101 protein-coding genes, 1 tRNA gene and 20 pseudogenes (1 of these 122 running past the window's edge) are annotated in these 112,111 nt (G+C 67.8%); 63 read left to right on the forward strand and 59 right to left on the reverse strand.

Annotation, left to right across the window (positions count from 1 at the left end; genetic code table 11):
- The first annotated feature begins 446 nt into the window (after positions 1–446).
- From PXH83_RS31055 to PXH83_RS31075, 5 genes are all read left to right on the forward strand, one after another.
- A complete protein-coding gene (locus tag PXH83_RS31055; RefSeq protein WP_274564857.1) occupies positions 447–776 on the forward strand; it encodes a histone-like nucleoid-structuring protein Lsr2 in 330 nt (109 codons plus the stop codon).
- Between the two features lie 736 nt (positions 777–1,512).
- Positions 1,513–2,565 carry a GlxA family transcriptional regulator gene (locus tag PXH83_RS31060; RefSeq protein ID WP_274564859.1) on the forward strand — a complete coding sequence of 351 codons (1,053 nt, stop codon included), beginning with the start codon at positions 1,513–1,515 and terminating at the stop codon, positions 2,563–2,565.
- A complete protein-coding gene (locus tag PXH83_RS31065) occupies positions 2,562–3,176 on the forward strand; it encodes an HD domain-containing protein (RefSeq protein ID WP_274564861.1) in 615 nt (204 codons plus the stop codon). The genes PXH83_RS31060 and PXH83_RS31065 overlap by 4 nt, the downstream gene beginning before the upstream one ends.
- 175 nt (positions 3,177–3,351) lie before the next feature.
- A complete protein-coding gene (locus tag PXH83_RS31070; protein ID WP_274564863.1) occupies positions 3,352–4,113 on the forward strand; it encodes an MBL fold metallo-hydrolase in 762 nt (253 codons plus the stop codon).
- Between the two features lie 512 nt (positions 4,114–4,625).
- Positions 4,626–6,089 (forward strand): FG-GAP and VCBS repeat-containing protein, encoded by a 1,464-nt coding sequence (locus PXH83_RS31075; protein ID WP_274564866.1) that lies wholly within the window; start codon positions 4,626–4,628, stop codon positions 6,087–6,089.
- A gap of 105 nt (positions 6,090–6,194) precedes the next feature.
- On the opposite strand, the gene PXH83_RS32660 is transcribed toward PXH83_RS31075, so the two are convergent.
- The 4 genes from PXH83_RS32660 to PXH83_RS31090 form a co-directional block, all read right to left on the reverse strand.
- The gene (locus tag PXH83_RS32660; protein WP_420803273.1) at positions 6,195–6,431 is read right to left on the reverse strand and encodes a transposase; all 237 of its coding nucleotides are present in this window, start codon (positions 6,429–6,431) and stop codon (positions 6,195–6,197) included.
- 185 nt (positions 6,432–6,616) lie between these two features.
- The gene (locus PXH83_RS31080) at positions 6,617–7,339 is read right to left on the reverse strand and encodes a transporter substrate-binding domain-containing protein (RefSeq protein WP_274564867.1); all 723 of its coding nucleotides are present in this window, start codon (positions 7,337–7,339) and stop codon (positions 6,617–6,619) included.
- A gap of 216 nt (positions 7,340–7,555) precedes the next feature.
- Complete coding sequence (locus PXH83_RS31085) at positions 7,556–9,655, reverse strand: SpoIIE family protein phosphatase (protein ID WP_274564868.1); 2,100 nt, start codon at positions 9,653–9,655, stop codon at positions 7,556–7,558.
- 737 nt (positions 9,656–10,392) lie between these two features.
- The gene (locus tag PXH83_RS31090; RefSeq protein WP_274564869.1) at positions 10,393–12,027 is read right to left on the reverse strand and encodes a hypothetical protein; all 1,635 of its coding nucleotides are present in this window, start codon (positions 12,025–12,027) and stop codon (positions 10,393–10,395) included.
- Between the two features lie 670 nt (positions 12,028–12,697).
- Here PXH83_RS31090 and PXH83_RS31095 point away from each other — a divergent pair.
- Positions 12,698–12,889, forward strand: a complete 192-nt coding sequence (locus PXH83_RS31095) for a hypothetical protein (protein WP_274564870.1) — start codon at positions 12,698–12,700, stop codon at positions 12,887–12,889.
- A gap of 45 nt (positions 12,890–12,934) precedes the next feature.
- Here PXH83_RS31095 and PXH83_RS32665 read toward each other — a convergent pair.
- Positions 12,935–13,093, reverse strand: a pseudogene (locus PXH83_RS32665) (IS110 family transposase); the annotation flags it as partial.
- 435 nt (positions 13,094–13,528) lie between these two features.
- On the opposite strand from PXH83_RS32665, the gene PXH83_RS31100 reads away from it, so the two are divergent.
- The 3 genes from PXH83_RS31100 (at position 13,529) to PXH83_RS31110 (ending at position 17,461) form a co-directional block, all read left to right on the forward strand.
- Complete coding sequence (locus tag PXH83_RS31100) at positions 13,529–14,413, forward strand: aminoglycoside phosphotransferase family protein (protein ID WP_420803291.1); 885 nt, start codon at positions 13,529–13,531, stop codon at positions 14,411–14,413.
- Positions 14,414–15,677: 1,264 nt separating this feature from the next.
- Positions 15,678–15,753 (forward strand) — tRNA-Trp (locus PXH83_RS31105).
- A gap of 577 nt (positions 15,754–16,330) precedes the next feature.
- A complete protein-coding gene (locus PXH83_RS31110; protein WP_274564878.1) occupies positions 16,331–17,461 on the forward strand; it encodes a site-2 protease family protein in 1,131 nt (376 codons plus the stop codon).
- 149 nt (positions 17,462–17,610) lie between these two features.
- On the opposite strand, the gene PXH83_RS31115 is transcribed toward PXH83_RS31110, so the two are convergent.
- The 6 genes and pseudogenes from PXH83_RS31115 to PXH83_RS31140 all read right to left on the reverse strand — a co-directional run bounded on the left by PXH83_RS31115 (position 17,611) and on the right by PXH83_RS31140 (position 22,905).
- Positions 17,611–17,784, reverse strand: a complete 174-nt coding sequence (locus tag PXH83_RS31115; RefSeq protein WP_274564879.1) for a hypothetical protein — start codon at positions 17,782–17,784, stop codon at positions 17,611–17,613.
- Positions 17,785–18,130: 346 nt separating this feature from the next.
- Positions 18,131–18,295, reverse strand: a pseudogene (locus tag PXH83_RS31120) (IS5/IS1182 family transposase); the annotation flags it as partial.
- Positions 18,296–18,361: 66 nt separating this feature from the next.
- Positions 18,362–19,414 (reverse strand): terpene synthase family protein, encoded by a 1,053-nt coding sequence (locus tag PXH83_RS31125; RefSeq protein ID WP_274564880.1) that lies wholly within the window; start codon positions 19,412–19,414, stop codon positions 18,362–18,364.
- A gap of 94 nt (positions 19,415–19,508) precedes the next feature.
- Positions 19,509–20,231, reverse strand: coding sequence for a hypothetical protein (locus tag PXH83_RS31130; RefSeq protein WP_274564882.1), 723 nt, complete (start codon positions 20,229–20,231; stop codon positions 19,509–19,511).
- A gap of 44 nt (positions 20,232–20,275) precedes the next feature.
- On the reverse strand, positions 20,276–21,640 hold the full coding sequence (locus PXH83_RS31135; protein ID WP_274564884.1) for a cytochrome P450: 1,365 nt from the start codon (positions 21,638–21,640) through the stop codon (positions 20,276–20,278).
- A gap of 164 nt (positions 21,641–21,804) precedes the next feature.
- Complete coding sequence (locus tag PXH83_RS31140) at positions 21,805–22,905, reverse strand: polyprenyl synthetase family protein (protein ID WP_274564885.1); 1,101 nt, start codon at positions 22,903–22,905, stop codon at positions 21,805–21,807.
- 1,204 nt (positions 22,906–24,109) lie between these two features.
- On the opposite strand from PXH83_RS31140, the gene PXH83_RS31145 reads away from it, so the two are divergent.
- The 5 genes and pseudogenes from PXH83_RS31145 to PXH83_RS31160 all read left to right on the forward strand — a co-directional run bounded on the left by PXH83_RS31145 (position 24,110) and on the right by PXH83_RS31160 (position 30,881).
- Positions 24,110–25,603 carry a polysaccharide pyruvyl transferase family protein gene (locus tag PXH83_RS31145; protein ID WP_274564886.1) on the forward strand — a complete coding sequence of 498 codons (1,494 nt, stop codon included), beginning with the start codon at positions 24,110–24,112 and terminating at the stop codon, positions 25,601–25,603.
- 654 nt (positions 25,604–26,257) lie between these two features.
- The gene (locus PXH83_RS31150; RefSeq protein ID WP_274564887.1) at positions 26,258–28,336 is read left to right on the forward strand and encodes a SpoIIE family protein phosphatase; all 2,079 of its coding nucleotides are present in this window, start codon (positions 26,258–26,260) and stop codon (positions 28,334–28,336) included.
- Positions 28,337–29,268: 932 nt separating this feature from the next.
- Positions 29,269–29,475, forward strand: a complete 207-nt coding sequence (locus tag PXH83_RS31155) for a hypothetical protein (protein WP_274564889.1) — start codon at positions 29,269–29,271, stop codon at positions 29,473–29,475.
- Between the two features lie 313 nt (positions 29,476–29,788).
- Positions 29,789–29,917: pseudogene (locus PXH83_RS32755) on the forward strand (DUF4265 domain-containing protein); the annotation flags it as partial.
- Positions 29,918–30,236: 319 nt separating this feature from the next.
- Positions 30,237–30,881, forward strand: coding sequence for a CBS domain-containing protein (locus PXH83_RS31160; RefSeq protein ID WP_274564890.1), 645 nt, complete (start codon positions 30,237–30,239; stop codon positions 30,879–30,881).
- 182 nt (positions 30,882–31,063) lie between these two features.
- On the opposite strand, the gene PXH83_RS31165 is transcribed toward PXH83_RS31160, so the two are convergent.
- Positions 31,064–32,197 (reverse strand): winged helix DNA-binding domain-containing protein, encoded by a 1,134-nt coding sequence (locus PXH83_RS31165; RefSeq protein WP_274564891.1) that lies wholly within the window; start codon positions 32,195–32,197, stop codon positions 31,064–31,066.
- A gap of 443 nt (positions 32,198–32,640) precedes the next feature.
- Positions 32,641–33,192 (reverse strand): annotated as a pseudogene (locus PXH83_RS31170) (YciI family protein).
- 1,204 nt (positions 33,193–34,396) lie between these two features.
- Between PXH83_RS31170 and PXH83_RS31175 the strand changes: the two are divergent.
- Positions 34,397–34,996, forward strand: a complete 600-nt coding sequence (locus tag PXH83_RS31175) for a DUF998 domain-containing protein (protein ID WP_274564892.1) — start codon at positions 34,397–34,399, stop codon at positions 34,994–34,996.
- Between the two features lie 8 nt (positions 34,997–35,004).
- On the opposite strand, the pseudogene PXH83_RS32390 reads toward PXH83_RS31175, so the two are convergent.
- A pseudogene (locus PXH83_RS32390) lies at positions 35,005–35,184 on the reverse strand (NF041680 family putative transposase); the annotation flags it as partial.
- Between the two features lie 275 nt (positions 35,185–35,459).
- Between PXH83_RS32390 and PXH83_RS31180 the strand changes: the two are divergent.
- Positions 35,460–35,597, forward strand: coding sequence for a hypothetical protein (locus tag PXH83_RS31180; RefSeq protein WP_274564893.1), 138 nt, complete (start codon positions 35,460–35,462; stop codon positions 35,595–35,597).
- A gap of 117 nt (positions 35,598–35,714) precedes the next feature.
- Here PXH83_RS31180 and PXH83_RS31185 read toward each other — a convergent pair whose 3' ends face one another.
- A complete protein-coding gene (locus PXH83_RS31185) occupies positions 35,715–36,185 on the reverse strand; it encodes a flavodoxin family protein (RefSeq protein ID WP_274564894.1) in 471 nt (156 codons plus the stop codon).
- A 303-nt stretch (positions 36,186–36,488) separates the two neighbouring features.
- Here PXH83_RS31185 and PXH83_RS31190 point away from each other — a divergent pair, with 303 nt between their 5' ends.
- Positions 36,489–36,710 carry a hypothetical protein gene (locus tag PXH83_RS31190; protein WP_274564896.1) on the forward strand — a complete coding sequence of 74 codons (222 nt, stop codon included), beginning with the start codon at positions 36,489–36,491 and terminating at the stop codon, positions 36,708–36,710.
- Here the strand turns inward: PXH83_RS31190 and melC2 are convergent.
- The 4 genes from melC2 to PXH83_RS31210 form a co-directional block, all read right to left on the reverse strand.
- On the reverse strand, positions 36,686–37,513 hold the full coding sequence (melC2, locus tag PXH83_RS31195; protein ID WP_274564897.1) for a tyrosinase MelC2: 828 nt from the start codon (positions 37,511–37,513) through the stop codon (positions 36,686–36,688). The two genes, PXH83_RS31190 and melC2, sit on opposite strands and share 25 nt — an antisense overlap.
- Before the next feature lie 52 nt (positions 37,514–37,565).
- Complete coding sequence (melC1, locus tag PXH83_RS31200) at positions 37,566–37,976, reverse strand: apotyrosinase chaperone MelC1 (RefSeq protein WP_274564898.1); 411 nt, start codon at positions 37,974–37,976, stop codon at positions 37,566–37,568.
- 954 nt (positions 37,977–38,930) lie between these two features.
- Positions 38,931–40,649: an acyl-CoA dehydrogenase family protein gene (locus PXH83_RS31205; protein ID WP_274564899.1), complete on the reverse strand. Its 1,719-nt coding sequence runs from the start codon at positions 40,647–40,649 to the stop codon at positions 38,931–38,933.
- 107 nt (positions 40,650–40,756) lie between these two features.
- Complete coding sequence (locus PXH83_RS31210; RefSeq protein ID WP_274564900.1) at positions 40,757–41,314, reverse strand: PadR family transcriptional regulator; 558 nt, start codon at positions 41,312–41,314, stop codon at positions 40,757–40,759.
- A 646-nt stretch (positions 41,315–41,960) separates the two neighbouring features.
- Between PXH83_RS31210 and PXH83_RS31215 the strand changes: the two genes are divergently transcribed.
- A complete protein-coding gene (locus tag PXH83_RS31215; protein WP_274564902.1) occupies positions 41,961–42,509 on the forward strand; it encodes a hypothetical protein in 549 nt (182 codons plus the stop codon).
- Here the strand turns inward: PXH83_RS31215 and PXH83_RS32670 are convergent.
- A complete protein-coding gene (locus PXH83_RS32670) occupies positions 42,506–43,261 on the reverse strand; it encodes a helix-turn-helix domain-containing protein (RefSeq protein WP_420803274.1) in 756 nt (251 codons plus the stop codon). The genes PXH83_RS31215 and PXH83_RS32670 overlap by 4 nt on opposite strands.
- Before the next feature lie 238 nt (positions 43,262–43,499).
- On the opposite strand from PXH83_RS32670, the gene PXH83_RS31230 reads away from it, so the two are divergent.
- On the forward strand, positions 43,500–44,177 hold the full coding sequence (locus tag PXH83_RS31230; RefSeq protein ID WP_274564903.1) for a DUF4097 family beta strand repeat-containing protein: 678 nt from the start codon (positions 43,500–43,502) through the stop codon (positions 44,175–44,177).
- Positions 44,178–44,332: 155 nt separating this feature from the next.
- The gene (locus PXH83_RS31235) at positions 44,333–45,148 is read left to right on the forward strand and encodes an alpha/beta fold hydrolase (RefSeq protein WP_274564904.1); all 816 of its coding nucleotides are present in this window, start codon (positions 44,333–44,335) and stop codon (positions 45,146–45,148) included.
- Positions 45,149–45,496: 348 nt separating this feature from the next.
- Here the strand turns inward: PXH83_RS31235 and PXH83_RS31240 are convergent, their stop codons facing one another.
- On the reverse strand, positions 45,497–46,009 hold the full coding sequence (locus tag PXH83_RS31240; RefSeq protein WP_274564906.1) for a hypothetical protein: 513 nt from the start codon (positions 46,007–46,009) through the stop codon (positions 45,497–45,499).
- A gap of 155 nt (positions 46,010–46,164) precedes the next feature.
- Here PXH83_RS31240 and PXH83_RS31245 point away from each other — a divergent pair, with 155 nt between their 5' ends.
- The 4 genes from PXH83_RS31245 to PXH83_RS31260 all read left to right on the forward strand — a co-directional run bounded on the left by PXH83_RS31245 (position 46,165) and on the right by PXH83_RS31260 (position 49,619).
- Entirely contained in the window at positions 46,165–46,902 is a 738-nt protein-coding gene (locus tag PXH83_RS31245) for a hypothetical protein (RefSeq protein WP_274564908.1), read from the forward strand.
- Between the two features lie 217 nt (positions 46,903–47,119).
- The gene (locus tag PXH83_RS31250) at positions 47,120–47,692 is read left to right on the forward strand and encodes a dihydrofolate reductase family protein (protein ID WP_274564910.1); all 573 of its coding nucleotides are present in this window, start codon (positions 47,120–47,122) and stop codon (positions 47,690–47,692) included.
- 322 nt (positions 47,693–48,014) lie between these two features.
- Positions 48,015–48,272, forward strand: a complete 258-nt coding sequence (locus PXH83_RS31255) for a hypothetical protein (RefSeq protein WP_274564911.1) — start codon at positions 48,015–48,017, stop codon at positions 48,270–48,272.
- Between the two features lie 15 nt (positions 48,273–48,287).
- Positions 48,288–49,619 (forward strand): cytochrome P450, encoded by a 1,332-nt coding sequence (locus PXH83_RS31260; protein WP_274564913.1) that lies wholly within the window; start codon positions 48,288–48,290, stop codon positions 49,617–49,619.
- Positions 49,620–49,849: 230 nt separating this feature from the next.
- Here the strand turns inward: PXH83_RS31260 and PXH83_RS31265 are convergent, their stop codons facing one another.
- On the reverse strand, positions 49,850–51,100 hold the full coding sequence (locus PXH83_RS31265) for an outer membrane protein assembly factor BamB family protein (RefSeq protein WP_274564914.1): 1,251 nt from the start codon (positions 51,098–51,100) through the stop codon (positions 49,850–49,852).
- Positions 51,101–52,160: 1,060 nt separating this feature from the next.
- On the opposite strand from PXH83_RS31265, the gene PXH83_RS31270 reads away from it, so the two are divergent.
- Positions 52,161–52,346, forward strand: a complete 186-nt coding sequence (locus PXH83_RS31270; RefSeq protein WP_274564915.1) for a hypothetical protein — start codon at positions 52,161–52,163, stop codon at positions 52,344–52,346.
- Between the two features lie 490 nt (positions 52,347–52,836).
- Here PXH83_RS31270 and PXH83_RS31275 read toward each other — a convergent pair whose 3' ends face one another.
- On the reverse strand, positions 52,837–53,220 hold the full coding sequence (locus PXH83_RS31275; protein ID WP_274564917.1) for a VOC family protein: 384 nt from the start codon (positions 53,218–53,220) through the stop codon (positions 52,837–52,839).
- A 361-nt stretch (positions 53,221–53,581) separates the two neighbouring features.
- On the opposite strand from PXH83_RS31275, the gene PXH83_RS31280 reads away from it, so the two are divergent.
- A complete protein-coding gene (locus PXH83_RS31280) occupies positions 53,582–53,935 on the forward strand; it encodes a hypothetical protein (protein WP_274564919.1) in 354 nt (117 codons plus the stop codon).
- Positions 53,936–53,962: 27 nt separating this feature from the next.
- On the opposite strand, the gene PXH83_RS31285 is transcribed toward PXH83_RS31280, so the two are convergent.
- The 3 genes from PXH83_RS31285 to polX all read right to left on the reverse strand — a co-directional run bounded on the left by PXH83_RS31285 (position 53,963) and on the right by polX (position 56,993).
- Positions 53,963–54,199 (reverse strand): hypothetical protein, encoded by a 237-nt coding sequence (locus tag PXH83_RS31285; protein WP_274564921.1) that lies wholly within the window; start codon positions 54,197–54,199, stop codon positions 53,963–53,965.
- A 214-nt stretch (positions 54,200–54,413) separates the two neighbouring features.
- The gene (locus PXH83_RS31290; protein ID WP_274564922.1) at positions 54,414–54,812 is read right to left on the reverse strand and encodes a DUF6234 family protein; all 399 of its coding nucleotides are present in this window, start codon (positions 54,810–54,812) and stop codon (positions 54,414–54,416) included.
- A 450-nt stretch (positions 54,813–55,262) separates the two neighbouring features.
- Positions 55,263–56,993 carry a DNA polymerase/3'-5' exonuclease PolX gene (gene polX, locus PXH83_RS31295; protein WP_274564923.1) on the reverse strand — a complete coding sequence of 577 codons (1,731 nt, stop codon included), beginning with the start codon at positions 56,991–56,993 and terminating at the stop codon, positions 55,263–55,265.
- Positions 56,994–57,801: 808 nt separating this feature from the next.
- Here polX and PXH83_RS31300 point away from each other — a divergent pair.
- Positions 57,802–58,200 (forward strand): VOC family protein, encoded by a 399-nt coding sequence (locus tag PXH83_RS31300; RefSeq protein ID WP_274564925.1) that lies wholly within the window; start codon positions 57,802–57,804, stop codon positions 58,198–58,200.
- Here PXH83_RS31300 and PXH83_RS31305 read toward each other — a convergent pair.
- The 4 genes and pseudogenes from PXH83_RS31305 to PXH83_RS31320 form a co-directional block, all read right to left on the reverse strand.
- Positions 58,171–58,430: pseudogene (locus tag PXH83_RS31305) on the reverse strand (IS5/IS1182 family transposase); the annotation flags it as partial. The gene PXH83_RS31300 and the pseudogene PXH83_RS31305 overlap by 30 nt on opposite strands.
- 7 nt (positions 58,431–58,437) lie before the next feature.
- A pseudogene (locus tag PXH83_RS31310) lies at positions 58,438–58,719 on the reverse strand (HAD family hydrolase); the annotation flags it as partial.
- A gap of 132 nt (positions 58,720–58,851) precedes the next feature.
- Positions 58,852–59,469, reverse strand: coding sequence for a GNAT family N-acetyltransferase (locus PXH83_RS31315; RefSeq protein ID WP_274564927.1), 618 nt, complete (start codon positions 59,467–59,469; stop codon positions 58,852–58,854).
- A gap of 914 nt (positions 59,470–60,383) precedes the next feature.
- Entirely contained in the window at positions 60,384–61,124 is a 741-nt protein-coding gene (locus PXH83_RS31320; protein ID WP_274564928.1) for an NIPSNAP family protein, read from the reverse strand.
- 128 nt (positions 61,125–61,252) lie between these two features.
- Here PXH83_RS31320 and PXH83_RS31325 point away from each other — a divergent pair, with 128 nt between their 5' ends.
- From PXH83_RS31325 to PXH83_RS31335, 3 genes are all read left to right on the forward strand, one after another.
- Positions 61,253–62,230: a helix-turn-helix transcriptional regulator gene (locus PXH83_RS31325; protein WP_274564929.1), complete on the forward strand. Its 978-nt coding sequence runs from the start codon at positions 61,253–61,255 to the stop codon at positions 62,228–62,230.
- 597 nt (positions 62,231–62,827) lie between these two features.
- Positions 62,828–63,733, forward strand: a complete 906-nt coding sequence (locus PXH83_RS31330; RefSeq protein WP_274564930.1) for a hypothetical protein — start codon at positions 62,828–62,830, stop codon at positions 63,731–63,733.
- A gap of 333 nt (positions 63,734–64,066) precedes the next feature.
- Positions 64,067–64,234, forward strand: coding sequence for a hypothetical protein (locus PXH83_RS31335; RefSeq protein ID WP_274564931.1), 168 nt, complete (start codon positions 64,067–64,069; stop codon positions 64,232–64,234).
- 93 nt (positions 64,235–64,327) lie between these two features.
- Here PXH83_RS31335 and PXH83_RS31340 read toward each other — a convergent pair whose 3' ends face one another.
- Positions 64,328–65,218 (reverse strand): PaaX family transcriptional regulator C-terminal domain-containing protein, encoded by an 891-nt coding sequence (locus tag PXH83_RS31340; protein WP_274564933.1) that lies wholly within the window; start codon positions 65,216–65,218, stop codon positions 64,328–64,330.
- A 41-nt stretch (positions 65,219–65,259) separates the two neighbouring features.
- The gene (locus tag PXH83_RS31345) at positions 65,260–65,907 is read right to left on the reverse strand and encodes a GNAT family N-acetyltransferase (protein ID WP_274564934.1); all 648 of its coding nucleotides are present in this window, start codon (positions 65,905–65,907) and stop codon (positions 65,260–65,262) included.
- Positions 65,908–66,089: 182 nt separating this feature from the next.
- Between PXH83_RS31345 and PXH83_RS31350 the strand changes: the two genes are divergently transcribed.
- Complete coding sequence (locus tag PXH83_RS31350) at positions 66,090–67,094, forward strand: alpha/beta hydrolase family protein (protein WP_274564935.1); 1,005 nt, start codon at positions 66,090–66,092, stop codon at positions 67,092–67,094.
- A complete protein-coding gene (locus PXH83_RS31355; protein ID WP_274564936.1) occupies positions 67,091–68,296 on the forward strand; it encodes a DUF418 domain-containing protein in 1,206 nt (401 codons plus the stop codon). Before PXH83_RS31350 ends, PXH83_RS31355 begins: the two co-directional genes overlap by 4 nt.
- 264 nt (positions 68,297–68,560) lie before the next feature.
- Here the strand turns inward: PXH83_RS31355 and PXH83_RS31360 are convergent, their stop codons facing one another.
- The gene (locus tag PXH83_RS31360) at positions 68,561–69,355 is read right to left on the reverse strand and encodes an SGNH/GDSL hydrolase family protein (protein ID WP_420803292.1); all 795 of its coding nucleotides are present in this window, start codon (positions 69,353–69,355) and stop codon (positions 68,561–68,563) included.
- A 452-nt stretch (positions 69,356–69,807) separates the two neighbouring features.
- Here PXH83_RS31360 and PXH83_RS31365 point away from each other — a divergent pair, with 452 nt between their 5' ends.
- Positions 69,808–69,951 (forward strand): hypothetical protein, encoded by a 144-nt coding sequence (locus tag PXH83_RS31365; RefSeq protein WP_338054739.1) that lies wholly within the window; start codon positions 69,808–69,810, stop codon positions 69,949–69,951.
- A 6-nt stretch (positions 69,952–69,957) separates the two neighbouring features.
- Positions 69,958–70,122: pseudogene (locus tag PXH83_RS32675) on the forward strand (DNA helicase); the annotation flags it as partial.
- A gap of 30 nt (positions 70,123–70,152) precedes the next feature.
- On the opposite strand, the gene PXH83_RS31375 reads toward PXH83_RS32675, so the two are convergent.
- Positions 70,153–71,469 carry an LPXTG cell wall anchor domain-containing protein gene (locus PXH83_RS31375; RefSeq protein ID WP_274564937.1) on the reverse strand — a complete coding sequence of 439 codons (1,317 nt, stop codon included), beginning with the start codon at positions 71,467–71,469 and terminating at the stop codon, positions 70,153–70,155.
- A 216-nt stretch (positions 71,470–71,685) separates the two neighbouring features.
- Between PXH83_RS31375 and PXH83_RS31380 the strand changes: the two are divergent.
- Positions 71,686–71,980, forward strand: a pseudogene (locus PXH83_RS31380) (IS5/IS1182 family transposase); the annotation flags it as partial.
- Positions 71,981–72,330: 350 nt separating this feature from the next.
- Here the strand turns inward: PXH83_RS31380 and PXH83_RS31385 are convergent.
- On the reverse strand, positions 72,331–72,705 hold the full coding sequence (locus PXH83_RS31385; RefSeq protein ID WP_274564938.1) for a winged helix-turn-helix transcriptional regulator: 375 nt from the start codon (positions 72,703–72,705) through the stop codon (positions 72,331–72,333).
- A gap of 99 nt (positions 72,706–72,804) precedes the next feature.
- Here PXH83_RS31385 and PXH83_RS31390 point away from each other — a divergent pair, with 99 nt between their 5' ends.
- The 3 genes from PXH83_RS31390 to murJ all read left to right on the forward strand — a co-directional run bounded on the left by PXH83_RS31390 (position 72,805) and on the right by murJ (position 76,383).
- Positions 72,805–73,470, forward strand: a complete 666-nt coding sequence (locus PXH83_RS31390; RefSeq protein WP_274564940.1) for an NADPH-dependent F420 reductase — start codon at positions 72,805–72,807, stop codon at positions 73,468–73,470.
- 92 nt (positions 73,471–73,562) lie between these two features.
- Positions 73,563–74,054, forward strand: a complete 492-nt coding sequence (locus PXH83_RS31395; protein WP_274564942.1) for a DUF7691 family protein — start codon at positions 73,563–73,565, stop codon at positions 74,052–74,054.
- A gap of 757 nt (positions 74,055–74,811) precedes the next feature.
- On the forward strand, positions 74,812–76,383 hold the full coding sequence (gene murJ / locus PXH83_RS31400) for a murein biosynthesis integral membrane protein MurJ (protein ID WP_420803275.1): 1,572 nt from the start codon (positions 74,812–74,814) through the stop codon (positions 76,381–76,383).
- Between the two features lie 44 nt (positions 76,384–76,427).
- Here the strand turns inward: murJ and PXH83_RS31405 are convergent, their stop codons facing one another.
- On the reverse strand, positions 76,428–76,655 hold the full coding sequence (locus tag PXH83_RS31405) for a hypothetical protein (protein ID WP_274564945.1): 228 nt from the start codon (positions 76,653–76,655) through the stop codon (positions 76,428–76,430).
- Positions 76,656–77,115: 460 nt separating this feature from the next.
- On the opposite strand from PXH83_RS31405, the gene PXH83_RS31410 reads away from it, so the two are divergent.
- Positions 77,116–77,679 (forward strand): SMI1/KNR4 family protein, encoded by a 564-nt coding sequence (locus PXH83_RS31410; protein ID WP_274564947.1) that lies wholly within the window; start codon positions 77,116–77,118, stop codon positions 77,677–77,679.
- A gap of 161 nt (positions 77,680–77,840) precedes the next feature.
- Positions 77,841–78,404 carry a GNAT family N-acetyltransferase gene (locus PXH83_RS31415; protein WP_274564948.1) on the forward strand — a complete coding sequence of 188 codons (564 nt, stop codon included), beginning with the start codon at positions 77,841–77,843 and terminating at the stop codon, positions 78,402–78,404.
- A gap of 209 nt (positions 78,405–78,613) precedes the next feature.
- Here the strand turns inward: PXH83_RS31415 and PXH83_RS31420 are convergent, their stop codons facing one another.
- Positions 78,614–79,375, reverse strand: coding sequence for a GNAT family N-acetyltransferase (locus tag PXH83_RS31420; protein WP_274564950.1), 762 nt, complete (start codon positions 79,373–79,375; stop codon positions 78,614–78,616).
- A gap of 76 nt (positions 79,376–79,451) precedes the next feature.
- Positions 79,452–79,694: a hypothetical protein gene (locus tag PXH83_RS31425; RefSeq protein ID WP_274564952.1), complete on the reverse strand. Its 243-nt coding sequence runs from the start codon at positions 79,692–79,694 to the stop codon at positions 79,452–79,454.
- 70 nt (positions 79,695–79,764) lie between these two features.
- On the opposite strand from PXH83_RS31425, the gene PXH83_RS31430 reads away from it, so the two are divergent.
- Complete coding sequence (locus tag PXH83_RS31430; RefSeq protein WP_274563543.1) at positions 79,765–80,055, forward strand: hypothetical protein; 291 nt, start codon at positions 79,765–79,767, stop codon at positions 80,053–80,055.
- A 68-nt stretch (positions 80,056–80,123) separates the two neighbouring features.
- Here PXH83_RS31430 and PXH83_RS31435 read toward each other — a convergent pair.
- The 3 genes and pseudogenes from PXH83_RS31435 to PXH83_RS31445 form a co-directional block, all read right to left on the reverse strand.
- Positions 80,124–80,329 (reverse strand): annotated as a pseudogene (locus PXH83_RS31435) (transposase family protein); the annotation flags it as partial.
- Positions 80,330–81,681: 1,352 nt separating this feature from the next.
- Positions 81,682–81,981, reverse strand: a complete 300-nt coding sequence (locus tag PXH83_RS31440) for a helix-turn-helix domain-containing protein (RefSeq protein ID WP_274564953.1) — start codon at positions 81,979–81,981, stop codon at positions 81,682–81,684.
- On the reverse strand, positions 81,978–82,271 hold the full coding sequence (locus tag PXH83_RS31445; RefSeq protein ID WP_274564954.1) for a hypothetical protein: 294 nt from the start codon (positions 82,269–82,271) through the stop codon (positions 81,978–81,980). The genes PXH83_RS31440 and PXH83_RS31445 overlap by 4 nt, the downstream gene beginning before the upstream one ends.
- A gap of 382 nt (positions 82,272–82,653) precedes the next feature.
- On the opposite strand from PXH83_RS31445, the gene PXH83_RS31450 reads away from it, so the two are divergent.
- On the forward strand, positions 82,654–83,655 hold the full coding sequence (locus PXH83_RS31450) for an alpha/beta fold hydrolase (protein ID WP_274564955.1): 1,002 nt from the start codon (positions 82,654–82,656) through the stop codon (positions 83,653–83,655).
- 383 nt (positions 83,656–84,038) lie between these two features.
- Here PXH83_RS31450 and PXH83_RS31455 read toward each other — a convergent pair whose 3' ends face one another.
- Positions 84,039–84,347, reverse strand: coding sequence for a hypothetical protein (locus PXH83_RS31455; RefSeq protein ID WP_274564957.1), 309 nt, complete (start codon positions 84,345–84,347; stop codon positions 84,039–84,041).
- Positions 84,348–84,466: 119 nt separating this feature from the next.
- Positions 84,467–84,678, reverse strand: a pseudogene (locus tag PXH83_RS31460) (amino acid permease); the annotation flags it as partial.
- 502 nt (positions 84,679–85,180) lie between these two features.
- Here PXH83_RS31460 and PXH83_RS31465 point away from each other — a divergent pair.
- Positions 85,181–85,312 (forward strand): annotated as a pseudogene (locus tag PXH83_RS31465) (IS5/IS1182 family transposase); the annotation flags it as partial.
- A 70-nt stretch (positions 85,313–85,382) separates the two neighbouring features.
- Here PXH83_RS31465 and PXH83_RS31470 read toward each other — a convergent pair.
- Complete coding sequence (locus PXH83_RS31470) at positions 85,383–85,676, reverse strand: hypothetical protein (RefSeq protein WP_274564959.1); 294 nt, start codon at positions 85,674–85,676, stop codon at positions 85,383–85,385.
- 494 nt (positions 85,677–86,170) lie between these two features.
- On the opposite strand from PXH83_RS31470, the gene PXH83_RS31475 reads away from it, so the two are divergent.
- The 4 genes from PXH83_RS31475 to PXH83_RS31490 all read left to right on the forward strand — a co-directional run bounded on the left by PXH83_RS31475 (position 86,171) and on the right by PXH83_RS31490 (position 88,772).
- Positions 86,171–86,464 (forward strand): hypothetical protein, encoded by a 294-nt coding sequence (locus tag PXH83_RS31475; RefSeq protein ID WP_338054928.1) that lies wholly within the window; start codon positions 86,171–86,173, stop codon positions 86,462–86,464.
- 223 nt (positions 86,465–86,687) lie between these two features.
- A complete protein-coding gene (locus tag PXH83_RS31480; RefSeq protein WP_274564960.1) occupies positions 86,688–87,275 on the forward strand; it encodes a TIGR02391 family protein in 588 nt (195 codons plus the stop codon).
- Positions 87,272–87,448: a hypothetical protein gene (locus PXH83_RS31485; protein WP_274564961.1), complete on the forward strand. Its 177-nt coding sequence runs from the start codon at positions 87,272–87,274 to the stop codon at positions 87,446–87,448. The genes PXH83_RS31480 and PXH83_RS31485 overlap by 4 nt, the downstream gene beginning before the upstream one ends.
- A 328-nt stretch (positions 87,449–87,776) precedes the next feature.
- The gene (locus tag PXH83_RS31490; protein WP_274564962.1) at positions 87,777–88,772 is read left to right on the forward strand and encodes an NAD(P)H-dependent flavin oxidoreductase; all 996 of its coding nucleotides are present in this window, start codon (positions 87,777–87,779) and stop codon (positions 88,770–88,772) included.
- 191 nt (positions 88,773–88,963) lie between these two features.
- Here PXH83_RS31490 and PXH83_RS31495 read toward each other — a convergent pair whose 3' ends face one another.
- Positions 88,964–89,500 (reverse strand): DUF2867 domain-containing protein, encoded by a 537-nt coding sequence (locus tag PXH83_RS31495; protein ID WP_338054737.1) that lies wholly within the window; start codon positions 89,498–89,500, stop codon positions 88,964–88,966.
- A 35-nt stretch (positions 89,501–89,535) separates the two neighbouring features.
- Positions 89,536–89,946, reverse strand: coding sequence for a DUF6463 family protein (locus PXH83_RS31500; RefSeq protein ID WP_274564963.1), 411 nt, complete (start codon positions 89,944–89,946; stop codon positions 89,536–89,538).
- A 180-nt stretch (positions 89,947–90,126) separates the two neighbouring features.
- Between PXH83_RS31500 and PXH83_RS31505 the strand changes: the two genes are divergently transcribed.
- The 3 genes from PXH83_RS31505 to PXH83_RS31510 all read left to right on the forward strand — a co-directional run bounded on the left by PXH83_RS31505 (position 90,127) and on the right by PXH83_RS31510 (position 91,853).
- Complete coding sequence (locus tag PXH83_RS31505) at positions 90,127–90,714, forward strand: TetR/AcrR family transcriptional regulator (RefSeq protein WP_274564965.1); 588 nt, start codon at positions 90,127–90,129, stop codon at positions 90,712–90,714.
- Positions 90,715–90,736: 22 nt separating this feature from the next.
- Entirely contained in the window at positions 90,737–90,910 is a 174-nt protein-coding gene (locus PXH83_RS32680; protein ID WP_420803276.1) for a DUF397 domain-containing protein, read from the forward strand.
- Positions 90,911–91,499: 589 nt separating this feature from the next.
- Positions 91,500–91,853 carry a VOC family protein gene (locus PXH83_RS31510; protein WP_274564967.1) on the forward strand — a complete coding sequence of 118 codons (354 nt, stop codon included), beginning with the start codon at positions 91,500–91,502 and terminating at the stop codon, positions 91,851–91,853.
- Positions 91,854–91,856: 3 nt separating this feature from the next.
- Here PXH83_RS31510 and PXH83_RS31515 read toward each other — a convergent pair whose 3' ends face one another.
- Positions 91,857–92,072, reverse strand: a complete 216-nt coding sequence (locus tag PXH83_RS31515) for a hypothetical protein (protein ID WP_274564968.1) — start codon at positions 92,070–92,072, stop codon at positions 91,857–91,859.
- Between the two features lie 137 nt (positions 92,073–92,209).
- On the opposite strand from PXH83_RS31515, the gene PXH83_RS31520 reads away from it, so the two are divergent.
- From PXH83_RS31520 to PXH83_RS31530, 3 genes are all read left to right on the forward strand, one after another.
- A complete protein-coding gene (locus PXH83_RS31520; RefSeq protein WP_274564969.1) occupies positions 92,210–92,422 on the forward strand; it encodes a helix-turn-helix domain-containing protein in 213 nt (70 codons plus the stop codon).
- A gap of 69 nt (positions 92,423–92,491) precedes the next feature.
- The gene (locus PXH83_RS31525) at positions 92,492–92,878 is read left to right on the forward strand and encodes a hypothetical protein (RefSeq protein ID WP_338054736.1); all 387 of its coding nucleotides are present in this window, start codon (positions 92,492–92,494) and stop codon (positions 92,876–92,878) included.
- Positions 92,879–93,641: 763 nt separating this feature from the next.
- The gene (locus tag PXH83_RS31530) at positions 93,642–95,198 is read left to right on the forward strand and encodes a M28 family metallopeptidase (protein ID WP_274564970.1); all 1,557 of its coding nucleotides are present in this window, start codon (positions 93,642–93,644) and stop codon (positions 95,196–95,198) included.
- 111 nt (positions 95,199–95,309) lie between these two features.
- On the opposite strand, the gene PXH83_RS31535 is transcribed toward PXH83_RS31530, so the two are convergent.
- Positions 95,310–95,504 (reverse strand): UTRA domain-containing protein, encoded by a 195-nt coding sequence (locus PXH83_RS31535; RefSeq protein WP_274564972.1) that lies wholly within the window; start codon positions 95,502–95,504, stop codon positions 95,310–95,312.
- Between the two features lie 150 nt (positions 95,505–95,654).
- Complete coding sequence (locus PXH83_RS31540) at positions 95,655–96,611, reverse strand: EamA family transporter (RefSeq protein ID WP_274564973.1); 957 nt, start codon at positions 96,609–96,611, stop codon at positions 95,655–95,657.
- Positions 96,612–96,690: 79 nt separating this feature from the next.
- Here PXH83_RS31540 and PXH83_RS31545 point away from each other — a divergent pair, with 79 nt between their 5' ends.
- Positions 96,691–97,581 carry a LysR family transcriptional regulator gene (locus PXH83_RS31545; RefSeq protein WP_274564974.1) on the forward strand — a complete coding sequence of 297 codons (891 nt, stop codon included), beginning with the start codon at positions 96,691–96,693 and terminating at the stop codon, positions 97,579–97,581.
- Between the two features lie 97 nt (positions 97,582–97,678).
- Positions 97,679–97,992 (forward strand): annotated as a pseudogene (locus tag PXH83_RS31550) (hypothetical protein); the annotation flags it as partial.
- A gap of 151 nt (positions 97,993–98,143) precedes the next feature.
- On the opposite strand, the gene PXH83_RS31555 reads toward PXH83_RS31550, so the two are convergent.
- Together PXH83_RS31555 and PXH83_RS31560 are read right to left on the reverse strand one after the other, a co-directional pair.
- The gene (locus PXH83_RS31555; RefSeq protein ID WP_274564976.1) at positions 98,144–98,866 is read right to left on the reverse strand and encodes a VOC family protein; all 723 of its coding nucleotides are present in this window, start codon (positions 98,864–98,866) and stop codon (positions 98,144–98,146) included.
- A 129-nt stretch (positions 98,867–98,995) separates the two neighbouring features.
- Positions 98,996–99,613 (reverse strand): TOPRIM nucleotidyl transferase/hydrolase domain-containing protein, encoded by a 618-nt coding sequence (locus PXH83_RS31560; protein ID WP_274564977.1) that lies wholly within the window; start codon positions 99,611–99,613, stop codon positions 98,996–98,998.
- A 107-nt stretch (positions 99,614–99,720) separates the two neighbouring features.
- Between PXH83_RS31560 and PXH83_RS31565 the strand changes: the two are divergent.
- Positions 99,721–99,879, forward strand: a pseudogene (locus PXH83_RS31565) (transposase); the annotation flags it as partial.
- Between the two features lie 212 nt (positions 99,880–100,091).
- Here PXH83_RS31565 and PXH83_RS32685 read toward each other — a convergent pair.
- Positions 100,092–100,223, reverse strand: a pseudogene (locus PXH83_RS32685) (IS701 family transposase); the annotation flags it as partial.
- Positions 100,224–100,736: 513 nt separating this feature from the next.
- Between PXH83_RS32685 and PXH83_RS31570 the strand changes: the two are divergent.
- Both PXH83_RS31570 and PXH83_RS31575 read left to right on the forward strand, forming a co-directional pair.
- On the forward strand, positions 100,737–102,758 hold the full coding sequence (locus PXH83_RS31570) for an RNase A-like domain-containing protein (RefSeq protein ID WP_274564978.1): 2,022 nt from the start codon (positions 100,737–100,739) through the stop codon (positions 102,756–102,758).
- 11 nt (positions 102,759–102,769) lie between these two features.
- The gene (locus PXH83_RS31575; protein WP_274564979.1) at positions 102,770–103,468 is read left to right on the forward strand and encodes a hypothetical protein; all 699 of its coding nucleotides are present in this window, start codon (positions 102,770–102,772) and stop codon (positions 103,466–103,468) included.
- Between the two features lie 482 nt (positions 103,469–103,950).
- Here the strand turns inward: PXH83_RS31575 and PXH83_RS31580 are convergent.
- Positions 103,951–104,106 (reverse strand): annotated as a pseudogene (locus PXH83_RS31580) (IS701 family transposase); the annotation flags it as partial.
- Between PXH83_RS31580 and PXH83_RS32690 the strand changes: the two are divergent.
- Both PXH83_RS32690 and PXH83_RS31590 read left to right on the forward strand, forming a co-directional pair.
- A pseudogene (locus tag PXH83_RS32690) lies at positions 104,103–104,452 on the forward strand (transposase); the annotation flags it as partial. The pseudogenes PXH83_RS31580 and PXH83_RS32690 overlap by 4 nt on opposite strands.
- Before the next feature lie 844 nt (positions 104,453–105,296).
- A pseudogene (locus tag PXH83_RS31590) lies at positions 105,297–105,404 on the forward strand (IS5/IS1182 family transposase); the annotation flags it as partial.
- A gap of 390 nt (positions 105,405–105,794) precedes the next feature.
- Here the strand turns inward: PXH83_RS31590 and PXH83_RS31600 are convergent.
- A complete protein-coding gene (locus PXH83_RS31600; RefSeq protein ID WP_274564980.1) occupies positions 105,795–106,727 on the reverse strand; it encodes an aldo/keto reductase in 933 nt (310 codons plus the stop codon).
- A gap of 1 nt (position 106,728) precedes the next feature.
- The gene (locus PXH83_RS31605; RefSeq protein WP_274564981.1) at positions 106,729–107,646 is read right to left on the reverse strand and encodes an NAD-dependent epimerase/dehydratase family protein; all 918 of its coding nucleotides are present in this window, start codon (positions 107,644–107,646) and stop codon (positions 106,729–106,731) included.
- A 45-nt stretch (positions 107,647–107,691) separates the two neighbouring features.
- Here PXH83_RS31605 and PXH83_RS31610 point away from each other — a divergent pair, with 45 nt between their 5' ends.
- A complete protein-coding gene (locus PXH83_RS31610) occupies positions 107,692–108,222 on the forward strand; it encodes an Lrp/AsnC family transcriptional regulator (protein ID WP_274564982.1) in 531 nt (176 codons plus the stop codon).
- Positions 108,223–108,721: 499 nt separating this feature from the next.
- Entirely contained in the window at positions 108,722–109,009 is a 288-nt protein-coding gene (locus PXH83_RS31615) for a hypothetical protein (RefSeq protein WP_274564983.1), read from the forward strand.
- Positions 109,010–109,793: 784 nt separating this feature from the next.
- On the opposite strand, the gene PXH83_RS31620 is transcribed toward PXH83_RS31615, so the two are convergent.
- Positions 109,794–109,937 (reverse strand): hypothetical protein, encoded by a 144-nt coding sequence (locus PXH83_RS31620; RefSeq protein WP_274564984.1) that lies wholly within the window; start codon positions 109,935–109,937, stop codon positions 109,794–109,796.
- Positions 109,938–110,381: 444 nt separating this feature from the next.
- Here PXH83_RS31620 and PXH83_RS31625 point away from each other — a divergent pair, with 444 nt between their 5' ends.
- Complete coding sequence (locus PXH83_RS31625) at positions 110,382–110,684, forward strand: hypothetical protein (protein ID WP_274564986.1); 303 nt, start codon at positions 110,382–110,384, stop codon at positions 110,682–110,684.
- A 301-nt stretch (positions 110,685–110,985) separates the two neighbouring features.
- On the opposite strand, the gene PXH83_RS31630 is transcribed toward PXH83_RS31625, so the two are convergent.
- The 3 genes and pseudogenes from PXH83_RS31630 to PXH83_RS32395 all read right to left on the reverse strand — a co-directional run.
- Complete coding sequence (locus PXH83_RS31630) at positions 110,986–111,474, reverse strand: nucleotidyltransferase domain-containing protein (protein WP_274564988.1); 489 nt, start codon at positions 111,472–111,474, stop codon at positions 110,986–110,988.
- Positions 111,475–111,550: 76 nt separating this feature from the next.
- A pseudogene (locus PXH83_RS31635) lies at positions 111,551–112,047 on the reverse strand (ATP-binding protein); the annotation flags it as partial.
- 55 nt (positions 112,048–112,102) lie between these two features.
- A pseudogene (locus PXH83_RS32395) lies at positions 112,103–112,111 on the reverse strand (hypothetical protein); its annotated part runs 39 nt beyond the window's last position; the annotation flags it as partial.

The following is a 112,111-nucleotide window of genomic DNA, read 5'->3' on the forward strand; positions in this document are numbered from 1 at the left end:
GAGCGCCCCTATAAAGAAGACGGGGTGCATAACGGTGGAGTGGGCCAAGGAAGACTCTTCGTTTGTTACCAGCTGAAGAACTGAACCGGCCGCTTTAGTTGGTAACCGAATGGAGCATCTTCCGAGGGTTGGAACATCGCCGTACGGTGGATGAGTTCCGCGTTTTGTGAGCACCCATGACACCCATGACACCGATGTCCCCTTGTATCCCGTCATGTCGAATCGGCCGCTCCTTCCGTTCCTCGCCACCGCCTTTGTCGTCCTAGCCCTGGTGCTGGGGGTGGCTTGCGGGGAACGACGACACCACCAGGCCAACTGCCCCAACGAAACCGACCAGCCGAGCGTCAACGATCGACTGAACCTGCCACTCCCGCAAGAGAGCCGGTAACCAAATAGTGGCGCGGCGAGTAGACTCCTTTTCACAGATAAGGAAAGGGCCTACTTCCATGGTTCAGCGCACTGTAACAATCTATACCGATGACCTCACCGGGGCCGAAGGTGAAGACATCGCCACTCACGCTTTTAGCCTGGACGGAATCAAGTACGAGGTCGACCTGGGGCCGGATAACTACCAGAAGCTGTTGGACGCTCTGGGGCCGTTTATGGGAGCTGGCCGCAAAGTCGGGGGCAGCGCTCGTCGGACGGCCAAGCGCGGGCAGTCCGGCGGGCCGGACGCGGCCAAGATCCGCGAGTGGGCCAAGACCCAGGGCATTGAGGTCAGCAGCCGCGGCCGCATCCCGGCTGACCTGCTGGAGAGGTACCAAGCCGCCCACTGAAACAGTGCGGCGATGACAGCCCCCGGACACGCGAGTCGCGTACCGGGGGCTACGGCTTGCTCAGGCGCAAGCGGCAGCTGTTGTGGAGATCTGCATGACACGCAGGCGCGTTGCAGCTCACCTCAGACAGTTTCCGCCGGTTAGGGTTCCATGCCTGACGCAACTCTCGCCGAACCGGCGAATGGGACAGATGAATTCCGCTCTGTCTAACGAAGTTCAGCTACATGCCGGAAACCTGGGTTAGGTTGATCGGCAACCCAGAAGACTGCGGAAGGGCCGCTCAAGCGAGGCGACGGGCTGCGAGCCTTTCAATTCCTCCGGTCCCACATCGACGACCGCGCCGCACTCATATACATGCGTGACGTCCCTCGTAGAACTCGCCCGGCCTGGCGCGCAGCGCGGACGACCGTTTGCAGGGAACCGCCACAAGGCCGTCGAGCGAGAGAGCGAAGTGGCCTGACAGCTGGGGAGGTTCATCTGTACGCGAGGGGAGCCAAGTCCGTACGCCGACACCTCGACGCAATCGCCGTGGGGTCCGAGGGCCAGGCCGTGAAGGGACCCCGCCAACACTTGGAGCAGCCCGATGGCGATGTCGCCGCCCCACGCGCTGTGGGCGCATTGTTGCCTGATCGGGGTTCGAGTGGGGCGACGCCCGTGGCATGCGAAAGTTCCCGTGGCCGGATCTGACAGAAACTGGTCATTGCGGCCGCAGTGACAGGCGGGGAACCATGGCGGCATGCCCGCATCACGCAGAATCGTCATCGTCGCCTTTCCCGGCGTGGAACTCCTGGATGTCACCGGTCCGGCCGAGGTCTTCTCCGTCGCCTCGGGCATCGCCGGGGCAGACCGTCCCGGCTACCGGGTGGAGATCGCGGCGGCCCGGGCCGGCGAACTGCCGACTTCCAGCGGGGTCCGGCTGGTGGCTGACGTGGCCCTGGACGACGTGGGCGGGCAGGTGGACACCCTGCTCGTGTCGGGTGCGATCAACCTGGTCGACAATGGCGTCGAACCGGTGATCGACGCCACTGTCGTCGAGTGGCTGCGTACGGCGGCTCCCCAGGCCCGCAGGACCGCCTCGGTCTGCGCGGGTGCGCATGTGCTGGCCGCGGCAGGGCTCCTTGACGGACTGTCTGCCACCACCCACTGGCTCACCGCCGAGCGGCTCGCCGCCGATCACCCGCAGATCGCCGTCGACCCGGATCCGATTTTCATCCGGGCCGGGCAGGTGTGGACCTGCGCGGGTGTCACCTCCGGCATGGACATGGCGCTGGCCATGGTCGCCGAGGACCACGGCCAGGCCCTGGCGCTCGCCACCGCCCGCATGATGGTCATGTACGTGAAACGTCCCGGCGGGCAGAGCCAGTTCAGCGTGCCGCTGTCGATCTACGCACCCTCGGACGACCGGATCGATGAGCTACGCCTGTGGATCGCCGACCGTCTCGCCGACGAACTGTCGATCGAGACACTTGCCGAGCGGATGCACCTGAGCGTGCGCCACCTCGCCCGGCTGTTCCGGCAGCGCACCGGCAGCACGCCCGCCTCGTACATCGAAGCGGCCCGGGTCGAGGCCGCGCGCCGCATCCTGGAAGAGACCGACCGCAGTCTGCCCGAGGTGGCAACCGCGAGCGGCTTGGGCTCCGTGGAGACCCTGCACCGGGCCTTCCGGCGGCGGCTCGTCACCACTCCGGCCGAATACCGGCGCCGCTTCCGGTACCCGCCCGCCGCCGACGCCGCCGGCGCGTTCCCCGAAGGCCCTGTCCCCCTGCCCGAGCAGATCCCGGCACCATGACCCGCAGAGAGAGTCCCATGCCGCTGTCCTCGTTCCCCGACTCGCCGCTCGCCCGCGCCGCCGACCAGATGCTGTGCGCCGCGAGCCCCCCGACGCTGGTGGCCCACTGCCACCGCACCTACCGTTTCGGTTCGGCTTTCCTGGAGGGACAGCGGCGTGCGTTCGACGCCGAGGCGCTGTTCATCGCCTCCGCCCTGCACGACCTGGCACTCACCGAGGCGTATGACGATCCCCAGACCCCCTTCGAGGTGCACGGAGCCCGGCTGGCCGAGCAGGAGTTGCACTCCCGCGGAGCCCGGCCCGATCTGGCCGGGCTGGTCCGGGACGCGATCGCCCTGCACATGGAGATCACCACTGCCGACGACCCCCGGCCGGAGGTGGCTGCGGTCCACCTGGGCGCCGCGGCGGACGTCATGGGGTTGCGCCTGGACCAGCTGCCGCCCGGCCTCCTCGCCGATGTGCTCGAACTCCACCCCCGACAGGGGTTCGCCGCTTTCGTGACCGAGGCGGTACGCCGACAGGCGGCTGCCAAGCCGGACTCGCGGATCGCCCTGCTGATCCGGCACGCCGGTTTCCTGGACCTGATCGCTGCCGCACCGTTCGAGGACTGAACGCACCACAGGCGACTGACGGATCACTCCGTCGATCCTCGACACGACCGGGCCGTCCTGAGTGCCGGATCCGGGCGGCACGCCGGACTTCGGCGTGCCGCGACCCGCAGAAGCCACGCCCGAGCCGAGGCGGAGGCACTTTGGAGGAACCATGTCCCATACGAAGATCATTGCCATGCCAGTCCTGGGAAAGCACGCGATAAATACGTACCTGGTGCTGGGCCGACGCGCTGTCATCGTCGACGCGGGGACGCCGGGAAGCGGCCGCAGGATCTACGAGCAGGTTGCTCGGCACGGAGTGGATCCCCAGGACATCGCTCTGATCGTTCTGACGCACGGTCACATCGACCACTTCGGCTCCGCGACCGAACTGCACCGGCTCACCGGTGCGCCGGTCGCGGGCCATGTCGCCGACCTCGGCCCGTACAACACCGGCCGTTCCCGCCGGCCGTACCTGCCGACCGGGACGATGGGACGCCTGATGAACAGAAGCAAAGCCATGCACGTCACCGTGGAACGAGTCGAACCCGATGTGCTCGTCCGGGGAGAGATGAGTCTGTCCGACTACGGAGTCGAAGCTCGCATCATGCCCACTCCGGGGCACACCGCCGGCTCGGTCTCCGTCCTCACGGATGGAGGCGACCTCGTCGCCGGCGACCTGGTGGCCAACTCCTTCATGGGGCTCATCACCGGCAGGCCGGCCAACCCGCCCTTCCATGACGACCCGCTGCGCAACCTGGCCAGCCTGCGCGAGATGCTCGCGCTGAAGCCGACCAGACTGCACGTGGGTCACGGCACTGCACTCGATCCCGACCGGGTGCGCCAGTGGGCGGACAGAGAAGAACACCGACTGCGCAAACTGGCGGCGAAGGGCCGCCTGCCTCGGCGAACAGAGCCTGCGAGTTCCCACACGGAGCCCACGACCGGAGCACGATGAGGCCGCCCGGGCCCTCGCCGAACACGAGAAGACGCAGGCGTACCCCGAGACCATCGAGGCGGCCACGCCGACTTCGCGCTCCTCGGGCCGCTGCCGACGTCCCGCGGCCCCGCGCAACCCGCATCCTCACACCGGCCGACGAGCCGTAACGAGCCGCCCAGACTCCAAGATCATCCTGTGGCCGGCCGAGTACGGCTCGTACGCTTGGTAGGCGGTGGAATGAGCTGCCCCACTGCCCTACTGCCCCACTGCCACTCGGCCGTGGAGGTTCCGGGGGTCCTTGGCCGCGAATTCGACCGCGTGGCTATGCTTCCGTGAGTTTGCAGATCACCTGCGGAGAACAACGCATCACGGCCCGAGAGGTGTACCGCCCCGAGGGCGTCTTTGACTGGCGCACGAAACACACTCCTGGGCGTACAACCTTCCGCCTGCCTGAGATGTCTTGAGCGTCAGCGGGCGCGCTGACCACGCTGTCTGTGCTGTTGCACCGTTATTCAACGCAAGGAGAGAGCGTGTCAGGACGCGTACTTCGCAGGACCGCAGTCACGGCCACGGTGGTGGTGTCTGCAGCGTTGCTGACGCCCGCCGCGCACGCCGCGACATCCGCTGCGAGCACCCTGAGGCTGCAGGACGACTTCAACGGTGACGGCTACCGCGACGTGGTGACCACCGCGCCGACGGCCACAGTCAGTGGAAAGTCCGGGGCCGGCTACGTCGCAGTGCTCTACGGCTCCTCCACGGGACTGAACACCAGCCGCAAGAAAGTCATCAGCCAGGACACCACTGGTATCCCCGGCACCGCCGAGAGCGGTGACAACTACGGAAGCGCGGTCTCCAGCGCCGACCTGGACAACGATGGCTACGCCGACCTGATCGTCGGCGCATCGGGTGAGGACGTGGGCACCGTGCAGGGCGCCGGCGCGCTGGCCGTCATCTGGGGCAGCGCGAGCGGGCTGTCCTCCGGGAGCACCCTGCTCAACAACACCAACGCGAGCCAGTACCTGGGCGCGGGCGTCGCCGCCGGCGACTTCGACGGCGACGGCCACAAAGACGTCGTCACGGAGGCTACAACCGGCGGAGGGCTGCAGTTGCTGAGCGGCCCGTTCCACCGCGACGGATCAGCCGCAAGAAAATCGACGTTCCCAGACAACTTGCCGGAGGGCGGCCTGAGCCCGGGCCGGCTGGCGGCCGGGGACGTCGACGGCGACGGCATCACCGACGTGGTGGGCTCCGCACATGTCAACAGCGACTCCGGCAGTGGACCTCCGATCGCGGTGTACTGGCGTGGCACCACCTCCGGCTTCGCCGAACACGTCTTCCTGGGAGTCGAAGCCGACGAAGTGGCCCTCGGCGATCTGGACCATGACGGGTACGCCGACCTGGTCGCCGGACAATGGTCGACGGGATACGACCAGGACATGGATCCGATGAGCAAGGGCGGCATGATCACCGTCTTCTACGGCAGCGCCACCGGCCCCGACGTCGGCGGCCGGGTGAAGTACAACCAGGACAGTCCTGGCATCCCCGGGGCCGCCGAGGCCTTCGACAGCTTCGGCAGGGGCATCAGCGTCGGCGACATCAACGGCGACGGCTACGCCGACGCCACCATCGGGGTGCCCGGAGAGGACTTCAACGGCAAGACCGACGCCGGTGCCCTGGTAGCCCTGTTCGGTTCCGCGTCCGGCCTGACCACCAGCGGTGCCAAGGCCTACAACCAGGGAACGTCGGGCATCCCCGGCACCGCTGAATCGGCCGACACTTTCGGCACGGCTACGAAGCTCGTCGATGCCAACAAGGACGGCAAGGCCGACCTCCTGGTCGGCGCTCCGGGCGAGAACAGCCGCGAGGGCGGCGTATGGGTCCTGCGAGGCACCTCCACCGGCATCACCACCTCCGGCTCTTGGTCCTTCAGCCCCGGCACCCTCGGGACCACCAGGGCAAACGCCCGACTCGGCAGCGACTTCAACCACTTCTAGGTTCTGTCGCTCCGGTCAGCTGCGGGACCAGATGAGGATTGCAGCTCAGGCCGCCGCGAGAACGTCCGAGGCACGGTCATTCGGTTCGCTGGCCGGGGCCCCCTTTTAGGGGCCTCGGCCGCGTGCTGATGCGCATGCACGATCGTGGAGTCGACAGCGACGACCCGTCAAGGATCGTCCTCGGTTTCGGCCCTGGGAGAGCAGCGTAGTGAACACCTGCTCCCACGCGCCGTCGATGGCCCTCCAGTTGCCGTACTTCTCGGGCAGGTGGACCCACTGCGATCCGGTCGGGAACTTCCACGCGATCGCATCGATCACCTCACGGCGGTCGCCATCGACCACCCCGCCTGGGCGTCTGGTCCGGCAACAACGGCTCAGTCCGCGCCCACTGCATGTCAGTCAACGGCACACCCGGACCAACGATCAGATGATCCAAACGAAACAGCCTAGCGGGTCAACGAGAAGGTCACGGGCTCGACGGTTCCGGCCGCGCTGCAGGGCACGCTTTCCAGTCTTGAGGACTGTGTCTACCCGGGTGGGGCGACCATGGTGTCGGATTGATTCGCGCGTCGAAGAGCGTCGGCAACGAATCCGCTGGCTTTCAGCTCCTCGACGACGTCCCTGAGGAACTCGACGGTCTCGGGGCGTCGGGTCGTGGTCGTGCCCACCGCCTGCTGTATCTGCATGAACCGGCCCTCGATCAGTCGGACTTCGGAATGCGTCGCGACGAACTCGGTCATCGGCTGCCTGATGCCGGCCGCGACCTCCAGGCCCTGAGCGCGGAACTCGTCGACTCCTTCCTCTCCGCGCACGACGCTCGCGTGCTGAAGGGTGCGGGAGAGAAAGAGGTCGTAGGCGGACCCACGCTTCACGCCGATACGCACGCCTGCACGGTCGACGTCAGCGGCCGTGGTGAAGGCTGAGTCGCTGGGCACGACGTAAACCCCCTCGATCACGACATACGGTGCGGTGAAGGCAACCTCAGCCTCACGCGCGGGCTCGATGGCCAGGAAGCAGATGTCGGCCTGGCCCGCAGTCATCGCCTCGTACGACTTACGTGCCGCATCGAAGCAGACCAGTTCCACCGGCACTTTCAGCCTCGCACCGACCTCACGCGCAATGTCGACCGTAACGCCGGTCGGCGCCGTCGGCGTGCCCTGGGTCAGGACCGGGTTACCCAGATTGATTGAGGCTCGCAGCGCGCCATTCGGCGCCAGATCCCTGGTGATAGCAGCAGTCAAGATCGTCATGGACCGGAGTGTAAGGGCACCTTGCGACTGGATATCGGACTGCTCTTCCACCAACAGACCGCCACCCTGACGGCCAATTGCCACAAGTGAACACCGGACGGAACGAAGCTCCTCGACGTCCCCCCAACCATGCACGAGGTCGTCGGGCGTAGACCGTGAGTTTCCGACGGGATCCCGGCCGGGCGCCAGGAGCGACGGGTGTTGCTCACAGCCCCGTCAACCGGAGCCGTCTGCTGGGTGCGGCCGTGGCGTGTTGCCGATGCGGGCGGTGAGCAGGGCGATGTCGTCGTCGGCGGATGCCGGGACCAGGCGGGTGATCAGCAGGTCGCACAGGTGGTCGAGCGGTCGTTGGGGTTCGGTGAGCAGGCGAGTGAGGTCGCCGAGGCGTTCGTCGATGTCGCGGCCGCGAGCCTCGATCAGGCCGTCGGTGTAGAGCACGAGGACACTGCCGGGGGGCAGGGTGATGCCGGTGGTGGTGAAGTCGATGCCGCCGACGCCGAGAGGCGCGCCGGGCGGGGTCTTGATCAGGTGGACCGTGCCGTCCGGCTCTGCCACGGCAGGCGGTGGATGCCCGGCACGGGTGATGGTGCAGCGGCCGGTGGTGGGGTCGCAGACGACGTACAGGAAGGTGGCGAGCATCGGCTCGGCGAGGTCGGCGAGGGCGGCTTCCAGCTGGTGCAGCAGTTCGGTCGGGGACATGTCGAGGCGGGCCAGGGCCCTGACGCTGGCGGAGAGTCGTCCCATGACCGCGGCGGCGGCGATGCCATGGCCCATGACGTCGCCGATGAGGAGAGCTGCTTTGCCGCCGGGGAGGTGCAGTACGTCGTACCAGTCGCCACCGACTTCGTTGACATCGCTCGCGGGCAGGTAGCGGTGGGCGATGTCGATGCCGGGTGGCGGGGTGACGTGCTGCGGCAGCATGCTGCGCTGGAGGACGACCGCGGTCTCGTGTTCACGTAGGTAGAGGCGCGCGTTGTCGATGCTGACTGCGGCGCGGGCGGCGAGTTCGCCGGCGAGGGTGACGTCGTCGGATCCGTAGGGGCCGACAGGTCGGGTGCGGTAGAAGGTGGCGATGCCGAGTACCAGGTCCCGGGCGACGAGCGGGACCATCATGAACGAGTGCACGCCCGCCTTGAGGAGTTGGGCCGGTGCGGTGGAGTGGCGGGCCGCGGGGGAGATGGCCCGTTCGTCGAGGTGGGCGATCAGGAAGGGCTGGCGGGCGGCGAGAGCCTGGATGTAGGGGGCGGCGGCGGGGAAGGCGAGGGTTCTGCCGAGCGGGGCGAGAATGCCGGTGATGGTGGAGCCGGTGAGCGGGGCTTTGCCCAGGCGCCGCAGCGCCACGCCCCCGGCCAGCCCGGCCCCCGGCTCGTCGCCGCACGCAAGGGTGTCCAGGATGTCGACGCTGACGGCGTCGGCGAGCTCCGGAACGGCAAGGTCGGCCAGCTCCTGAGCGGTGCGCTCCAGCTCCAGGCTGGCGCCCATGCGGACGCTGGCCTCGCTGAGCAGGGCGAGCCTGCGGCGGCCCGCCTCCGCCTCGGTGTGGGCCCGCTGCTGCTCGGTGACGTCGAGCAGGGAGGCGATCACGCCGATCGGCCGGCCGCCGGGATCTTCCACCCGCACATACGAGCACGACCACACCCGGTCGTGCTCCGGATCGGCCGGCGTTCGCCCAGTGCGTCGCCGGTCAAGGACCGGCTCCCCGGTGTCCAGCACCTGCCGCATCGCCTCCTCCATCTCGGCAGCGTTCACCTCAGGCAGCAATTCGGCCAGACGACGGCCCACGTGTGCGGATTCCGGGAGGCCGTTCATCGCTTCGAGCGCCGGGTTGACCTGCAGGAACCGCAGCTGCGTGTCGAGGACGGCGATCCCGACCGGTGATCGGGAGAACAGCCCGTCCCACACGGCTGACGAGCCCCGGATGCGGCGTGCCGCATGGGCGTCGGCGGCGAAGACGAGCACCGCCGACGCTCCGTGCCGCCCACCGTGTACCGGACAGGCCCAGATCTCCAGCTCCAGCGGGTGGCCGTCGCGGTGCCAGGCGGTCACCGTGCCCATCACCCCGCGACCCGTGGCGGCGGTCTCCCAGAGAGACCGGCCGAGGCTTCTGTCGGCTCCAGGATGCAGAAGGTCGGCGATGTGCCGCCCCACCACCTCCGGCGGGGTGTGGCCGAGCAGTTCCTGCGCGGCATGGTTCCACCGCACGATCGTCCCGTCAGAGCTGGTGGCCACCTGCGCCACCGACAGAGCCCCCAGCCACCCTCCGGCATCCTGGGCGGCACCGCTGATCAGCTCCCCGATCGGCATCTGCTCATCCATCCGCAACCCGCCCCCTCTCGGTCCGACAGCGGGCGTTCCGGCGCGGGCACGCACCCTCGCCCGGTAGTGCGTACGCGGGAGGGGGCTTCGGCTGCGAACCGCTCCAGCAGAACCTGCCGGCCGGGCGCCTCCTGAGGAGCTGCCGCACCTTGCCGCTGGGCACGAACCGGAAGGGCGCCGCGCTCAGCCACTTCAGCTGCCCAGCAAGATCGATCTTCAGTCGCCCTTCCTCCACACACCCCATCCTGACTCTGTCGGTCCGGGATTGCCCCCCGACACCGACACGGACAGTTACGGGCGTAGCCGCCGCCGTGTTGGCGGCCCGTAAATGTGACCCTGCACGTGATTGCACTCATGCCTCAGCGGAACAACGCCCGCTGGTCGTCACGCTTCCCCTCGCCGCCAGAGGCTCCGACGACCTGGGACTGCGGCCACTGTTCCCAGAGGGATGGGGAAGTGCCCGCACCGCGCATGGCCGCGTCTGTCCAGCCCTTCCAGCTTCTTCATACGTATGAAGGCGTGCTCTGAAGACGTGCTCGGCTCGTGCGCATGCCCTGGCCGCCGTCGGCCAGAGGCGGGGAGTTGCGGCAAACACGGTCGACGCCCGCGGGCCTGCGGTGACAAGGCTGGGAAGGGAGAGCGGGGCAGGCGCCTGGCCCACCGCTGCCGCTTCGGTGCGTCGACAACTGGGCCGGATACATGCGGAATTGCCGCCCCTGCAGCGCGGAAGCCAATGCCTACCGATCGCCGGCCCGCCCCCGTCTCCGGTCCAGTCCGCGGAGCGCGGCCCGATCTCCGACGTCGGCCGCCAGCCGGGCCAGGCGTTCGGCATCCTGGTGGTCCCCCGCGCGCTCCCGCATCTCGGTCAAGCTACGCAGTGCGTCCGTATTTCCGGAGCCGACGGCCAGTCGGGCCAGGCGCTCGGCCCCGTGCCGGTCTCCGGTGCGCTCCCGCAGCTCGGCGAGTTCGCGGAGGGCATGGCGATCTCCCGCGTCGGCGGCCAGTCGGGCCAGGCGCTCGGCCCCGTGCCGGTCTCCGGTGCGCTCCCGCAGCTCGGCGAGTTCGCGGAGGGCATGGCGATCTCCCGCGTCGGCGGCGAGCCGGGCCAGGCGCTCGGCATCCTGCCGGTCTCCGGCCCGCTCCCGCATCCACGCCAACGCGGCGCAGCAGCGCGGGTCTCCGCCGTCGGCGGCCAGTCGGGCCAGGCGCTCGGCCCCGTGCCGGTCACCGGCCCGCTCCCGTATCTCGGCCAGCATGGCGTAGGCGCCGGAGCTGCCGGCACGGGCGGCCAGCCCGGCCAGTCGCTCGGCGTCGTGGCACAGGCCCCTCGCCTCGGCTTCCCGACTCAGCCGGGCAAGATGGCCCGCCTCCTTGGCGTGGTCGGCTGCGGCAGTCCAGAACGACTGTGGGGGAGTGGCATGTTCCCGGATGGCGCGGCCGTGGGCGTCGAGGTAGTCGGCCAGGCGCGAGACACCTCGCTGCGCACCCATACCCCCTGGCCGAGCGACGGGTTCCAGGGCCGCGGCAACGCGCTGTACCCGGGCTCGGGCGTCGGCAATGGCGGACACGAACCAGCGGGGGCCTGCCGCCGTGCGCTGCTCGTCCGTGAGGTACCCGGGGGCCGCGTCGCGCAGGAAGCCGTCGGGCAGGGGTGCGTCCCAACCCAGCCGGTAGGCGTCCATGGCGGCAGTGATCAGAGCACGCGTGTAGCAGGCAGGGGGTTCGTGGGCGGATTCGTAGCGGTCCACGAGCTGAAGGCCGGCGGCGAGGGTCTGGGTGATCTTCCCGTCCCGGGACGAGCGTCTGGCGGCCGTCAACGCGGGATCCCCGTCGAGGCTGTCCAGCGCCCGCAGGTCCTGCGCACCGAAGACGGGCGGGACGCGCACGATGGCGGTGGCACCGGTCAGGAGTGCACGGGCATGGCGGTGCGGGTCCGCGCCGGCGACGGCGCCTTCACACGGGGGCGCGGTCAAGTCGGTGAAGGCGGCGTCCCACAAGGTGGCCACGACGATCACAGGGCCTGGCTGGGCGAGACGGGAGAGCAGGCCGGCGGCTAGGGCTTCGCCCTCGCTCCCGGACAGAAGCTGGTGAGCGTCGTCGAGCCACAAGACAGTGCGCGGGACGAGCGCGCGGACGCCCATCACCTCCAGCGCACTTGACGCGGTACGAGGGAAGATGAGGTCCCACCCGTCCAGACCACCAACGTGCCGGACGGCTTCGTACGCGGCACGGGTCTTGCCCGTGCACGAGCTCCCACGCACCACCACCAGCACCGCCTCCGCGCCCTCGGCCGCCGTACGCAGCACCTCTCGCAACTTCTGGTCGTGGGCGCGCTCGACGTACGCGGGCAGCACGAACCCGGGAGCGTGCAAAGCCCATGCCTGAGATGGACGGATGGACACGCAACCGAGCTGCCGTCCAGCGGTCCAAGCGCTGGGGCGGGTCGGTCAGGGCACCGGAGCGGGCCCGGGCCTCGGCGCCGGCCAGGTCGGCGGCTGCCTGCCGGCCACGCCGCGCCTGTTCGGCCTCCCGTACCCTCGCCCGGTTGACTGCGGCATGCCGCTCCCGCCACCGTCGGGGATCGAGCAGCACCCCATGGTTGCCGACGCCGCCACGGGCGGCTGCCTGCCCGATCAGGGCTATCACGTCGGCCAAGACGCCCACGTCAGCCGGGAACGCCTTGCCGCTCAGCCAGTTGTCGATGGTGTTGTGCGAGCGCTGCGCGCGGGTCGCCACGTCGCGCAAGGAGGGACGCACCCCCACCGGTAACTCTCGCCGCAGGTCTTCCACACGCCTGAGATCCTCGAAGAATTCTTCCTCGAGCGCGGCCGCGCTGCTGTCCTCGGTCATGGCGCTACGGCCCGCCCTCTCCAGCCGTCCAACGCGTCCACCGCGAGCGCATCGGGAGACTGCCAGCCTAGGGCTGCCACCTGCGGTCCGGAACACCGCCCGTCCAACCTGCGGTGGGGAGGTCGATGGACATACCGATGGACCGGCGCCCTGCGAGAGTCCCGTACCACCGCACCTCCATCGGAGTCAGCGATGACCACTTCCCGCCTGCTGCTCGGCCTGCTGACGACACATGCGGTCGCCGTGCTGTTCAGCTGCACGGTGACCGCCGCAACGGTCCTTGTGATTACGCGTCAGGCCCTGCGGGGCACCCGGCCCCAGCACCGCGCCGCCATTCTCAGCTCGGTTGCCGAGATCGCCCGATCACTGCGCAGACGGCAGTAGGTGAGGAGTGTCGCTTCGGAGGAATCAGGCGTCGGGAACGGTGAGATGCAGTTGACTGAGGCAGCGGAGTCGATTGCTGATCCGGGTTGCCTTGCCAGCCAGGTCGTCGTCGAACTCGACGCATCCGCAGCTCCGCGATCGTCTCGTCTTCGAGCTCGACCGCCGGAGGGTATGCGGCATGACGCGGGCCGCGTCCGCGATGACGAACCTCTCCGTGCCGGACCGGCCTGCGCCAAGCATGGCTGGCGGCCATGGGCGGTCGAGCTCATGCCGCAGGAGTGGCTTCTACTGATTGGCCGCCCGGTGCGCCGCGGCGACTCGGCCACTGATTGGGATGGGCGCGACAAGATCGCTTGGTAAGGACTCGCCGGCGAGGTCGTCTACCGGGACAAGTACAGGAACGACTTCGGAGGTGGAGCCGTGCCCGAACTGCGGGCTGGTACGGCCGCGGGGAAAGCCGAGCATTTACTTCCCCGCCCTGGAGCGGGCAGTGCTGTCCGCATGGGCTGAGGTGACCACAGCCAGTCACGAACCAGGCTTGGCAAGCACATTGGGAATCATTGGGAATCAGTAGCCGGAAAAGCGTTTGACGCCCGTCGGCGTCCGGCGATCGGATGGCGGCCTGTGAGCACAGGACAGATGCATCCCGGCCTGCACCCCATCGACGACGGCCTCGTACGGCGGCTGATCGCCGGGCAGTTCCCCCAGTGGGCAGGGCTGGCGGTGGAGCGGTTTCCGTCCGGCGGCACGGTCAACGCCATGTATCGGCTGGGCGCCGGCATGGTCGTACGGCTGCCGCTGGTGAAAGGCGGAGCCAAGGACGTATTGATGGAGCGAGATTGGCTGCCTCGCCTCGCGTCCCGGCTGCCCACGGCCATCCCCGAGGTGCTCGGGGCCGGGGAGCCCGCCGAGGGGTATCCGTGGCCGTGGTCGGTGTACCGGTGGCTGCCGGGGGAGAACCCCGAGGCGGGGGCGCTGAGCGAGCCCGTGCTGCTGGCCAAGGATCTGGCCGAGTTCGTGACGACGATACGGAACATCACTCTGCCGGGGGCGCCGGAGGCCCACCGTGGCGGGCCGCTCGCCTCGCTCGACGCGTCGACCCGGGCGGCGATCGAGGAACTGCGCGAGATCCCGCAGGAGAGCGTCGACTGCGACGCCGCGGCCGCCGTATGGGAGGACGCGCTGCGGGCCCCGGCCTGGGACGGGCCGCCGGTGTGGCTGCATGCCGATCTGATGCCGGGCAATCTGCTGGTGGACGGTGGCAGGCTGACCTCGGTGATCGACTTCGGGTGCATGGGGGTGGGTGATCCGGCCTGCGATCTGTTCCCGGCGTGGAATCTGCTGCCGACCGATGCAAGGGAGGTCTTGCGCGAGGCGCTCGGCGTGGACGACGCGACCTGGAACCGCGGCCGGGGGCGGACGCTCTCGCAGGCGCTGATTGCGCTGCCGTACTACCGGAGGACGAACCCGGCGATGGCGCACAACGCCCGGCACGTGATCCGGGCGGTGCTGGGAGAGGACTGAGGGCGTATCACAGCTTCAGCGGCTCCCGTCACATCTGAGTCCCACCGCCACATAAGTCGGTGTCGGCCCGCGCTCGTTGGTGGGCGCGGTCCCGTCATGCCCGCCCGAGGCGGAACATGGAGGGGGATGGCCTTGTCTTGTCCGCCCCACAGTCCGTACGACGCATCGAGGCCGTACTCGACCTCGCCGAAGGGCGACGCGATCTCAGCGTGCAGCACAGTGCCCGTGCGGTGGAACGATCGAGGTCTACGGCGGGGTCGGCGCCGCCCCACGCACCCATTGCTAGAACTGCTGCGCTCTGTGGACCGAACACCGGCGTCATCGCCGCATCACGGCCGCCTCGCTCGTCGGTCAACTCGCAGCTATTCCGGGGCGGTGTTCTCTTCGGGCTCGTTACGCGACAGCGTAAAAAAGCTCACGACAGGCATCCCCCACAAAACGGCAAAGGGCAACGCAGCGAGGCTTCCCTGCAAGGGCCCCCCGAGGTCCCAGACCGCCCAGACCATTAAGGCGCTCCAGACGAACAGCACCAGGAAGGTCGCCCCAGACACGACAATCATTAGCCAAGAAAAGCAGCCAGACAGCATGCATCCCCCCTGGTAGTACCTGGCTTCAGGATCGGGGGCAGCCTGCACCTGCTCTACCTTGCTGACTCAGTCAGCGGCGAAAATCCGGCGGTTGCATCACGTGCGCTCCAGCAAGCTCCGTAGGCGCATGAGAGCGTCGATGGCATCCGGCGTGAAACGCAGCTGCGTTGTGGCGAATGGGGAGCGATTGGGGCCCGCCCGGCCATGAGCGGCTCCTTCTCGTGTCAGCGGGACTGCTGACAGTGACGCGCTCACCGACCGCCGGGGGGGCAGGGGTGTGTGGCCGGGCGCGGACTCCAGGGTGAGGTGTTCGTCGATGCGGTGGATGCCGTCCCACAACGTGGAGATCGGCCCCCGTGATGATGCTCGGTGCTGCGCCGCGGGAAGGGGCAGTCAGTAGCGTCTGACGCAGGTGATTGGGCCGTATCGTGCCCCTGTACGGGTCTCAGGCGGCGCCGGCATGTGGGCGCGTGGACGGCGTGTGGAGGTCGGGACGCCTGTTTGCCCGCCCGCTGCGAGCGCGGCACGCGCCGCCCTGCATCCGGGGTGGCACAGCCTACCGGCTTTCGCCCTAGCGGGTGTGGCCGGCGCCAGACGGATGCCGAGCGCGTAAACCGTAGTGGGGCCGAAAACCTGTTGGCCGAGGCTGTTTGTCATGCCAAGCTGATCAACATCAAAGGGGTGTAGCTCAGAGGCCAGAGCGCCGGTCTCCAAAACCGGATGCCGCAGGTTCGATTCCTGTCACCCCTGCCACCTGCCGCCACTATTGCGGCATCATCAGGTCCGCCGAGCGAGCCTTCGCTCCACCCCCAACCTCTGGGGTTGATCATCGATGGCGTGACCGACCCGTGGGGTGTCAAGGTCACCCTGGTCGAGGTCAAGGACGTCGAGCTGCACGAGACCATGCGCCGGGCCATGGCCCGGCAGGCCGAGTCCGAGCGAGACCAGCACGCCAAGGTCATCCACGCCAAGGGCGAATTCGAGGCCGCCGAGACGTTGGCAAGCTGCGGTGCGGCTGGAGGGTCACCCGGCTGCTCTTCACCTGAGGATCCTTTCCACCATTCCACCATTCCACCATTCCACCATTCCGCGATTCCGAGATGGCGGAGCTCTCCAGCGACCGGAAGTCCACTCGCATCTTCCCGCTGCCCATGGAGATTCTCCGCCTCGTCGACATGCTCCGAACATAGGAAAGCCACGCTCCCGGCCACCGGCCCCGGAGAGCGAGACTGGCAGTGGGCGGACATCCCGCTGGTCCGGTCCCGGGGAGGCCCCCAGGGCGTACCGGTTCGGGTGGAGGGCCGCCTGCTTCGGTCCTCGGGAGACGGTTATGAACAGCTCGGTACGGATCGGACGAGTCCAGGGGGTGCCGCTGCGCATTCATTGGACCGTGCCCCTGCTCGTCGTGCTCTTCGGGTACAGCCTGGGGAGCCAGACGCTCCCAGCCTGGATTCCGGAACAGTCGAACGCCACATACACCGCCGGCGGCCTGGCTGGTGCCCTGCTGCTTCTCGGGAGCCTGCTCGCCCATGAGGCCGCCCACGCGATCACGGCCCGGAGGAAGGGCATCCCGGTTCAGAACATCACGCTCTGGGCGCTGGGCGGGATGACGCAGATGGGCAAGCCGCACGCGCCCGGTGCGGCCTTCCTCGTAGCCATCAGCGGGCCGCTCACCAGCCTGGTCGTAGGCGCAGCGGCGCTCGGGGCAGGCCTCGGGCTGGACGCCGTGTTCGGCTGGGCGGCGCCCGCGGCTGTCCTGGTGTGGCTGGGGTGGGTGAACTTTGTGCTGGGAGCGTTCAATCTCCTGCCTGCCGCGCCGCTCGACGGAGGGCGGGTGGTGCAGGCGGTGATGTGGTGGCGCACTGGAGACCGGGACCGGGCCGAACGAGCAGCCGCACGCAGTGGGCAGGTTTTCGGCTTCCTGCTGATCGCCTTCGGATGGCTTTCGGTGCTGCGCGGTGCACTGGGCGGTCTGTGGCTGATGGTCGTCGGCTTCTTCATCATGATCGTCGCCAACGCGGAGCGGCAGCACGCCGGGCTGGCCGCAGCCCTGCGCGGGATACGAGCAGTCGATGCCATGTCGAGGCCCGTGGAAACCTGCCCCGACTGGGTGAGCGTGGAACGTTGCGTCGACGAGGTTGCGGTGCGGGCCCGCCACTCGACCCTGCCCCTGATCGACTTCGAAGGACGCCCCAGCGGCATGGTCCACCTGCCGCAGCTCGCGAAGACGCCGCTGCCGCAGCGGGAGACGCTGCGCGTGCGTGACGTGGCGATCCCGCTGTCGCAGTGCAGCACGTGCGCGCCGGACGACCTCCTGGAAGACGTACTGGAAAAGGTCCACCCCGGCAGCGGCATGCGGATCCTCGTCATCGATGGCCAGCGCCTGGTGGGCATCATCACCGCGCGTGACCTCTCGCGGCTCGTTCAGCGCAACACACTCCGCGGCACGGACAGCCAGTGAGCACGTGCGTGCTGGTTGGCGACCGCTGTGCTGGTTGGCGGGCCACCGACAAGGCGATGTTAGGCGCCGATGCCACTGAGGACCCGCGGGATCGCGCTTCAGGTAGTGCATCTCGATCGCAAGATCTGCGACTGAGCCGGCGAACGCGCTCAACTCATGTTGTAGGGGAAGATGCCCCAGCGCAGCTGCTCGCGGCGGGCGGCGTCCACCCAGAGGGGCAAGTTGCCGAGCAGGCTGTCGAGGTAGGCGGGGCTGATGACGCCGCGCAGTTCCTCCTCGAGCTTGTGGGTCTTCTCGGTGAGGCGCACATAGTGGTTGACCAATTGGCCGCTGGGTTGTCGAAGTTGATGCGGTACAGGCCGAGCCCGGTGAGTGTCCGGTGGTAGAAGTCCGGCGTGGCCAGCGATCCACGCCCAAGCGGGACACGGCGGGGTGCAGTACCTCGTCAGGGGTTTTCTCGGCGGCCATCAAGTCGGTGAAGACCAGGGCCGCTTCCGGCTTGAGGACGCGTACGGCTGGCTGTAGTTCACATTTCGTGACGAACACGATGGCGGCTGGTTGGAGTGCAGCGACCACGCAGGGTCAGCTGCATGGCTGACGGGTTCGACGTGGCTGAGGCGCTGGCTCTCGGGTAACCGCCGTCGGCGATTGCCACGGGTTTCCGGACGGCAGCTTCACTCTGTCCTCGAAGGGCAAGCGCCATGGGCGGCCTCTTCGTACCGTGTCCGCCCCTTCGCGACGCAGCGTCGACACCAACTTGCCGAAGCAGCACGGTTCCAGGCCGGTGAACGGGCCTGTCCAGGACGGCTCAGATGCCGTGATCACACCAGCCACACGTTTGATGGTTCCAAGCCTGCGAATCGTGCACCGCCGAGAGTCCGGTTAGGTTCCAACGGTGAATCATGTTTTGTCCCGGTCGAGTTGGTCCCACCACCAGGCGATATGCGGCAGGGGATGCCGCTCGCCGGCTGCTGGTTGACGTGCCCAGCGCAGCGGCGCGGATGGGCCGGGGCCGTTGTAGCGGGGGACTCTGGCGCTCCATTCGAGGTTGCCGCGGATGGTGTGACCGAGGTCGGTGAGGTAGTGACGCAGCGCGGGCGGGGCGGTCGTGAGGAGCTGTTCGCGTAGCTGGAGGAAGAGGGCCATGAGGTGGTCGCGGAGCGCTACGGCTGCGTGGAGTGCCTGGGAGGGTGTGCAGTGGTCTTGGTGAGCGATCACTGTCACGAGGTTCTGGCCTGTCTGTGCGTGCTGGGCTTCCTTGCGGTAGGACATGAGGTCGTTGTCGATGCCCCCGATCGTCCAGGTCAGTTCGGTCAGGGCCCGGACCGGCGGTGTGTCGAGGGGGTCGCCGACGTTGATGCCGTTGACTATTTCGATCATCGCTGTGCAGGGGCCTGCTCCGCAGGCGTGCATCCGCATGGACAGGTAGTCGCTGACCGATGGCACGTGCTTGCGGTAGTCGTTGCTGATCTGCCAGCTGACGCCCAGGAGCCAAGCTCGCTGTGCTTCGGTCCAGCGTCTGAACTGCGTAGGCGTGGCGATCTGCTGGACGCTGTGGGCGATGGCGTACAGGGCGGCGGCGTAGCGGTCGGGTTCGGCACAGGTGCCGGTCTCCAGCAGGCGCAGGAGTCGGCTGGCCAGGTCCACGAACCGGGCGGTGTCATAGTTGGCCGGGCCTGCGTCGCATCGGGCATCGTCGAACGCGAAGCCCCAATAGCACCAGTTCACGGCTGTCTGGAGGCGATCGGTGGGCGCGGTGGGGGTGAGCCTGCCGAAGAACTCGGCCGCATTCGAGCCCAGGACCGTGGCGCGCTCGTAGGGGGTGCGGTAGAGGCTGTGCTCGGCGAGCCAGTTGTCGGCTGTCTGCTCGAGCAGGTTTACGTCGGGGTGGATGGCAGTCTCTATGGGGCAGTAGAACGCCGGTTGTTCGGGCAGGGCAGGGGCGTCCCGCATGGGGATCCTTCCGGTTTGCAGCGCGATGGGATGTGTGAGCGTGCTGGTGCCTCCTCGGTGGAGCAGGGCAGGGAGACGGGATCTTGTCATCGGCTCACGATGGCGGTCGTGTGGCCACCGCTGACTGCTGTACCCGATGAGGCGGCGCAGCGTAGATCATCCGGATAAGGACAATGCCCCACGTGCAGCTGACGGCAGCCAGGAGAATCCAGGGCCAGCTGTGGAAATAGCCGCCCAGCGTGAATGTGCTGGCGAAGTACAGCACCACCATGGCCGTGTAGGCGGTCCAGGCCAGTGGGGAGAGGGTGCTGCAGGCGTGGCGTCGCCAGAGTGTCGCTGTGATCAGCGGAAGAGGAAGGGCGATGGTCAGAGCCATGGAAATGAAGTGGAGATCGTCGTGGAGGGCGTGCATGACGACAAGCCAGTTGGCGGTGATGAACGCGGCGCCCGCCAGGATCGAGGCGGCGTAGACACGCTGGGAAAGCCATGGGGCAAGTTCGCCGCGGCCGTAGGCGATGATCTGGGCGAGAAGAACGGCGTCCAGGACAGTGGCCGGTATGAACGCGCAGCGCAGGAACATGATGAACCAGTGGCTCCCAGGGCCCGGCCACTCCATGATGCCCAGCGCGGCGGTCCCATCGTGGGCGAGCCAGAAATAGACCGCGCCAATGGGCACGCTGTACTGCCGTTCCCGGGCGGCTTTGCGGATGACGAGCCAGAACCAGGCGAACATGAACGCCGTCAAACCGCCGAAGAGGATGGCAAAGGCAACCGCGTTGGCGTCTAGGCTCTGCAGGACTGAGCTCCGGTCGTACATACATCCTCCTTTTCGCGCCGCTGTCGGCATGAGTCCTGAAGGGGTCAGCTCCCGTGGCCGTGACGGGATCGGCGCTGAATGCGTAGAAGAAGTCGGTCCGGTCGCAGGGGGCCGCGGGTTTGCGGCGTGACTCGTACTCCGGGAAGGGGGTGGAGCGTCCACTGCCCGGCGATTGCGGCGAGGGCCAGGGTGGCTTCGGTGAGACCGAAGACGTCGCCTGGGCATTTGCGGGCGCCGCCACCGAACGGTACGTAGGCGCCGCGCTGCGGGGCGGGGCCGCAGTCGGGCAGCCACCGTTCGGGGTCAAAGATTTCGGGGTCGGGAAAGATATCGGCTCGGCGCTGGATCAGATAGGGGCTGTAGACGATTGCGGTACCCGAGGGGATCACAGTGCCCGCGACTTCGGCCTGTTGGGTGGCCACCCGGGTGGACAACCATGCCGGCGGGTACAGGCGCAATGCTTCGGCCAGGATGCGCCCCGTCAGCCGGAGTTTGGGCAGGTCGTCGAACCCCGCTGTCCTGCCGTCGGTCACTGTGCCGACCTCGGCCTGAAGCCGCTCCTCGATCTCGGGGTGCTGTCCGATCAGATGCAGCGTCCAGATCAGGACTGATGCGGTGGTCTCCATTCCGGCGAGGAACAAAGTGACGACCTCGTCGCGGATCTCTGAGTCGCTCAAGGAGCCGCCGGACTCGTCACGGGCGGTCAGCAGCATGGAAAGCACATCACCATGGTCGTTGCCGCTGCGCCGGTAGGCGGCGACCATCTGATGGACGATGGCGTTGAGGCGAGTGAGCGCGGCGTCGAAGCGGCGGTTGGCCGGGGTGGGGAGTTTCTCCAGTAGGGGCAGCGGTGCCGTCATGCGCTTGAAGAGCCCGTCGAGCAGGACGGACAGGCAATGGCGGACTTCGGCGATGGTCGCGGGTCCCAGGTCGGCCGCGAACATGGTGCAGGCCGCTACCCTGGCGGTGATCTCATCCATTTCGGCGGCGGCATCGATCACCTGCCCGTCGCGCCAGGTTTCCAGCACCGCGGCGATCTGGCGGTTCATCAGGTGCGAGTAGTCCCGTAGCCGGTGAGGGTGGAAGGCCGGCTGCACCAGTTGGCGCCGCCGACGATGAGGCGCATGCGCGCAGGTCCCGATGGAGTCGCCCATGATCTGCTGGAGCTTGTCCATGAAGGGGCCGCCCTTGTCGAAGGTGCGTCCATCGGACAGGATGTGGTGCACCAGCTCGGGATGGCAGACCACGTAGGCGCGTCGGGGCCCGAACCCGATCTCGACCAGGTCGCCGTAGGCGGGCAGGGAAGCCAAGAACTCCAGGGGCCGCGTCCGCAGCTGCCAGGCGTGGCCTATCCCCGGCAGGGCGCCTGGGGCGACCCCTGTCCTCAGCGCGGGACGGTCGGCGTGCACGACTCACCTCCCGCTGCGTCCGGGTTTGCTGACGTTGCGTCACATGGATTCGTCATTCGAGTCCCTTTCCACGGCTCAGTTGCTGGGGCAGCTGGTCGGGAGATACGAGTTGGCGCCCGCGAGGTCGCCGTTGGCCGTGACGGGATCCAGCCGGTCGGCGGCGGTCATGCCGTGCGCTCCGTGGTGGTGCGGGCCAGCGCCCTCAGTGCGGTCCGGGCGGCGGGCTGAAACGGGGAGCGGTCCAATGCCCCGAGTGCTTGTCTGCGACGGCTGCGGATCATGGCTTCGACTTCTTCGCGGGCTCCTGTGGCGGTGAGGACGCCTCGCACGGCTGCGGCACCGTTCTCGTCGAGTGTGGGGTCGCCGACAAGGCGGCGGAGGACAGCGGCTTCGAAGGCGTCGGCGTTGCGCAGGGCGATGGCGAGCAGCGCGGTGTGCTTCCCGGCACGCAAGTCCTCCAGAGCGGACTTGCCGGTGAGGGCCGGATCGCCGAAGACTCCGAGGAGGTCGTCGCGTAACTGGTACGCCTCTCCGATCGGGAGGGCGTACGCGGTGCAGGCCGCGAGGGTGTCAGGGGAGGCCCCGGCGAGGGCAGCGCCGATCTGGAGCGGCCGCTCGACGGTGTACTTGGCGGTTTTGAAACGGGCGATTTGCAACGCGGACTCGACATCGCCGCCCGCCCGGCCGGCATGGCACAGGTCGAGGTACTGGCCGAGCATGACCTCTGTGCGCATGGCATCGAGGAGTGGCAGGACGGCGGCGCGCTGGACTGCGGTGAGGGCGCTGGTCTGAAGCAGATGGTCCGACCACACCAGGGCGAGGTCGCCCAGCAGGATCGCGCTGTGCCTGCCGAGCAGTTCGGCCGTGTGCGCGTCCCTGTGCCCCTCGAAGCCGGCGGCAAGCGCGCGGTGGACGCTGGGTCGACTACGCCGGGTCTCCGAGGCATCCATCATGTCGTCGTGGATGAGAGCGAAGGTGTGGAAGAGCTCCAGTGCCACCGCCACTTGGAACACCGGGGCGAACGCGCCGGATCCCGCTGCCGCGTACCAGCCACAACAGCACAGCAGGGGACGCACTCGCTTGCCTCCGGCGGCGACGAAGTCCTGCAGCACCTCGATCAACGGCGACAGGCGAGGGTTGTCCGCCGTGCGGTTCTTGCTGTGGAGGAACTCGCGCAGTGCCACGCCCACCGCCTGCCGGAGCGACGCCAGGTCGATGTCGTCCGCACTCCCCGGTGGGGGGAACTGCAGGGGAAGCGCTGCCATCCGGTCACCTTCCGGGCCCCGAGACTGACGATGTTCATCACCGGATCGCGCCCGGGCGAGGGGCAGCGCGCTGGATGACAAGCAAAGAAGTTGAGTTCACGGACGTCCGCAGGGACCGACCCGACGATGCTCGGGGCACGTCCATCAAGCTCCGACCCAACTCAACGAACTCTTCCCCGACATGAACAGCAAGAATCTGAACTGCCGCCGCGCGGTGGGGTCGCAAGGAGCAATATTCGTCCCCGCGCGCGCCCCGGCTCTCGCAGTGTGCGGGTGGCGCACTGCAGTGCCAGTCCCCCCATGGACTGTCACGGGGGACGTTTGGTTGAGGGAGTGAGCGTCCGGGCTTGGAGGTAGGACGACCAGTCGCGCTTGACGCAGGTGCTCCGGTGCACCGCGGTGGCGATGCTGACGCGGAGGATCTGGCTGAGCACCGGGGCAGGTAGGTCGCTGGCGAGGGCGAGGGCGAGGGCGAGGGTGAAGGCGGCGGTGTTGCGGGAAGGACGTACGTCGATGCTGTTGTCGGCCGTGGCCCCTCCGCATCACTTTGGACTCAGCTCCACCTCCCTCTTGGCGGCCTTAGGATCCCGGGGTTCGCCCGTGGGCGGGGTCGCCTGGGGGACGGGCAGTTCGGCAAGGGGCGTGGTGGGCGGCCCTGCCGCAGGCGTTCCTCCATCGGTCCGGGGGGCCGCGGATGCTTCTCGCGCAACTCGGCGACGGAGTTGAGGGGTTCATGAACGCCAGGAACTCGGCGTCTTCGGCTCCGGCGCGGGAAGGTGCGGCCGAGGCTGCCTCGGCCGGGCGCCGGACGCGGCCTTCGAATCGTTGCCGCCCGCTCGTTGGGCGCCGCAGGCGGCAAGGGGCCAGAGCGCACAGCGCGGTCAAGGCGGCGCTGCGCAGAGCGCGGTGGAGCCGCCGGTGGAGCGTAATGCAGGGGTGTTCGCTACGCGGTCGCTTCATGGTCGCAGTGGGAGGCCCGGGCATGCGTGCCGCTACTCAGGACCGGGAACCCTTCGTACTCACCCGAGAACCGAAGGAGCCGGGCACTGGGATGCGGTTTTGGCCGCGGTGAAGGCGCCCACGAATTCGCTCACTAGTGCGAGGATTATCATGGTCTGGATTGCCCCAGTATGTGCCCTGCCTCCAGGGGTGCAGGAAGCGTTCCCATTCCCTGCTCATTCAGCTGCGAAAGGTGGACGAGCACATGAAGCGCATACTTCTCCGATCCGGCAAGAGCCCTTTCCGCGCGGCCGAATCAGCCGAGTACCTGCACCAGGACCTGATGGCCACCAACAGCGGGAATCTGCTCTTCAGCGACTCCGCACACAAACTGCTCTCGACCCCGTGGAGCACAATCACGTCCAACGGCATCAAGACGAACCCGTCGGCCGAGCGAGCGGGGCAGATCAACGACGAGTACGATGTATTCGTCGTACCGCTCGCCAATGCCTTCCGCCCTGACTTCCGCGCCTCTTTGGACAGACTGTCCCGGCTGATCGAGCAGCTCACTATCCCGGTGGTGGTGCTGGGCGTCGGCGCCCAGGTGGGGGCAGATTACGACACCGACGCTCTGCTGCCCATGACCGACTCCGTCAGGCGGTTCGCCACCGCGGTGCTGGAGAAATCGGCCTCCATCGGAGTACGGGGCGAGTTGACCGCCTCCTACCTCAACGGCCTGGGATTCCGGGACGTGGACATCATCGGCTGCCCGTCGATGTTCCTGTACGGAGACACATTCCCCGAGCTGCGCGAGCCAGGCATGTTCGGTCCGGACTCACGAATAGCGCTGAACCTCTCCCCTGAAGCGATTCCCGTGGGAGACGTCGCCGGGATCGCGACCCATGCCCAGCAGCATTTCGAGAACCTGACGTACTACGCACAGAACTTGGTCGATGCCGAGCTGCTTTTCTGGGGCGACACCTCCAGGGAGGCCGGCCACGAGGACTCCTTCCCGCTGCAGTTGAGCCACCCGCTGTTTCGTGAGGAGAAGGTCACCGTTCCTCTCGATCCGAGAACCTGGATCGATGAACTGGCCGACTACGACTTCGCCTATGGGACCCGCATCCACGGCAACATCGCCGCCCTGCTCGCCGGAACGCCCGCCGTCGTCCTGGCGCACGACTCACGCACGCTGGAGTTGTGCCGATACTTCGACCTTCCCCACCGTATGCTGCGCGATCTGCCTGCCTGCACCGGCCCGGAAGAGCTGTACGAACAGGCGGATTTCACTTCTATGCTCAAGAGACACCGAGAGCGTTTCGCCCGCATAGCGGCGTTTCTCGACAAGAACGACCTGGAGAACACGTACGACCACGGCGACGGCGGCGCTTCGTTCGACGCCCGGATGGCCGAGCAGACCTTGCCGCCTTCACTGCGACTGTGGGACGGATACGACGACGGCAACATGCGCTACCGCATCAGCCGCCTGCGCGAACAGCACGCAGCAGCCGATCGTCGCATTGACCGCGTGATCCAAAACAACGACGCCCTGAACAAGAGGCTCGTTGCCTCCGAGAAGAAGAACGCCGAACTCGGTCAGTACCTTGGCATGCTGGAGAAGCGGCTCGCCAAAGCCGAGAGCCGCCTGACCGCTGCGGAGAAGAAGGTGACCGGCATCGACAGACGACTACTCGTCCGTATCGGCCCCGCCCTCCGCCGCCGCCTCCGCCGGTCCAGCAAGAACGTCTTTTCCCGATAACCCGGTTGCCTCAGCAACACGCAGCCGGGGAGAGCGACGGTCACTCATCATCCGACACCGTAGAAACGCGCAGGTCAGCTGCCATGTGATGGGACACCACAGCCAGGTAACCGCCGACGCAAGAGGACGGGTCGCTCCCGACCTGCGGCATTCGTCGTGACTGCCGGTGGTTTTCACAGCGAGGTCCTGCGGCCTGCTCGGTCTGCCCGACGACGTCGCGGACACTGGTGGTACTGCCACATACCGCTCGACACACGGGTAGCCGGCCATCGGCTCGGTCACCTGCGTCTGGGCCCCGCCACATGGGGGGCCCAGATGCTGCCGATCGCGTAGGGCAACTTCATGACCGCCGCGTGCGACCAGTGATCTGGTCAGCTGCAGAACAACGACTGGGCTCTCATGCGGGGTCCGCTCATCCCGCGTCGCTCTGGGTGCGCAGGCCCACCACCGACGCGGCTCTGAACCAACACGACGGCGCCGAGCCAGGCGGGGACGCTGGTGGCGAACGCGGGCCTGGTTACTGAGCGGCCAAGCCTTGCCGAGCACTCAGGGGCTGCGGGAATCACTGGTGCTGGGCGACCATGGAAGAGACCACGTCGCCCGCTGGAGAAGTGGGATCACCACCGTGCCGGCGGGTGGAAGGAGCGGCTGGCCATGGGTACGGATGGGTTCCAGGCCGATCTTGGCCCCGCTGAACGTGCAGATCTGGGGCCGTCGCAGCCGGGCGGGCTGCTCGATGTGCTGGGCGTGGCGGCGGGGGTGTTGGATACGGACGGGCGGATCGTGTTCTGGAGCCCGCAGGCCCAGGCATTGCTGGGTTACAGCGCCGAGGAGGCACTCGGCCAGTTCGCGGCCCATTTGCTGGTGGCCGATGAGCACGTCGACCGCGTGCTTCATCTGTTCGCTCAGGTGATGGAGGGCGAAGGGACCTGGGCGGGCGTCTTCCCCGTGCGGCACAAGGACGGCGGCACGCGGCTGCTGGAATTCCGCAACATGCGGCTGCAGGACGACCGCGGTGATCTCTACGCCCTGGGGCTGGCCACCGACCAGGCAACGTTGCGGCGGGTGGAGCGGGACCTGGCGCTGTCCGTGCGGCTCGTCGACCAGTCGCCGATCGGGCTGGCCGTCCTCGACACCGACCTGCGGTACGTGATGGTCAACCCGGCGCTGGAGCGGATCAACGGCCTACCTGCCGAGCAGCACCTCGGGCGGAGCGTGCGGCAAGCGCTGCCCTTCCTGGACGCCGACAGCATTGAGTCCGGGATGCGCCGGGTCCTGGCCACCGGCGTACCGCTGCTGGACCAGTACACCGTTGGCCGCACCCCGGCCGACCCCGATACCGAGCACGCCTGGTCGGTCTCCTACTACCGCCTGGAAGACCCTGGTGGAACGGTGCTGGGCGTGGGCACCTCGGCGGTCGATGTCACCGACCGGCACCGTGCGGCCCTGGATGCGGACCGGGCCCGGCATCGGCTGGCCGTGGTCGCCGATGCCTCGGTGCGCATCGGCACCACGCTGGATCTTGAGCAGACCTGCCGCGAGCTGGCTGATGTCGCCGTGCCCGAGCTGGCCGACATGGCCGCCGTGGACGTTCTCGACTCCGCCCTGGCCGGCCACCGCACCACCGTCCCTGCTCACGGACCTGCGCTGTTTCGAGCCCTGGCCGTGGCCGCCGCCTACCCCACCGACGCCACCAGCGTCGCCGACCCTCCCAGCGAAGTAGCCCGCTACGACGCCGACCGCCTGGTCACCCGGGCCGTCAACACGAGCCAGCCCGTCATGGTGGCCCACGTGGGCGAGGCCGATCTGTCCCTCATCGCCCGCGACCCTCGAGCGGCCGCCCTGCTGGCCCGGGCGGGTGTCCACTCCTATTTGGCCGTGCCGCTGATCGCGCGCGGCGAGGTCCTCGGCGCCCTGGATCTCGTACGCGCCCGCAACCCACAGCCCTTCACCGAGGACGACGCCACCTTGGCCTCCGAGCTGGCCGCCCGCGCAGCCGTCTGCATCGACAACGCCCGCTGGTACCAGCAGCAGCGCGACACCGCCCTCACCCTCCAGCGCAGCCTCCTTCCCGACCCGCCGCCGCAACTCTTCGGCCTGGAAGTCGCCTCCCGCTACGAGCCAGCCGGCACCGCCAGCGAGGTCGGCGGCGACTGGTACGACATCCTCCCCCTCCCCGGCGACAAGACCGCGCTCGTCGTCGGCGACGTCATGGGCAGCGGCATCAAGGCCGCCACCACCATGGGCCGGCTGCGCACCGCCACCCAGACGCTCGCCGGACTGGGCCTTGAACCTACCCAGGTGCTCCGCAACCTGGACAGGATCACCGCCGGGCTGGACCCGTACTTCGCCACCTGCACCTACGCGTTGTACGACCCCCACGGCGCGCAGTGCCACATCTCCACCGCCGGACACCTGCCTCCTGTCCGCATGCGGCCCGGACACGCTCCCGAACTACTCGACCTGCCCACGGGCGCCCCGCTGGGCGTCGGTGGCGTCCCCTTCCGCACCACCGCCATCGACCTGGACCCCGGCGACCAACTTGTCCTCTACACCGATGGCTTGGTCGAGACCCGCGACCAGGACATCGACACCCGCCTGGACGCCCTCGTCACTCTCCTCGACGGCCCACACCGCACCCTCGAATACACCTGCGACCACCTCCTGGCCGCGCTGCGTCATCCCGACGACCACGACGACGTCGCCCTGCTCATCGCCCGCATCCGCCGCTGACCGACGGCCCCAGCAGCGCAACGTGCCACGCGTAGAGGGGACAACTCCGCCCTCTGTGAACTGGCTATCTGCCCTTACGGCACGAGTTTCAGTGGGTCGTACGCGCCGCCGGAATCCCAGCCCAGCGTTAGGCCGCGGAGCGCTCCCAGTGGGTCGTGTCATCGCCGCTCACCAGGACACGTGTAGGGAGTCAGCGACGAGGGTGTCGTCGTGTGGATGCCACCGCCTGGTATCAGGCCGATGCCGAACTCCTCTCGGCCGAGCAGCTGTTGCTTCACCGGACCGACACCGATGTCCTCGGGCAGCTCGACCGGCTTGTCGAGGCCCTGCCCGATCTGGTGGAGGGCCGGTGGCGGGGCAGAGAGCTGGCGCCCGCCTCATATCTGCCACCCCGGTCGGAGTGGCTTACGGCTCTGGAACGCCTGGGTGCCCGTCCTGCGCCCCACCTCACCCAGCCCACCAGCGCCGTACTCAAGGACAAGACCGCGATGCGTGCGTGGTTTCGCGAGTTGGGCGGACGGGAGGCAGGATCTGGACAAGATCCCGGCCGCAGAGCGGTGGCTGGTGAGCGCCTACGTGGGCAGCACCTCGTTCAACTTCCACGGCTTGGTGTCGAGAGACGGCTCAGTCACTGTCCTGCGGCCCTCCGTCCAGCTCACCGATGTGTCAGGGCTCGGCGGGTCATTCGGGGGATACTCCGGCTGCGACTTCGGAGCAGCGGCGAGACTGGCCCCTCGGCGGCTTTGGCCCGAGGACAGGAAGCGACCGAGAGGATCGGCTGGGGACTCGCGGACCTCGGCTACATCGGTGTCTTCGGCACGGACTTCGTGGTAAGCGGTGAATCCGCGGTGGCACGGAAATCAACTGCCGAATGCAGGCATCCACCTGGCTCCTGGGCGAGGTGGAGCTCAAGGAGCAACAACTGCCCGACCATGCTGCGGCACGTCCTGGAGCTCCGCGGCCACGTTACTGCGACCAAAACCGACCTCGCACCGGTGCAGGCAGCACAACTGACCCTGGGCCACCAGGGCCCGCCCGGACGGGTTACCGGGACACCTGTCAGCGGCGTGTACCGCATGACGGACGGCGAGCTGCGGTGGCGCGGCACACGCATGGACGCCAACTGCTGGAAGGCCTGAACACACGGTTCACGGTGGAGGCGACGTAACGTCTCCGGCAGAGCAAGGTCGAGGCGTACGGGGACTGCGCGTGCACTCAGCGACCAAGATCAACCCGGACCACGATGAGATCCTGTTCATGGGCCCACTGCTGAAGGCGATACCGCCGGTACGCGGCAAACGCGGCCGGCCTCGGCGCCGCCCCACCGTGGTCCTTGGGCGAGGGTGCGGGGCATGGCGGGCTTGCAGGGGCGGCGGGGGCCACTGGCACGGTGCACGATCATGGGGTGACTTCCATACCGGCGCCGGGTTCGCCCCTGCCGCACCTGATCAGATCAAGGCCTGGTTCCGGTTCGTACCGCGAGCGGGCCGGCTCCCGTACGACACCGAGGGGCTGTGGGCCACACCGCTGACTCCCGACACCGCGCGTGTGGCCAACGTTCCCTTCCTGCAGGACGGGCTGAAGCCCGCAGCTCAATGACGCTGAGTGAGCGGTCAGGGGGGCGGCCTGATCATCGCCATCGGCAAGCGCAAGGGCCAGGCGTCCGGCGTCGTCACCATCTACCGCGCGCTCGGCCGGACTCCTGGCCGTGGGACCGCCGGCCCTCCCCGCCAGACCGAACGTCACTGGTCGCCGGAGCGGCGTAGTGCTGTCATGGGTAGGGGAGACGGTGTGGACGGGCCGGCAGGGCCGCGGAGACCGACGTGCCGCGCGTTGTCCGCCCGGGCGGTCCGACCGCGGTCGCCCCGTCGCACAGCGCTTGCAGGAGGAGGCCGATGCCATGCTGCACCGCCGCACGGTCGGTGACGTGATGACCGAGGAGGTCATCACTCTCCGCCCCGATACACCGGTCCAGGAGGTCGCTGCTCTGCTGGACGCGAACGACATCGTCGCGGCCCCGGTCGTCGACGACGACGGCGCCCCCGTCGGCGTCGTGTCGGCGTCCGACGTGCTGCGGCACGAGACCGGCATGCCCGATCCGCAGGGGCAGGACGGGAATGACGAGCGCGCTTGGGGCAAAGCCCAGGCCCGGACCGCGGGCGCGCTCATGAGCAGCCCCGTCTTCATCGCCCGCGCCGACTGGACGATCCCCCGGGCCGCGCGGGAACTCCGCACGCGGCACGTCAAGCAGCTGCCGGTGGTCGGCGACGACGGGCTCCTGACCGGAATCGTCAGCCGCAGCGACCTGCTCGACGCCTTCATCCGCTCCGACGCCGAGATCCGCGGCGAGGTCGAGCAGGACGTCCTGGGGCGCATCCTCGGCCTGGACGAGGGCACCGTCGCGGTCGAAGTCCGGGACGGTGCTGTCACTCTGCGGGGGCACGTCCCGGAACCGCGTCTCGTCCCGGTGGTCGTGGGCCTCTGCCAGGGCATCGACGGTGTTGTCGCCGTGGACGCCCACCTCGCCGCCGCCCGGGCGGGCTAATGCCTGCCCGGGCGGCACCCCCGCCACTACCCCGGGAACCGCCCTGGGCAGCGCCTCAGCGGCCGTGTCCGCATAAGTGAGCCCCATACCTCGTCGAGGTCGGGGGCTTCTCGGGGGGTGTCCTGTGCCATCGGATCTTGACTGTTTGTGTCATCGAAGCCTTGAGCGAACGAAATCGCTGGTTACAGCATCCGTACCTCGGCCTCGGGGAGCTTTGCCCACCAGTGGTGGTAACGGCTGTAGACCGCCGCCTCGCGGTCGCTCAGGAGGGCCGTCAGGGACTGGGCCTCCGCGGCGAGTCCCTCCCAGGTGGCTGGTGACAGAGGGTGGAAGGCCGTGGCCTCGATGCCGCCGTCCGCCGGGCGCCACACACCGGCGACATGGCCGTCCACCAGCAGGGTGGGCAGTACGTCGCCGTTACGCCGGATCACCAGAGGGCGGTAGCCCTGGGGTATCACCCGGCTGCGGTCGGCGTAGGCCAGCAGAATGCTGTCCCACATGGCCATGAGCCGGGGAGGTGCGGGGGTTTCGGCGGGCGGCCGGGAGGCGCCCGGGAGGTCGAAGAGCGTGCCGCCGTCCGGCCCCTGGAGCTGCTCGACGGCGCCGTCCAGAGCACGCAGCGCCGCGCGGACGGGTGCCCGCTGCACCATGGCGAACTGCGCCACGTCCGCGACCGACGCGGGCCCGAACCCCGCCAAATAGCGCAGGATCAGGGTCCGCAACGCCTGAGGATCCACTACCCGGTCCACGGGCACGGCCCCGGTTCCGGCCGCGACGAAGGACGGCCGGAGGCCGAATGACCACGGCGCATCCGTCGGGGCATGGTGCAGCGGCGCGTACGCCTTCAGCCCCCACCACGCCGCGTCTCTCTTCTCGGCGCCGAGCCGCTCCTCGGCCCACGCCTGCATCTCTGCCGAAGTCCGCGGCCGACGGGCGAAGGCCAGCAGCTCCGACACCAGCTCGTCGGCATCCGCGGGGGTCAGCCCCGCGACGGCAAAGCGGTGGCCGAGCCGGGAGGCGTACAGCGTGGGCTGCATCGCCGCGCGGAAGACCGGGTAGTCTTCGGCGTGCACGGCGTGCAGGGTGATCCGCATCAGGGTCGCCTTGACCACCGAACGCCCGGTGAAGGCGGCATCGAGCTCGGCCGGAGCGAAACTGGTGAGCCGGTTCCACAGGGCAAGGTACGGCGAGGCCGGGTGCTGCGCCTGGAGCGCGACCGCCCGCCGCACCCCGTCGGGGACGGTCAGCGGCTCACGTTCCAGCAGCAGTTGGCGGCTGAGGGTCGCCCGGTTGAGTTCGCGCGTGGTGATCATCACAGCCCAGGATTCTGCCCTGTCCCGCACCTGTCAGCGCCTCGTGCTGCCGTGATCGCCTGGGGTGGTGTCTGCCTGACCCTCCGGAACTCGGGCTGCTGGCACACGCAAAGTACGAGGGGTTCAGGCGGTGTTCACCAGCGGCGACGTCGACTGGGAGCGACCCGCTCAAGGCCGTACGGTCTTCGTGCATCTGACGAAGTGGGGCGATCCTCCCTGGGCGTAATGGCTGGCACAGCAGGCCGGCACGCGAGTGCTCGGGGCCCCGTGCCGGGGGACCCGAAACGGACACACAGCGCGGGGGACACCTCTCATGGATGCCGGCACGGATGCGACGGTCTCCGCGTGACTGGTGTGATCAGGGCGTCGGAGCCGTCCTGGACAGGCCCGTTCACCGGGATGGCAACGGCTAACACAACGAGGTGGAAGATTGGCGACGCCTCGGTTCATGACGGCCGCCCGCCGAACTGCCAGTTGTGAACCTCGATGTCGGCGTACCGGTCCGGGGTTAGGACGGCGCGTGCCGTGTCCGGGTCCGGCGCCCGCATCAGCACCGCCGTACCGAGCCACTTGGCGCCGTCGTCCGACAGCAGCGGCCCGTACGCGATCAACTCGTCCTGCTCGGGCGGCACGGCGAGGTCGGCGGCCTGCCCCGTGCCGAGGCCGAGCACGAGGTATCGGTTGCCGCCGGTCCGGCCACCGGGGAAATCCCACATAGTGCGCCCCAACGTGTTGCGCTACCGGCGCAGCAGCACGTCGCGGTACACGCCTGCCTGGTAGCCAGGCTCGCCGAAGGCGAACGCGCGGGCGGCGGCGGGATCTGGCATGTCGACGATGTGCACGCTGCCGGTGGGCGCGTCGCCGTCGCTGGTGAGGGTCGGGCCGCGGGCGATCATCTCCGTCGCGTACCGGTCCATGTAGGACCAGTGCTCCTCCAGGAGCTCTTTGCGCAGCGCCACGGAGCCGGGCCGATCGCGGTGGTAGCAGAAGAACTCCATGCCCACAGTCTTCATCAAGATGCGCAACTGTGACGACTGAGCACCGTAGTTGGCCCCACTGGCCAAGTAGAGCGCTCAGTTCTGGAATAGGGCGGGCGACGTCAGTGGAACCAGACGACGAGTCGCACGTTCTCTGCACCGTGAAACTCGCTCAGCGTGCCGCCCCTCCCTTTGACCTGTGCGATGCGCTGTGCCAGTACGGTTTGGGCGCGTTCGAGCCGGCCTTGGCTGCGGTTGAATCGGTCTGCGACGAGAGCGGGCCTGGTGCCAGGTCAGGCCCTGGTTCCGGGTGATCAGGTAGTGCGTTGTGGGGGTAACCCACTGCAGCGTCTCGGTGGCTGGAGATGAGGTCGTTGACGGGCCACAGGCAGTCCGCGGCCGCGTCGAGGACTTGTGTGAACTCGGGCCACTGCCTCACGGATGGCTTCGCGGCGCGGCGGAGGCTTCACCAGGCAGTCGCCTCGACCGGTGCCCGCAGGCACTGCTTGGCCGTCGTCCGCACCGGCAACGGCAAGGCGCGCTCCCACCACGTAGTTGCCCGGGGCGTCGGCTTCATCAGGCCGCCGGATGTTGACCCCCACTGTCAGCGGCAGGCCGGGGGAGCCGGTGCGAGGGAGGTGCGTGGACGTCCACGTCGCTGTGGCGCGAGCCATCGCGGCGACGTAGGCATCGTTGGCGCTGCCCTCGTATGGGCGGGAAGCCGCCTGTAGAAGATCAGTTCGCCAGAGTCCGGGTAACCCGGACTCGCAGGAGCCGGCGTACCCCTGCAGCATCCGGGCGTAGAGGCGGCCGTACTGGATCGAGGCTGCCACCAGTCCGTGGGGCCGACGCCTGAGGAACCAGGCGAGGGTGCGGCGGAACCGCGAGGCTGGCAATCGGCCGCGAGGGTCGGGGGGATGGAACCAGTGCGGGCCTGACGGCGGCATTCGTCGTTGGCCAGGTGACGAACGCCGCGATGTCACGGTCGATCGCGTCGTCGGTGCGGGCTTTGGCAGAGCCCTGGCCCGTGTATGGCCCGGAACCGGCCGGTCATGCCGATCTGCCGCGAGGCTTCCCCAGTACCCGTGCGGCCCGCGCCGTTGCGACGTGCCTTCCTACCGCCCAGCGGCCACCCGGGTTGCGTTGCGGTCGACACAGGCGCATTCGGATCCCACCCGCCCGCGTGCGCGCGCGGAGGAATGATCGAGCGCTTTACGGTGGGCTGATGCGACCTGTTCCCAGGTGGGCCCTGCTTTCGTCGGGGTGTGTCCCTGTCCTGTTGGTCGGAGGCTGGACGATCGCGGCACTACTGGAGGGGCCCGCCTACGATCCCGTTACTCAGACGATCAGCGTCCTGGCGGCCTACGGGGCTGCGGGATTCTGGGTGATGACCGGAGCACTCCTCGCCCTGGGCGTCTGCCACCTGCTCACCGCCTGGGGGCTGCGCGCAGCCTCGTTCGCCGGACGTGTGGCGCTGGGCGGCGGGGGAGTGGTGGCGTTGGTGGTGGCTCTGCTCCCGGTGCCGAGCAGTGGGGGGTCCCTGATCCACGGGTCAGTCGCCGCGGTCGGCTTTACTCTCCTGGCGGTGTGGCCGGTTCTGGCTGCCGATCGCGGCGGAACCGCACCATGGGGACTACGGCCCGTGCCCTCCATCGTGGTGACCGCTCTGATGGGCGTCGGTGCAGGCTGGTTCCTGATCGAAATGCACCGTCACGGTGCCGCTGGTGTTGCTGAACGCCTCGTGACATGCATTCAGTCCCTATGGCCCTTGGTAGTCGTCGCCTCCTGCCTCTGCTATCCCGCCAACGATGGACCTTCGAAGTGACCGGGGCCGGCAGTTGGATTGGCCTGGAGTACGGCTGTGGCCGGGGATGAGGGGATGAACTGCGAGGCCGTCTTCGCCCGGCCGTAGACATGGCAGAACAGCCGCTCCGGTGAGCACGGGGCGTCCGACCCAAGCCACGGCGAGACGTACACCGCCAGCACCAGGCGCCCGTCCGGGAACCGGGGCAGGCGGGAGATGGACGGGCGTACGCCGTACCGATGCCACGTTCTTCCTGGGCGTCGCGTCCTGCCGGCAAGGTCTCCCGCAGCTCCTACCCGGCGGGATGGCAGCACATCACCCCACGGGCCCCACCGCCGAAGAGCCGGCACCCGCGCCCGCAGTCTCCGACGACGACGTTGTCGGGGCTGCGCCAGGCCCAGCAGCACTTGCCCGACGTCACCCTCAACGCGCTGCGCTGGGCCCGCGCCAACGACCCGGCCTTCCCGGCATCGGCTCTCTGGCGGTGCCCAACCTGGCTGGCACGGAGCCCGTGCGCCAGGTGATCGACTACGTCGCGAAGGCCGAGGACATGCGCGAGGACCACCTGGAGCCCATCTCATGGCTACGGCGCGACGAGCCAGCCGCGGCAGTCCGGGCGTGACCGGTCAGGGCCGGCCCTTGCCCGCGCTCACCCGAGCGCTCCCAAAGCTCGGCAACGTCGATCCTCGGGATGGCCTGGGTTACGCGGGACCGGGGCACCTCCCCCGAAGCGGCACGGTCAGGACACCGGCCCTCTCCCGTCCCGCAGTCGCTCGGCGAACGCCCGCGCGGCGGCCAAGTCCCCGATGTTCGGCCGCTGCTTGTTGATACCGCCGACGAGCTTGAAGGGCGTCCAGGTGTCGAACGCCCGGCACGAGAAGCTCCCGTCCACATCGAAGCCCTTGCCTTCGAGGAGCCGGACCAGGGGGCGGGTGAAAGGCGCCAGCGGTACCTCGGGGAGCCCACTGGTGGCGAACACGAACGCCCGACCCCGCCCGTTGGGAAGTGCCTTGACGAAGTCGGTCAGGCGGGGGTGGAGCCTGCTGTAGAAAACGCCCGAGCCGAACCCCACGAGGTCGGCGTCGGCCAGCTCTCCCGGGTCGACCTCCTCGGGGGCGACAACCTTCGCGCCCAGTACCTGGGCCATGGTGTCGGCGACACGACGCGTATTGCCGTGTGACACGGAGGCGCACACGATGACGGCCTTCATCCTGACGATCCCTTCTCTCGCTTCTGTAGTAAGGACAGTGCAGCCGCGCCGGATGTGACACCACGCCAGTGTGACGGCAGCCACACCCGTACTGGAACAGCGACAAGGTCCCCTGGCCCGCGAACAGTGAAGTGTTCGGGTTACTCGGGCACCGGTGGGCCCCGGATGAGCCGCTCACTGAGTACGGTCTTGCTGAACTCGAAGACCGGATAGGCGTGAGGCTGCCGGAGGAATACTGAACCTTCCTCCTCCAGGTCGCTGCGGGCGGCGCAGGTCCCACCTACGCCTCTTTTCCTGTGCGGCGTGCGCAGGACCGGTGGCGCTGGGAGGGCGATGCTCGCCCCCGAGCGCACCGCCGGCGCCATCGTGATCTGCCGTCACGGCTGCGCCCTGCGGGAGTGGCTGATCATCAGCGGTAGCCACCGAGGCACGATCTGGTCCGTCGGCCGGGCGGAGCGTCGATGTGCGCCGTCCATGGGCCGACGCGGGGGAGGCTCGGGCTACGCAGCGGTGTCGTACGTGTAATGCCTGGTGTGATCCAGCATGTCGGCGGGCGTCACGTCGTTCCAGGGACGCATGACGTCATTGAGGTCCACCACGTTGGGCGTTCCGGCAGCAGGCAGGTAGGTCGATCCCGGGTGGCGGGCCTGCCACTGTGCCCAGAGCCGGTCTATGAACGCATGATGCAGCCAGAACACCGGGTCGTTGGGGGAGGCACCGGTGGCCATCTGGCCACCCACCCACACATGTACGCGGTTGTGAAGGTTGACGCCGCGCCAGCCTTCCAGGTGGTTGCGGAAACCGTCGGACGCGCTGTTCCAGGGCGCTGTGTCGTACGTGGGCATCGCGAGCACGGAGTCGACCTCCGCTCGAGTGGGCAACTGCTGTCCCCCGGAGCCGAGGGCGCGGCGGAGAAAGCCACGCCCGTCGACCCGTACGGACACCGGCCACTTGCCGGCGGTGACTGCGAAGGCGCCGTCGCTCACTTGCCCGTCCCTGCTTCGGCCGGTACCGCCGAGGAAGTCGGCCGCCCACAGAGAGGACGTGGGGGAGCGGTCCACCGTCCAGTCCCAGTAGGGCAGCGCGACATCCGGATCCACTGCCTGGAGGGCTTGCTCGAACTGTATGAGAAACCTGCGGTGCCAGGGCAGGAAGGACGGTGAACGGTGGCCCACACGGTCGCCGTTGTCGGTGTCGCTCATGATGAACGCGTTGTGGGTGGTGACGAACGTGTCATAACGCCCGCTGCGCTTGAGTTCGAGCAGCGCGTCGACGAAGCGACGCTTCTCGGCGGAGGTGAGGTTCGCCTGGTTCTTGCGTACGGTCATTGGGAATGCCTTCAGGTTCAGGGCTGGACGGAGTTGCTGGTCGGCGGCTGCGTCAGAGGAGGGGTTCGAGCTGCGATCCCTGAAGTTCGATCACGGCGGCGCGAGCCACGGCCCGCGGGGTGGCGAACGTCTCGTAGTGATTGACGACGCTGATCCACGTACCGTCGGCGTTCTGCATCACGTGCAGTTCATCGCCGTCGATGCGCACGGAGTAGCCGACGCCGTGGTGTCCGCCGTGGTGTGACGGTGCGCCTTGGATGCGACGCCCTTTGAAGGACTCGTCGAACGGCTGCGGCTGCGGCCGCGTGTGCCCGGAGCTGTCCGGGGAGTGGGCTTCCCGGTTGCCGTGGCCGGCGGCCGGAGGGCCGGACGGCTCGACCGTTCGCGCGAAGCCTGTCAGAGCGAGGCCGGCCAGAGCTGTGGCGGAGGCGCCCAGGGCGCGGCGCCGGGTCAGTTGAGACATGGGTGTGTTCCCCCTGGTTGATGTGAGTCGGAGCGCCCGGAGCGCCTGTCTTCGGCGTGGGGCAGGAGATTGACGGCCCCTCACCGGGGAACGTCCGGCTGGTCAGGCCGTTCGGGGCCCCGGCGGGCCGTCCGGGAGTAGGACTACAGCCTCATGCCCGGCAGGCCGAAGTCGCGGTGCAGTGGTTGGTCGCTATACGGACAAGTCCTCACGCATAGTGCAGAGCTGAACGAAGTTGATCTTCCTGTGCTGCTCGTTGCGCTGAGGCCGATCCGAAGGATTTGCAGAGGATGTGGATGTGGAGTGGAGAATTTGTTGTCGCACGCTGCAAATCGTGGCAGTCGTCACGTCCGAAGGCTGTCCGGATTTGCAGGTGGCCTTGGGCGAAGGATGCGGCAGTGCGCTTCGGCGGACTTCAGCCGCGTCCGCCGCACATGCGCATGCACCGGTTCTCACGCCGTGGTTCGGCGGAACCGCAGCTCCGGCAAGCAGGTGGAAGAATCGTTACGTAGTTCACCCCGAAGGGGTGGCGGCGCGCCGACGGGCAGGCGTGGCACCCGGCGGCGGGCACAGAGCGGTGCGAAACAGCCGCGCCCCCGCGTCCGCGCAGGCGCCAGCGCAGACGCGGGGGCGCGCACGCCCACGAGAGCCGCGCCTGCGGCAGCCACCGGAATGACCTCCTGGGCGGCGAGCATCAGCAAGGTCGCCCACGTCTGCACGTGACTCCTCCCCGCCCTGAGGACGAGGTTTCTCGCTATGTCGGGTTGGCGTGGCGACGGGCCGGCCGGCCCGTAGTACGTCGAGTGCCCCGACGGTGTCGGCGTGTGCCGACTCCCGGGCCGTGACCGCCCGCCTCGAAGCCGCGCGGAGCGCTACTGGCTTTCCTGCGGTCCAAGACGGGCAGTCACCGGCGGGCGTTGGGACTGGTGGGCGGACGGTCCGCGTGCTCCGTTGTTACGGCGCCATCTCGTACGCACCGGACAGTGCCTCGACGCGCTCCCAGACACGCGCCGAGCGGGCATCGTCGACGACCGGACGCCGGACCGCGCCCAGCGCCCACTGCTGCTGCTCTGCGGTGGCGGAGTCCTTGCCGTGCAGCTCGACCGCGTGCGCGGAGTAGTCGCGTACGAGCACTGCGAAGAGTTCGTCGAGTACGTCCTCCTCAAGGCCGGTCAGGCGTGCCTGTTCCAGGATCAGCTGGCCGTGCACGACCAGCGCGAACAGCTGGCCGACGGCGAGCAGAAGGTCGAGGTCGCGGCTCTGCTCCTCGTCGGGGGCTGCGGTGGTGACGAACTCGCACAGGGCGTCCGCCTGCTCACGGAAGCGGGCGACATTGGGCACATCGGCATACGCGTCGTAGGCGGTGCGCCAGTCGTGGAAGCGTACGGAGCCGAGACCGCGGGCCGGACCCTGCCGGAAGAGGAACGCGTCGTCGGCCGCGTCGCGGCGCGTCGGCACGGGCGCGTACTCGGCCGGGTTCAGCAGGTGGTTGCGCATGAACTTGAGGATCAGCGCGAGGTTGACGTGGACCGTACCCTCCAGCTTCGGCAACCCCCGGATTTCGACAGCGGCCTGGGCGAAGTAGGTGTCCTTCTCGAAGCCCTTGGCGGCGATGACGTCCCACATCAGGTCGATGACCTTCTCGCCCTCCGTGGTCACCTTCATCTTCGTCATGGGGTTGAAGAGGAGGTAGCGGCGGTCGTCGGGGCCGGCGGAGCGGAAGTAGTCGACAGCGCGGTCACTGAACAGCTTCATCCCGACGAGCCGGACGTACGCGTCGGTCAGTTCGCGGCGCACGTGCGGGAAGGCGGTGACGGGGCGGCCGTAGAGGATGCGGTTGTGGGCGTGGGTGACGGCCTCGTACATCGCGTGCTCGCAGATGCCGATCGAGGCGGTGCAGAGGTTGAACTTACCGACGTTGACGGTGTTGAGGGCGGCGTCGAAGGCGGCACGGCCGGTGTGCAGCACGTCGTCGGGACCGACCGGATAGCCGTCGAGGCGGAACTCGCTGACGTACTTCGAGGAGTCGACGACGTTCTTCACGAGGTGGTACGCCGGGTGGCGGCTGTCGGCGGCGAAGAAGACGTAGCCGTCGGGGCCCTCCACGTCGGTGCGGCGGCCGAAGACGGAGACGAGCCCGGCGGCGTTTCCGTTGCCGATGTAGTACTTGGAGCCGCTCGCCCGGAAGCCGCCGTCACCCTCGGGCTCCAGCAGCATGTCGGTGGAGTAGATGTCGGCTCCGTGGGCCTTCTCGGACAGGCCGAAGGCGAACACCTCGCCCTGGGAGAGGAGTTCCGCCGCGCGGGTGCGAGCAGCGGCATTGTCGCTCTGCCAGACCGGGCCGAGGCCGAGGATGGTGACCTGCCACGCGTACCAGTAGTCGAGCCCGTAAAAGCCGAAGATCTCGTTGAGGGCGGCGATGCGTGCGGTGTCCCAGCGCTTGTCGTTACGCCCGTCGGCGGAGGACGGGGTGAGGAAGGTCGCGAACAGACCCTCCTTGGCGGAGAACGCGAGGAAGTCCCCCAGCCAGGCACGGGAGCGGTAGTCCTCGATCAGCTTGCGCTTGCCTTGGCCCTCGAACCAGTCGACGGTGGCGCGCAGCAGCCTGCGGGTCTCGGGGTCGAAGTGCGCCGGGTCGTAGGTGCGCGGGTTGAACAGCAGCGGGTCGGCCATGGGTGTTCGCCTTTCCGGCTTGGGAGCTGATGGTTTGTGGGCTGGGGAGCTTCAGGTACATGAGGGTGGGAGTGGTCGGGACGTGCGGGTGGCTCGTCGGCGCCGGTTCAGCGCCCCGGACCGAGCCGGTGGAGGGTTGCGAGTACGTCGTCGAGCCAGGCGAGCATCATCCGCTCGTACGCGATGCCGCCGCGCAGCACGACATGCTGGAGCTCTCGCCCCGCATCGGGCGTTCCGGGAGGCTCGGGTCCGGTGAAGTCACGCCGCTCTCCGGCGAGATAGTGCGCGAGCCGGTCGGTGTGCGCCTGGTGGTGCCGCTCGACCTCGCGGATCAGCGCGGCCGGATCGTCGAAGGCCGCGCCCCGGATCTTCACGGCGAGATCGTGCCGGACGCTCTCGGGTTCGATCGGCTCGTGCAGCCACTGGGAGAGGGCGGTCCGGCCGAGGGCGGCTACGGAGTACTCCTTCTTGTCCGGCCGGGACTGCTGCGGCACCTCGCGGACGTCGATCCAGCCGTCGCCTTCCATCCGCTTGAGGATGCGGTAGATCTGCTGATGGGTGGCGGTCCAGAAGTAGCCGATGGACCGCTCGAACCGCCGGGCCAGCTCATACCCGGAGCCCGGCTTCTCGAGCAGAGAGACAAGGATCGCGTGTTCGAGCGCCATGCTCCGATCCTTCTATGCAACTCGTTGCATAGGCAAGCGGCGCAGTCCAGGTGAGACACGGCTCACCCGGGCGGCCGGGGCGGAGCTGCAGCGACTGCTCGCATCTGAGAGCAGGCCGTTCGAGAGCCGCGAGAGCGCCGAGACGCATGTCTTGGCGACATTACGCAAAGGACGGCTCACCACGCGTGAGCGGATCCGAGGTCGACTTCAGGGGGCCGGACCTGTCGTTCGGATCGATGCTGAACGCAGTCAAGGCCCGCGATCTGCGGCGAGACGGCCGGTGCGCGCTCCATGCCCACCCGAGCGAAGGGGTGATGCCAAAGTCTCCGGGATCGCGTTCGAGGTGACGGACCCTGAGGAGAAGAAGATCTACACGACTGGCGAAGAACCGCCAGGAGACTTCCACGCCTTCCGCCGCGATCTCCATGAGGCTGTGCTCACAGCTGTCGAGGGCAGCGAGCTTGTCGTCCGCCTCTGGCGCCCGGCCTGCCCGTGGAAACTTTCCGCCGCACGTGACCTTGTCTGCATAGATCATTTGTCCGGGCGATCACCATGATCGCCCGGACAAAACTCACTTGGGCAAGCTCACCCCAGGCAGGCATGCCGTGCCGCGGAGCATCACGCCGAACCGATCCGCATCGCGCTGATGGAGGCAGCCTCCTCGGCGCTGCCTCTCAGACGCCTGATGGGCGCATGCGAGCTGAGCGAGTACCAGACCTGCAGCGGTCTGACCGCCATGCGGGATCTGTGCGGGGAGCGGGGCTGGCCCCCGCTGATCTGGACGAGGGCCGACGGCTATCACTTCTGCGCGAGCGAGGAAGAGCTCGAAGAGTGGGAGCGCATCTGGACAGGGAGAAGCTCACCGCCTTCCGGCGGGATGATCACCGGCACGCTGGCGCCGCATCTGGCTCTGTTGTCCTTCGAGCCGGTGAGCGAACTACCTGAGCACGCAGATCAAAGCGGTCGAGGCCAGCTTGGAGACGGCGGCCTCGAAGACCCTGATTCCGGGACCCGCACGACGACCGGAAGGACCGGCTTCTGGCCGGCACCCCCAACCAGCAGGCCAGGACCCACCCTCGCGATGCGCCGACGCCGCTGTCCCTCGGACATGACGGACGCCGAATGGGCCCTGCTGGAGCCCCGAGGACGCAGCTGGCTTCGTCTCATGGCTGTGACGATCGAGGCGGCTTTCTAGCCATGGTCTGGACTTGGCTGGGCGGTGTCGTTTGAGGTTGTTTCGGGTTTCGTGTGGAGGACTTCGCGGGCCTGTTCGGCGGCGCGGGTGATGCTTTCGCTGATGAAGTCGAGGAAGCGGGCGATGTTCTCCAGGCGGGTGGCGGCGGGGGTGTGGGGGCCGAGGATGGCGACGCCTTGGCGTGCGGTTTCGACGAGCTGGTCGTTGGACCGGGCGCTGGCGATCGTTGCCTGGTAGAAGAGTTCGTCGTCGACGACGTAGCGGTCGCGGCGGCGTTCATCGCGTTCTCGGCGGACGAGGCTCTGGCTCTCCAGGAAGGCGATCGCTTTGGAGATGGACGCCGGGCTGACCTGGAGGCGCTGGGCGAGTTGGGACGCGGTGAGGCTGCCCGCGTCGGTGGTGAACAGGCAGGTCAGCACCCGGGCCGTCATCTTGGTCAGGCCCGAAGCCATGAGGACGGTGGTGAACGTCTCCTCGTACTCGGCGACGGCCTCGGCGTCGCGTCCGTGCGGCTGAGGGACTGACTCCGGCCCTCGGGAAGTGGCGGGCCTGCGCCGGTGGGCGCGGCGTTCGGTGGCGCGGTGGGCCAGGTCGGCGCGGTAGGCGGTGGGGCCGCCGTTGCGCATCACCTCACGCGTGATCGTCGAGGTCGGACGGTCGAGGCGTCGGGCGATCTCGGCGTAGGGGAGGCTGTCGGCCAGCCCCAGCGCGATCTGCTGGCGGTCCTGCTGGGTGAGCCTGCCTCCCGGCATCGCGATCTCCTTGGTGATCCTTCGTGGCGGTCCCTGATCCCCCCACTATAGCGTTCACTTCTCATCCATTGCAATGATCAGAGCAGTTGTCGTTGCGTTACCCTCAAGGTCGTTGCAATAGTTTCTCGGTCTCTACCTGCGCATATGCCAATTCTGCGCAACAGATATGTTGTCGAGTTCTGGAAAGCAACGTAGCGTTTCCGGTGTAAGAAACAACGAGCGAGCACGGGAGAGCACGATGCAGAAGTTCGACACCCCCGCCCCGATCTCCGCCGTCCTGGACATCCCCGCCGGACGCATCCAGTTCATCGCCGCAGACCGCGCCGACACCACCGTCGAGGTCCTGCCCGCCAACCCCTCCAAGAGTCGCGACACCAAGACCGCTGAGCAGACCACCGTCGCCTACGCCGACGGCGTCCTGCGGATCACGGCCTCGACCCCCAACAATCAGCTCTTCGGCCCCTCCGGATCCCTGGAGGTCACCGTCCAGCTGCCCGCCGGCTCCCGCATCGAGGCCAAGGCCGCCGGCGCCGAGCTCCGCGGAGTCGGACGCCTCGGCGACGTCGCCTTCGAAGGTGCGTACCGCCACATCAAGATCGACGAGGCCGCGAGCGTCCGCCTCACCGCGATCGACGGCGACGTCGAGGTCGGCCGGCTCAACGGCCCCGCGGAGATCAGCACCGCAAGGGGCGACATCCGGATCACCGAGGCCGTGCGCGGCACGGTCGTACTCCGCACCCAGTCCGGCGACATTTCGGTCGCCGCCGCCGCCGGCGTCTCGGCCGCCCTGGACGCCGGCACCGACTACGGCCGCGTCAGCAACGCCCTCAAGAACGATGGCACCGCCGAACTCGACATCCGCGCCACCACCTCCCACGGCGACATCACCGCCCGCAGCCTCTGCCGCAGCCTCTAAAGGAGCAGAACCAGGACTATCCGGCCGGGCCCACCGCGATCGAGATCCTTTCGGTCGTCGCCGAGGAAGCGGCCGTCCGTCCCGAGGGGCCCTGCGATCCACGTGCAGGGCCAGGAGAAGTCGTACATGACGCCTAACGCGACCAGGGGGAACAAATGACGAAGAACAGCACTTCCTCGACCATTTCGAAGTGGACCGGCATGGTGCCGGTTGACGATACGGCCCTGGCCGTCACCGACACCGGCGGTCCCGGTATCCCTGTGGTCTACCTCAATGGCCAGTTCGCCACTCAGGGGTACTGGCGGCGGGTCATCGCTGAACTGGGGACGGGGTGGCGGCACATCACCTACGACGAGCGGGCCCGCGGCAAATCGAAGCGTTCGGCGGACTATTCCTTCGAGGCAGCCGTCCGGGACGTCGATGCCGTTCTCGCGGCCAGGGGTGTGGACCGGGCGCTGGTGGTGGGCTGGTCCTACGGGGCGTTCGTCGGGGCGCACTGGGCCGGCCGGAATCCGGAGCGTGCCTTGGGCGCGGTCCTGGTCGACGGCGCGTTCCCGTACGACTGGCTCGACGAGGCCATGGAGCAGCGGATCCGGAAGCTGTTCCGGCGGATGAGCTGGTTCCTGCCGCTGCTGCGCCCGACGGGCCTGGCCCCGCGGATGACCGCCGAACAGCAGGCGAACAGCAACATCGAGCTCGGCAGGCTCTCCCGCGAGCGCGAGCTGGGCCCAGTGCTGGACAGCATCACCGTCCCGGTGCGGTATGTGGTCGCTTCGGGGACGTCCTTCGGAAGCCGCGGTGATGAGCAGGAACGAATACGCACCAGCCTCGATGCGGTGACCGCCCGCAACCCGAACATCCAGATCGGCGCGAAGGTCGCCAGCAACCACGGTGCGATCCTCAAGAACGACTTCCCGGCCATCGCCGAGTCCGTACGCGAGGTCGCCGCCCTCGACCGCGGGGGGCGCTGAAGACACGACCAGCGGACGGACGACAACTGCACTTCCTCGCCACCATCGTCATCATCGTCATCATCGTCCAGCTCGACCGCGTCCGGGTCGCGCAGGGGCCGCGGTCCTTCGCGCGGGACGGACGAGGTCTACCCGCTGCGCCGGGCCACCACGCCGCGCTGCAGCGCTGGCTCCGGGTCCGCCGCCCGAACCCCAGCGGCGGAGTGGATCTGCGTCAGACACTCGGGGTTGGAGTTGTCGTACTTGTCGGCTTCGCGGTCTGCGGACGGAGAGCCAGCAGGACACTCGCCGTGATGATCCACAGCCCCGCGAGCATGAAAGCGAAGGGTCCCACCCAGGGCACGAAGGTCAGCACGCCGATGGCGACAGCGACCCAGCCCAGCCAGCGTGGCAGGGGCTGACGGCGGCACGTACGACGGTCAGTCCGGCGGCCAGCAGCATCACGGCCACACCGGCGACAAAGGGGATGAAGAAGTCCTCACTGAGTGCGTGGAGTGCCTGAAGCGTGTCGTTGCCGGCAGCGGCCTCGTCGGCGAGGTCCACCAGGGCCAGGGCAATGCTGGAGCCCACCCAGAATCCCGCGGCGATCAGGACGCCGCCCGCGACAATCACGTGATGCAGCCAGCCGTTTCCCACGGGGCTCTGGTGCAGGGCCCGTGCCAAGAAGGCGGCGAAGAAGACGAACAACGCTCCGGCAACGACGAGCAGGAACAGCGACCACAGCCCTTGGGCCTCGTGGTCCGCGTAGAAGGTTCTGACCTCGTCGGCGGGAGCGTCGACGGATGGCGTGTCTCCGATCAGCAGGAATGCGACGACGGTGAACAACACGGCCAACAGGCCGGTCAAGGGTGCGAATCGCATGGGATGCCTCCTACCGTCTATCCCCTGCGGTGCAGTGCTCCCAATCTCTCTCCACCGTCTCAGAGGCGCCCCGGTCCGGCCATCCGGCCGAGCCCGGCAAGATCAGCCCCGCCGACCGAAATCGGGCGTTCGGATCTCGCCCTATGCTCATGATCATGATCATGATCGAGAACAGGCTTGATGCCTTGCTGGAATCCGGGTTCACCGACCGTCTGAGCGAGCGCGACAGGCTGCTGCTGGCACGTCGGGCTCTTCTCAAGTCCTGCTACGAGAAGCCCTCCCCGGTTCTCTCGGACAGCTGGTGGTACGCGGTGCCAGGCGAGCGCTACGAGGGCCTGTTCACGGCTTTGGACCTGCACGACCGGTTCCCTGTGACGCTCAGCGAAGGGGCGGACGTGGTGCGGTTGCCGCACAGGCCAGGAGCGGTTCCGGTGTTCGTCACGCCGGAACTCGACGGCTGGCGGCTGATCATCGGGAACCTGGAGAGCGCGATCGGCGTCGACTGGGACGAGTGGATGAGCATGGTGGAACGGTTGAGCGCCCAGTGCGGCGAAGCCCAGATGTTCTTCGAGGACGAAGCGGGTGGATCGAACGTCTGGGTGGTCGCCGAGCAGGGACGCATCCGGCGCCGGTACACGCGCGAGGACGATCCCGAGTGGGTCGGTGAGCCACTGCCGTGGGAAGACCTGCGCGTCGACGACGAGGACTTCGACGCAGAGCATGACGAGGCCGCGCCCAACGAGGGCACAGCGGACGCCACCACTGCCTGCCGCCATCTGTCAGTGGACCCCACCCGGATCGGCGCCGACACCCAGATACGCGGCCACGGCTGGCTGGCGCTGAGCGCACCGGGAGTGGGCCACAAGGAACTGGGCAGCCTCGTCCGCGGCTGAGGCTGTGTCGCTCTCATCCGACGACGGCCGTTGCCGCCGCGACGGGCGTGCTGGTAGGTCTCGCGGTCGGGCGCGGAAGGGGCGGGCGGCGGCCGATGAGTTTTGCCGTGATCAGCAGTCAGAGATCATGGTTGGTGCGCTGCAGCCGCGAGTGTGGTCGAAGCGTGCACCGACCGAATCTGCTGAGAATCAGACACGAGACACAGAGGAACCTTTGATGCGTACCCTGATCAGCACCGCCTTCATCTCCCTCGACGGCGTCGTGGAGGCCCCGGGCGGCGAGCCCGATTACCGGAACTCTGGGTGGACCTTCAAGGACGTAGAGTTCCTCCCCGAGGCGTTCGACATCAAGGGCCGGGAGCAGAAGGAAGCCGCCGCGATGTTGATGGGCCGGGTCAGCTACGAGGCGTTCAGCCCGGTGTGGCCGGACATGGAGGATTTCGCCGACTACAAGATGATGCCGAAGTACGTCGTGTCCACCACCCTCACCGAGGACGACCTGGTTTCGAACTGGGGCGAGACCACGATCCTGCGCTCGCTCGACGAGGTCGCCGCATTGAAGGAGACCGAGGGTGGCCCGATCATCGTCCACGGCAGCGCCGCCCTGAACCAGAGCCTCTCGGACGCCGGCCTGATCGACCGTTACCACCTGCTCGTCTTCCCGCTTCTGCTCGGCGCGGGCAAGCGTCTGTTCAGCGCCACGGACAAGGACACCCAGAAGCTGAAGCTTGTCGAGCACGAGGTCTACGCCAACGGCCTGCAGAAGAACGTCTTCGACGTCGTCCGCTGACAAGGCTCCCGCACTCGCCCAGCCGTCGCGTTCCCGGACGTGGCACTCGTCGGAAGGACCTGCTCCGCGGGCGTTGGATCACCGGCTGACCAGAGGACGATGCCCGCGATGTGGAGCCCGGCCAGATAGATGGTCGCGGTCTTTTCGTAGCGGGTGACCGAGTTGGTGACAGCAAGTGAGATAGCCATGCGTCTTCGCGATCCCTGGTTTCACCAACCGGGGTTGACCGGTTGTGTGGAGGATTGACCGGTGCGCTCGCGGGGCTCGGAGCAGTTCGAGGAGACCAAGCGGAAGGGAATGCCCGCCGTCGGAGTCTGCGGTCGTGAAGGCGGTCATCCAGTGTGTCGGCTGGAGGAGGTACGCGCAGCAGCCTGGTTACGGCTTCGACACCTTCAGCTCCTGGCAGCTGACCGCCGCCTCCGCCACCGCCTCTGCGCCCGGGTCCGGCTGCGCGGCGCAGGGCGGCGGGATCCGGGCCACGTCCGCGGAGGAGCCGTGCCGAGGCGGACTGTCACCGGACGTGCCCGCTCCCGTACAGTCCGTGGTGCCGACGCTCCTTACGGCCAAGCCCAGCGGTTGACCAGGAGAAGGAAACATGGACACCGAAGCCAGTCTCGGCTCCCTTCCGTACGTTCCTGGAACGGGGCGGCCGGTCCCCGAAGCCGAGCCTGGACTCGTGGACCGGTGGCGCTCGGGAGGAGGCGAACTGGTCGAGCTGCTGTCCCAGGTGCGCGAGCGGTTCGGCGGCATCGTCGCTTTCCGCCTCGGGCCGGCCCCCACCGTTCTCGTCACCGACCCGCAGGCGGTCCAGCACGTACTCGCCCAGCACCCGGAGCGGTACGTCAAGCGCTCCCACCGCGCCCGTGTGCTGATCGGCGACGGCGTCCTCTCCGCCACCGGTGCGGCGTGGAAGCGGCAACGCCGCTTGTTGCAGTCCCAGTTCACCGGCATCGGGATGCGTCGCTACGAACAGCGGATCACTGAGGCCGCCCGGACCACCGCCGGGCGCTGGGGCGGGTACGCCCGTACCGGGCAGACCCTCGATGTCGGGCGGGAGATGCGCCGCTTCGCCCTGGACGCCATTTGGCGCTCTCTTACCGGGCACCCCCTCGATGACGGGACCGAGCGCGAACTGGCCGCCGTGGCAGCGGTGGCGGCCGCCCTTCCGACTCTGCCCGCGGATGTCACCGACGCCCAGGACGCCGTTGCCGCCGATCTCGCCCGGATCGACGCGGTCGCCCGGCACGCCATCGAGGCCGCCCGCAGTGGGGCGGCCGGCCCCGACGGCCCGGGCCTGCTGCACGTCCTGATCGACGCCGCCACCGAGCGCCCCGAGTACACCGACCGGCTGATCCGCGACGAGTTGGTCACGTTGCTCGTGGCCGGGCACGAGACCACCGCCACCACCCTGACCTGGCTCTACCTGCTCCTCGACCGGTACCCCGCCGCCCGCGAACAAGCTCTCGCCGTCGGCGGCGAAGGATCGGCGCAACGTCGCCAGGCCATCCAGGCTCTGGTCCACGAGACGCTCCGGCTCTACCCGTCCGCCTGGATCCTGCCCCGCCACGCCACCGAGGACGACACGCTTGCCGGCTACGCCGTCGAGGCGGGCACCGACATGCTGATCTGCCCGTACCTCACGCACCGCGATCCCGAACTGTGGTCAGACCCAGAGCACTTCGAACCCCGGCGCTTCATCACCCCGGACGGCCGACCTCCCCACCCGGGCGGCTACTTCCCCTTCGGTATCGGTCCCCGCGCCTGCCTCGGTCTGCAATTCGCGCTCCGCGAATCGACCGTCCTGCTCGAACATCTGCTGCCGGTCCACACCCTGGCCTTCTGCTCCACCCCCACGAAGGCGGTGTACGGCATCACCGTCCGCCCCGACGGCCCCACCCCCGCAACCTTGGCACCGCCACTCACCTGAAGCGGGCAACGCTGGGAACGGTCCGCCTTCACTGACAACGGAGTTGCGGATTCCAGAACCCGTGCAGAGTCCGTGACTCGATGCGCATTGGTGCCTGTGGGAATGCTGGAATGCGCGCTCGATGCGCACTGAGGCTTTCCACGTCACGAGCCGCCGCGTCCACGACGCTCAGTAGCCTACCGATCCATTTGTGCGGCCAGGAGGAGCTGAGGCTCGCTGGCGTCTGCGGCTCAATCCCTCGCGCGGTAGACGTCGGTGATCCTCCTGAGAGGGTCGTACACCAGCCCGTACCGGTCGTTGACCATGGATGGGGCGAGGCCGATGTCCGTGCGGAGGTCCTTGCCCGTGCGGGCGGCGAGAGTCATGGGACCGTTGGCTTCGGCGTAGACCAGGCCGTGCCACGCCGAGGTCACCTCCGGCGCGACACGGTTCGCAGCTTCGTCCGGCAGGCGCCACAGCACGCGTGCGGTTCGCACGTCCACGGCCGTGACAGTCGCGGAACCGGTTCCATCGGTACCGGAGCAGAGGGTCGTGGTCCAGCCGTCGTAGCGGCAGTTGCGTGCCCCATCTTTCATGTCCAGACTGGTCTTCCCCGTGACCGGGTCGAGAAGCAGGCTGTCGCCTGCCCCTATCCCGTTCGCCAGGGTCAGCCCGGGACCCGGATCCGCCGTCAGCGCCTCGCCGGTGATCATCGGCCGCTTCCACAATTGACGGCCGTCCGAGGTCGACTTGCCCACGAATTCGCCGTCGTCGCGTGTACCGACGACCACTGTCTTCTCCAGATCGATGCCGTCGAGGTCCCGGTCCGTCCAGATCTCCCGGCCGGTCTGCGCATCGAGCAGGACGCTCATGGCTGGTTTTTCTGAGTAGCCCTCCTCGGACACCGACACGAGTACTCTTCGGCCGTCCGCCCCGACGACCCGAGGGGTGCCCGCCCAGGTGTCGTCGTCCTTGGCGAACTCGCGTGCCCACAACTGGCTGCCTGTGGCCGCGTCGAGTGCAACGACCTTGATGGCTTCGTGTCCCGCGGAGGTTCCTTCACCATCCTTGCTCGTGGCGAAGGCCCCGACCACAGCAGTGCCCGCCATGCGCGGCGCATGTTTACGCGGCATGACCCCAAAGGAGTCGCCGTCTTGCACGGATGCGTGCCAGGCGATCTCCCCGGTGTCAAGCCGGTAGGCGGTGACGCCGACGTCCTCCTCGTCGTTGTAGGTGTATGCCAGATGGTCGCCGAGAGTCACGGTGTCGGCGAGGCTGTCGAAGTGCTCCATCAGGGCCCAGGGCATGTCGATCGATGCGATGGCTTCCGGCTCGAAGTCCTGGGGCGGGCCCTGCGGCTGCGTCCCGCTGGTGCCCGTAGTGGAGCCCGATGAAGTGCCGTACGGTGCCTTCCCCTCGACCGGCGTCTGGCCACCGCCACAGGCGGCCAAGGAGCATGCTGCGGTGGCCGCTGCTGCCCTCAGGAGTACTCGTCCCCACATCTTCCGCATCCTCCTGGGCGTGCCAACCACAGCTGCATAACGTGGACTTCGCAGCCCGACTCGTCTTTGTCCCGGATAGACATCGTAGAAACCTTGCGTGCGCGACGGGCCGGAGGCGCTACGCACGAGTGCGGGCCGATGCGTCCCGCCACGTAGCCGCCCGGGGCGGCAAGGCTTTCCGCATTGGAGGCCGCAGGAGCCGCAGCACGGGCTCCCAGGTCACGAGGTCATGTATCGAGGGCAACGGTGGGCCTCCGGTCGTTGAGCTGATCAAAGGGCACGGCGAGGGCGGGCGCGTCGTGAAGCGTGATTATTCACGCTGCTACGGGTTGTCCTGGGAAGGTTGTTCGTCCGGTGCGGCCATGACCAGACCGGAACTCACGGCGTGCTCGTCGTCGATACCGAGGCGCTGGAGGTAGGCCCAGCGGTCGAGGTGGGTGCAGGCCCATGAGGGGTCGTACGCCGCCGTGGGCAGCTGGGGTATGCGCTTGCGGCCGGTGCCGTGCAGTCGGTAAGGGACGTCGAAAGCGGTGTTCCAGCCGTCGAGGTCTGCGGCGAAGCGCTCTTCCGCTTCCGCTGGATCGTTCCCAGGTGCTGAGCGATCTCTGCCCAGGAGCCGCCTCGCTCCCGTTCGTAGATCACGGTTGAGGCCAGCGCGCGTTCGGCGAATTCGATGAGCTGGAACGCTTGGCTTACCCGGCCCCCGGGACCGGTGTCAGGGTCGTGGCGGGTGGCCACAAGGCCGCTCGCGCTGTCAGTGACGTCCACGGCGTGGTCGCAGAGGACCAGGCGTGCCAGCGCCTGGCGGGAGAAGCGGGCACGGTCGGCGTCGTAAAGGGGTTGTCTCAGTCACGCGCGCAGCCTCGCAGGGATGTGTCCGTATCGAGTACTCGATTTCGCCGGGACCGTTCCCCGCTTGACGGCTTGGCTGCATGAGGTGTCTTTCCCCGCGGCAGTCGCGGGGAAATGAGGACTGGGTCGGTGGTGCCGGGGGTGGGCGGTGGAGGCCGTACGGCGTACCCGGGTCGCGGACCGATGGACGGCGTCGTAGACAGAAGTCATGAGCGAGGAGAAGACGTCGTGGCATCCGGGCGAGATCGTGCCCGCCAGCGGGATCTACGAGTGTGACTGCGGGGAAGCCCATCACTGGAGTACGGACGTGAAGGGGCACCGCTTCCCGCCGCTGCCGTCCGGCTGTACGGGCGACTCGTGGTCGGTGAAGACCGAAGCGCACCCGGACGCCTGAGAGGGCAGAAGGACTGACGGAGGGGAGCTCTAGTGGTGCTGCGTCCGGTGCTGGAGCCGCTTCCCGCCCGGGCCCATGAGAAGGTGCGTGTCTCACCTTGGTGTGGTTTATGGAGGGCTCGCTTGCAGGGCGCGGCGCTGAGGCTCTGGGGGCCAGGCCGGTTGCGACCCTTCCCCTTGATCGTGCAACGCGCCCGCGTCGCGGTGCCGACTCTAGAAGGTCCCACTGACACCGCCCGCCCGTACGCGCGCTGCATACCGCCCGGAGTGCCTGTCAGGATCTCGCCTCGTGCCTCGTGCCTCGTGCCTCGTGCCCCGTGCCCGTGGCGCCCGGTTCATCATGGTTGAGCCCCCGCTGACCAGCTGGCCAAGCTCACCGCGGACGAGACCCACCGTCTGGACCGCGCCGTCGTCGCCATCAGCGAGCTGGCAATCTCACCCCGCCCGCGGGAGTCACCCGTCCGCTGTACCTTGTTCGATGTGGCGGGACGTCAGATGGGCTTCAGCTGCGTGCGCAAGAGACAGAACTCGTTGCCCTCGGGGTCGGCCAGGACATGCCAGCTTTCTTCTCCGGTCTGGCCGATGTCGACAGGCACGGCGCCCAGTGCGAGCAACCTGGCCAGCTCGGCGTCCTGGTCGCGGTCGGTGGCGTTGACATCGATGTGCAGCGGGAGCTTCCCGAGCCGGGGGTTGCGGCCCGCATTGAAGACGAGGGTTGGCTGTGCGCCGCCGAGTCCGACGCCGGGCGGGCCGATTTCGATGCTGCCGTCACCTTCTCGAGCCAGCTCGACGTAGCCGAGGACATCGCACCAAAATGCGGCCAGTCGGCCAGGGTCTTCCGCGTCGATGACGAGTTCGCTGATTCGGCATGCCATGCAGCGAGGATAGGTGCGCCGGCCCGGCATCGGCCCCATCCGAGCGGCACGATCCCTTGCTACCCGTCCAATGACCCGGACGAAGCTACCTTGCCCACGAGCAACTCCACCGCCCGACGGGGTTGCTCGGACCGGACTACGGCCACCGTCCACAAAGCGGGCTGACCTCCGATCGGCGCAGCCCGAGCAGTCGGTCCATACAGGAGGGTCCTCGCCGCGGTCCCTCAGCCGACACCTAATCGCCGCCCGCGCCAGGGATGATCAGGGCCGGCCGGGTGCAGGTGCCGCCCCGCCGTCCGCGCTCAGCGCCCCGATTGGCCCCAGGGCAGGGCGGGGATTGCGAGGTGGTCCGGCTCAGGGAGTGGAGAGGATCGACCGTGGTGCCGTTGCGCAGGGCGTCGTTTTCGAGAGCCAGTTGCCGGATGGCCTCTTCGTACAGGGCGAGGGTGCGGCGCAGGTCGGTGTTTTCCTGCCGCAGCCGTTTGAGGTTCGCCTCTCTTCTTTCGTCGGGCTCTGGCCGGTCCGTCGGTGCCGTGGCCTCGGTGGGCTGGGGGATGCGGGGCCGGAAGTGGGAGTCGATCAGGTCGGCGTAGTGGCGGTGGAAGATGGCGTGCGGGATGGCGAGGCGCCGCTCGACGGCGGTGTCGGTCGGGCGCCGTCAGCTGGCGGCCGCTTCGTCGAGGATGGCGTCCGATGGCGTCGATGGCGGCCTTGACGGTGTTGGCGTCGGGCAGGGCACGCTTCATTCGGTGGACTCCGGGGCGTGACAGGTAAGGAACGCGCCCATGGCACGGTGCTGTTCTTCGAGGCGGTGGCGGATGTAGGGGGCGTGGCGGACGAACTCGGCGAGGCGGGCTTCGGCCTCGGCCGGGCCGGTCAGGGCCGGGCGGCCGTCGTCGGAGCCCATCTCGGTGAGCAGCTGGCCGCGGGCGATGAACACCGTACTTCGGGCCAGCCCCGGCCTCCCGCCGGCGGGCACCCTCGCGACGTTCGTGCCGTCCGGACTCGCACCGCGCCTCCCACCGCGGCCCCGAGTTCGGCGGCCAACTCACCCAGGTGTTGGTCCGAGATGCCGCAGAAGGCAGGTTGGACATGGCCGCACGGGCCTGACTGGTCATCACAACCCAGACAACTCGCTCGACCTCCGCCATGTCCTCACCCGTGACGAAGATCATCAATCGCAGGTCAGCACGTCAGGATCCGCCGCATTCGCTGTTGTCGCCGCCGGACCGGCACAGCGCGCCCGGGTTGATGGACGGGGAGGTCGGGGCGGGCTGTGGGTGTGCTTTGCGGTCTGCGTCGTCTATTCCGATGGCGGCCACCAGTACCAGGACTAGGCCAGCAAGGGCTTGGACGCCGATGCTGATGATTGCGCGGGCCGTGAACAAAGGGAACGCGGAGACCAGGACGATGCCGCCGACCACGGCCACGTAGGCGAAGGGGCGGGTGAGGGAGACGGACGAGTTGTCGGCTGCGGGGTCGAACATCTTGTATCCAGCCGCGTCGAGTCCGAAAAGGAACGCGATGAGGGGGGCGATGACGTCGATCACGAGGAGGCCGATTGCGAGTGCGATGTCTGCGGCCGGGTGCAACCACCTGCGCCGTTGCGGCAGCAGAGGATTGTTGGCCCCTGTATAGCGGGGGTGGCGAGTTGGCCACGGAGGGGTATTGGGGGGAGGCAGCGTGGTCATCGGTCCAGCGTCCCTCAGAAGCGGACCGGGGTCCTGAGTAGAAGTACTCAGGACCCCGGCGGGTGGTCAGTGCAGGAGCGGCGAACCGGTCAGCTTCCACGCCTGGGCGCCCTTGCCCGCCGCCCTCGGTGTCGTAGATGACGGTGGCGTGACGAGTACCACAGGCCCTTGTTGAGCGTGGCGGACGGAGCCGTGCACGTCCGCACGACGACCTTCAGAATCACACACCAGCCAAACCCCAGGCCAGCACCCCCATCCATCGCGGGTCAGCCCGTTAGCCGCTGAGTCGCGGCGGGTGGTGGAGGATGGGACGGATCTTCCCTCCTCATCATCGATCCGTCTTCCGCCTCGTCAGGCGGCGCCCTTCTTACTCAGGAACCGGCGGAGCTTCGTCAGCGGCCACGTGTTGATGACGTCGTCCGTCGTCAGCCAGCCGCGCTGCGCCGTCGCCACCCCGTAGCGCATGTACGGCAGATGTGTGATGGCGTGCGCGTCGGAGTTCACGGCGAACTTCACGCCGTACCGTTTCGCGCGCAGGATGTCCTCGTCGCACAGGTCGAGCCGCTCGGGATGCGCGTTGATCTCCAGAGCGGTGCCCGCTCGTGCGCAGGCTTTGAAGACCGCGTCGAAGTCGGCATCGATGCCTGGGCGTTTGCCGATCCTGCGGGTCGTGGGGTGGCCGATGACGGCGACGTGCGGGTTCTCGCAGGCGCGGATGAGACGGCGGGTGAGTTCGCGCCTGCTCTGATTGAAGTGGGAGTGGACCGAGGCCACACAGATGTCGAAATCCGCGAGGAACTCGTTGGGCCAGTCCAGGGTGCCGTCCGGGCCGATGTTGAGTTCCGTGCCGTGCAGCAGCCGCATCTTGTGGTGCGCGCCGTCGAGTGCGCGTACTCGCTCGCGCTGGGCGAGGATCTTCTCACTGGTCATGCGCTGCATGTACAGGTTCGGGGCGTGGTCCGTGACGGCGTAGTACGCATAACCGCGGGCGGCAGCGGCGGCGATCATGTCCTCCAGCGGGGCCAGCCCGTCGGTGAAGTCGGTGTGGGTGTGCAGATCGCCGCGGATGTCGTGCTCCGTCAGGAGGTCGGGGAGTTCGCCGCGCAGCCCGGCCGCGATCTCACCGCGGTCCTCGCGCAGCGTCGGCGGTATCCAGGGCAGTCCGAGCCGGGCGTAGATCGCCTCCTCCGTCTCGGAGGTGATGCTCTCGCCGCTTTCAGCGTCGTAGAGCCCGTATTCTGACAGTTTGAGGCCTTGGCGCGCGGCAAGTTCGCGCGTGCGGATGTTGTGCGCCTTGGAACCGGTGAAGTACTGCAGTCCCGCTCCCCAGGAGGCCGGGGGGAGGACCCGTAGGTCCACCTGGAGGCCCGTGGTGGTCCGTACGGAGGTCTTCTTCTCCCCGTGTGCGATGGCCTCGGCAGTTTGCGGAAGGGTGGTGAGGGCATCCATGAAGGGGGCCGACCGGCGTGCCGCCACCAGGATGTCGACATCGCCGATGGTCTCCTTCATACGGCGCAGGGAGCCCGCGTAGGTGCACCGGACGCAGCCGCGGATGTCCGACAGCTCGGCGATGAGCTGTTCGGCGATGTCCATGGCAGCGCTGACGAGGATCCGGCCCTCACCGGCCTTCTGCAGCACGGAGATGCCGTGCAGAAGGTTGTCCTCGGTCCGCTCTCCGAAGCCCTTCAGATCGCGGAGCCGTTCCTGGTGGATGGCGTCGAGCAGCTGGTCTACGGAGCTGATGCCTCGCTCCTCGTAAAGGATCATGGCCTTGCGGGGGCCGAGCCCCGGAATCGTGATCAGCTCGCGCACTCCTGCCGGTACGGACGCTCTGGCCTTGTCGACGACGGACATGCGGCCGGTCCGCAGGTACTCCAGGATCTTGTCGGCGACCGATTTGCCGACGTTCGGGATCTCGCACAGCCCCTTGGCGTCGAGTTTCGAGACATCCTGTGGGTAGCCCCCGACGGCACGGGCGGCCTTTTCGTAGGCGCGCGCCTTGAAGGCCTCCCCGCCCCGGATCGCGATGAGGTCGGCGTATTCCTGGAGCAGCGCCTCGACCTGGTCGTTGGCTCTGGCCATACCTCCAGAGTGCCCCCGCCCACCCCCGGCAGGCACGCCGGGCGCCCGGGTCGCGGGCCTGGCATGACCGGCGACCGACGAGGGTGATTCCGGCGGTGATGGCGTCCAGGTCTCGGCGGAGGAGCCAGCCCTCCTGCCCGCCCGGACCACCACCCGGCCCCACCCGCCCGTGCCGCGTCCGGGCGCCCCGGGATGCTCGCGGGGTGTGAATGGGCGGCTGTGTCTCAGTTCGTTGTGTCTGCGGGCTGCACTTCGGGTCATGCCCCCTGTGGTGGTGTAGCCGTGCCGAATTGGTCTGCCGTGTGTGGTGAGTTCCGATTGGGGCTCAGTGGCGGTGTAGAGCTCGTCCGCGCTGCCCTCGGGGAGACAGCTGCGGGGGAAGGCGATCCGTTCGTTGTGCATCTCGCAGAGCGCGGCGGTAGTCGGCCGCTCGATGCGGGCGGGTTGGGGAGGACCTGGACGGCATCGGTGCGACGGCGCCTCCGGCTCCTCCTGACCACCGGCCCTGGGAACGGAAAAGGCCGGCTCGACGCCGTTGGAGCCGAGCCGGCCTTTCCGGTGGTGCATCCCCCTCGGGGGCGGGCATTCCGCTCGACGGGGCTGGTCAGGGCTATGTCCTATGTGGTGAGGCGGACGAGGCGCTTGTAGCCGCGGAGGGCTACGGCGAGGCTGAGGAAGCTGGACACCTGCCACGTCAGGGCATGATCTCCAGCGTTGGGTCGGCCTGCGCCGGAGCTAGGCCGGCAGAGGTGGGGGGCGGCGTAGCATCGAATGAGAGGCAGCGCACCACCATAAGGAGGTGTCGTTCATGCCCGAGGCTCGTGGAATCGGGCACGTCGCCCTGACCGTGAGCGACGTGAAGCGCAGCGCGGAGTTCTACAACCGGCTGTTGGATACGCAGACGGTTCTCGATGTGGAGGACGAATACGGACCGTTCGTGGTCGACGCCTCCCCGTCGTTCGTCCTCGGTTTCCGCAGGCATGAGGCGACGAGCGAAGCGGATGTGTTCGACCCGGCGCGCGTAGGGCTCGACCATTGCGGGTTCCATGTCGCCGACCGGGGGCAACTGGAGGCCTGGGAGGCCCGGCTCGACGAGCAGGGGGTGTCGCACTCCGGCATCGTAGAGGACCCGTTCGGACTCCATCTCAGCTTCAAGGATCCGGACAATATCGCCCTGGAGTTCTTCTGCCCGGCGGAACAGGGCTGACCCAGAACGGACTCGCAGGGCAATGACAGCTGGTCTCCCAACTTTCGTGCGCCAGTACGCCTAACCAGCAGTGTCCTGTCTGCCAGCGGCAGGCTCCACGGCCTGCCCCTGCGGGTGGCGTCGCCCCCCTCGCGACGCAGCACCGTCACCAGTTTCTTGAACTGGCGCGGGCTCAGCCCGGAGAACGGGACTATCCAAGACGGCTCCGACACCGTGATCACACCAGCCACATCAAGATCATTGCGCCGCGGCTGATCCCTCCAGCCTGTGAGGGCGGGGTCCGGACACGAAGGCAAGGACGACGCGGACCGCTTCGCGCAGGCTGCCGAAGTGACGATGCGCGCCGTCCACCGCCGCAGGGGCGTTGACACCCCACACCGTCATCCCGGCACGCAGCCCGGACTCCACTCCGTAAGGGGTGTCCTCGATGACCAGACAGTCCTCCGGTTTGGCACCAAGTCGCGCGGCTACCTGCAGATACGGCACCGGCGACGGCTTGCCTTCCTCCACGGCGGCCGCGGCTGACGCTTCCATGTGCCGAAGTGCCACATCAAAGGCGCGACGAAGCTGGTCGATCGGGATCTGCAGGGGTTCGCTGGCCATGGGCACCACCTTGGCGCAGCCACTCTCGCAACGAGCCGCCGGACAGTCCTAGGCGTCGGTTGGGCGGCGCGGCTCGCGCCACATCGGCCACAGCGCCGGCCCGTCCCCCGGCAGCCGCAGTTCCTCACGCACGGTGAAGCCGAAGTGCTCGTAGAAGGGGAGGTTGGACGGTTTGGAGGACTCCAGATAGGCGGGCAGGCCCGCTGCGTCAGCCTTGGCAAGCCCCGAGCGCAGCAGGGCGGCGCCGTGTCCCTGGCCCTGGGCGTCCGGGTCGGCGCCTATTACCGCCAGGTACCAGTGCGGTTCCTGAGGTGTGTGCTTGGCGGCCGTCTCGACGGTGTCCCTGAACAGCGGAGCCCGGTCGCCGAGAATGTTCTGGAGCTCCTGAATGGTCTCCGCGTCGGGAACGGCTTTGGCCTGCGCCTCCGGAGGTACCCAGAATGCGGCCGCCGCCTCGGTGTGCTCACAGACGCCGTGGTGGACGTACTGCCGGGTGAAGATCGTGGTGAAGTAGCGGCCCAGCCCTGCCTCGCGCGAGGCGTCGTTGGGGAAGAACCAGCGCATCATCGGGTCGTCGTCGAAGGCGCGTGCCAAGGTGCGGCTGATCGGTGGAGCGTCGTCGACCGTTGCCGTCTTCGAAATGTTCGGTATCGACATACGGGTCATTCTGCACCCGTTGATCTTCGATGGCGGAGCGGGGGTCCCTCCGCTCGTGGGGCCATTGAGGCGGGCCTGAAAGGGAGTTCACGCAAGGGATGCAGTGAGAAGAACCAGCTGCGGTCGTGGTGATGCGCGGCTCAGCTCTGTTCGACTGGTCGCTGACTCGACTCGTCGGACTCCGAACGGGATCGCACTGGAGGACGTTCCCGGGTCCCGCCGCCCGTGAGGATGCGGCCTGGCCGGCCCGCCTGACTCCGCGGCCCTGACCGAGCTCGCCGACCTGTCGGGGCACGTCCCGGAACGGCTCCGTCGTGGACGTACAACGGGATGATGGTCGTCGGCAGATGCGCGAGCGTGGCTGGCGAACCCTGGCTGAACACCGGTGGTGGTCATGCCGCGTAGCCGGAAAACTGAATCCCGATGCGCCCCGGCTGATCGCTGAGCTCACCATCGCCGAGTGTCGTGCCCGCAGAGCCACCTGTCCGGACGAGCTGCGGGCTAGCGACATCGGCGCGGGTGACGACGGCGCCCTGTGTCTTACCGGTCTGGGTCTTGCGATGCGTCCCTCCCGCGACGAGCACTATTGAGCCGACCGACCCAGCGCGCCGTCGGCGACGGCCGGGCGGGGGACGCCCGCAACTCCGGTGGCACGGCCGGGGCGTTGCGGGCCCTGTCCGACGGCTGAAGCGGCGCAGAAGGACCGCACGGCAGGACTGGCAAGCCGCACGCGGGATACCACTCTTGGGTGATTCGCCGTTCGTGCTGGTCGTTACCGAAACGCTTTCGCGAAACGGCGGCTTCAGCCCCATCGCATCCCGGACCCGGATCGTCGGACTCTTATCTCATCTCAGGACATCTTGCCTCTGTCTCATCCGATCTTGTTCGGTTCGCATGTCAGAGACAAAGTCAGATGAGACAGGTCAGGAGATGATCGAGCGGCCTGTGGGCGTCAGCCGCAGTATCCGGGGGGCTGCTGTCTGTTCTCGATCGATGCCCGGCAGGATCTCGTCCCGTGCGAGGGGATGGGCCTGTATATCGGCGAGGTGCTGTCGGTAAGCGCTCTCGTTTGGATACGAGGTAAAGACCGCGGCGACGTTCTCTCCGGTGCGGATGGGCAGTCTGGGGAATGTGTTTTGTGCTGTCTCGGTGGTGAGGGCGGCGAGCGGCGCGGGGTCCGTCTTGTGGAGCACGGGGAGGAGGCCGTCCCGGATCAGCGCGATGCCGTCGTGTCGCCCGGGAGGGAAGGACCACATGGTGGCGGACACGAATCGCTCCGGTGCCGGAGCGCTGACCTGGGGCCGCTCGGGCGGGGAGACAGCGAAGCCGTTCTCGTCCGACAGGGGGCGCAGCAGCAGGACGTCGTCGGAGTCGATCATGGTGGCATTGGCCTGGGGGCCGTGCTTGGCCCAGACGGGGCCGTCGTAGAAGGCTGTCAGTGCGCGGTGTCGGGCCGCCATGTCCCGGAACCCGCGCAGCCAGACGAAGCGGTCCGGGTCGTCGAGGTCTCGGAACTGGCCGAGCACGGACATCCCTGCCTCTTCCTGGGTTTCGATGAACTCCTGGTCGAACAGCTCGATGAGTTCGTCGCGTCGGCCGGGGCGCAGCGTGTACTGGCGCAGTTCGATCACGGCGGGGCGGACGACGGGATCAGTGGGCGGCACGGGAGGCTCCTGTTCAGTTCTCTTCTTCAAGCACGGGCTCCCGGCTCGTTCAGTCGGAGCCGGGCGTGGACTGACGGTAGGACGGATGTGTGCCAGGGGTTGTCAGGGTTTCCGGGGAGAATGTGCCCATGTCTGCTGGTCGACTGCTGTCGGTGCTGCTGTTGCTGCAATCCCGTGGCCGCATGCCCGCTAGAGGGATAGCCGACGAGCTGGGTGTGTCCGTGCGGACGGCATACCGTGACCTGGCGCGTCTGCAGGCCGCCGGGGTTCCGGTCTATGGGGAGCCGGGCCGCAAGGGCGGCTACCAGCTGCTCGACGGCTATCGCACCCGCCTGACCGGGATGACCCAGGGTGAGGCGCGGGCGCTGTTCTTCGCCGGGCTGCCCGGCCCCGCTGCCGACCTGGGGCTCGCGGCGGAGGTGACGGCAGCACGGCTGAAGCTGCTGGCCGCGTTGCCGGCGGAACTGCGTGAGGAAGCGGCGCGGACCGCGGCGGTGTTCCACCTGGACGCTCCGGCCTGGTACCGGGATCCCGAACAAACGCCATATCTGACCCTGTTCGTCGACTCGGTGCTCACACGGCGAGTGGTGGACGTGCGCTACCGCCGTTGGCGCGCGCCGCAAGAGGTGCATCGCCGCCTTCGCCCCTACGGCCTGGTACTCAAGTCCGGTACCTGGTATCTCGTGGCCGCTGCGGAGAGCCGGATCAGGACCTACCGGGTCACCCAAGTCCTCGACGCGGTGCTGAGCGATGAACGGTTCAATCGGCCCCAGGATTTCGACCTGGGCGCGTACTGGACCTCCTACCTCGACGATTTCCAGACACGCCGCTACACCGGCACGGCCACCATCCGCCTGTCCCCACGGGGACGCCGACGCCTGCCGGACAACCTTCCCCCGGAGATGGTGCGGGCAGTCGAGTCCGCCACGACCACCGTGGGCGACGACGGATGGGTCGAGGCGGTCATCCCGACCGAGAGCACCCAGCACGCGTGCGGTGAGCTGCTGCGGCTCGGCGGCGACGTCGAGGTCCTCGCGCCGGCGGAACTACGCCAAGCCATGGCCGACGCGGTAGGTGTACTCGCCCGGGCATACGGAATCGCCTGACCCACCAGGACGCACATCCGGCGGCCGTGGCGGCCCGATTCTCCGGCTCGGTCGAAGCACTACTCACCACGACGCAGGCAAGCGAGTTGGTGCGAACGCGTGGCGAGGGCGGCCGGCTCTCTCACCGGCAACGTCAACTGAGACAACGCCACGGAAGTGCACCTGAGAGGCAACGTCATCTGAGACGACGCTCCGACTCCGTCGCACACGGTCTTGCAGCCGCCGAGGTCACGACATCGGACACAGGCAACACCGAATGAGACGGGACAGCTCTCCCTCGGGAACGTGGCCAGCGCCTTCCGCACCGTCTCCGCCGGGATGCCACCCGGCTCGCTCAGCTGTATCGATGTCCGTAGCCAGCCCGAACGACAACGTTGCTCTCCATGACCTCAACCGGGTCCTGGGATGACGGGGGCCGTGGCGTTCGGCTGTGCGGCGCGTGCGTGCCGAGTCCGAGTCCGACTTGGCGCTCGGGCGAATGGCGTAAGCGTCACTGGGTGCTCACCGTGATCAATAATCTGACGCCTGGCGCGTGACCTCGCGTCTGTCGGACAGGGAAGGCGAGCGACCCCAGTGAAACTCCCGATGTTGCAGCGCATGGTCTGGCTCACCGCGGCGACCGCGCTGCTGACGATGCTCGGCACCGCCCCGGCCGGTGCGGCCGATGAATGGCAGAAGGTCGGCGGCGACGCCCGCAGCGGTGTCAGCGGCCTCGCGTACGAGGGCCGTACCGGAGACGGAGCCGGGGTGCACGTGCTGGTCGTGCACGACAACAAGCGGTCTGGGCGGCAGCGTCTGTCCCGGATCACCCACTGGGAGGGTTCCGACGGCATCTCCCCGATCACCTGGAACGGGCCGGAACCCGTCGACCTGGAGGCCATCGAAGCCATCCCCGGGATGCCGGGAGAGTACCTGGCGATCACCGGTCGCGGCATCGTCTACCGCCTGAAGGTCACCGGCTCCACGGCGACGGTCGTCGACTACTCGCCGCTGCCGGCGATCGGCGAGGGCGACGATTTCGAGAGCTTCGCGCTCGTCGCCCAGAACGGGAAACTCGCCGCCCTGTGGGCGGACCGGGGAGCCGGCGCGGATCGTCCCGCCACGCTGTACGCGGCGCCTCTCTCGTTCGCCCCGTGGGGGCAGCCGCAGTTCGGCGCTGTGACGCGGCGGGCCTACCGGGCGGCGTACCCGACCGACGACGGCACACGGCACATCTCCGACATCTCGGTGACCGGCTCCGGCCGGATCGTCGTGAGTTCGGCGGCGGATGCCGGTGACGACGGCCCGTTCGACTCCGCGGTGAGCGACGCGGGCCGGGTGAGCGTGTCGGCTGCCGGCCGGGTACGGGTCACGCTCGCGGCGTCCCCGACCGTGCTCGGGTCGTTCCCGCGGTACAAGATCGAGGGGGTGGAGTGTCTGCCTGGGTCCGCCGAGGCCCTCCTGGGCACTGACGACGAGAACCTCGGCGGATACGTGCGGACCATGCCGTTCTGCGCAGCCTGACCCCGGTCGCCGTACGCAACCCGGCCCCTGAACATGTGGACGCTGTTGCTTTGTACGGTGCTCGCGTGACGTGACGTCACCGGAATGAGAGTCAGTAGCCAGGACGCCGCGTAGAGCTGCACGCGACCTGGCCGTAGCTGCTGACTGTCGCCACGGTGCTCTGCGTTCGGTAGGGCGGTCCGGCGACTACGGGCGGACCGCCCCGTCTGCGCTCGTGGCTACGAGGCCCGGCCCAGCGCCAGCTCCGCCAGCTGCCATCAGACCCGCCCAGATCCTGTGCTGCGTTGTTGTGCCACCCCGCGCGCGGGGGAGCCATCTGCCGACGTCCATGTCGTGGATGGCGACGCCGGGCAGGATCTCGGCCGGCTCGGCCTCCTCGCGCAGAAGTTCGCGTACGGCGGTGTAGTGCCGCTGCCACGCGACAGGCCGGTCCGGGTTCCAGTACGGGGCGATCGCGGCCAGTGGCTGCGCCCGCTCGGTGTCCTGGCTCAGTTTGCGTGATCAGGTCATGGACGGCTGAGCTGGGCTGATCGGTTGCGATGCAGGGCTGCGTTCGGCGGGTATGCAGGGAGGCGGTTTGGCGGCCCCTGCTGTTCAGCGCGCTGGGTGGGGTGTGGGTTGGATGGCGTCGGCGTACAGGCTGAAGAGGCGGAGACGGTGGTGTGTGTCCGCGGGGGTGGCTGTCTGGTGTTCGAGGAGCCGGGTCCAGCAGCGGGCGGCGAGGTGGCGGGCGTGGGCGCCGGCCCAGGGCCGGGGGAGCAGTTGGGGTGGGAGGAGGGGGTCTGGTTCCATGGCGCGGGTGAACTGGGCGGCGAGTTCGACGGCGATGGTCAGTTGGTCGATGTCGGTCGTTTCGGTTGCGGCGTCGAGTTGGCCGAGGCGGGTCTGGGCGAGGGCGGCCAGCGCGTCGTAGCGGTTGGCGATCTCCTCCAGGGGCCAGAGTCCGGCGGCCAGTTCGGTGGGATCACGATGGTTTCCGATGCGCAGGTCGTTGCTGGTGAATGTTGTGAGGGCATCCTGGATGCCGAGGTGTTGTGCCTGGGCTTCGACGTGTTTCTCGATGGGGTTGGCGCTGACGTACAGGCCGCCTTGGACGGCGGCGGCGCCGAGTCCGAGGAGGGTGTCGCGAAGTGTGTCCCGGGCTGCTCTCGCCGATTCCGGGACGGCGAAGGCGAAGAGATGCCAGACGCCGTCCCACGGGGCCTGCCCCTGATCTTGTGCGTAGGCGTAGCGGACGTATTCCACTTCCGGTGCCAGGGACCCGGTGACGTCGGCGGTGGCATGCAACAGGGCTTTGCGGCCACGGCCTTCGTGGGTGAAGCGGCCTTCAGTGACGAGTCGTTTGATGCACAGGCGTACTTGCTGGTCGCTCATGCCGAGAGCGCCCGCGATGGTGTAGAGCTCGCCGGCGTCGACGGTGCCGTCTTCGCGGACCAGGGCGTGTACGAGCAGGCGGGTGGGGATCTCGGGGACGGTCTCGGGCATGGAGCGAGCATAGGCGCGCGGTGCGGGAGCCTGGCTGTCGCTCACGGCCGGCCGCCCGCCTGCGGGGTGACGGGGCGGTGCATGGTGGTGACGGCGCTGAATCCCATCAGGCGGCGCAGGTAAGGCGTCTGTTCGGTGTGGACCGCGGTGAAGCCGTGGCGTTCGTAGAGGGAGCGTGCGCGGGGATTGACGTCGATGACGTCCAGCCGGACCTGAGCACAGTGGTGTTCGGCGGCGATCCGGAAGACCTCGCCGAGCAGCAGGCTGCCGATGCCGCGTCCCCGGAACTGCGCAGCGACGGCGATGCCGTCCATGACCAGCTGGCCCGCGGCCGGTGTGCGTTCAAGCAGCGCCAGCAGTGCGAGTCGTGGCATCCCCCTGAGCAGGCCGTACGTATCGAGGACATCGGCCACGCCGCCGCCGGTCAGCCCTCGGCCGTGGAGCTGGTAGCCGGCCACTGCCACTACTTGATCACCGGCGAGCGCCACCACTGCCCGGTCCAGGTGCAGATGCGCCGCGATGAAGCGCTGCCCGGTGGCCGGCGGGTTGAGCGCCGCGCCCAGCTTCCGGCCGAACGCCTCCCAGTACAGCCCGGCCACCGTGTTCTCGGCCCCCTCCGGCACACCGCAGCGAACGGTCACCGGAATTGCTTCGGCATGGCTCGCGTCGCTGTTCTCCGCGTGGGTCATGTCCGCACTCCTTGGTCTTGGTCTGCTTGCGGTCACCATACTCTCTTCTCTGATACGTTCGTAATGGAAACGAGCGTTAGGAAATCAATAGATCGGGGTGGAGTGTGCGGACGAGGCAACGCAAAGGTGTCCTCAGGTGCGGGCCACGTAGGAAGCGAGCGGTTATCTGGTCCCTGGTCGGCGTGCTTCTGGCGGCCGCGGGGCTGGGTGGAGTGGTGATCTGGCAGAACACGTACGACATCCGGGAAGAGCGAGTCACGCTGAGGCACGGCAAGCAGGCACTCGACGGTGTACTGGCCACGCCGGCAGACGGCCGCGGGCCGTACGGGCTGGTCGTCTTCGTTCATGGGGACGGGCCGATCGACGCCACCCACGACAGCTTCTACCGGCCCCTGTGGGAGTCCTTCGCCGAAGCCGGGTACGCCTCACTGTCCTGGAACAAGCCGGGGGTGGACGGCTCGTCGGGCAACTGGCTGGACCAGAGCATGGACGACCGGGCCGACGAAACAATGGCGGCCATCGCCTGGGCGCGTCAGCGGCCGGACATCGACAGCCGGCGCATCGGGCTCTGGGGAGCGAGCCAGGCGGGATGGGTACTGCCCAAGGTGGCAGCCCGTGCTCCTGATCTGTGGTTCGTCATCGCCGTATCCCCGGCCGTGAACTGGCAGCAACAGGGCCGCTACAACCTCCTGGCCCAGATGCGCGAAGACGGCGCCTCCGGCGAACAGAGAGCGACGGCGTTGCGGCGAAGAAAAACCACTTTGCGACTGCTGCGCCGCGATGCCTCGTTCTCCGAATACCGCGACACTGTCGACGACCCACAAGGGATGACGGCCGACCGATGGCGGTTCATCAAGAAGAACTACACCGCCGACGCCACCGCAGACCTGCGGGCCGTCCAAGGAACACCCGTCCTGCTCGTCCTGGCCGGCCATGACGTCAACGTCGACGTGAGCGACACCGAAACCACCTACCGCAAGCTGCTTCCCCCTTCGCTCTTGCAGGTCGAGCACTATCCGGACGCCACGCACTCCCTGGTGAAGCACAACGTCGAACAGTCGCAGGTCAAGCTCACGCTGACGGCAGTCTTCGCGCCCAGGGCCCTGTTCGCGAGCGGATTTCTCGCCGGCCAGCGCCAGTTCCTCGAGCAGGCGGGCGCCGGCGCCGGCAAGGGCGGGCGGACATGACCGACACGACGACGCGACTGACGCCCGCAGGCCCACAAGGGCAGCGGATCGCTGACATCGACGCGCTGCGAGGATTCGCCCTTCTCGGCATCCTGATCGTCAACATCACCTACCTCGCCTCCGCCCACCACGGCACCGGCCTGGAAGACCCGAGCTTCGATTCACCGGCAGACCACGCGACCCGCTACCTGGTGGCGACCTTCTTCGAGGCCAAGTTCTTCCTGCTGTTCTCCTTCCTGTTCGGCTACAGCTTCACCCTCCAAGCAAGGTCGGCCGCACGCGGCGGCGCCCGCTTCTCACGCCGGTTCCTGCGCCGCCTGGCAGCGTTGTTCGCCCTCGGAGCCCTCCACGCCGTTGTTCTCTTCCCCGGAGACATCCTCACCACGTACGCCCTGCTGGGCCTGGTACTCCTCACCGCCCGAAACACCCGGCCCCGCAACGCGGTGAAGACTGCGGTCGTCCTGTTCACCGTTACCGCCACCGGCTACCTGATGCTCAGCTTCGCCCAGTACGCGGCCGGCGGTGGCGGCATGGACGCGGCCTCCGCAGCGGCCCATGCCCAGCAGGCCACGGACGCGCTGCGGGGTAGCCCGGGATCGGTGATCGGCGCGCACCTCGAACAGCTCCCGGACGTCGCGTTCCTGCTCGTCTTCTTCCAGGCCCCTGCCGCGCTGGCCGCCTTTCTGCTCGGCTTCGCCGCCGGTCGGCACGAGGTACTGGCCGATGCCACCCGGTACCAGCCGGTACTTCGACGGCTGCAACAGACCGGCTACCCCGTCGGGCTGGCCGGGGCAGTGGTCTACGCCCACGCGAGCCTGGAACACCCCGGCACCCCCTACCACCTGGCCGCCCTCGGCTTCGATGTCGTGACCGCACCGCTGCTGGCCGCCGCGTACGCGGCCACCGTGCTGCGCCTGACAGCCACCGCCCGCGGCCACCGGCTCACCGCCCTCCTGGCTCCGGCAGGCCGGATGGCCCTCACCAACTACCTCACCCAATCGCTGCTCTGCGCACTGCTCTTCACCGGATTCGGCGCCGCCCTGGTGGGCCGCGTGTCCCCACCCCTGGTGACCGGCATCGCACTGACCCTGTTCACCTGCCAACTGGTGGCCTGCAGATGGTGGCTGCACCGCCATCGCTACGGTCCAGTCGAATGGCTGCTGCGAGCGGCGACCAACGCCGCCTGGCCGCACCGGCTCTGAGTAGGCGGAGGCCTCTGAGCAAGCAGGGAAGGGGCAGCGACAGGACGGTGCCGCCGTCCGGCAACTGGAGACCGGCCCCGCCTCGGCGCCAGGCAGGCCAGGCTGGGACCTTGCCCACCTCAATTGCGGCCGTCACGCGCCGCCCGACTGCTGAAGGGCCTTCAGTTCTGGTTTTCGCAAGCTGACCAACGAATCTCTCACCTCATGCGAACGTGGTGAGCCCGGTTGCCAGGCAGGTTCCCTGCCTGGCAACCGGGGGATCCACTACCGACCGCGGGCAGTTTCGAACACCGGGAGGTTTCCTTTCGACTGGCCTACGGCCGTGGGGTGGAACGAATTTTCGACGGGCAGGGTGACGCTGTGAAGCCACGGGGCACCGGAACAGAGCTCATGTCCCGCGAAGGTGGTGTTGACGTCGCCGAAGGCGAAGCCGTGGTCGGCGGCGCGTTTGGCGGTGACGGCGTTGAGGTCGTCGGCGGCGGCGTTGAGGGCGGCGCGCTTCTTCTCGGTCATCCCCGCTGCACAGCTGCCGCTGAGCTTGTAGAGGCGTGGGTATCCCAGGACGACAACATGCGCGGCGGTGGCCCTGCCGTGGATGGCGTCGTAGACCTGGTCGAGCTTGCCGGGGAGGGTGTTGTTGACGTAAGCACGGGCCTCGTTGACGCGTTGCACGCAGGCGCTCTCGGACTGCAGGACGCAGGTCTGCATGACGTCGGCGAAGCCCGCGTCGTTGCCGCCGACAGTGATGCTCACCAATCCCGTCGAGGAGTTCAGCGCCCCCAGCTGATCGTCCAGCACATCACCCGTACGCGCACCCGAGCACGCGGCGAAGGTGAAGGGCGACGGTGAGTGCGCGGCAGCCCACAGGGCCGGATAGGCCTTGGTGCTGCGCTTGCAGGCGCCACTGGTGCTGTCGTAACTTCCGGCCCCAACACCCGAGGAGTAGGAGTCGCCGAGGGCTACGTAGCCAGTCGTTGCCGCAGAGGCTTCGGGTGAATAGGCGGTCGCTGCGGCTGCGCCGAAGATCAGGGCGGACGCAGAGCAGAGAACTGGGGTCAGTCGCGGGTGCCTTACGGAGCGTTCCCGAAGGGGGGAAGATGACCACCAACGGCGCACATAGGAAAATCCAGTCATACCCAACCAACGGTCAGAAGCCCTGCGAGACACGGGCGAGGAGCGCCGCCCGGATGCAGGTGGTATCGAGGGGCGACGCACCTCGACCCAGGGTGCCCGCTTCACAAACGGTCCGTCATGTCCTGAACCAGTCCGAATGGCGGTCTGACCGGCGGGCGGCCCGAGGACCCTTGCGCCTGGGGGACAAAGGAGCAGCACCGTTCTTCCCCTGGTCCTGGCGGGGGAACTTATCCGGGCATCACTCCGTGTAGCGCGGCCGGGCGGCTGTCCTCGCGGCGCGAGCGCTGGAAGGATGCAGCCCATGCAGACTGATCAAACAGACACCGTGGCGCGCTTCCTGCGGGCACTGAGCCCGGCAAGCCGGGATGGTCCAGCGGTTGCCGCGCGAGAAGCAGGAGCAGATGGCCCAGGAATGGGAGCGCTGCCTCCAGGATGACACTTCTCTGCTGACGCTCAGTGAGCTCGACCCGGCCGCCGCCGAGCACCGGGCGGCGGAAAACGTCATCCAGGACCTCCTCTGACCATCGGGAGAGCTGCAGGACTACGCCGAGGACGACGACCCCGCCGGCCGTGATCTGCGACCGTTCGTCGACCTCATCGATCGGCACGGAAACGAAGCTGTTCTGGCGGTGGTGGACCGACTTGCTCCCGAAGCGCACGCCGAGGTCACCACCGCCCACCGGGCGAAGGGCCTGGTTCTGTGCCGGTTTCTGTGCCGGGCCTTACGACGCGCGGCGGCGGCGTACCGCGATGTAGAGGGTGCCACCCGCCGCCAGCGCCGCGGCTGCCGCGGCTGCGATGGGCAGGGTGTTGTCGGAGCCGGTGGCGGCCAGGTCGCCGCCGTGCGTCGAGGTGCCGGAGCCGCCGGTGGACGAGGAGGAGGAACTGCCGGCCGACGATGACGCGGAGCCGGGGCTGCCGCCGGAGGACGAGTGGGAACCGCCACCGGACGAGGAAGTGGAGCCGCCGGTGGACGAGGAGCCGGAGCCCCCCGTGGAGGTGGAGCCGCCGGTGGAGGAGGTTCCGGAGCCGCCGGTGGCGGTCCCGGACGCGGTGTTGAGTACGATCTCCGCCGTGTTGTTCGCCGGGTTTTTGTCGAAGAGTGTCTCGGTCTTGACGAATGAGGCCGTGCCTGTCGCGCCCGGGATAACCTTGTCGATCTTCAGGCGGAAGCGGTAGGGCCAGGCGCTGCTCTCGCTCACCCAGCCCATGTGGTTCATGCACCTGTACTCGCCCGCCTTGACCTTCTCGCACGGGCGCGGCGCCTCCGTCACGGTCGTACCGGCCGGAATGCGAACCTTGATCGTCAGCGCCCCGGTGCTCACGACCCGGTTCATGTTGACCCAGGCCGGGCCCTTGTTGGTGAACTGGAACGAGGCGGTGATCGTCTCGCCGGCCTTGCCTTTCAGCTTGCCACCGGTCAGCGAGAAGTCGGCCGTGTTGTCGGCGGTCACGAACGCGTGCGTCGACGCACTGCTGTAGTCCTGGTCGGAGCCCGCATCGGCCGCCTTCCGCTCGACCAGCTTGAGCTGCGGCCCTGTGCCCTGTACCTCTTCGCCGGTCCCGTCGGGGTCCGACCAGCCCGGATACTCAAGGTGGACCGACACGCTCAGCCTCTCGTACAACGCCCTGTCCTGGACGTTGAACTGCGGCGCCTTCTCGGGCACGTACACCACACCGGGCTCCAGTGCCTGTTCCACGGCGCAGATGGCGTCGTACCCGTCCGGCATCTCGTCGTAGCCGCCGGACTCCGCATATGTGCAGTTGGAGTGCTGCTTGGCGAAGTCCAGCCCCGCCGAGCCGTGGAGGTACACCCAGACGCGCTCGGCCCGCTCACTGCCTTTGTTCTTCAACGAGAGCGGTATTTCCGGTGTGCTGCCGGGCTTCACCCCTGTTGTCGGAGCGAGCTTCCCTACGGCCATGTCCGGCCCGGCCTCGTCCGCGAGGGCGGGGGCGGCCGCCAGCGCGACCAGGGCGGCGGCACCGGCCGCGCCGACTCCACCGCGCAGCGAGCGACGGCCGGCAAGGGCGTTCTTCATGGGGGTCCCTCTGTGTGACATGTAGGCGAACAAAAAGGCGTCTGCCGGAAAGCAGTTGCGAGAAGGCAGACCTCTGGCGAGACCGGAGGGTTGTACGGAAGATCACTCCGACTCGGGTGCCTTCTACGCCGACTGCACCGATGAGCCGGGTGGTCCGTGCCCGCTGGAGAAGAAGATCGCCAGCCTCCCGCCGCGGCAGGAGCCCGCTCTTGACCACCGAAGATCCCGGGCCGACGCGGCAACCCCCTTCGGTATCGCTGCGACAAGGCCCTGGGCCGGTCACGCGGCGGGCTGAACTGCAAGATCCACTTGGTGGGAGAGGGGCGCTGCCGTCCCATTGCTTTCCTGATCACGCCAAGCGTGGGCCGACGCCCCGCAGCTGGTCCCCGTGCTGGAAGAGATCCGGGTCCCTCGGCTAGAAGGCGGGCGCCCGCGAACTCGGCCCGACCACCTTGGGGGGACAAGACGTACTCATCGCGCCGCAACCGGCTCTACCTGCGGAGACGCTGCTCTGCGGTCAGTGTGCGCTCAGTGTTGTTGATCGAGTGGAGGTGCGAGGTGGAGCGGGGAGGGAGGCGTCGAGGAGGAAGGCCTGGAGCTCCTTGAGATCTTCTGGCGTTTCGCGCATCGGGTCACTGTAACCACGGCCACCCCCATCCCCGGTCTCGAAAGCTCCCAACGCCTGCCCTTCTTGCCGGGCTTCGGCAGATGCGGCTTCAGCCGGGCCTATTCCTCATTCGTGAGATCCCGCCCCATGGCCATGCCAACGACTCAACTTTGAGGCGGTTACATGATCCGTCGGACAGGCCCTACGTCGTTTCTTTCGGATCAGGCGGGCGAGGCGTGATCGTAGGAGACGGTCTAAACGCCGTCGAAGCGGTCTTGGGCGGCTAGTACGTCATCGGCGTAGCGCGCGGCCCAGGCGCCCATCGCGCGGATCGGCCCTAGCAGCGCCGTCCCGGCCTCGGTGAGGGCGTAGTCCACCCTCGGCGGCGCCTGCGCGTACGCTCGGCGGTGGACCAGGCCGTTGAACTCCAGTCGGCGCAACGCGTCGTTGAGCACTTTCGGACTGATCCCGCCGATCCGGTCCCGCAGATCGCGCGGACGCATCGGCCCGCTCTCGCCGAGCACGAAGACGATCACGCTGTCCCAGCGGTTCGCGAGCACCTCGAAGGCCACGCGCGCCCGGCAGTCCGCAACGAAGTCATCGGCTTCGAAGTCCGTCTCAAGGTCCATGGGAACCATCCTGCACGCCCGATGCATACCGATCGGTGTGCATCGGCCCGCCTAGCGTCAAAGCCGGCAAACAAGACCGCAGTTGGACGGAGCACAAACATGCGCATAGGAATTCTCGGCACCGGCTCGATGGCCACCGCGCTCGGCGGCGCCTGGGTACGGGCCGGGCACGACGTACGGATCGGCGGGCGGGACGTCGCCGCTGCCGAGGAGACCGCCCGGCGGATCGGGGCCGCCGGCCACGGCACGCTCGCGGAGGCGGCGGCCCACGGCGAGGCCGTCCTGGCCGCCGTGCCCGCCGCCGCGGCACCAGAGGTAGTCAAGCGGCTGGCCGGCCCGCTCGCCGGGCGGATCCTGCTCGACTGCACGGTTCCCATGGCGCCCGACGACGACGGCCCGGCCCTGACCACGGCGGGCGGTGGATCCTCCCTCGCCGGGCAGCTCGCGCGATCCGCCCCGCAGGCCCACGTTGTCAAGGTCTTCGGGCTGGTCCACGAGAGCATCTGGACCCTGGACCGCCCGCGGTTCGAGGGGGCTCCTCTCGCGGTGCCCTTCTGCGCGGATGCCCCAGAGGCCGTACGGGTCACCTCCGCGCTCATCACCGGCATGGGCTGTACCCCGCTGGCCTGCGGCGGTCTCTCCCGGGCCGGACTGCTGGAGGCCACCGCCGTCTTCGCCATCGGCGTGTGGTGGTCGGGTGCCGAGGTCCGGCCCGCGTTCCCGTCCCCGGCCCTCGCTCCGGGCACGTCGGACAACGCCCCCTAGGCCGTTGTGGTTGGAGCACCCGGTCGTCATCGCCCGACGCCCGCGCTCAACTCCCACCCACCGACAACTGGATGTCAGTGCCTTTTGGCACCATGGCGATCACGAGTCACAACATCGACTACTCCACCGCCGACAAGGCCGACGTCCAGGCCTACCTGGGCAGCAACGGCAACCTCACGTCGGACCAGCGGCGCCGCCTCGACGGCATGCGTAAGGACGCCCTGGGCCCATCAGGACGATCTCGACCGCCAGGCGTCGACTGGGGCCTGTCCATCCCCGACGCCCTCGGTCACCTCATAGACGGGCACACCGACTCGAACGCGGAGTGCGTGGGCAACGCCTACAACGCCGTCTTGATGCGGGCCATCAGGGGGTCTCCTGTTCGGGGGCAGGGAAAAGGGAGCTGGAGCGGGGCCGCTGGTTACGTACGCTTGGTGAGCGAGCGCGGCGGGGTGAGCGGCTCCGTGCGCAAGAGATCGGTCTCGGCAAGGAGTCCGAGCTGTCCGGCGGCGGCCGCCCGGGCGGAGAGGGCGATCGAGCGAGTGGATCCTGTGAAGCCGATCCGGATGTGGGAGAACTGGTAGGCCGCCAGGAGCACTTCGTCCCGCACCGTCGTCGGGGCATGTGGGTCAGGTGGGCGATGGTCAGGACGAGTTCGGAGCCGCGAGCAGGGCTCGGCTCCCTTAAATCACGATGATGCGAGCCGCCGAGCAGAAGGTGCAGCGCCACCAGTGACGGTGACAGTCGGGGTTATCACGGCGTGATAAGTCGCTGCTGCTGCGGCTCAGTGCGAGTGGTTCACGCCCGTGCCTGTCTTATGCCGGACAAGTGGCCGTCGTGGCTGCGAGCCTGCCGGGGGAGCGGTGACACCCGCGGCCGGGCACCTGCTGGCAGACCGCTGGGCCCGCGTACGTGCGAAAGTGCCGCGGGCCCAGCTTTCTTACGCCTGCCCGTCCTGTCAGGAGGCCCACTCACCGTACGAACTCGGAGTACAGAAGGCGACCTGAACAGGGCAGAAGGGGCAGTGAGTCCGGCTAGGGCCTGTCCGACGGATCATGCAACCGCCTCAAGGTTGAGTCGCTGGCATGGCCATGGGAGCGAGATTTCACGAATGAGGAATGGGCCCGGCTGAAGTCGCATCTGCCGACCGTCGCGGAGGAGCAGTCGGAGACTGTGCCAGCTGATTTCAGCGCGGTGATCTTCTCGGCATAGGTTGGCGCCATGGTGGAGGGGGCGAAGACCGCGATGAGTTCTCAGCCGACGGACGAGCAAAGCGGCGGGCGACATGCGGCCCGCAGCCAGAAGGCTGTTATCGGGGGATTGGCTCGTTCGTCTCTGCTGATGGCGCTGGGCACAGTGGTGTCGCGGGCGACAGGTCTGATCCGTCAGGTACTTCAGGCAGCAGCCTTGGGCACAGGGCTGCTGGCCAGCACGTACAACACGGCGAACACCGTGCCGACGAGTCTGTACACGCTGCTGATCGGTGGGGCTCTCAACGCGGTGCTGGTACCCCAACTGGTGCGGGCCCGAGCGACACAGCCCGACGAAGGACGCGCCTACGAGCAGCGCCTGGTGACACTCGTGCTGTGTGTCCTTGGCGTGGGCACGGCACTGGCGGTGTGGGCGGCCCCGCAGATCGTGAGCCTCTACATGCGCGACACCCCCGACAGCCACGAAGCGTTCGAGCTGACCGTGGTGTTCGCCCGCTTCCTGCTGCCGCAGATCTTCTTCTACGGTCTGTTCAGCATCCTGGGCCAAGTGCTCAACGCCCGCGAGCAGTTCGGCGCGATGATGTGGACGCCCGTACTGAACAACGTCGTACTGATCGGCATGTTCGGCGCCTACCTGGGACTGATGACGATCCCCGAACGGGTGGAGGACATCACCACCACGCAGGTGCAGCTCCTGGGCATCGGCACCACAGCCGGAATCGCGCTGCAGGCCCTTGCGCTCATTCCCTTCGTACGTGCCGCCGGTTTCCGCTTCCACCCCAGGTTCGACTGGCGGGGAACCGGCCTGGGCAAGAGCGTGCACGCCGCGAAATGGACCCTGCTGTTCGTCCTGGCCAACCAGGTCGCCCTCATCGTGATCACCAACTACGCAAATGCCGCCGACCAGGAACTGCCGCAGGCCGGCGCCGGCTACTCGGCCTACACCTACGCGCAGACCATCTGGATGCTGCCGCAGTCGATCGTCACCGTCTCCCTGGTGACCGCGCTGCTGCCGCGCATGAGCAAGGCAGCCGCGGAAGGCCGCATACCGGATCTGCGCGCCGACCTGTCGCAGGCCCTGCGCCTCACCGGCGTCGTCATCGTGCCCGTCGGCTTCCTCTTCCTCATACTCGGGCCGCAGATCTCGACGCTGCTGTTCGCCCACGGGGCGGCCGACGCCGCAACGGCCCAGCCTCTTGGCCACATGCTGCAGGCCTTCGGGCTCGGGCTGATCCCCTTCTCCGCCCAGTACCTGCTCCTGCGCGGCTTCTATGCCTTCGAGGACACCCGCACCCCGTTCTTCATGGCCGCCTGGATCGCCGTGGTGAACATCGCGCTGGCCACCGCCTGCCACCTGCTGCTGCCCACCCGCTGGGCGGTGACCGGCATGGCAGCCGCCTACACACTTTCCTATGCGGCAGGCCTCGCCCTGACCTCGTGGCTGCTGCGAAAGAAGCTCGGCGGCCGCATCGACGCCGACGGAACACTGCGCCGCACCTACGCGAAACTGATGCTCGCTGCCACGGTGGCGGGGGCCTTGGGCTGGGCAGCCGCTCAAGCCTGTGCCGGTGTACCGGTCGCGGGAATCTGGGGCACGGCGCTCGCCTTGACCGCAGGGACAGTTGCCATGGGACTGGGATACCTGGGGACGGCACGACTGCTGAAGATCAGCGAGTTGCGGAGCCTTTCCGGCTTGAGGTGACGGCGTCGGCCCCGATGACGGAGGCTTGGCATGGTGATCACTTCTCAGTTCCTGATCCGGATCGACGGGTTGGAGACGCGGGCCGGGCACGCTGATTGGACAGCGGTGAGCGCGATGAAGGCGTGGTCAGTGTCCAGTTCGCCAGGAGTGAGGCCTGCGGGTGTGCCGATGATGGCCTGGCGATCGGCCAGGGCCGTCAGAGCGTCACGGTCGCCTTCGAGTACTTCGCGTTCATCGCCGGTGAGGTCGAGATCCTCGGGCAACTGCTGCACACCGTTCTGACCTCAAGGAGACAGCCAGCGCTGGAAAGCCGCCTGGATAGGCCGACCGAGTTGCCACTTGAGCTGGGGGAATCTCGCACTCGGTCACACGAGTGTGGTCGGGTAGCCAGCCACGTTGCCGTGACCGGCTACCCGACCACAGCAAGGCCGCTGTCACCCGAACGCCACACTCAACCACCCAGGCGCATGCCGCAGCCATCCAGCCGGGCGCCGGCCACTTCCCATAGGGTTTCGTAGACAAGCGCTGACTTGGCGCTGTTCCTTGCTACGCCAGCCCATCTCGCCGGCGTAGACCAGGCCCTGCTGGACGGCTTCCGTGTTTTCGCGGAGATATCCCGCCGCCTCCGGCAGGCTGTGCGAATCGCCGCGAAGATTGTCTTCAGCACCGACCCGCTTCCCAAGGATTTCTGCCGTCAAGTCTCCTGGGCGGCCGAAACGTAGGCTGCCGGCCATGGCACGATTCGATCAGGTCAAGGCAGCCTTCTGGGGCGTCGGCGATTACGGCGTGCAGCTGCCCTTGACTGAGGAGATGGTCCAGGAGGCCGAGCGCGAGCTCGGCGTGACTCTGCCCTCCGCCTTGCTCGACCTTCTACGGGTACAGAACGGCGGCAGCGTGGCAGCTGAACGCAACGTGTTCCCCACCAGCCAACCGACTTCGTGGAGCGAAGACCACGGTCCCTTCTCCGACTTGATGGGCATCGGCCGACGCGAACGGATGTCCTCGTTGCTCGACACCCCGTACTTGGTCGAGGAGTGGGAGCTGCCCTCGCCAATCGTGCTGCTCTCCGGCGATGGGCACTACTGGGTCGGGCTCGACTACCGCGCTTGCGGCAGGAGCGGCGAGCCCTCGGTCACCTGGTTCGATCCAGAACTCAGCACGGAGCTCGCACTGGCCGGTGACTTCCGATCGTTCATCGAAGGGCTGACCCGGGGCAGCCTTTCGGCAACGACCCTGGCAGTAACCCCGTATCGGAGTGATGATCTCGCCGGCTTCTGGCTCAGGAAGCGGTCATGAGATCGCTCCCTTGAGCACGCGGGGCAGATGGACATGGAAGTGATCGACCTCGACCTGGTGGCCGCGGTCGCGAAGTGCTCAGGCGAGGAGTTCGTAAGTCCGCTGGCCCTTCTCCGGACTACGCGTCTCTTGGCTACGAGCAGCTGCGTAAGATCGCAAAAATGATCTCCACGACCTACCTGGCGCAAGGGTCGCGCGTGGCCATTCGCCACGTCTGTCGCCAGGACTACGAGGAGCTCACAGCCCTGGCGCAGGACAGTGCCGAGATGCTCCGCCGGTGGCTAGGGGACCGAGAGTCCACTCCCGAAGCCTTCGAGAGCTACGTCATGCGGTTAGAGCAGCCCACTCATGAAGGCTTCGTCATCTGCTTGCTGGACACCGACGTGATCGTTGGCGGCGTCAACATCAACAACATCGTTCGGGACACAATCCAGAGCGGAACCGTTGGCTATACCGCCTACGCGTCCACTACCGGTCGCGGTTATATGACCGAGGGCTTGCGGCTCGTCATACAGCACGCCTTCGGCGGGCTTGAGTTGCATCGGTTCGAGGCGAACATCCAACCGGAGAACACACCGTCGTTGAATCTCGTCAAGCGCCTCGGCTGGCGGCGGGAGGGCTACTCAACGAACTTCCGGTTCATCAATGGTGCCTGGAGGGATCATGAGCGCTGGGCCATCACCCTCGAGATGGCCCAAGCCAGGAAGCGGCAAGAGGTGAGTTGATCCCCGCGCTCTGGTGACCTGGATCACGACTCGCTCCGAGTGAGATCGGGCGTATCGGATACCAGGTCGGGTTCTCCTGAACTTTCTGGCGGAAGTAGGGGTGCGGTGTCGCCGGGGGCACGCGCAGGCCGACCAGCACACGTGCGGATGAACCACGAAGGTGTGTTGAGGATCCAGGGCGTCGTCATCGGCACCGGGTTGTCTCGCAATCAGCTCCGTTCGAAGCAGTGCGAGTGGCCGATGACGGAGAAGCCGCGGCGCTCGTACCAGTGTCGTGGCCAGTCCGTCGCATCGGCGGTCAGGAACCGGGTACCGCAGTCCTTGTCTGCGGCCAGGCGCAAGGCGGTGGTCAGGACGGCATCGGCGTAACCGCGCCTGAGGTGGGCCTCCGAGGTGATCAGGTCCTCGATCTGGGCTGTGCCAGTTGCCGGGTCCAGATAGAGGTCGGCCCATGAGGCGACCTCGCCCTCCTGCGTGCGGGCACCGAGGAAGTGAACGACGCCTGCCCCGCGGCGGCGAGCCTCGCGTCGGTCGACGAGGTGGCGTATGACCTCGTCGTCGACGTTCGGAAGGATGCCCCGCCATCGCCGGGTAAGTGGGATACGTATCGCGTCGAGGTTCATCTCCTCCGCGGGGCCGCTGACCGGCACCGGGCCTGCGTGCAGCATGACCAGATAGGTGGAGTGGGTGTATCCGGCCCGGATCAGCGGCTCTGCGCACGCCATTCCGACTTCGTTGTCAAGGACGGAGATCAGCCGGTGTTGCAGATGCCCCAGTGCCTCCTCCGCGATGGCGGGGACCGCCTCGGAGTCAACGGCCGTGTCGATGATGACCTGGTTGTTCGCGCGGGAATGTGCGAAGGCGTCGTCATATACGGCGAACCCGCCCGGGAGGTCGACGATGCGCGCGGCCTGGCGGCGGGCGAAGGCCGACAGGAAGGAGTTGATCCGCTGTAGTTCTGAGTTTGGCATGGCGGGAGCGTAGGCAGCCGTGGACCATGGCCGCCTACGAATTACCCCCGGCGGGGCGCAGGCTTCTCGGGGAGCTTCAGGCCACTTCGGCTTCGGGGCCCGCGTCGGGGTCGAGCTGGGTGAAGTCGACGTCGAGGTGCACTTCGTACGCCTCTGGCACGTCGCTGAGCTCGTGGGTGGAGTATTCGCCGAACCGCATGATGCGCTCGGTCAGGTACGGGGAGATCTCCGCACCCCGCACAGCGCACCCCATCGGCGGCCAGCCCGCACTGTCCCGCCCGGACTCGGCGCGCCGCCGGGTGTTTTGATGGTATTTCACATTAATCTCCCGTAACTGTACGAAGTCGATCTATCGCAGATCGCACCCACCTCACTCCACCGGAGATGACATGCACAAGCTCCGCAAGGCTGCCGTCCTGGTCGCCGCCCTCGCCGGCGCCGGACTCCTGAGTGCCGGCACCGCCCACGCCGGCGGCGATGGGCACGGCCACCACAAGGGCGACCACTTCAACATCAAGCAGAGTTCCGAGTGCAAGTCGCACGACCTGAACCTCGACGTCCTCGGCCAGGTCGGGCTGGTCAACGGCCTGCTGGGCAGCGCGCTCAACGGCGAGGGCCACCCGGGCGAACAGAAGACCCACATCGGTTCGAGCATGGGCTGCGACAACAGCGCCTTCTAAGGCCTGTCCCGTAAACGCCCTTTGAGTGGGGGATGGGGGCGCGGCCGGTGGCCTTCCGGCCGCGCCCCCTATCCACCGAGGTTGAGGTCGTGCACGCGGGCGATTCCGCGCATGGCGTGGTGCACGGCCTCCCCCTGAGGCAGCAGTCGCGACGCAGGATCTTCCAGCACTTCATGCGTACGAAGACGTGCTCGACACAGGTCCGGGCCAGCTTGTGGGACTTGTTGTGCGCCTCTTACCGGGCCGGCAGCTCCTCGCCCTTGCGGCGCCGGTGCGACGCAGGCGTCGGCTCGCCGCCCCGCACTCCCACCACGACGCACCAGCATGGCGGCACAGGCACGCAGACCTGCCCCGACTCCGGCCGGCCCGCCTCGAAGGAAACACCTCGACCAGCCCCGGCCGTCCGCCCTGGTGGAGCGGACGGCCGGGGCTACTTCAATTGCCGTACGCGGTCGACGAGCGGTACGTCGACCGCGTCGGCGATGAGGATCAGGGTGCCGATCAGCGCGCCGGATGCCCCCGCTCGACCCGCACGTCGATGGCCTTATCCCATGCCCGCCCTCTCGGCAACTGCCCGTTGCGTGAGGTTGGCGTGAAGCCTGGCCGCCCGGATCTGGTCCCCGATGGCCCGGCGACGGGCGAGCACCCAGTCGAGCGGCGGTTCGGAGGACCGCGAGCACGCTGCAGCCCGGGTGATCAATCGCCTGTACAGGGAACCTGCATTCCAGCACCATCGTCAGGGTCGCGAGTACCTTGCGGCCCGGCATATTCGCGATGGCTCATCCCCTCCGATCGCCCCTCCCCTTACCACCCCTTGATCCATTAGTGAATTGCAGTGCCTGAAGACACGGCGCCGACCCCGGCGCAGCCACATCTCGGCCCTTCACAGCGCAGCCGTTTGGAGTTCGCTCGACGCGACCTCGACGATGCGCGCGTTGCCGACCTTGCGGAGCTCCCACCCTCATCGTTGATCTTCCTAATGAGCGTCTCCGCAGCCGCCTCGACGACATGCTGACCCTCATCGAAGAGACCCACGAGTAAACCCGCAGTTCAGAGGCCCACTCCTTTTCTTGGGCGTGCAAGGGTGGGGGTGCCTCGGGTTGTCCGGCTGGCCACATGGCTGGTGACGGAACGGTCGCCCCGGGGCGTTGCCGTGTCTTCAGGCGTGATCGCCGCTCGCGTCGCGTGTCCGGCGGCGGGGTTCGGGGTCGGAGATGAACCGGCCCTCGATGGCTTTCACAAGGAGTTCGGTGAGTCCGCTTGCCCTTTTCCGGGCTAAGGGAGCGTCCCCTGGCGCGGTGGCAGCTTCACTGCACCAAGCAAGCCGACACGCCGACGCTCGGGGCTGGCGCCTTGGACGACCTCTACTGCGACAGCGGTACTACGACGCACGGAAGGGGCTCAGGGGCACGAACGCTTCCCCTCACCCCGCCACAGCCTCCGACGAAGCGCGGTGTGCAGCCCGAGCCAGCTCAGTCAACGCCCTGTTATACCGATGAGCTTGTATTGGCAGTGCGTTGGGGTTCGTGCCTTCAACTCGGTAGCTGACGGAACGTGAGGCCCCTCAACCTGACACTCACCTGAAACGTGGATCTCTTTCGGCAGACCGGTCGCTCATGGTGCCGGTCAGGCCGCGCCGCCGTGTGCTGGCCAGGCTCTGTCGTCGGCGGCCAGCCATGGCTCGTTCGCGGCGGCGGTGGGGGTTGTCCCGGTGAACGCGCGGACGTCGTGGTGGAGGTGGGACTGGTCGGCATAGCCGCTGTCCGCTGCCACCCGCGCGGGGGTGTGCCCGCGGACCAGGCGGTGGATGGCGTGATCGAAGCGGACCAGCATGGCGGCGCGTTTGGGTGGCAGGCCGATCTGCGAGCCAAAGCGTGACCACATGCGCTGGCGGCTCCACCCGGTCCGGGCTGCGAGGTCGCTCACGCGGCTCGGCCGTGGCTGGCGACGATCTGGCGCCAGGCCCAGGCCACTTCGGGATCGACCACCCTGCCTGCATGGAGCCGGGTAAACAGTTCTGTGTCGATCAGCGCGAAGCGCTCCGGCCAGGTTCGCGCATGGTGAAGCCGCTCCCGCAGGCGCTGCGTGTCGCGGCCCCACAGGTCGTCGAGTGCGATGACGTTCCCGTGCAACTCCGCGAGCGGGACCCCGAGCACGGGGTGCGCGGCAAGTGGAGACAGGCGTATCTGCACACACTCGACGCCCTCGGCGCGCACTGGAACGCGCTGAAGGCGAGCCCGGCGGCCAGGCTCTCCGACCGCATTCGGCCGGCCCGCCGTGGATGTCGAACGGGCGGTCACCGAACTCGACGGCCACGGTGACGGCTGGGTGGGGGATTGCTCGTAGTTCGATAGGGCTGTCGCCGCGAATGCGGAATCCGGCCATGTCGACACCGGGCAGCGCGGTTGCCCGCGACGGTCGCTCGATCTCCCAGGCAGCGGTGGAGTTTGCCTTCCGGCGAACTGGTCGCACGCCTCGACTGTACGAGCGGCTCGGTGGCGGGATCAACCAACGCGCGAGGCGCCGACATTTCTCCAAGACGCGTCGCGTTGGCCACCGGGAAGGTGATGGAGCCCCGGACCGACCGACGGAGGAGCCATGGACGAGACGACCACCCCGCAAGGCCAACGCAACCACAGCCGCGCAGACGCGGCGCCGAGCGTCCCGCGCCGATGGCGGGCGTGGAGTCGACGGCGGCGGATCACGCTGCTGGCCGTCGGCGTGCTGGCCGTCCTCCTCGCGTGGAACACGGTGTCAGTGCGCACGGAGACAGCCGAAGCCTCCGGCGAGCAGATCGTGCGCCTTCCCGGCGGGGACATCCACGTCATGCAGGACGGGCCGCCCGGCGCGCCCACGGTGGTGCTCCTGCACGGCCTGGCCGGCTCGACGGCATGGTGGGACCCAGTGCTGCCGGCAATGCGGGACCTGCACGTGGTTCGGGTGGACCTGCTCGGGCACGGCGGATCAGCCAAACCGGCCGACGGCTACGGCATCGCGCAGCACGCACGCCGGGTCGGGGCCGTGCTCGATCAACTCGGGGTGCGCCGCGCGACCATCGTCGGGCATTCCACCGGCGGCGCCGTCGCCACGTCGCTGGCCGAGCAGCGCCGCGACGTGGTGGCAGCGATCGCGCTGATCGACACCGGCCCGCGGGCGGACGCGTTCCTCGGCGACAGCTTCGTCGCCCGCCTGATCACCACGCCGGTGGTAGGGGAGCTGATCTGGCGGCTGCGCACCGACAGCACGATCCGCGACGCGCTGAGCACCGCGTTCACTCGCGAGGTGCAGATCCCCGACCGGATCATCGCCGACATCTGGGGCATGACCTACCGCAGCCTCACCGCGACCGACGAGGCGGTCGACGTGTTCCTGAAGGAACGGCCCGTTCCCCACCGGCTTGCCGGCCTTGAACTGCCGACCCTGGTGATCTTCGGCTCCCAGGACCGGCGATGGCAGCCGTCCTCCGCCCAGGACTACCGCCGAGTCCCCCACGCTCGCATCGAGATCCTCGACGGTGTCGGCCGCACACCCATGTTCGAGGACCCCGACACCACCGGAACCCTCCTGCATGGCTTCGCCGTCGAAACCGCGCCACGCTGACCCGGGATCACCACTCCATCTCCCGCAGCCGCCGCGCCTGGCGCAGCCCGACATCAACGGGCAACGTCCTCCCGACCTCTGGTAGTCCGGTCAACGACTCTGTGACGGCCGCCGCAGAGGACATGGATGTCCACGCGGTGCTGGTCGGGTAGCGCCAGTAGGGCGAGGGCACGGCGGAGGCTGAGTTCGACCATTTGTTCCACGCCGGGGGTGGAGAGGACGTAGTCCCGTACTTGAGGGTCGAGCCCGTTGGAGCGCAGCATCCGGTCCCGGACGGGTTTCGGAGGGGCGGGTGCCGACGCGCATTCCTCGCCGTCGCCCGGAGCGGAGAGGGCCCAGCCGCGCAGCTCCCACGACCGCCCCGGCAACCGCCGCCGCCCCTCCTACCGGAACACCACAAGGGTCACGACGCTGAGCACCAGTGTGACCACGGGCGCGATCTGGCTGGCTCGGGCCAGCCGTCGGTGGCCCAAGCGATGGGCGTTGAGCAGGACGAACAGGCCCCCGTGGATGGTGACCAGGTTGATCACCGTGAGCCACTGGTGCCGGTGTTGCATGAGCGATACGACCAGGATGATCCAGGCAGCGAGGAATCCGAATACCCAGAGGACCTGTCCGAGCGGGCCGGCGGGACCCGGCCGTCCCCTCTCGGCGGACGTCGGCGAATCCAGCGGGCGGGTCTCGGGGCGCAAGGGGGCTCCTGTGGTCGGCGCAGGTGGTGGGCCCGTACGACCCTAAGTGGCCGTCGTACGGGCTCCGCGACCGGCCCCTCTCCCGCTCAGGGGCCAACCCGCTCGGGCAGGGGCCGAGTTCAGGCGTCCCGGTCGGCGCCGGCCTTCTTCTTGCGGGCCGACATCACCGCGTACACGATCACGCCGATGAAGAGGAACATCACGCCCTGATAGACCGCCTGGCACCCGGCGCCGCCGACCAGTCACAGGGAGAAGGCGCAGGCGATCGCCTCGATCACACTTTGCGGACGAGACGAGAGCGGTTGACGCGCTCGCCCTGTCCGGAGACGACCTCGGGGGCGAGTTCGCCCATGTGACGACCAACGTCAGCCCGGGCGTCGAGGGCGCGACCATCGACTTCTTCCGCACGAGCTCCGTGGTCGCCATCCTCGAACCGGCGAACGGAGCCGCTCTGCTGGAGGTCTCATAGCGTCGGCCGGATCTTCCCTGCCCGGCCTCCTGCCCGTCAGGTCCGCAGCCAGGGCGGGCATGGATAAGGCCATCTATGTACGGGTCGAGCGGGGCATCCGCCGTGCTGATCGACACCCTGATCCTCATCGCCGACGCGGTCGACGTACCGCTCGTCGACCTCGTACGGCAATGAAGAAGCCCCGGCCGTCCGCTCCACCGGGGCCGGACGGCCGGGGCTGGTCGAGGTGTTTCCTACGAGGCGGGTCGGCCGGAGCCGGGGCAGGTCTCCGTGCCTGTGCCGCCATGCTGGTGCATCGTGGTGGGCGTGCCGGGCGGTGAGCCGACGCCTGCGCCACAAGGGCGAGGAGCTGCTGGCCCGGTAAGAGGCGCACAACAAGTCTCACAAGCAAGTCCGGGTCTGTGTCGAGCACGTCTTCGTACGCATGAAGTGCTGGAAGGTCCTGCGCGACTGCCGCCTCAGGGAGGAGGGCGTGCACCACGCCATGCTCGGATAGGGGGCGCGGCCGGAAGGGCCACCGGCCACGCCCCCATCCACCCACTCAAAGGTCGTTTACGGGACAGGCCTTAGAAGGCGCTGTTGTTGCAGCCCATGCTCGAACCGATGTGGGTCTTCTGGTCGCCCGGGTGGCCCTCGCCGTTCAGCAGGTCGCCGGCCAGGCCGTTGAGGATGCCGACCTGGCCGAGGATGTCGAGGTTCAGGTCGTGCGACTTGCAGTTGGAGCTCTGCTTGATGTTGAAGTGGTCGCCGCCCTTGTGGTGGCCGTGCCCATCGCCGCCGGCGTGGGCAGTGCCGGCACTCAGGAGTCCGGCGCTGGCGAGGGCAGCGACCAGGACGGCAGCCTTGCGAAGCTTGTGCATGTCATCTCCGGTGGAGTGAGGTGGGTGCGATCTGCGATCGATCGACTTCGTTCAGTTATGGCAGATTAGTATGAAATACCATCAAAGCACCCGGCGACGCGCCGAGTCCGGGCGGGACAGTGCGGGCTGGCCGCCGATGGGGTGCGCGCCGTGCCGAGTGCTCTTCGCAAATCGCCGAGGCGATCGACGTACCGCTTGCCGATCTCGGCAGCGAAGAGCCCACCCCCCCCGCCATGAACAGGCAAAGCTGTTCTAACGCTGCACGCCACGAAGTGTGCAACCCGTACGCGCAGGGGACGACCGCTCGTGCACTATCGCGATACCGATACCGATACCGCGATTGGCGCGCTCGTCACCGAGCGGGCCTGGACTCCCGGCCGTCGGCGCGAGCCTGCGCGAGCGGTGGGCGGCCATCGCCCCCGGACCGCCGCGCGCTCGCCGCATACCAGGAAGTCGCCCCGACCCGCCACGTGGACCAGGGCATCGCGGAAGCGGTGGCGCGACAGAAACGCGCGATGCGCGACCTCGGCCGCCGCGCGTTCCCTGAGCCCGAGGTGGCGACGGACGATGCGCCGGCCCCGATCGAGGCGGCCCGCGCCCAGCGCCGCCGCGAGGCCGCAGCCACTCACGCGGCCGCCATGCGGCGGGCGCGAGCTGAGCGCGCAGGTGCGCTGCCTGAACCGTGGCCCAGCAGTTGGGCAGGACGGCATGATCTGCACAGGACCCGCGTGTTCAAGCGGCTCGCGTTGAACGAGCCGACCGCATCCAGCCGGATCCGCTCCGGCTAGGCCGCTCCGTGTGAACGGGAAAAGCAACTCGGGGTGTACGTGCCCGCGCCGTAGCGTGCATCCATGACGTTTACGTACATACCGCCGGTTCCGGCGGAATAGATCCCGAAGTTGCCCACCCGGGACGTGGCGCTCCTTCTTCTGCAGCACCTCGCGAGCGGGACCGGCTATCTGCAGTACAGCCGACGATGGGCGGGGCGTGCCAGGCGTTCCAGGACGAGCGTTGGAGGCGCACGCGCTGCTGTCTCAGGTGCCCAGCCAGTCCGAAGCCTTCCGCCAGCTCTCCCGCGACGGCAGGGACCTGGCGCAGGATCCGCAGGGCATAACGCGGTTCGAAGCCCGCGAGCGGCTGTCCGGCCCGCTCCACCCGGCCCTGGAAGACAGGGTGCGTACCAACTTCGACCTGGGTGACTACGAGACGGCGTGCTTCGCCGCGATGAAGGCGGTCGAGGTTGCCGTCCGGGACGCCTCCGGGCTCGACTCTATGGTCGGCGTGTCGCTGATGCGCAAGGCGTTCCAGCCGCATCAGAACGGGAAGGCCGGCGGCCCGCTTGCCGACGCCGGAGCCGAAGGCGGCGAACAGGAGGCAACGTCCGCGCTGTTCGCCGGTGCCATGGGCGCGTACAAGAATCCCGCGAGCCACCGCACCGTCGACTTCGACGATCCATCGAGGCGGCCGAGATCATTCAGTTCGCCGACTTGCTGCTGCGGGAGGTCGAGCGTGCCAAGCGCCGTCAGGCCGCCCTGGACCGTCAGCACCTGGCGTCCGCGCACACCGTCCGCCGCCAGGACCTCATCGACTCCCAGGTGAGCAGCCTGGCGCTGGAGTGCCGGGACGACCTGCTGGAGACCGCGGCCGTCCTGGACGCGCTCGCCCTGTGCCACGGGCACGGCAGCTACCTGCCGCGTCCCTACCAGGAGGATTCCCGCCACCCGGTGCCGATGGACGTGGAGTTACGCACCTGCGCCTCCGACAGTTGCTGAGCAGCTCGTGCGCCACGACCAGCAGCACGGGACCAGCACCACAGGTGACATCCCTCCAGCTTTGGAGAACGGCTGCACGGGTGCCGACCGGGACGCGGTCCGCGCCCTCGCCCGTCGGGAGCGGATCGCCTCCCAGGAGCGATGGCCCCGCTGTTACGTAGTGACCAGTTCAGATTCCCCGCCCGCGGCCAGTTAGTGGGGAGCTATCTGGCCGCGGTTGTCACAACGCGTAGTTGTCAACGGGCTGACGGCTCGGCATGGTGCTCTGGCGGAGGCGCGTTTTCTCGGCCCGTGCCCTGTCCGTCGGCATGGGAGCGATGGTGGAGCCATGGCGTTGTCGACGGAGTTGACGGAGTTGTTGGGCGTTGCGGCACCCGATCGTGCTGGCACCGATGGGCGGTTCGGCCGGGGCGCACTGGCCGCGGCCGTCTCCCGAGCAGGTGGCCTGGGGCTGCTGGGCGGTGCGTACGGGGATCGGGCTTGGCCGGAGCGAGAGGTGCCGATTGTCGCGGAGGGCACCGACCAGCCGTGGGGTGTCGGTTTTCTGACCTGGGCGATCGATGCCGGAGAGGTGGAACAGGCGCTGGAGTTCAGCCCCGCGGCGGTGATGTTGTCCTTCGGCGACCCGAGCCCGTTCGTCGACCGGATCCGCCGGTCGAACGCGGTTCTGATCGTTCAGGTCACCGATCTGGACGAGGCCAGGCGGGCGGTGGACGTGGGCGCCGACGTCATCGTGGCACAGGGAACCGAGAGCGGTGGCCACGGCGCCCGCCGCGGCAGGTCCACGCTGCCGTTCGTGCCGCTCGTGGTGGACCTCGCGGCACCGGTACCGGTCCTGGCGGCCGGCGGGATCGCCGACGGCCGCGGCGTCGCCGCAGCCCTGGCCCTGGGTGCCGCCGGAGCACTCATCGGGACCCGCTTCCAGGCCACGACCGAAGCCCTGGTCGACCGTTCCATCAGCAAGGCCATCATCGAAGGACGCGGACAGGACACCGAACGAAACAGTGTGTTGGACATCGCCCGCGGCGCGGGCCGGCCGACGGAGAAGTACACCGCCCGTACTCTCAGCCACCCCTATCTCGACCGATGGCGCGGCCGGGAGGCCGAGCTGGTCGGCGACTCCCAGGCCCGTCGGGACTACCAGGACGACGTGGCACGAGGGGCGATTCCGTCCCTGCCGGTCTGGGCGGGCGAGGCCGTCGACCTCATCACCGATCTGCCATCCGCCGCCAACCTCGTCACCACTCTGGCTGCCCATGCCGAGGATGCACTGACCTGGGCCGGAAGGCGCCGGCCGAACAACCGCCCACGAGCCCACGGCTAATGCCGTCGAGCCGACATCGGACACCCTCGGCTACACCCCAACTGGCCGTCCGTAGGGAATTTCTGGTGGCCACTGTCAACACCGTCCACCTCGACGAACTCAGCCCGTTGCGGGTTCGGTGATGGTGGCGGGGCCACGCGGGGTGTTCTGCCATCTGCCGGCGATCTGCTTCATTGGCTGCGGGTAGACGATCAGGCAGCGAAACGGCCGGAACCGGCCATGTAGGCCCGCCCCAACAGGCCGTTCGGTTTGACCAGCGTGACCATCTGGGCCCGATAGCCCCCCGAGCCGTCGGGGACCCAGCCGTAGTGGGAGAGGCAGTGCACGGTCTTGTTGGACAGCTCCCAGGCCATCTCGTTGTCGGTGAGGTAGACCGGGCGAAACGGCGTCCCGTGGGGCACCGGTGCGGTCGGGCCCTCGCGCAGATCGGCCGGCAGCCGGTCCCGCAGGCTCGACATCCGCGCGCCGAGGTCGTGTTCTGGACGGTCCCAGCCCAGCAGCCGCCCGAGCTGCCAGCGCAGGTCCCACAGGGCGCGCGCCGGCCATGCCCAGCCGTCCGTTGGCTTGTGGTCCTCGCCAGCCATCCGTTCGCCCATCCGCACGAACCGCTCGAAGTCGTCTGGGCCGCCGGGGGTAGGCAGCGCCCACACGTCCTCGAGGTGGAAGTCGGCAGCGATCTCGTGGATGCGCCACGGCTGATCGGTGTGCTCACTGTTGGGGAGTCTCATACCCACATGCCACCTATCACTGGCGCGGCCTATGTTCACGCTCGTGGAAGCCCGGCCTTGGGCGCGGGGTTGTCGCGGCGGGCGCGGCGGGCTCCGATCAGCAGCAGGGCGCACGCGAGCACGAACAGCGGCCAGGGCGTGAACGGGAGGACCACGGCGTCGACGACGGTCCAGGTCCCCAGCGTCCAGGCGATGAATGCCGGCGGGGTGATGCCGCGGCGGTCCAGCCACAGCACCGTCAGGCCGACCAGGATGAGCGGCACGCCGAAGCTTGCCAGGCTCAGAAAGTACGCGCTGCCCGCCGGGCTCATATCGGCGAGGTCCTCGCTCCACAGTCCGCCGCTGAACCATGTCCCGGCGTGGCGCGCGGCTTTCTCCACCGTCAGGGCGCCGAGCGTATGTGCGGTTCCGCATAACGTGATGATCCAGCCAGCCCACTTGATCATCTGAGTTCTCCGTTCTTGTCGCGAAGCCGCGCGGTGCGACTTCGTCGCGTTGTCTCTGCGTAGCGGCGCGAGCGATCTCCGAAACCATAGTTCCGATACTATGGTTTCGATACTCGCGTTCCGTATCATGCAGGCATGACAGTGAGAAGGCAACGGGGTGGACGCCCCCGAGACAGTCGCGTGGATCACAAAATCCTGCAGACGACCCGCGAGCTGATCGACGAAGTCGGCTACCCGGCCCTGACCGTCGACCAGGTCGCGGCGCGCGCCGGGGTGGGCAAGGCGGCGATCTACCGCCGCTACGCCTCCAAGGCCGAGATGGCGTTCGTCGCCACCATGCACGAGCAGCAGTTGCCTCCGCTGGCCGGCACCGGCTCCTTGCACGGGGACCTGCTGGCCCTGGTCCGCACGTTTCACGTCCGCATGGCCGCCCCGGCGGCCCGACAGCTGGCACCAGCCCTGATCAGCGAACTTGCCAGCAATCCCGAACTGGAGACCCGGTTCCAGGACACCTTCCTGGCCGCCGAACAGGCCGGCTTCGCCGAAATCATCGAACAGGCCGTGGCCCGCGGCGAGCTGGCCGGGGCCGTCGACCCCGCGATGGCCCACCTGCTGCTGCTCGGCTCCCTGGCGTCCGCCCTGTACATCCTCAACCTGCCCGTCGACGACGCGATGGTCACCGACCTCGCCGCCGCTGCCGCAGCAGGAATCACCGCACTGGCCGACCGGCACCACAGCGACCCCGGTGGAGCCGCCGAGCCGCGCTGACAGGGCTGTTTCTCCTGGTTGGGTGGCCGTCCGGGACTCCAAGAACCCCACCGGCCCGGCGCTGGTGCTCACCACCCACCGAATGAGCGACTTGCTCCACGGGGCAAGACCGGCTGTCCACGGACTCGTTGAAGTGGCTCCGGCAAGATTTCGTAGCCGACGACCACTCTCGGGTGGTCGGGTCACGGCGGCGTAGGTGCACGAGCGGGAATTCTCCGCTTGTGTCTACTGGGCGGCGCCGCCGGAGCTGCCCTTCGCCTGGTCCTGGCCCCACGGCCGACGCCCCTCGACACCTTCCGCCACGGCCAGTAGCCCACTGTCGCCTGCACCGACCACCAACTTGCCGAACAAAATCCCGGGCCGGCGTCACCTCCGTGGTGATGGCGGCCTTGCCGAGGAGTCGGCTATCCGGGAAGGCCAGGGGTCACGCAACCGCGACGAAGATGAGGGGGAACGGCGCTTTCCCCTGCCACGGAGAGTGACGCGCCAACTGGCCGTACGTGGGGAATTCGCGCTGGCCACCGTTTGCAACGCAGAATCCCGACTGGACCGTGGCCGCCGGGGCTGAGGTTCAGGGCCCGTAGCTGCCGTCGGGTGACCAGCCCCCTCAGGGACGGCGCCGCGGTCATACTCCGAAACCAGCGGGTTCGCGGAGTCTGAACGCTGGTGTGTGCCGAACCTGCGGGTGGCGGTGGCTCCGCGAGGGGAGCCGCGCTCGGGTTCAGCCCGATGAGGGAGGCCTGAGTGCCTGTTCTTGGAAGCCCTGGCAGGTCTAAGCTCGGCGGATGACCTTGGAATGGGAACAGGTAATCGTTCACTCGGTAGATCCGGTGGCCTTGGGGCAGTGGTGGGCTACGGCTCTTGGTTGGGTTGTGGTCCACTCCTCTGATGAGGAGTTCGAGATCCGCCCGGAGCCGGATCGCCTGCCGGGGTTGGACTTCGTCCGGCTTGATGAGAGCAAGAAGGTTAAGAGCCGACTGCATCTCGACTTCAGGCCTGATGACCAGGACGCCGAGGTGGCTCGTCTGGTGGCTCATGGCGCAAAGCGTGTTGATATTGGCCAGGGTGATCAATCGTGGGTTGTATTGGCAGACCCCGAAGGTAACGAGTTCTGTGTCCTTGGCCAGCGGCGTCAGTAAGGCTCACGCCTGGGTGGGGTCGATGGTGAAGCATTCGGGGTGGGCGGCGCGGACGTAGTGGATCGCGGTGTGCGAGGTGATGCCGAACAAGCGCATCAGCCGGACCGGGTCCGCGGTCTCTTTGTAGCAGCAGAGGGCAGCCGCCAGCCCGAGAAAGGCCAGGTAGTTGCCTGGGTGCCGGCGTACGGCCTTAGCTCCCCGTTGCGTACGCGTGAACATCCTCAGCAGCTGGGCCGCTTCGCTGGTCTCGAGGGCCAGGGATTGGTCGCAAGTGTCAAGAACGCTCGTGACAGCTCCTGGGTCTAAAACTGACGGAGGTTATTGACAGGTGGGTCTCTCGTATCTGGGAGACCTGCATGACTGAACGCGAGCTCTCAAGGCGCGTCAGGCACCGGCTTGCTGTGCTGCGCCACGTGGAGGAGGTGAGTGGCAGCGTGGCCGCCGCCTGCCGCTACTACGGCATCAGCCGCCAGTGCTACTACGTATGGCTGCGGCGCTATGAGGCCGAGGGGTTCGACGGACTTACGCATCGCGAAACTCCGCAGCAACCATCGGCTTGCTGCGGTTGATGCTGTCTGCGCGAGTCTGGCGCAATTCGCTGGGAGACCGGCAGTTGGTTGAGGCCGACTTTCTTCCGGATGCGCCACACGCCGGACGACCGCCTCGACCGAGCCACTCGCCGCAACAGGTCCGAACGCTGGCTCCTCGCCGCCTACTGGGCCGTCTCCGGCTACGGACTGCGCGCTTCACGGGCTTTGACTTGGCTCGGCCTGGCCATGACCGCCACCGTGGTGGCGATGATGCTCTGGGGCCTGCCAACCAGCGACCCCAAACCGATGACCACCGGAACCCAGGCCGCACCAGGGCAACCCGCGCGACTCGTCACCGACAACCCCCACCCGGTCCTGATCGGCTCACCGAACGAACGACTGACCGGCAAACGCGCGGAGAAGGCGACACGGTCGTCCTCAACTCCGTGGTTTTCCGCTCCAGTGGACAGAACCCTCACGACCGCGGGCGCCTAGATCGAGATGACGTCCCGGTTCGTCGAACTTGTCCTCCTGGGCCTTGCCGCCCTCGCTATCCGAGGACGCGTCAAGCGCTGAATCCGCGACATCTCCCTCGTGGCGAAACAACTCGACGCTCTGCCCGCCACGCTGGTCCGGCCAGTGGAGTGACGCCCGTGAAATCTCTCGCGCGGCGCTTGCGACTCAGATCATGCACCGATGCGCGCTGCCTTGGTGGGGCTGGAGACCCGCGCTGATCAGCAGACTGGGAAACGATCACGGCGATCGTGGGAAACCGTCACCAACAGACCTTCGTCACCTGAACGACCGCATTTCGTCGGTGGGCCACACAACCGGACAGGGCCCCTAAGTTGCTCGCTCCACCGTGATGATTTTGCAGGGCACGGTTCCCGGCCCGGCTTTCCGGCGAGCACGGTGCGCCAGGGCGGAACCATCACCACGGTGGTTGACGGCTTCCCTGTGTCACAGGCCGGGCGCCGCCATTGGCGGTTCTTCGGCGGCAGCCCAGCTGGCTGCTTACGGTCGGCGCCCCTACCACCTCGCCATCGCCGTTCGACGTCATTGAAGCACTCGCCGGTTCCCTCGGCGCTCGACCTAGGCAGGAGGGACCGGTTACCCCGTGGGCGCGTAGGGACCCGGGTGGGCGGATTTCACGTAGCCGAGACGGCAGACCTCTGGTCAACGGGGTTCCATGGCATTTAACGTGCCTCAACTCACCGCATCCCGCAGTGCTTATTCCGAATGACGTGAAAGGACTTCCATGGCCTCACGCCGTATAGCCGCGGCCACCGCAACCCTGGTGGCCGCAGCACTGTTTTCTCCGCTCCCGTTCGCCGGGCCGGCCACCGCCGGCAGTGCGACGGGATCCGCCCCCCATCGGGGTGATGCACTGGCTCGCAAGCTGGTGAAGGAGTCCACGGCCCAGGACGCCTACGGGCATCTTCAGGTGCTGCAGAAGATCGCCGACCACAACGACGGCAACCGGGTGGCCGGTTCGCAGGGGCACGAGCGGTCCGCCCAGTACGTTGAAGCCCTGATGAGACAGGCGGGCTTCCAGGTCTCCAGACACGAGTTCGACTTCGTGTACACCGAGACGATCAAGGAGAGCCTCCAGGTCATCTTGCCCACGCCGCGCGATGTGCCGATCAAGCTCATGACGTACACCGCGAGTTCACCCGCGGGCGGTGTCACAGCGCCGGTCGCCGTCGCCCCCGTCGACGCCGACGGTACGAACGGCTGCGAGGCCGGCGACTTCGCCTCCGGCACCTTTACCGGGAGAATCGCCCTGATCAAGCGCGGTGGCTGCACCTTCGCGACCAAGCAGGCCAACGCCGCTGGCGCCGGCGCGGTCGGCGCGGTCATCTACAACAACACCGCAGGAGCCCTCAACGGCACCATAGGCGACCCGACACTCGGCAAGATCCCGACCGGCGGTGTCACCCAGGCGGACGGTGAGGCGCTCGCCGCGGAGGCGGCCAAGGGGCCGGTCAATGTCACGCTGGACATCCGTGAGCTGCGCGAGACCCGCACGACGTACAACGTGGTCGCGGAGACCCGCGGCGGGGACGCGGACAACACCGTCTTCCTCGGCGCCCACCTCGACTCAGTCGCCGCGGGCCCCGGCATCAACGACAACGGTTCCGGCTCGGCCGGCATCCTCCAGGTCGCCCTGGAGCTCGCCAAGACCCACGCCAAGCCCAAGAACAAGGTGAAGTTCGCCTGGTGGTCGGCCGAGGAGTTCGGCCTGCTGGGTTCCGAGGCGTACGTCGCCTCGCTGACGGAGGAACAGAAGAAGCAAATCAAGCTCTACCTGAACTTCGACATGATCGCCTCCCCGAACGCCGGCTACTTCGTGTACGACGGCGACGACTCCGACGGCGTCGGAGCGGGCCCGGGCCCGGAGGGCTCTGCCCAGATCGAGAAGGGCATCAACGACTTCCTTGATGCCCAGCAGATCCCGCATGAGGGCACCGACTTCACCGGCCGCTCCGACTACGGACCGTTCATCGAGGTGGGCATCCCCTCCGGCGGCACCTTCACCGGTGCGGAGGGCATCAAGACCGCGGCCCAGGCGGCCAAGTTCGGTGGAACGGCGGACGTCGCGTACGACCCGAACTACCACGCCGTCGGCGACACCATCGAGAACATCGACATGTCGGCGTTCGACATCAACATTGACATCATCGCCGACGCCGTGGGCCACTACGCCCACGACCTCAGCCCGCTGTCCGTCCCGGTCGAGTCGGTCCCGACCGACGGCGACGCGGGCAGCGGCGGCGGCCTGCACGACGGGCACGGGCACGATGTGACCGAGTAGCCGTCGCGGATCGTAACCGCCGCATATCGCGCGAGGCCCCGGCCGTGGGTGTGTTCCTACCCGCGGCCGGGGGTGTTCACCGCGCGTTTCGGAACCCCGCGGCGCAGTGGTTCAGAGCGTCGGCGTCACCCGGGGGGTCACTTCGTCGGGCGGGCCGTCAAGGGTCAGGTGGGAGACGAGCCGGTAGCGGTCGCCCCGGTAGATGGCCCAGGTGTATTCGAAGAGCCTGCCGTGCTGGTCGCGCGTGACCCGCTCCAGGGACAGCACCGGAGCTCCCTCGCTGATGCCGAGCAGGGACGCCTGCACATGGTCGGCCGCCGGGCTTCGGCGGACGTCTCAACCATGCTGCTCAGCAGGTCCGTACTCGCCGTGATCAAGATGAGGTCATGTCCGCGGCTCCGGTATCGCTGACGATGCGCGAGCCGACCACGCCTGTGGCTCCGACGACGGCGATCTTCATCGAGGTGCCTTCTCCGGCGTGGGTGTTGAAACCGAGTCGTGTGAGCGGGTGGGTGCAGGAAGCTGTCCCGCGACGATCGCGGCGAGTGCGAGCCCGAACCCTACGAGCTGGATCGGTCCGAGCATTTGGCCGAGCACGACGGCACCGAGAATCGCGGCGACCAGAGGCGAGAGCAGGACGAGAACCGCGACCGAGGCGACGGGCAGCGTGGTGATGCCGCGGAACCACAGGACATAGGCGATCAGACCGCCGACCAGCCCCAGCCAGAGGTAGCCGAGGACGGCGGGAAGGCCGATCGCGGGAGGTGCCCCCTCGGCAAGGAATGCGAGGGGCAGCAGGAACAGGCCTCCTGCCGTGAGTTGCCAGCCGGCGAAAGCGGTGGGACTGGCCTCGGCCGGACGTCCCCAGCGCTTGGTGAGCGTCACCCCGAGCGCCATGGATGCCGCGTGGCCGAGGCCCGCCACGATCCCGACGAAGTCGAGTGCCGCGTTCGGTCCGATCACCACCAAACCGACGCCGACCACGCCGGCTACTCCCCAGGCGATACGCCAGGCGGCGGGGCGCTCGTGCAGGACGGCCGCGGCCAGAGCGGCGACGACGAGCGGCTGGGCCGCCGCCAGGGTGGCGGCCACGCCCCCTGGCAGGCGCTCGGCCGCGATGAACAGCAAGGGGAAGCACAGCCCGATATTCAGCACGCCTAGTGCCGCGGCTTTCCCCCACCACGCTCCGCGCGGCAAAGTCCGGGTGATCGCCAGCGCGATCAGGCCGACGGGCAACGCACGCAGGAGTCCCGCAAACAGAGGGTGTCCCTGCGGGAGAAACTCGGTCGTGACGACATATGTCGTGCCCCACACCACGGGAGTGAACGCCGTCAGGGCAACGCGAGACAGATCCCCACGGGGAGCGTAGCTGCTGGCTCCGCCGGAAGCCCCTTGTGCTGCTGAACTTGTCATGCTCGCAGTCTCATCCAGCAGCGATCAATGAGTCCAACACATGTTTGTCACCTCATTGATCTCGATGCAAGATGGATCCATGGACCTCCAGCAGATGCGCTACGTCGTCGCCGTTGCCGAGACGAACAGCTTCACCCGGGCAGCCGAGCGATGTCTGGTTGTCCAGTCAGCCCTCAGCCACCAAATCGCGCGCCTGGAACGGGAACTTGGCGCGAGACTCTTCGAGCGCACCAGCCGCCGGGTGCGGCTGACACCGGCCGGTGCGGCGTTCCTCCCCGCCGCCCGTCAGTGTCTGGACGCCGCCGAGCGCGCATCCGCCGAGGTCGCCGCAGCCGTCGGAGAGGTACGCGGACGGCTCACCGTGGGCCTGATCCCTACCGTCGCCGCGGTCGATATCCCGGGTGCGCTGCGTGACTTCCGCCAGCAGTACCCGCACGTGCGCATCGGCCTGCGGGTGGGCGCGAGCGAGGACCTCGTCGAGCAGATCAAGCAAGGAGCCATCGACGTGGCTTTCCTTGGGCTGCCGACCACAGCGCGGCCCCAAGGTGTCGACGCCCACGAGCTCGCCCGTGACCGACTTGTCGCCGTGGTCGCGCCGGACCATCCACTCGCCGACGAAGCAGCCGTCAACCTTCGCAGGCTTTCCTCCGAGGTATTCGTGGACCTTCCGGCCGGGACAGCCGGACGTGCCCAATCCGACCAAGCCTTCTCAGCCGCAGGTCTCAGCCGCGACGTCGCCTTCGAAGTGACCACCGTCGACTTCATCATGGCTCGACTGGTCAGGCAGGGCCTCGGCATCGCCATGCTCCCCTCCGCCTACGTACCTCAGCTCACCGGCGTAAGCACCATCGAGGTCACTGACGCGCCCGCCCGCGTCGAATACGTCATCTGGAGCCGCGCCAGCCTCACGCCCGCAGCGACCGCCTTCCTCGCGCTTCTTGACATCCCAGCCATGCCCGGCACGGAATGAAACTCTGCTGCTGTGTCATAGGCGACCACTCATGAAACAGCACCCCGGCTACTGATCGCGCTGCGGGTTTCTTGTTTCATGCGTTGTTGCAAGGGTCTACTACGTCGACGACGCCTTCCAGTACGTCCTCCACGCCCCGCCCCCGACCGGCGCTGGGTCCTTGAGCCTTACCAGCCCACCGACGCCGACCTCGCCTTCGCCCACCGCTTCATCGACTGGAACACCCTCGATCACGGCATCCAGCGCGTGGACGCCTGCCGCACCCAGGAAGGCGAACTGCTCCTGGTCGAGCTGGAGTACCTCAACCCATACCTGTCCCTCGACCTGGTCTCCGACCGGAGTCGCGATGACTTCGTAACCAGCATGACGGCCTCCCTCCATCGGTTCCTGGACGCTTCGCCCCGCACTTGAAAGCGAACACGCCGCCGACGCCTCAGCGCCGGGTGTCGCCAGACTCGCCGACTGTTGAGCGAACTCGGTTCGCATGGCTTACGAGTTGGCTTCGACAACCCTCGTGCTGCATCGGAGGCACTGTGTTCATGCACCCACCTCACTCCGGGGCTTATCGGGGGGTCAGCACACAGAACTCGTGACCGTCGGGGTCGGCCATCACCACCCAGTCGACGTCGCCTTGGCCGATGTCGATGCGTGTCGCCCCGAGGGAGACGAGCCGGTCGACCTCCGCCTGCTGGTCACTGCCGGCCGGTGGAGCCAGGTCGAAGTGGAGCCGTTCCTTCCCCGTCTTCGGCATCAGGGGTGGACCACCCCACGTGACCTTCGGACCGCCGTGCGGTGAGCGGATCGCGGTCTCCTGGTCCCGGTCCCAGACCAACGGCCAGCCCAGCGCTCGGCTCCAGAAGTACCCGGCCTCCTGCGAACCATCGCCCGCCAGCGCTCCGATGAATCCGCACTCGGCGAGGAAGCTGTTGCCCGGCTCGATGACACAGAACTCATTGCCCTCGGGGTCGGCGAGCACCACATGCCCCTCCTCCGGGCGTTGACCGATGTCGATGTGCCGGGCGCCGAGTTCGAGCGCCCTCTCCACCACCTGCTTCTGGTCGTCGAGGGACGTGCTCGTCAGATCGAAGTGCATGTGGTTCTGGCCTGTCTTCCGCTCCCGGGCCGGGAGGAAGCGGAGCCGGAACCCGGTGTCATCGCTGGGCAGCAGCGTGATGCCGTCGGAGGAGTCCTTGGACGTCTCCCAGTAGAGAAAGTCCGCCCAGAAGCGCGCGAGACGGAGCGGGTCGTGCGCATCGAAGCAGAGCGCGTGCAGGTGAGAAGTCATCCGTAGGTCTCCCGGTAGGGGCAGGCGGGTCGTGCTGGAGCCTGCCCAGCCGGTGCCACCCGGTCAACTGATTAAGCCCCGCGCTCGTCTGCTGTCGAGCACGCTCGAAACGGCAGTCCGTCCACGACCTCACAGGCTCGCGAGGAGGCCGTCGAGCGGGGGCGGTGTCCGGTCCGGTGCGAGGGCCTCGACAAGGAGACGGCCGTAGCGGATCTTGCGGCCCTTCTTTGTGCCGAGGAAGCGCCGCACCTGCTGATGCCGGGGCCGGCCGTGCTGTGCGGGCTGGCGCTGGAAGGTCTGCCAGGCGCGGAAGTCACCCTCGGCGCGGAGGATCTCCTCGACTCCTGCCGTGCCGAGTGCGCGGATGAGTTCATCCTCCAGATCCGCGGTGCATACGTAGATGTCCTGGAGCGGTGCCTGTGCCCGCGTCAGGCCGCGCTCGTAGAAGCCCTGTTCGCCCTCGTCGCACAGTCCTGTCAGGCGCAGGCCGAGGCCGGGCGGCCCGAGGAGGCCGGCATAGCGTCCGACGCTCATCGCCCCGCCCATCGGCACGACGCACACTCCCTCGGCGGCCAGGTCCCGGCCACGCCGTGCGGCCAGGGCCTCGACGGCCGCGAGATCGCTCAGCCCTTCCAGGAGCACCGCGGTCCGCACCTCCAGGCTTTCCGCCAGATCGTGCGCCGGCCCGTCAGGACCGCCCGTCGCCCAGCTGGTGACCGCATCCTGGAACGCCCTCATGTCCGCCATGGGGCGAGTCTGCACGTCCACCGGTGGCACGGCACGGGATTATTCGACGGCCTCAGGAGCTGCGACGGTCCTCAGGCCCCGGCTGCCCCAGTCCACCAATCCCCTGTCCCCTGGAACGGCTGAACCGCGAGATCAAGCGCCGCACCAACGTCGTGCAGGTCTTCCCCAATCCCGACGCGGTCCTCCGACTGGCCACCGCCGTCCTGGCCGAACTCCACGACGAATGGATCGCCTTCCCCCGCCGCTATCTCTCTGAGGAGAGCATGGCCACGGTCTACGCCAGCCGCCCCACCACCGACACGACCGCCCTACCCAGCCCCACCGAAGGCTTATCCCCTACACCACGTGGCGGGACGCCATCAAGCGGTCCTGCAGTGGCAGCGGCGGGCTGTGGCTTGGTGGCGTCTGCGCCAGTGGGACCAGTTCAGGGCATGGATGCGTCTGTCCTGGTGGGGCTTGGGGTGGGGAAGGAGAGCGTTCAGCACGCGCCGGATCTCTGCCACGGTGAGCGGGGCGAGGGCTGATCCGTTTCTGCTGCCTCCTTTGTGGTGTCTTCCGCCTGGGCTGCGAGGCCGGTGAGAAAGGCGTGGGCGAGCATGGCCAGGGTGATGCCCGCACCTGTGCGCTCCTTTGTCACGAGGTGCTGATTCAAAGTTCGGCGCATCGCCGATTGGCCTACCCGCCAGCTGTGTTGGGATTGGATGGTGACGCAGGCGGTCGGCAGCGAACTCTGTGAGTCCTTGTATCGAATACGGGAGCGGAGTTGCGCACGGATTGAAGCTGGATGAGGGCTTCCGTCACGCAGACGGCGGCCGCCCCTTACTTGCACCGCCGGCGCAATCCTTGCCGGTCAGGCCGCCGGCCTGGTCACCAGGCGACGCCAAGTTGGTTGCGAGCAACGCCTGCTGGCCTTTCAGTAGCTCGGAACGGCGCTCGTCATGTGCCTGTTGGGACAGGTGATCGCCATCGCTGCCCCCTCACGTAAGCTACCAACCGGTAATCGTGATGGGTCATCCATCAGGGGGAAGTGCGGGGCCGCGCCGGGGAGTCGACCGACCACCGGTGTCCGGCCTCCTTGCATAGGGCGTACATGTACCAGCGCTTGAAATCGAAAATAGTGACCATGCTGACTGTCCTTTGCGTCTTCGCCGCACTGGGCATGGGGGAGAACACGGCCACGGCGGCCGAAGGGATCCGGGCACAGGCGGCGGCCGAGAGCAAGGCGGAGAAGCTCGCGGACGTCATCAAGGGAGCTGCCGCCTATTCAGGGTGCGACCAGCTCCCACTCCTTGAGAAGCCGAAGTGCTACAGGGAGTTCGCGGAGAAGGCCATCAAGGTCGGTGCCGGAATTGGCCTGTTCGGATACGTAATTCACCAGGGCCACAAGGACACCACCGAGCACTTCGGCAGCCTCAAGAAGGAAGTGGCCGGGCTCAACAACCTCAAGGACGTCCTCAAGCAGGACCCGAGGAAGATCACGGACGAGGAGTACCGAAAGAAGGTCGTCGTACAGCTCCGCACCGCACTGACCGGCGCGGAAGCCGACATCGAAAAGGCACTCAAGGACGTCCTTCAGATCATCGAGACCGTCGTGGCCATGGTCACGGTGACGCTCCTGCTGCTGCAGCTCATACTCGTCCTCGCGAAAATCGTGGGCAATCCCGAGAACCAGAAGGCCTTCAACAGCATCGCGGCCAATCTCAGGGGCATCAGCAAGGACCTGGACGACATCAACGCCGGCCTCGCGCAGATGAACAAGGCCTTGGACGGCATGAACGAGGGCCTTGACCTAACCAACGCGGCCCTGGACCGGATGAACAAGGGGATCGACCAGGCCAACGAAGGCATGGACGAGATGAACCGGGGCATCGCGCAGGCCAACAAGGGCATGGACGCGGCCAACAAGGGCATATCCGAAGCCAACAAGGCGATGACCGTCACCAACAAGCACGTTGGCGGCTTGAAGACCGCCGCGGGCAAGCTACGCGAAGTCCCCGGTATCGACTTCGACTTCTCCCACATCGGAGAGACGTGGGACTCCGGCTCATCCGGCCTCGACGAAGCCGAACAGCAGCGCAGGATGTCGCTGCTGCTCAGCCTTCTGCCCGGCATCGGCGACGGCAAGGGCATCGTGGAAGCGGTGGTCGGCAAGGACCTCGCCACCGGTGACCATCTAAGCGCCTACGACCGCGCGCTCGGCTCGCTGGCCGTGCTGCGCTGGCTCAAGGCGGGTGGCAAGGCGCTCACCGCGGACGATGTCCGTAACGCCCGCAAGGGTGAGGAAGCCATCAGCTGCAACAGCTTCCCCGCAGGCACACCGGTTCTTCTCGCCAACGGCTCGCGCGTCCCGATCGAGCAGGTGCAGGCCGGCGACGAAGTGCTGGCCACCGATGCGGGCGGAGAAACCGAGCTGACCCTGCCGCGCCCGGTGCTCTCCACCGCCGTCACATCCCAGTACACGGACAAGACGTTCACCCGGCTCACGATCGCCGACGAGGTGGGCGGATCTGACACGGTCACCTCGACCGGAAACCACCTGTACTGGGTGCCCAGCCGCAATGAGTGGGTGCGGGCCGACGAGCTCGCCACAGGCGACCGTCTTCGCACCGCCGAGGGGTCGTTCCTCACTGTCCAGGAGACCACTCGGTTGGCGGGCCGGCTGACCACCTACGACATCGACGTCAGTGGTATCGACAGCTACTACGTCGGCGTGGGCAACCACACCGTCCTGGTCCACAACTGCACCGACCTGGCAAGGGCAAACAGCCTGTTCCCTGGCCTGGCGCACACGGTCGACGAGCACATCGACGTCACCAAGGAGCAGATGCAAGCCCTCGCTATCAACAAGACCAACAAACGTGGCCGGCCGACACCGAACAGCCGGTGGACCAACCAGGCGACCGCCCAGCAAGTCGTCGACCACGCCGTTGCACAGAACGAAAAGCGAATCCAGGACTGGCTCAGGAAGGGCGGTGTGGGACCGCTGCCGCTGAAAGGCACCTACACCCAAAAGAGTTCGCTGGGCGACACCATGACGCACGAGGGCAAATACAGCCAGACAGGCAACAGGTACGTTGTCGTGCTGACAGCCAAAAAGGGACACAAGCCCGGCGGCTACTACATTTCCACCGCCTACCCGGAGTAAGGAGGAAACCCATGCACGATCCGATACCGTCCGAACCCGAACTGTGCTTCGATTTCGGCATCACAGGCCTGGGCGCCTCCTACCACGGAGACTGGACCCTCGACGCCAAGGACGAACGCGACCACATCACCCATCTCATGGCCCAGTCCGAGGGGACCCGCGCCCTGCTGCTTCTCATCGAGGACGTGCTGCGCCTCAAAAGGTCATCACTGGCCGACAGCGAGATCAACGCCCTGTGGCGGCTAACGGACAGCTCCCCTCACGACGGCAGCCCCGAAATCGGCAACCGCGTACCCCAGTGGCTGGACGACATCCTCTCTGTCGTCGTACCGATGGCCGAGAAACGCGGGACGGCAAAGGCATCATGGTCAGCGGTGGAGCGATGTGCCCAGGGCCCAAAAACTCCGGAGAGCGGACCAAACGACGCGGTGAGTCATGAGCACCAGATGCTCGTAACCGAGGTGGCCGACCTGATCCAAGGCCTCAAGCCGCGCCAGGAAGCCGATATCTCCCTGAAAGAGGCGAAGGGAGCCTTGCAGCGGTGCGCCGAAACGGTATGCAGCGAACTGGCCTTCCGGTTCACGGTGTGTGCCTACTCGGCCTTCTACGCGAGGCTTTCTAGAGACACGTACCGGCACATGGAACACATCAGTGCGCGCTTCGGCCACGGCCCGCACGTAGTGGGTGCGGTCGAGTACCTCATCGACTGAGCCACGCTCCCTTGCCCCGCACACTCTGTGCGCGGGGCATGGGACGTGCCGTACGTAGGTGGTCGAGACGCATCAGACACCAGCTCCCACGAGATCAGCGGGTGAATGCGCGCGCTCATGCGTAAGATACGGCGTCACCTTGAGTCCCGCATGCCCGATGACCTGTCGCCATCCTGTTTTTCCCGCCCTCGGGTACCTGCAGGGATCACCCCAGGGAGCCGCACGAACTGCTGTGACGTGTGCCCGGGCACACGTCACAACCGGTTACTGGCCGGCAACTCCCGCAGCAGGCCCTGTCAGGTCCGCCCGAGCTGTCGAGAATCGCAACAGCGGATCACTCCCCGCCGCCCAAGAACTTCTAGTAGTGCTTCGTTAGGTTCTGGCTCTGGTTCTACTTCTGGTGAGGGGACGGTTGCACGTGGTGCAGGTGCCGGTCCAGCACCTCAGCATGTCCCTGGCGGTGTCGAGGACCTGGTAGAGGGTCAGACCAGCGTGTGTGCTCTTGGGTCGAGCCGCCGCAGGGTGAGGAAGGCCTGGGCGGCGGTGACGAGGGTGACGTGGTGGTGCCAGCCGCGCCGGGTGCGGCCTTCGAAGTGGTCCAGGACCAAGCCATGCTTGAGCTCGCGGTAGTCATGTTCGTGACCAGCTGCGTCAACGGATCCGTGCGAACCTCGGCCGCTGCCCCTATTCCGTGACGCAGATCATCGACTCGCAGTCGGTGAAAGCCGCTGACGCCGTCTCGAAGGTCACCCGAGGCTATGACGCTGGGAAGAAAATCAACGGCCGCAAGAGACATATTGCCGTCGACACCAAGGGCCTGCCCGTGATGATCACGGTGACTCGCGCGGGAACATGACTGACCGCCATGCCGTCCGCGAAATGCTCTTCCGTCTGCGGCTCACTCACCCGCAGATCACTCAGGGCTGGGCCGAATCTGCATACGCCGGCCAGCTCGTAGACTGGGCCGAATACCGTCTTCACCTGATCTGCGCCTAACGAAGGACAGCGAGCTCACCAACCTGGTCGACATCGTCGGCGGGGTCGCCGTGGCTCGGGAAGACGGGTCCGTTCGGACCGGCAACGACAGGGTTGGATGGCAAGAACCGGACCTCGCGCCGATTCGATGACAAGCGGCTGACTTCCATGGTTCGCCCCTGCCCCACTTGTGGTTCGGGCTCCCCGGCCGTTGCGCCGGGGCGGGGCTGCCCCTGTTGTCCGCGTTGGCACTTGGGGGGTCTGGCTACTTACCTGATTTCCTCAGCCCGTATCCGTCCACTCCCGCCCCAATAATCATGGAGGAGCTGGAGCCTGTCGTCGACACGGCGCCGGATCGGGTCATGGGCGAGCTGGAGTTCATCCGCCGTGGCCGCCCCCAAGCTGGTCTGCGGGTGCCCCTGTGGGTTTGGTCAAGGGAAACGGGGCTGCGTTGGAGCCGGGGAGCCGGGGAGCCGGGGAGCCGGGCAGCATGGCGGTGTGGCTGATCTTCTGTGGGATGACGTGAGCTGTTTCTTCGACCCGGACCTGATGGGGTCGCTGCCGGACGTGCGTGTCCCAGATTGTTCGGTGGAGGACTGGCAGGCGGTCCTCGATCTTGTCGAGGCTAAAGCGTGTTGCAGAAGGCTGGGTGGAGGCGGGCTGGCGCCGGGTGACGGGTCTGTCTGATCATGCGGCGATGCCTGTCGTTCATGGCCAGGTCCGCCAGGGGGCCGATCTGGTTCAACGGCCGCCTCCGCCATCGTCTTGGCGTACCAGCAGGGAAGGAATCCTTTTGAACCCGGTGAGCGGCGAAAAAGCCCCTGGCGTGACATCCGTCCTGGGCATGCCGCCCAACGTAGAACCCCGAGCATCGCGGGTACGTGTCCGCGGCGAGCACACCTTCGCCCGGATGAAGCACTACAAGATCCTCCGCGACTGCCGGCAACGAGGCAACGGTCTCCCGCCTGAAGAACGGGATCAGGCATCGACCGGCTACGCGCCCTCACCAACCAGCACTCGACCTCGCCGAGATCGTGGCGGGCCTCGGCAGCGCGGCCACAATGGCGCTTGGCGTGACTCACCAAGCGCTGGGGACATCCCGCCGAGGCCAGTCCCACCGCTTTCGTCGGCTGGCAACTCACCGCAGGAGGACTATTCCTGGTGTGCCTGTCGCATTTCTTGCTGAGGGGCCACCTCCTGCAGTCAACCTGACCGCCGTCCTCGGCTACCTCTGGTTGACGGTCTGATCACTCCAGGGACACGTCCTCACCCCGGCCGACGCTCGAACACGCCGTGGGCGTCGGAGCCCATGTCCGCCGCCGCCTTGATGAACCATCGGGGCGCGCGCCCTTCAGGTAGTCGACGGCTCCGGCCCGCCGGAGATGTGCGAGATGCTGGACGCACCGGACGGCGCGGCGCTCGGGAGGAGGGCCAGCTCCTGCCCGGTCAGCACCAGATCTGCCGCTCGCGCCGAGTCCTGCACAGACTGGGGGCGGCTGCCTCCCGGGATCGGGATCACCGTGGGGGACAGGCTCAACAGCCATGCCAGGGTGACCTGCTGAGGGCTGATGCCACGCCCCTCGCCCACATCGTGGAAGGGCGTTTTGGCCGTCAGACCCGACGGGCCGTCCAGGGAACTGCGGGAGATGCCGCCCAGAGGGCTCCAGGGGAGGAAGGCGAGGCCCAGCTCGGCGCACCGGAACAGCGCAGGAGCGGTGACGCGGACGGCGGGGGAGTATCGGTTCTGGACGGAGACGAGCCGGTCGCCCAGGACCGCCCTCGCCTCCTCGATCTGGGGCACCGTCACGTTGGAGAGGCCGATGTGGCGGATCTTGCCCTCGTTCTCCAGCTCCCGCAGGGCACCCAAGGATTCGGCGTACGGCACCGCCGGGTCAGGCTTGTGGAGCTGGTAGAGGCCGATCGCCTCGACCCCGAGCCGCTTCAGTGAGGCCTCGGCGGCCTGTCGCAGATGGCTCGGGTCGCCGTCGACCGTCCAGCCGCCGTCGTCGGTTCGGCCCCGGCCGCCCTTGGTCGCCACCAGGACGTCGTCCACACGGCCGGGGTACGCGGCCAGGGCTCGGGCGACGATCACCTCGTTGTGGCCGGGGTCGCCGCCCGGCGCGTAGTACGAGTCGGCGGTGTCGATCAGGGTGACGCCCGCGTCGAGCGCCGCGTGCACCGTCGCCACCGCGCGCTTCTCGTCGGGGTGGCCTTCGATCGACAGGGGCATCGCGCCGTAGCCGATCGCGCTCACGGTGTAGGAGCCGAGTTGCCTGTGCTTCACGTCAGTCGTCCGTTCCGGTCGTCTCGGTGACGGCGCGCGTCAGCCAGTCCTTGGTATGCGAGAAGGTGAAGCCGAGGCGCTCGGCGCGGGCGTTGTCCATCCCGTACGAGCGGTTGAAGGAGAACGGAGAGGCCTCGCCGACCTCCGCCTCCTGGTACACGGCGGTCCCGCCGCCGATCGCCTCGACGATGTCCTCGGTGGTGAGCGGGCCGTGGGAGGCCGCGTTGACCGGACCAGTGAAGTCCTGGCCCGCCGCCCAGAAGAGGAAGTCGGCGATCTCCTCTACATGGATGTACGTCGCCGGCCGGTTCGGCACCGGAACGGCGATCGGCTCGCCGGTCCGCAGTCGGTCCGCGTAGTGCGCCAGTCGGCCGGTGAAGTCGTCGGCCCCGCCGAGCACATGGGCAACCCGGACGGAGACGTACGGGAAGACCGGGGTGGCGGCGAACACGGCCTCCGCCTGCCGCTTGCCCTCGCCGTAGTGTTCCTCAAGGAACTCCCCGTCTTCCCAGGGGAGTTCGGTGTCCACGACGACCGTGTGGGGGTCCACGACGGCCTCGCCGATGGGCACGGGGCTGTCCTCGTATGCGTACACCTCGACCGTCGAGGTCATGATGTAGCGCCGGGTGCGTCCGGCGAAGACGCGGCGGGCCACTGCCGCCTGGCGCGGCGTGTAGCAGACCTGGTCGACGACGACATCGAAGGTCCGCTCCCCGAGAGCCGCCTCCAGGGCGGTCTCGTCGTTCCGGTCGGCGACCAACTGGCGGACCCCGGCCGGGGGCGGCGACGAACCTCTGTTCAGGACCGTGACCCGGTCGCCGGCCGCGATCAAGCGGGCGATCAGCCGCTTCCCGAAGTAGCGGTTACCGCCGATGACCAGGACTTCTCGTATGCCGTCCGGCTGCTTCTCTTCTGTCATGCCCACAAGTGTTACGTTGGCGCGTCACGCGCTGAAGGGGGAAACGTGGGAGATCTTGCCGCCGTACCGAAAGAACCACGGCATTCATGGCAGGCCGCCCACGATTCGTCAGTTGCCTTCGATCAGGTCGACCGGCAGCTGCTCCGGCTCGTCCAGGAAGAGGGCCGGGTCAAGCTCAGCGAGCTGGGCCGAAGGGTCCGGTTGAGCCCCGCCGCCGTCACCGAGCGGCTGCGCCGGCTGGAAGCGTCCGGGGCGATCACTGGCTACGGGGCGCGGGTGGACCCGGTCCGGCTCGGCTACGGCATCCAGGCTTTCATCAGGGTCAGTCCGCACGGCGGTTACAACCTGAAGCACCCCAGGACCCTGGAGCTGATGGCACGCCCGGAGATCGCCGAGGTCCACCACGTGGTGGGCGAGGACTGCTGGATCATCAAGGTGGCCGTCACCGACACGATCCACCTGGAGGAGATCCTGGAGCAGGTTTCGGCGCTCGGCCGCACGACCACCTCGATCATCCTGTCGTCGCCGGTCGGCGGCAAGGACGGAAAGCCGCTCCTGCCGCATCAGCCCGCCTGACCTGGATACATTCCGCCGCACCCGCACCCGCACCCGCACCCGCACCCACCGACTGCAGGCCGCCCACGCACATCGACCACCGACCTGACTGCCCGGCTCTACGCCGAGGGCCGTGGGAGACGCCTGCCCCGCCGAGGTGCTCGGACTTGGATCTGCGTGTCATCAACAGGTCGGCGGTGAGGGCGCTGTGCAGGACGGCGACCACGGTGTCGGTGAGGGCGTCTCCGGTCGTCGCATGAGACCCCCATCACCGGACGTTCCCCTTCCAGGGGGACTTGCTCGACCCTGCCGGGTCGCGCGGCGATGTACTGGTACAGGTGGCGGGGCCGCCGACCGCGGTGCCACCGGGGGCACGGCGGTCGCCCGGCTGCTGTCGGGCGGTCTCTGCCTGGCGTGTGCGGTGGCGCGCCAGGCGGTTTCCACACGGACAACCGGTCCGGAAGCGGCAAGCAACTGGCGCGCAACCCAACGTTCGGCTGTCGGCCCGGCTTCCGTCGCGGTGACCCCTGACCGCGCGGATGGTTGCCACCATCCTGAAGCGGTATGCGGCCGTGCAGCAACTCCGTTCGCAGGGCCGGTCGTTACGTGCATCAGCCGTGATCTGAACCTGGACTACTACGCGGTCCGCCGCTATGCCCGCACTCCCGACGTTCGGCAGCTGCTGGTCAAGGTCACCCACCGGCGCACGAAGCTCGACGACCACAAAAGGTATCTCTACCAGCGGTACAGCGAAGGCTGCCGCAATGCCTCCCAGCTCTTCCGCGAGGTCCGTGACCAGGGCCTTTAGCGGGGACCGCAGCACGGTCAACGCCTGCATCCGGCAGTTGAAGCAGGGCACCGTCCCGCCGCCACTGCCATGGACACCGCCCAAGCTCCGCCGGGCACCGAGGTGGATTACGACCGACCCAGCCTTCCTGAGGTCGGGCGAGATGCAAGGACTCAAGGAGATCCGTGCCGTCTGTCCCGAACGCGACGCCACAGTCCGGCACGTCCGTGATTTCGCCGCCCTCATGCACGAGCGGCGAGGCGATGGCCTTCCGGCCTGGATCGAGCAGGTCCGCAGCCACAACCTGCCCCACCTTCACCAGTTCGCCGACGGCCTTGAACGCGACAAGGACGCGGTCATCGCAGGGCTCTCCAGTCACTGGAGCTCCGGCCAGGTTGTGAAGGCAGGTCACCAGGGCCAAACTCCTCAAACGGGCTGGCTACGGCCGAGCCAACCTCGACCTCCTCCGCATCAGAATCCTCCTCAGAAACTGAACCTGCATCATCACAAGATCAGCGCCAGAGCCCGTTCAGACGTACGCGGCTGGGGAGCTGAGAACGTACGCCGACACCCTGACGCCAACAAGAGTCTTCTACAGTCGCCGATCTAACGGGTATTGGAGCTTTGGACAATGCCCGGTAGTCCAGTGACCTTTCGGCAGGTGGGGCGAAGTCTGTCTCGATCACCCGTACTTGATCCAGAGGGCAATCCCGCCGATCACGCTCATACTCGTCAGCCACTTGGACCCGATCCACGGATCTCTCTGGGAATAGCTTCCCCAGACAATGGCTGCGATGAGCGAGGCTCAGCCGATCCCGTAGACCGCCCATCCGAGACCGCCGTCGGCCCGGTCCATCAGGGCAGCAGCAGCGACTACGGAGATCGCCGCTGCACAGCGCATGACTATTTCCGCGCTCGGCGTCTCTTTGGTCGTTAGACAGTTCCCCATGCTCCCCATTCCTGCAAACGTTCGGTGGGGCCTCAGACGTACGCCTGACGCCCCACCAGGTATATCAGCGCCCTGCGTAGACCCGGTCCCACGCGGGGAAGTCCGCGGGCATCGCCCGCCACTTGATGCCACTGTCCACCAGATAGCGGCGCACATGTGAACCGGCTCCTGAACGTGCTCACGCCGCGGGCCGAGTACTCCCGCGAGATGTTTCGCGTCATCCTGTGGGAGGCGGCCATCGCTGCCGCAGCCTTCACCGCCGAGTCGACCCCACAGGATGCCGCAGTACCCCAAGCACGAGCACAGCGGCCGGCACTCCCCCGCCGCGGTCCACTTGCTTTATGGGACGCCTCGCCCACAGATGGGCGCATTGGGCTTCGATTTTACAATTGATGATGATATGGGCCTGTCCAATGTTCCGCGCTCGAACGGAGAACGCCCCACATGCGCATCCGCAAGCTCCTGACCGTAACCGCCATGGCTGCCGCAGCAGTCCTCGGCAGCATTGGCCCAGCCACCGCCGAGGATGAAGAGAACAGAGGCAGCATCGTTCAATCCGCTTCCGGGAATGACCAGCCAGAGCATGTCGGACATGAAATGCCGAGCTCGTTGCCTGAGCAAAACTCGAGGATTTCCAACCCCGGCGTGAATCGAATCGGGGGCATTTCCGACCAACGCGAGATTCCGGCCGCAGAGAGTCCTGACCAAGACGCAGCCGGAGGCCTACTCAGCAGGCTGATCGGCTGAGCGAATGGCGCGGAGCTCTGACCGGCGCCCGGCACACCCTTGATGTTTGTGGAGCGCCGACAGGGCCCGCGACGATGCATCGTCAGATGCCAACCACGGCCAAGCGGGCGCCGTCATCGCACGCGGCCTGCGTTCGCCACGCGGGTTGCCGCAGAGTCAGCGGTCGACATAGCCCTCGCGGAGGGGGCCGCCTGTCAGGTCCAGCACATGGATGACTGAGGCCGCCAACGGTCCCGGGTCAGCGTGCCTGGCGAGGGCTAGATGTCGAGTAGCTTCTGGCCGAGGACGGCATCAGCGGCTCTCAGGCGTCGAGATCGTCCAAGAGGTCCGTGAGCAGGGCTCGTTGGGCTTCGCATTCGCGACTGGTCAGGGGATCTGGTCCTGCTGCCAACAGGGCCTTCGCCTCCCGGCGAAGTTCCTCGACATGGCCGTCCGGGTCGTAGAGAACGATGGATTCAGCGAAGAGAAAGAGAGCCGTTGCCCGGCGCGTGGTGCGGCTTTCTGCGAAGGCCGTCCGCAGGTCGGCACGGCTGTTGAGGAAGACTTCAGCCAGACGCTCATCGTGACGAAGCACCTCACGACGTCTCGTCCCGTGATCAGGGAGGAGGACCGTGACATCGAGGTCGCTGCTGGGAGTGGACTGGCCTCGTGCAGCGGATCCGCCCAGCACCGCGCCGATCGCCTCTGGATACCGCGCAGCAACAAGTCGGCTGGCTTCACGAACGTCTTCGACTGTCTGCTCGACGCGGTGAATCTCGTCTTCTGCATGGGACTGCGGCTGGGAAGTCATGTCTGGCATCGTTCCAGGTCAGGATGGGACTTCGTCCAGCTTTCGGTGCGAGGATGCTTGCGGGTCAGCTGCCAGGTCAGCTGGTGGCTGAGGCTTGCTCGGCGGCTCGGGCCCGGGTGGTGGCGAGCCGGTAGGACTCGGTGCCGGTCTCGAGGATGTTGCCGCCGAAGGTGAGCCGGTCCACGATGGCCGCGCACAGCCGCGGGTCAGTGAAGGTCTTGGTCCAGCCTCCGAACGATTCGTTCGAGGCGATGGCGACGGTGTTCTTCTCCTCCCGCTCGGTCAGAACCTGGAACAGCAGCTCGGCGCCCCGACGGTCCAGTTCCATATAGCCCAATTCATCGATGCAGAGGAGATCGACACGGCCGTAGCGGGCGATGGTCTTTGTCAGCTGCTTCTCGTCCGCGGCCTCGACCAGCTCGTTGACCAGTTTCGTGGCGAGTGTGTAGCGGACCCGGAAGCAGGCCATGGCGGCCTCGGTTCCCAGCGCGATCAGCAGGTGGGACTTGCCGGTGCCCGAGTCGCCGATCAGGCAGAGCGGCAGGCCCTTTTGACCCATTCGCAAGTGGCGAGCGCTGCCCTGCCAGATGTTGTCCGGACAGAAGGCGAAGTGCTCGGCCGCGACCAGGAGCGCCTC

The sequence above is a fragment of the Streptomyces spiramyceticus genome, assembly GCF_028807635.1.
GTDB lineage: Bacteria > Actinomycetota > Actinomycetes > Streptomycetales > Streptomycetaceae > Streptomyces > Streptomyces spiramyceticus.

Coding starts and splice junctions, on each gene's coding strand:
- PXH83_RS31605 (WP_274564981.1), bottom strand. CDS start 107,646: ATGACAGAAGAGAAGCAGCCGGACGGCATACGAGAAGTCCTGGTCATC.
- PXH83_RS31210 (WP_274564900.1), bottom strand. CDS start 41,314: ATGGCGCTCGAACACGCGATCCTTGTCTCTCTGCTCGAGAAGCCGGGC.
- PXH83_RS31330 (WP_274564930.1), top strand. CDS start 62,828: ATGGTCTGGCTCACCGCGGCGACCGCGCTGCTGACGATGCTCGGCACC.
- PXH83_RS31230 (WP_274564903.1), top strand. CDS start 43,500: ATGCAGAAGTTCGACACCCCCGCCCCGATCTCCGCCGTCCTGGACATC.
- PXH83_RS31525 (WP_338054736.1), top strand. CDS start 92,492: ATGCGCCACACGCCGGACGACCGCCTCGACCGAGCCACTCGCCGCAAC.
- polX (WP_274564923.1), bottom strand. CDS start 56,993: ATGGCCAGAGCCAACGACCAGGTCGAGGCGCTGCTCCAGGAATACGCC.
- PXH83_RS31390 (WP_274564940.1), top strand. CDS start 72,805: ATGCGCATAGGAATTCTCGGCACCGGCTCGATGGCCACCGCGCTCGGC.
- PXH83_RS31215 (WP_274564902.1), top strand. CDS start 41,961: ATGGAGGCAGCCTCCTCGGCGCTGCCTCTCAGACGCCTGATGGGCGCA.
- murJ (WP_420803275.1), top strand. CDS start 74,812: ATGGCGCTGGGCACAGTGGTGTCGCGGGCGACAGGTCTGATCCGTCAG.
- PXH83_RS31520 (WP_274564969.1), top strand. CDS start 92,210: ATGACTGAACGCGAGCTCTCAAGGCGCGTCAGGCACCGGCTTGCTGTG.
- PXH83_RS31450 (WP_274564955.1), top strand. CDS start 82,654: ATGGACGAGACGACCACCCCGCAAGGCCAACGCAACCACAGCCGCGCA.
- PXH83_RS31205 (WP_274564899.1), bottom strand. CDS start 40,649: ATGGCCGACCCGCTGCTGTTCAACCCGCGCACCTACGACCCGGCGCAC.
- PXH83_RS31570 (WP_274564978.1), top strand. CDS start 100,737: ATGCTGACTGTCCTTTGCGTCTTCGCCGCACTGGGCATGGGGGAGAAC.
- PXH83_RS31070 (WP_274564863.1), top strand. CDS start 3,352: ATGCCAGTCCTGGGAAAGCACGCGATAAATACGTACCTGGTGCTGGGC.
- PXH83_RS31150 (WP_274564887.1), top strand. CDS start 26,258: ATGGGTACGGATGGGTTCCAGGCCGATCTTGGCCCCGCTGAACGTGCA.
- PXH83_RS31145 (WP_274564886.1), top strand. CDS start 24,110: ATGAAGCGCATACTTCTCCGATCCGGCAAGAGCCCTTTCCGCGCGGCC.
- PXH83_RS31140 (WP_274564885.1), bottom strand. CDS start 22,905: ATGGCAGCGCTTCCCCTGCAGTTCCCCCCACCGGGGAGTGCGGACGAC.
- PXH83_RS31555 (WP_274564976.1), bottom strand. CDS start 98,866: ATGACTTCTCACCTGCACGCGCTCTGCTTCGATGCGCACGACCCGCTC.
- PXH83_RS31630 (WP_274564988.1), bottom strand. CDS start 111,474: ATGACTTCCCAGCCGCAGTCCCATGCAGAAGACGAGATTCACCGCGTC.
- PXH83_RS31245 (WP_274564908.1), top strand. CDS start 46,165: ATGATCATGATCGAGAACAGGCTTGATGCCTTGCTGGAATCCGGGTTC.
- PXH83_RS31155 (WP_274564889.1), top strand. CDS start 29,269: ATGCTGCGGCACGTCCTGGAGCTCCGCGGCCACGTTACTGCGACCAAA.
- PXH83_RS31325 (WP_274564929.1), top strand. CDS start 61,253: ATGTCTGCTGGTCGACTGCTGTCGGTGCTGCTGTTGCTGCAATCCCGT.
- PXH83_RS31415 (WP_274564948.1), top strand. CDS start 77,841: ATGATCTCCACGACCTACCTGGCGCAAGGGTCGCGCGTGGCCATTCGC.
- PXH83_RS31430 (WP_274563543.1), top strand. CDS start 79,765: ATGCACAAGCTCCGCAAGGCTGCCGTCCTGGTCGCCGCCCTCGCCGGC.
- PXH83_RS31130 (WP_274564882.1), bottom strand. CDS start 20,231: ATGTACGACCGGAGCTCAGTCCTGCAGAGCCTAGACGCCAACGCGGTT.
- PXH83_RS31265 (WP_274564914.1), bottom strand. CDS start 51,100: ATGTGGGGACGAGTACTCCTGAGGGCAGCAGCGGCCACCGCAGCATGC.
- PXH83_RS31055 (WP_274564857.1), top strand. CDS start 447: ATGGTTCAGCGCACTGTAACAATCTATACCGATGACCTCACCGGGGCC.
- PXH83_RS31095 (WP_274564870.1), top strand. CDS start 12,698: ATGACCACTTCCCGCCTGCTGCTCGGCCTGCTGACGACACATGCGGTC.
- PXH83_RS31490 (WP_274564962.1), top strand. CDS start 87,777: ATGGCGTTGTCGACGGAGTTGACGGAGTTGTTGGGCGTTGCGGCACCC.
- PXH83_RS31575 (WP_274564979.1), top strand. CDS start 102,770: ATGCACGATCCGATACCGTCCGAACCCGAACTGTGCTTCGATTTCGGC.
- PXH83_RS31410 (WP_274564947.1), top strand. CDS start 77,116: ATGGCACGATTCGATCAGGTCAAGGCAGCCTTCTGGGGCGTCGGCGAT.
- PXH83_RS31495 (WP_338054737.1), bottom strand. CDS start 89,500: ATGAGACTCCCCAACAGTGAGCACACCGATCAGCCGTGGCGCATCCAC.
- PXH83_RS31080 (WP_274564867.1), bottom strand. CDS start 7,339: ATGACGATCTTGACTGCTGCTATCACCAGGGATCTGGCGCCGAATGGC.
- PXH83_RS31250 (WP_274564910.1), top strand. CDS start 47,120: ATGCGTACCCTGATCAGCACCGCCTTCATCTCCCTCGACGGCGTCGTG.
- PXH83_RS31515 (WP_274564968.1), bottom strand. CDS start 92,072: ATGTTCACGCGTACGCAACGGGGAGCTAAGGCCGTACGCCGGCACCCA.
- PXH83_RS31300 (WP_274564925.1), top strand. CDS start 57,802: ATGCCCGAGGCTCGTGGAATCGGGCACGTCGCCCTGACCGTGAGCGAC.
- PXH83_RS31545 (WP_274564974.1), top strand. CDS start 96,691: ATGGACCTCCAGCAGATGCGCTACGTCGTCGCCGTTGCCGAGACGAAC.
- PXH83_RS31260 (WP_274564913.1), top strand. CDS start 48,288: ATGGACACCGAAGCCAGTCTCGGCTCCCTTCCGTACGTTCCTGGAACG.
- PXH83_RS31125 (WP_274564880.1), bottom strand. CDS start 19,414: ATGCGGGACGCCCCTGCCCTGCCCGAACAACCGGCGTTCTACTGCCCC.
- melC1 (WP_274564898.1), bottom strand. CDS start 37,976: ATGTCTCAACTGACCCGGCGCCGCGCCCTGGGCGCCTCCGCCACAGCT.
- PXH83_RS31560 (WP_274564977.1), bottom strand. CDS start 99,613: ATGGCGGACATGAGGGCGTTCCAGGATGCGGTCACCAGCTGGGCGACG.
- PXH83_RS31385 (WP_274564938.1), bottom strand. CDS start 72,705: ATGGACCTTGAGACGGACTTCGAAGCCGATGACTTCGTTGCGGACTGC.
- PXH83_RS31420 (WP_274564950.1), bottom strand. CDS start 79,375: ATGCCAAACTCAGAACTACAGCGGATCAACTCCTTCCTGTCGGCCTTC.
- PXH83_RS31160 (WP_274564890.1), top strand. CDS start 30,237: ATGCTGCACCGCCGCACGGTCGGTGACGTGATGACCGAGGAGGTCATC.
- PXH83_RS31235 (WP_274564904.1), top strand. CDS start 44,333: ATGACGAAGAACAGCACTTCCTCGACCATTTCGAAGTGGACCGGCATG.
- melC2 (WP_274564897.1), bottom strand. CDS start 37,513: ATGACCGTACGCAAGAACCAGGCGAACCTCACCTCCGCCGAGAAGCGT.
- PXH83_RS31500 (WP_274564963.1), bottom strand. CDS start 89,946: ATGATCAAGTGGGCTGGCTGGATCATCACGTTATGCGGAACCGCACAT.
- PXH83_RS31340 (WP_274564933.1), bottom strand. CDS start 65,218: ATGCCCGAGACCGTCCCCGAGATCCCCACCCGCCTGCTCGTACACGCC.
- PXH83_RS31530 (WP_274564970.1), top strand. CDS start 93,642: ATGGCCTCACGCCGTATAGCCGCGGCCACCGCAACCCTGGTGGCCGCA.
- PXH83_RS32670 (WP_420803274.1), bottom strand. CDS start 43,261: ATGCCGGGAGGCAGGCTCACCCAGCAGGACCGCCAGCAGATCGCGCTG.
- PXH83_RS31470 (WP_274564959.1), bottom strand. CDS start 85,676: ATGCACAAGCTTCGCAAGGCTGCCGTCCTGGTCGCTGCCCTCGCCAGC.
- PXH83_RS31270 (WP_274564915.1), top strand. CDS start 52,161: ATGAGCGAGGAGAAGACGTCGTGGCATCCGGGCGAGATCGTGCCCGCC.
- PXH83_RS31395 (WP_274564942.1), top strand. CDS start 73,563: ATGGCGATCACGAGTCACAACATCGACTACTCCACCGCCGACAAGGCC.
- PXH83_RS31100 (WP_420803291.1), top strand. CDS start 13,529: ATGCATCCCGGCCTGCACCCCATCGACGACGGCCTCGTACGGCGGCTG.
- PXH83_RS31625 (WP_274564986.1), top strand. CDS start 110,382: ATGCGCATCCGCAAGCTCCTGACCGTAACCGCCATGGCTGCCGCAGCA.
- PXH83_RS31510 (WP_274564967.1), top strand. CDS start 91,500: ATGACCTTGGAATGGGAACAGGTAATCGTTCACTCGGTAGATCCGGTG.
- PXH83_RS31315 (WP_274564927.1), bottom strand. CDS start 59,469: ATGACCCGTATGTCGATACCGAACATTTCGAAGACGGCAACGGTCGAC.
- PXH83_RS31355 (WP_274564936.1), top strand. CDS start 67,091: ATGACCGACACGACGACGCGACTGACGCCCGCAGGCCCACAAGGGCAG.
- PXH83_RS31275 (WP_274564917.1), bottom strand. CDS start 53,220: ATGGCATGCCGAATCAGCGAACTCGTCATCGACGCGGAAGACCCTGGC.
- PXH83_RS31620 (WP_274564984.1), bottom strand. CDS start 109,937: ATGGGGAACTGTCTAACGACCAAAGAGACGCCGAGCGCGGAAATAGTC.
- PXH83_RS31185 (WP_274564894.1), bottom strand. CDS start 36,185: ATGAAGGCCGTCATCGTGTGCGCCTCCGTGTCACACGGCAATACGCGT.
- PXH83_RS31540 (WP_274564973.1), bottom strand. CDS start 96,611: ATGACAAGTTCAGCAGCACAAGGGGCTTCCGGCGGAGCCAGCAGCTAC.
- PXH83_RS31085 (WP_274564868.1), bottom strand. CDS start 9,655: ATGGATGAGCAGATGCCGATCGGGGAGCTGATCAGCGGTGCCGCCCAG.
- PXH83_RS31065 (WP_274564861.1), top strand. CDS start 2,562: ATGACCCGCAGAGAGAGTCCCATGCCGCTGTCCTCGTTCCCCGACTCG.
- PXH83_RS31240 (WP_274564906.1), bottom strand. CDS start 46,009: ATGCGATTCGCACCCTTGACCGGCCTGTTGGCCGTGTTGTTCACCGTC.
- PXH83_RS31175 (WP_274564892.1), top strand. CDS start 34,397: ATGCGACCTGTTCCCAGGTGGGCCCTGCTTTCGTCGGGGTGTGTCCCT.
- PXH83_RS31375 (WP_274564937.1), bottom strand. CDS start 71,469: ATGAAGAACGCCCTTGCCGGCCGTCGCTCGCTGCGCGGTGGAGTCGGC.
- PXH83_RS31060 (WP_274564859.1), top strand. CDS start 1,513: ATGCCCGCATCACGCAGAATCGTCATCGTCGCCTTTCCCGGCGTGGAA.
- PXH83_RS31110 (WP_274564878.1), top strand. CDS start 16,331: ATGAACAGCTCGGTACGGATCGGACGAGTCCAGGGGGTGCCGCTGCGC.
- PXH83_RS31345 (WP_274564934.1), bottom strand. CDS start 65,907: ATGACCCACGCGGAGAACAGCGACGCGAGCCATGCCGAAGCAATTCCG.